Source organism: Chryseobacterium oryctis (assembly GCF_025971925.1).
Taxonomy (GTDB): Bacteria; Bacteroidota; Bacteroidia; order Flavobacteriales; family Weeksellaceae; genus Chryseobacterium; species Chryseobacterium oryctis.
In genome coordinates this window covers 436901-552243 of record NZ_JAPDHV010000003.1, presented here as the reverse complement: position 1 = coordinate 552243, position 115343 = coordinate 436901, and the positions used below count along the sequence as shown (strand labels likewise).

General features: G+C 32.5%; 108 protein-coding genes (2 of these 108 running past the window's edge). 57 read left to right on the top strand and 51 right to left on the bottom strand.

What is annotated here, in order from left to right:
• The 12 genes from OH806_RS09550 to OH806_RS09495 form a co-directional block, all read right to left on the bottom strand.
• Positions 1–946 carry the 5' portion of a sodium:solute symporter gene (locus tag OH806_RS09550; RefSeq protein ID WP_264743444.1) on the bottom strand. 620 nt of this gene lie to the left of the window's left edge, so the window shows 946 of its 1566 coding nt (coding positions 1–946); the start codon lies at positions 944–946; the stop codon falls past the left edge of the window.
• 112 nt (positions 947–1058) lie between these two features.
• Positions 1059–1364: a GNAT family N-acetyltransferase gene (locus OH806_RS09545; RefSeq protein WP_264743443.1), complete on the bottom strand. Its 306-nt coding sequence runs from the start codon at positions 1362–1364 to the stop codon at positions 1059–1061.
• A gap of 1 nt (position 1365) precedes the next feature.
• The gene (locus OH806_RS09540) at positions 1366–1764 is read right to left on the bottom strand and encodes an OsmC family protein (protein ID WP_264743442.1); all 399 of its coding nucleotides are present in this window, start codon (positions 1762–1764) and stop codon (positions 1366–1368) included.
• Entirely contained in the window at positions 1764–1982 is a 219-nt protein-coding gene (locus tag OH806_RS09535) for a (4Fe-4S)-binding protein (protein WP_264743441.1), read from the bottom strand. Before OH806_RS09535 ends, OH806_RS09540 begins: the two co-directional genes overlap by 1 nt.
• A gap of 231 nt (positions 1983–2213) precedes the next feature.
• Positions 2214–3116 carry a pirin family protein gene (locus OH806_RS09530; protein WP_264743440.1) on the bottom strand — a complete coding sequence of 301 codons (903 nt, stop codon included), beginning with the start codon at positions 3114–3116 and terminating at the stop codon, positions 2214–2216.
• 146 nt (positions 3117–3262) lie between these two features.
• Positions 3263–4138 carry a pirin family protein gene (locus OH806_RS09525; protein WP_264743439.1) on the bottom strand — a complete coding sequence of 292 codons (876 nt, stop codon included), beginning with the start codon at positions 4136–4138 and terminating at the stop codon, positions 3263–3265.
• Between the two features lie 189 nt (positions 4139–4327).
• On the bottom strand, positions 4328–4483 hold the full coding sequence (locus OH806_RS09520) for a bacteriocin-like protein (protein WP_264743438.1): 156 nt from the start codon (positions 4481–4483) through the stop codon (positions 4328–4330).
• Positions 4484–4578: 95 nt separating this feature from the next.
• Positions 4579–5982, bottom strand: a complete 1404-nt coding sequence (locus OH806_RS09515; protein ID WP_264743437.1) for an MFS transporter — start codon at positions 5980–5982, stop codon at positions 4579–4581.
• A 144-nt stretch (positions 5983–6126) separates the two neighbouring features.
• Positions 6127–6969: a hypothetical protein gene (locus OH806_RS09510; RefSeq protein WP_264743436.1), complete on the bottom strand. Its 843-nt coding sequence runs from the start codon at positions 6967–6969 to the stop codon at positions 6127–6129.
• Positions 6970–7120: 151 nt separating this feature from the next.
• On the bottom strand, positions 7121–8794 hold the full coding sequence (gene asnB / locus OH806_RS09505; RefSeq protein ID WP_264743435.1) for an asparagine synthase B: 1674 nt from the start codon (positions 8792–8794) through the stop codon (positions 7121–7123).
• Between the two features lie 399 nt (positions 8795–9193).
• Positions 9194–10858, bottom strand: coding sequence for a GLPGLI family protein (locus OH806_RS09500; RefSeq protein ID WP_264743434.1), 1665 nt, complete (start codon positions 10856–10858; stop codon positions 9194–9196).
• Positions 10859–10966: 108 nt separating this feature from the next.
• Positions 10967–12172 carry an RsmB/NOP family class I SAM-dependent RNA methyltransferase gene (locus tag OH806_RS09495; RefSeq protein ID WP_264743433.1) on the bottom strand — a complete coding sequence of 402 codons (1206 nt, stop codon included), beginning with the start codon at positions 12170–12172 and terminating at the stop codon, positions 10967–10969.
• Between the two features lie 151 nt (positions 12173–12323).
• Between OH806_RS09495 and OH806_RS09490 the strand changes: the two genes are divergently transcribed.
• Positions 12324–12656: a zinc ribbon domain-containing protein YjdM gene (locus OH806_RS09490; protein WP_264743432.1), complete on the top strand. Its 333-nt coding sequence runs from the start codon at positions 12324–12326 to the stop codon at positions 12654–12656.
• Between the two features lie 210 nt (positions 12657–12866).
• Here the strand turns inward: OH806_RS09490 and OH806_RS09485 are convergent, their stop codons facing one another.
• Positions 12867–13802 (bottom strand): ABC transporter ATP-binding protein, encoded by a 936-nt coding sequence (locus OH806_RS09485; RefSeq protein WP_264743431.1) that lies wholly within the window; start codon positions 13800–13802, stop codon positions 12867–12869.
• 83 nt (positions 13803–13885) lie between these two features.
• Between OH806_RS09485 and OH806_RS09480 the strand changes: the two genes are divergently transcribed.
• Positions 13886–14545: a YceI family protein gene (locus OH806_RS09480; RefSeq protein ID WP_264743430.1), complete on the top strand. Its 660-nt coding sequence runs from the start codon at positions 13886–13888 to the stop codon at positions 14543–14545.
• Between the two features lie 130 nt (positions 14546–14675).
• Entirely contained in the window at positions 14676–15686 is a 1011-nt protein-coding gene (gene pheS, locus OH806_RS09475; protein ID WP_264743429.1) for a phenylalanine--tRNA ligase subunit alpha, read from the top strand.
• A gap of 242 nt (positions 15687–15928) precedes the next feature.
• Here pheS and OH806_RS09470 read toward each other — a convergent pair whose 3' ends face one another.
• The gene (locus OH806_RS09470; RefSeq protein ID WP_264743428.1) at positions 15929–16699 is read right to left on the bottom strand and encodes a DUF3108 domain-containing protein; all 771 of its coding nucleotides are present in this window, start codon (positions 16697–16699) and stop codon (positions 15929–15931) included.
• Between the two features lie 156 nt (positions 16700–16855).
• Here OH806_RS09470 and OH806_RS09465 point away from each other — a divergent pair, with 156 nt between their 5' ends.
• Both OH806_RS09465 and OH806_RS09460 read left to right on the top strand, forming a co-directional pair.
• The gene (locus OH806_RS09465; RefSeq protein ID WP_264743427.1) at positions 16856–17911 is read left to right on the top strand and encodes an NAD(P)/FAD-dependent oxidoreductase; all 1056 of its coding nucleotides are present in this window, start codon (positions 16856–16858) and stop codon (positions 17909–17911) included.
• A gap of 15 nt (positions 17912–17926) precedes the next feature.
• Positions 17927–18256 (top strand): 2Fe-2S iron-sulfur cluster-binding family protein, encoded by a 330-nt coding sequence (locus OH806_RS09460; protein WP_264743426.1) that lies wholly within the window; start codon positions 17927–17929, stop codon positions 18254–18256.
• A 65-nt stretch (positions 18257–18321) separates the two neighbouring features.
• On the opposite strand, the gene OH806_RS09455 is transcribed toward OH806_RS09460, so the two are convergent.
• The 4 genes from OH806_RS09455 to OH806_RS09440 form a co-directional block, all read right to left on the bottom strand.
• Positions 18322–18903, bottom strand: a complete 582-nt coding sequence (locus OH806_RS09455) for an LOG family protein (protein WP_264743425.1) — start codon at positions 18901–18903, stop codon at positions 18322–18324.
• A 76-nt stretch (positions 18904–18979) separates the two neighbouring features.
• Positions 18980–20422 (bottom strand): aminoacyl-histidine dipeptidase, encoded by a 1443-nt coding sequence (locus OH806_RS09450; RefSeq protein WP_264743424.1) that lies wholly within the window; start codon positions 20420–20422, stop codon positions 18980–18982.
• Positions 20423–20506: 84 nt separating this feature from the next.
• Entirely contained in the window at positions 20507–20998 is a 492-nt protein-coding gene (locus tag OH806_RS09445) for a hypothetical protein (RefSeq protein WP_264743423.1), read from the bottom strand.
• A 16-nt stretch (positions 20999–21014) separates the two neighbouring features.
• Complete coding sequence (locus OH806_RS09440; protein ID WP_264743422.1) at positions 21015–21620, bottom strand: LURP-one-related/scramblase family protein; 606 nt, start codon at positions 21618–21620, stop codon at positions 21015–21017.
• 160 nt (positions 21621–21780) lie between these two features.
• On the opposite strand from OH806_RS09440, the gene recR reads away from it, so the two are divergent.
• From recR to OH806_RS09425, 3 genes are read left to right on the top strand one after another with little or no spacing between them, the layout of a single operon-like run.
• The gene (gene recR, locus OH806_RS09435) at positions 21781–22395 is read left to right on the top strand and encodes a recombination mediator RecR (RefSeq protein ID WP_264743421.1); all 615 of its coding nucleotides are present in this window, start codon (positions 21781–21783) and stop codon (positions 22393–22395) included.
• Positions 22396–22413: 18 nt separating this feature from the next.
• On the top strand, positions 22414–23226 hold the full coding sequence (locus OH806_RS09430) for a glycosyltransferase family 2 protein (RefSeq protein ID WP_264743420.1): 813 nt from the start codon (positions 22414–22416) through the stop codon (positions 23224–23226).
• Positions 23227–23238: 12 nt separating this feature from the next.
• On the top strand, positions 23239–24072 hold the full coding sequence (locus OH806_RS09425) for a glycosyltransferase family 2 protein (protein WP_264743419.1): 834 nt from the start codon (positions 23239–23241) through the stop codon (positions 24070–24072).
• A 51-nt stretch (positions 24073–24123) separates the two neighbouring features.
• Here OH806_RS09425 and secG read toward each other — a convergent pair whose 3' ends face one another.
• The 3 genes from secG to OH806_RS09410 all read right to left on the bottom strand — a co-directional run bounded on the left by secG (position 24124) and on the right by OH806_RS09410 (position 27976).
• Positions 24124–24456, bottom strand: a complete 333-nt coding sequence (secG, locus tag OH806_RS09420; protein ID WP_264743418.1) for a preprotein translocase subunit SecG — start codon at positions 24454–24456, stop codon at positions 24124–24126.
• 123 nt (positions 24457–24579) lie between these two features.
• Positions 24580–26613, bottom strand: a complete 2034-nt coding sequence (locus tag OH806_RS09415) for a M16 family metallopeptidase (RefSeq protein WP_264743417.1) — start codon at positions 26611–26613, stop codon at positions 24580–24582.
• 49 nt (positions 26614–26662) lie between these two features.
• Positions 26663–27976, bottom strand: coding sequence for a M16 family metallopeptidase (locus OH806_RS09410; protein ID WP_264743416.1), 1314 nt, complete (start codon positions 27974–27976; stop codon positions 26663–26665).
• 225 nt (positions 27977–28201) lie between these two features.
• Between OH806_RS09410 and OH806_RS09405 the strand changes: the two genes are divergently transcribed.
• From OH806_RS09405 to OH806_RS09395, 3 genes are read left to right on the top strand one after another with little or no spacing between them, the layout of a single operon-like run.
• Positions 28202–30535: an ATP-dependent helicase gene (locus tag OH806_RS09405; RefSeq protein WP_264743415.1), complete on the top strand. Its 2334-nt coding sequence runs from the start codon at positions 28202–28204 to the stop codon at positions 30533–30535.
• A gap of 3 nt (positions 30536–30538) precedes the next feature.
• Positions 30539–30973, top strand: a complete 435-nt coding sequence (locus OH806_RS09400) for a rhodanese-like domain-containing protein (RefSeq protein WP_264743414.1) — start codon at positions 30539–30541, stop codon at positions 30971–30973.
• Position 30974: 1 nt separating this feature from the next.
• Positions 30975–31472: a TlpA family protein disulfide reductase gene (locus tag OH806_RS09395; protein ID WP_264743413.1), complete on the top strand. Its 498-nt coding sequence runs from the start codon at positions 30975–30977 to the stop codon at positions 31470–31472.
• Between the two features lie 23 nt (positions 31473–31495).
• Here OH806_RS09395 and OH806_RS09390 read toward each other — a convergent pair whose 3' ends face one another.
• Positions 31496–31879 (bottom strand): DUF3037 domain-containing protein, encoded by a 384-nt coding sequence (locus OH806_RS09390; protein WP_264743412.1) that lies wholly within the window; start codon positions 31877–31879, stop codon positions 31496–31498.
• Positions 31866–32639 carry a HipA family kinase gene (locus tag OH806_RS09385; protein ID WP_264743477.1) on the bottom strand — a complete coding sequence of 258 codons (774 nt, stop codon included), beginning with the start codon at positions 32637–32639 and terminating at the stop codon, positions 31866–31868. The genes OH806_RS09390 and OH806_RS09385 overlap by 14 nt, the downstream gene beginning before the upstream one ends.
• A 71-nt stretch (positions 32640–32710) precedes the next feature.
• Here OH806_RS09385 and OH806_RS09380 point away from each other — a divergent pair, with 71 nt between their 5' ends.
• From OH806_RS09380 to OH806_RS09345, 8 genes are all read left to right on the top strand, one after another.
• Positions 32711–33550: an alpha/beta hydrolase family protein gene (locus OH806_RS09380; protein WP_264743411.1), complete on the top strand. Its 840-nt coding sequence runs from the start codon at positions 32711–32713 to the stop codon at positions 33548–33550.
• Between the two features lie 112 nt (positions 33551–33662).
• Positions 33663–34736, top strand: a complete 1074-nt coding sequence (locus OH806_RS09375; protein WP_264743410.1) for a LysM peptidoglycan-binding domain-containing protein — start codon at positions 33663–33665, stop codon at positions 34734–34736.
• Between the two features lie 14 nt (positions 34737–34750).
• Positions 34751–35563 carry a DUF4280 and LysM peptidoglycan-binding domain-containing protein gene (locus OH806_RS09370; RefSeq protein ID WP_264743409.1) on the top strand — a complete coding sequence of 271 codons (813 nt, stop codon included), beginning with the start codon at positions 34751–34753 and terminating at the stop codon, positions 35561–35563.
• 22 nt (positions 35564–35585) lie between these two features.
• A complete protein-coding gene (locus OH806_RS09365; RefSeq protein ID WP_264743408.1) occupies positions 35586–37916 on the top strand; it encodes a M23 family metallopeptidase in 2331 nt (776 codons plus the stop codon).
• Positions 37917–37925: 9 nt separating this feature from the next.
• Positions 37926–38858, top strand: coding sequence for a hypothetical protein (locus OH806_RS09360; RefSeq protein ID WP_264743407.1), 933 nt, complete (start codon positions 37926–37928; stop codon positions 38856–38858).
• Complete coding sequence (locus OH806_RS09355; protein ID WP_264743406.1) at positions 38858–39637, top strand: hypothetical protein; 780 nt, start codon at positions 38858–38860, stop codon at positions 39635–39637. Before OH806_RS09360 ends, OH806_RS09355 begins: the two co-directional genes overlap by 1 nt.
• Before the next feature lie 362 nt (positions 39638–39999).
• Positions 40000–40899 (top strand): N-acetylmuramidase family protein, encoded by a 900-nt coding sequence (locus tag OH806_RS09350; RefSeq protein ID WP_264743405.1) that lies wholly within the window; start codon positions 40000–40002, stop codon positions 40897–40899.
• The gene (locus OH806_RS09345) at positions 40886–41665 is read left to right on the top strand and encodes a hypothetical protein (RefSeq protein WP_264743404.1); all 780 of its coding nucleotides are present in this window, start codon (positions 40886–40888) and stop codon (positions 41663–41665) included. Before OH806_RS09350 ends, OH806_RS09345 begins: the two co-directional genes overlap by 14 nt.
• A 345-nt stretch (positions 41666–42010) precedes the next feature.
• Here OH806_RS09345 and OH806_RS09340 read toward each other — a convergent pair whose 3' ends face one another.
• The 7 genes from OH806_RS09340 to OH806_RS09310 form a co-directional block, all read right to left on the bottom strand.
• Positions 42011–42832 carry a flavin reductase family protein gene (locus tag OH806_RS09340; RefSeq protein ID WP_264743403.1) on the bottom strand — a complete coding sequence of 274 codons (822 nt, stop codon included), beginning with the start codon at positions 42830–42832 and terminating at the stop codon, positions 42011–42013.
• Complete coding sequence (gene fahA / locus OH806_RS09335) at positions 42832–44079, bottom strand: fumarylacetoacetase (protein ID WP_264743402.1); 1248 nt, start codon at positions 44077–44079, stop codon at positions 42832–42834. The genes OH806_RS09340 and fahA overlap by 1 nt, the downstream gene beginning before the upstream one ends.
• A gap of 101 nt (positions 44080–44180) precedes the next feature.
• Positions 44181–44654: a hypothetical protein gene (locus OH806_RS09330; RefSeq protein ID WP_264743401.1), complete on the bottom strand. Its 474-nt coding sequence runs from the start codon at positions 44652–44654 to the stop codon at positions 44181–44183.
• Between the two features lie 71 nt (positions 44655–44725).
• Positions 44726–45856: a 4-hydroxyphenylpyruvate dioxygenase gene (hppD, locus tag OH806_RS09325; RefSeq protein ID WP_264743400.1), complete on the bottom strand. Its 1131-nt coding sequence runs from the start codon at positions 45854–45856 to the stop codon at positions 44726–44728.
• A gap of 233 nt (positions 45857–46089) precedes the next feature.
• On the bottom strand, positions 46090–46884 hold the full coding sequence (locus OH806_RS09320; protein WP_264743399.1) for a hypothetical protein: 795 nt from the start codon (positions 46882–46884) through the stop codon (positions 46090–46092).
• A 122-nt stretch (positions 46885–47006) separates the two neighbouring features.
• Entirely contained in the window at positions 47007–48281 is a 1275-nt protein-coding gene (locus OH806_RS09315; RefSeq protein ID WP_264743398.1) for an acetyl-CoA hydrolase/transferase family protein, read from the bottom strand.
• A gap of 28 nt (positions 48282–48309) precedes the next feature.
• The gene (locus OH806_RS09310; RefSeq protein WP_264743397.1) at positions 48310–49476 is read right to left on the bottom strand and encodes a homogentisate 1,2-dioxygenase; all 1167 of its coding nucleotides are present in this window, start codon (positions 49474–49476) and stop codon (positions 48310–48312) included.
• Between the two features lie 120 nt (positions 49477–49596).
• Between OH806_RS09310 and OH806_RS09305 the strand changes: the two genes are divergently transcribed.
• Both OH806_RS09305 and OH806_RS09300 read left to right on the top strand, forming a co-directional pair.
• Complete coding sequence (locus tag OH806_RS09305; protein ID WP_264743396.1) at positions 49597–51666, top strand: TonB-dependent receptor plug domain-containing protein; 2070 nt, start codon at positions 49597–49599, stop codon at positions 51664–51666.
• A complete protein-coding gene (locus OH806_RS09300) occupies positions 51663–52127 on the top strand; it encodes a thioredoxin fold domain-containing protein (protein WP_264743395.1) in 465 nt (154 codons plus the stop codon). Before OH806_RS09305 ends, OH806_RS09300 begins: the two co-directional genes overlap by 4 nt.
• A gap of 23 nt (positions 52128–52150) precedes the next feature.
• Here the strand turns inward: OH806_RS09300 and OH806_RS09295 are convergent, their stop codons facing one another.
• Both OH806_RS09295 and OH806_RS09290 read right to left on the bottom strand, forming a co-directional pair.
• The gene (locus OH806_RS09295; RefSeq protein WP_264743394.1) at positions 52151–52624 is read right to left on the bottom strand and encodes a cupin domain-containing protein; all 474 of its coding nucleotides are present in this window, start codon (positions 52622–52624) and stop codon (positions 52151–52153) included.
• 3 nt (positions 52625–52627) lie between these two features.
• Entirely contained in the window at positions 52628–53614 is a 987-nt protein-coding gene (locus OH806_RS09290) for an NADP-dependent oxidoreductase (protein ID WP_264743393.1), read from the bottom strand.
• A 102-nt stretch (positions 53615–53716) separates the two neighbouring features.
• Here OH806_RS09290 and OH806_RS09285 point away from each other — a divergent pair, with 102 nt between their 5' ends.
• The gene (locus tag OH806_RS09285) at positions 53717–54103 is read left to right on the top strand and encodes a winged helix-turn-helix transcriptional regulator (protein ID WP_264743392.1); all 387 of its coding nucleotides are present in this window, start codon (positions 53717–53719) and stop codon (positions 54101–54103) included.
• A gap of 5 nt (positions 54104–54108) precedes the next feature.
• Here OH806_RS09285 and OH806_RS09280 read toward each other — a convergent pair whose 3' ends face one another.
• On the bottom strand, positions 54109–54474 hold the full coding sequence (locus OH806_RS09280) for a DUF1304 domain-containing protein (protein WP_264743391.1): 366 nt from the start codon (positions 54472–54474) through the stop codon (positions 54109–54111).
• Positions 54475–54538: 64 nt separating this feature from the next.
• On the opposite strand from OH806_RS09280, the gene OH806_RS09275 reads away from it, so the two are divergent.
• Both OH806_RS09275 and OH806_RS09270 read left to right on the top strand, forming a co-directional pair.
• Complete coding sequence (locus OH806_RS09275) at positions 54539–55111, top strand: Crp/Fnr family transcriptional regulator (protein WP_264743390.1); 573 nt, start codon at positions 54539–54541, stop codon at positions 55109–55111.
• Positions 55112–55178: 67 nt separating this feature from the next.
• Positions 55179–55622, top strand: a complete 444-nt coding sequence (locus OH806_RS09270; protein ID WP_264743389.1) for a carboxymuconolactone decarboxylase family protein — start codon at positions 55179–55181, stop codon at positions 55620–55622.
• Positions 55623–55687: 65 nt separating this feature from the next.
• On the opposite strand, the gene OH806_RS09265 is transcribed toward OH806_RS09270, so the two are convergent.
• Both OH806_RS09265 and OH806_RS09260 read right to left on the bottom strand, forming a co-directional pair.
• Complete coding sequence (locus tag OH806_RS09265; protein ID WP_264743388.1) at positions 55688–56365, bottom strand: type 1 glutamine amidotransferase domain-containing protein; 678 nt, start codon at positions 56363–56365, stop codon at positions 55688–55690.
• A 90-nt stretch (positions 56366–56455) separates the two neighbouring features.
• A complete protein-coding gene (locus OH806_RS09260; RefSeq protein ID WP_264743387.1) occupies positions 56456–57070 on the bottom strand; it encodes an NAD(P)H-dependent oxidoreductase in 615 nt (204 codons plus the stop codon).
• Between the two features lie 106 nt (positions 57071–57176).
• Between OH806_RS09260 and OH806_RS09255 the strand changes: the two genes are divergently transcribed.
• On the top strand, positions 57177–58100 hold the full coding sequence (locus OH806_RS09255; protein ID WP_264743386.1) for a LysR family transcriptional regulator: 924 nt from the start codon (positions 57177–57179) through the stop codon (positions 58098–58100).
• Here the strand turns inward: OH806_RS09255 and OH806_RS09250 are convergent, their stop codons facing one another.
• Positions 58101–58535, bottom strand: a complete 435-nt coding sequence (locus OH806_RS09250) for a GNAT family N-acetyltransferase (RefSeq protein WP_264743385.1) — start codon at positions 58533–58535, stop codon at positions 58101–58103.
• Between the two features lie 139 nt (positions 58536–58674).
• On the opposite strand from OH806_RS09250, the gene OH806_RS09245 reads away from it, so the two are divergent.
• Together OH806_RS09245 and OH806_RS09240 are read left to right on the top strand one after the other, a co-directional pair.
• Positions 58675–59550, top strand: coding sequence for an aldo/keto reductase (locus OH806_RS09245; RefSeq protein WP_264743384.1), 876 nt, complete (start codon positions 58675–58677; stop codon positions 59548–59550).
• A gap of 23 nt (positions 59551–59573) precedes the next feature.
• On the top strand, positions 59574–60632 hold the full coding sequence (locus tag OH806_RS09240) for an NAD(P)H-dependent flavin oxidoreductase (protein WP_264743383.1): 1059 nt from the start codon (positions 59574–59576) through the stop codon (positions 60630–60632).
• Between the two features lie 48 nt (positions 60633–60680).
• On the opposite strand, the gene OH806_RS09235 is transcribed toward OH806_RS09240, so the two are convergent.
• The 8 genes from OH806_RS09235 to OH806_RS09200 form a co-directional block, all read right to left on the bottom strand.
• Positions 60681–62018, bottom strand: coding sequence for a UDP-N-acetylmuramate--L-alanine ligase (locus OH806_RS09235; protein WP_264743382.1), 1338 nt, complete (start codon positions 62016–62018; stop codon positions 60681–60683).
• A 5-nt stretch (positions 62019–62023) separates the two neighbouring features.
• Positions 62024–62464 (bottom strand): hypothetical protein, encoded by a 441-nt coding sequence (locus OH806_RS09230; RefSeq protein ID WP_264743381.1) that lies wholly within the window; start codon positions 62462–62464, stop codon positions 62024–62026.
• A 12-nt stretch (positions 62465–62476) separates the two neighbouring features.
• Positions 62477–63283, bottom strand: a complete 807-nt coding sequence (locus OH806_RS09225) for a lysophospholipid acyltransferase family protein (RefSeq protein ID WP_264743380.1) — start codon at positions 63281–63283, stop codon at positions 62477–62479.
• Between the two features lie 27 nt (positions 63284–63310).
• The gene (locus OH806_RS09220) at positions 63311–63937 is read right to left on the bottom strand and encodes an NUDIX hydrolase (RefSeq protein ID WP_264743379.1); all 627 of its coding nucleotides are present in this window, start codon (positions 63935–63937) and stop codon (positions 63311–63313) included.
• Between the two features lie 132 nt (positions 63938–64069).
• The gene (locus OH806_RS09215) at positions 64070–64540 is read right to left on the bottom strand and encodes an OsmC family protein (protein WP_264743378.1); all 471 of its coding nucleotides are present in this window, start codon (positions 64538–64540) and stop codon (positions 64070–64072) included.
• Positions 64541–64674: 134 nt separating this feature from the next.
• On the bottom strand, positions 64675–66234 hold the full coding sequence (locus tag OH806_RS09210; protein WP_264743377.1) for a ribonuclease E/G: 1560 nt from the start codon (positions 66232–66234) through the stop codon (positions 64675–64677).
• Positions 66235–66610: 376 nt separating this feature from the next.
• Positions 66611–66901 carry an HU family DNA-binding protein gene (locus OH806_RS09205; RefSeq protein WP_002984212.1) on the bottom strand — a complete coding sequence of 97 codons (291 nt, stop codon included), beginning with the start codon at positions 66899–66901 and terminating at the stop codon, positions 66611–66613.
• Positions 66902–67040: 139 nt separating this feature from the next.
• Positions 67041–67712 carry a response regulator transcription factor gene (locus OH806_RS09200; RefSeq protein ID WP_264743376.1) on the bottom strand — a complete coding sequence of 224 codons (672 nt, stop codon included), beginning with the start codon at positions 67710–67712 and terminating at the stop codon, positions 67041–67043.
• A gap of 179 nt (positions 67713–67891) precedes the next feature.
• Between OH806_RS09200 and tssO the strand changes: the two genes are divergently transcribed.
• From tssO to polA, 28 genes are all read left to right on the top strand, one after another.
• On the top strand, positions 67892–68428 hold the full coding sequence (gene tssO, locus OH806_RS09195; protein WP_264743375.1) for a type VI secretion system transmembrane protein TssO: 537 nt from the start codon (positions 67892–67894) through the stop codon (positions 68426–68428).
• A gap of 11 nt (positions 68429–68439) precedes the next feature.
• Positions 68440–68964: a type VI secretion system transmembrane protein TssO gene (locus tag OH806_RS09190; protein WP_264743374.1), complete on the top strand. Its 525-nt coding sequence runs from the start codon at positions 68440–68442 to the stop codon at positions 68962–68964.
• 73 nt (positions 68965–69037) lie between these two features.
• Positions 69038–69949 (top strand): PKD domain-containing protein, encoded by a 912-nt coding sequence (locus tag OH806_RS09185; protein ID WP_264743373.1) that lies wholly within the window; start codon positions 69038–69040, stop codon positions 69947–69949.
• Between the two features lie 53 nt (positions 69950–70002).
• On the top strand, positions 70003–72402 hold the full coding sequence (gene tssR / locus OH806_RS09180) for a type VI secretion system protein TssR domain-containing protein (protein ID WP_264743372.1): 2400 nt from the start codon (positions 70003–70005) through the stop codon (positions 72400–72402).
• A 94-nt stretch (positions 72403–72496) separates the two neighbouring features.
• Complete coding sequence (locus tag OH806_RS09175; RefSeq protein WP_264743371.1) at positions 72497–73003, top strand: DUF4280 domain-containing protein; 507 nt, start codon at positions 72497–72499, stop codon at positions 73001–73003.
• A gap of 18 nt (positions 73004–73021) precedes the next feature.
• Positions 73022–75409, top strand: coding sequence for a glucosaminidase domain-containing protein (locus OH806_RS09170; RefSeq protein WP_264743370.1), 2388 nt, complete (start codon positions 73022–73024; stop codon positions 75407–75409).
• Between the two features lie 110 nt (positions 75410–75519).
• Entirely contained in the window at positions 75520–76500 is a 981-nt protein-coding gene (locus OH806_RS09165) for an SH3 domain-containing protein (RefSeq protein WP_264743369.1), read from the top strand.
• Positions 76501–76627: 127 nt separating this feature from the next.
• On the top strand, positions 76628–77818 hold the full coding sequence (locus OH806_RS09160; RefSeq protein ID WP_264743368.1) for a hypothetical protein: 1191 nt from the start codon (positions 76628–76630) through the stop codon (positions 77816–77818).
• 55 nt (positions 77819–77873) lie between these two features.
• Positions 77874–78821: a hypothetical protein gene (locus tag OH806_RS09155; RefSeq protein WP_264743367.1), complete on the top strand. Its 948-nt coding sequence runs from the start codon at positions 77874–77876 to the stop codon at positions 78819–78821.
• Between the two features lie 198 nt (positions 78822–79019).
• Complete coding sequence (gene tssD, locus OH806_RS09150; protein ID WP_264743366.1) at positions 79020–79424, top strand: type VI secretion system tube protein TssD; 405 nt, start codon at positions 79020–79022, stop codon at positions 79422–79424.
• A gap of 263 nt (positions 79425–79687) precedes the next feature.
• Positions 79688–82183: an ATP-dependent Clp protease ATP-binding subunit gene (locus OH806_RS09145; RefSeq protein ID WP_264743365.1), complete on the top strand. Its 2496-nt coding sequence runs from the start codon at positions 79688–79690 to the stop codon at positions 82181–82183.
• Between the two features lie 107 nt (positions 82184–82290).
• Positions 82291–83103 (top strand): lytic transglycosylase domain-containing protein, encoded by an 813-nt coding sequence (locus OH806_RS09140; RefSeq protein ID WP_264743364.1) that lies wholly within the window; start codon positions 82291–82293, stop codon positions 83101–83103.
• 50 nt (positions 83104–83153) lie between these two features.
• Complete coding sequence (locus OH806_RS09135) at positions 83154–85115, top strand: type VI secretion system Vgr family protein (protein ID WP_264743363.1); 1962 nt, start codon at positions 83154–83156, stop codon at positions 85113–85115.
• A 2-nt stretch (positions 85116–85117) separates the two neighbouring features.
• A complete protein-coding gene (locus tag OH806_RS09130) occupies positions 85118–86458 on the top strand; it encodes a zinc metalloprotease (protein ID WP_264743362.1) in 1341 nt (446 codons plus the stop codon).
• A 2-nt stretch (positions 86459–86460) separates the two neighbouring features.
• Entirely contained in the window at positions 86461–87144 is a 684-nt protein-coding gene (locus OH806_RS09125; RefSeq protein ID WP_264743361.1) for a hypothetical protein, read from the top strand.
• Positions 87145–87252: 108 nt separating this feature from the next.
• A complete protein-coding gene (locus tag OH806_RS09120) occupies positions 87253–87579 on the top strand; it encodes a hypothetical protein (RefSeq protein ID WP_264743360.1) in 327 nt (108 codons plus the stop codon).
• A gap of 2 nt (positions 87580–87581) precedes the next feature.
• The gene (locus tag OH806_RS09115; RefSeq protein WP_264743359.1) at positions 87582–89084 is read left to right on the top strand and encodes a hypothetical protein; all 1503 of its coding nucleotides are present in this window, start codon (positions 87582–87584) and stop codon (positions 89082–89084) included.
• A 7-nt stretch (positions 89085–89091) separates the two neighbouring features.
• Positions 89092–89424: a hypothetical protein gene (locus tag OH806_RS09110; protein WP_264743358.1), complete on the top strand. Its 333-nt coding sequence runs from the start codon at positions 89092–89094 to the stop codon at positions 89422–89424.
• A 213-nt stretch (positions 89425–89637) separates the two neighbouring features.
• Positions 89638–89982 carry a hypothetical protein gene (locus tag OH806_RS09105; protein WP_264743357.1) on the top strand — a complete coding sequence of 115 codons (345 nt, stop codon included), beginning with the start codon at positions 89638–89640 and terminating at the stop codon, positions 89980–89982.
• 310 nt (positions 89983–90292) lie between these two features.
• Complete coding sequence (gene tssD / locus OH806_RS09100; RefSeq protein ID WP_264743356.1) at positions 90293–90697, top strand: type VI secretion system tube protein TssD; 405 nt, start codon at positions 90293–90295, stop codon at positions 90695–90697.
• Between the two features lie 241 nt (positions 90698–90938).
• On the top strand, positions 90939–93146 hold the full coding sequence (locus OH806_RS09095; protein ID WP_264743355.1) for a type VI secretion system Vgr family protein: 2208 nt from the start codon (positions 90939–90941) through the stop codon (positions 93144–93146).
• 14 nt (positions 93147–93160) lie between these two features.
• The gene (locus OH806_RS09090) at positions 93161–94012 is read left to right on the top strand and encodes a hypothetical protein (protein ID WP_264743354.1); all 852 of its coding nucleotides are present in this window, start codon (positions 93161–93163) and stop codon (positions 94010–94012) included.
• Positions 94013–94025: 13 nt separating this feature from the next.
• Positions 94026–95300 carry a PAAR-like protein gene (locus tag OH806_RS09085; protein WP_264743353.1) on the top strand — a complete coding sequence of 425 codons (1275 nt, stop codon included), beginning with the start codon at positions 94026–94028 and terminating at the stop codon, positions 95298–95300.
• Between the two features lie 40 nt (positions 95301–95340).
• Positions 95341–96225, top strand: coding sequence for an ankyrin repeat domain-containing protein (locus OH806_RS09080; RefSeq protein WP_264743352.1), 885 nt, complete (start codon positions 95341–95343; stop codon positions 96223–96225).
• A gap of 34 nt (positions 96226–96259) precedes the next feature.
• A complete protein-coding gene (locus tag OH806_RS09075) occupies positions 96260–97345 on the top strand; it encodes a LysM peptidoglycan-binding domain-containing protein (RefSeq protein ID WP_264743351.1) in 1086 nt (361 codons plus the stop codon).
• The gene (locus OH806_RS09070) at positions 97332–98012 is read left to right on the top strand and encodes a hypothetical protein (RefSeq protein ID WP_264743350.1); all 681 of its coding nucleotides are present in this window, start codon (positions 97332–97334) and stop codon (positions 98010–98012) included. Before OH806_RS09075 ends, OH806_RS09070 begins: the two co-directional genes overlap by 14 nt.
• A gap of 11 nt (positions 98013–98023) precedes the next feature.
• Positions 98024–99361 carry a hypothetical protein gene (locus OH806_RS09065; protein ID WP_264743349.1) on the top strand — a complete coding sequence of 446 codons (1338 nt, stop codon included), beginning with the start codon at positions 98024–98026 and terminating at the stop codon, positions 99359–99361.
• A gap of 143 nt (positions 99362–99504) precedes the next feature.
• Positions 99505–102348: a DNA polymerase I gene (gene polA / locus OH806_RS09060; RefSeq protein ID WP_264743348.1), complete on the top strand. Its 2844-nt coding sequence runs from the start codon at positions 99505–99507 to the stop codon at positions 102346–102348.
• Between the two features lie 61 nt (positions 102349–102409).
• On the opposite strand, the gene OH806_RS09055 is transcribed toward polA, so the two are convergent.
• Entirely contained in the window at positions 102410–102823 is a 414-nt protein-coding gene (locus tag OH806_RS09055; RefSeq protein ID WP_264743347.1) for a hypothetical protein, read from the bottom strand.
• An 83-nt stretch (positions 102824–102906) separates the two neighbouring features.
• Positions 102907–103305 (bottom strand): immunity 22 family protein, encoded by a 399-nt coding sequence (locus OH806_RS09050; RefSeq protein ID WP_264743346.1) that lies wholly within the window; start codon positions 103303–103305, stop codon positions 102907–102909.
• A gap of 646 nt (positions 103306–103951) precedes the next feature.
• Here OH806_RS09050 and OH806_RS09045 point away from each other — a divergent pair.
• Positions 103952–106831 (top strand): M16 family metallopeptidase, encoded by a 2880-nt coding sequence (locus tag OH806_RS09045; RefSeq protein ID WP_406567611.1) that lies wholly within the window; start codon positions 103952–103954, stop codon positions 106829–106831.
• A 24-nt stretch (positions 106832–106855) separates the two neighbouring features.
• On the opposite strand, the gene OH806_RS09040 is transcribed toward OH806_RS09045, so the two are convergent.
• The 5 genes from OH806_RS09040 to ligA form a co-directional block, all read right to left on the bottom strand.
• Complete coding sequence (locus OH806_RS09040) at positions 106856–107935, bottom strand: GNAT family N-acetyltransferase (protein WP_264743345.1); 1080 nt, start codon at positions 107933–107935, stop codon at positions 106856–106858.
• Positions 107932–108921: a polysaccharide deacetylase family protein gene (locus tag OH806_RS09035; RefSeq protein ID WP_264743344.1), complete on the bottom strand. Its 990-nt coding sequence runs from the start codon at positions 108919–108921 to the stop codon at positions 107932–107934. Before OH806_RS09035 ends, OH806_RS09040 begins: the two co-directional genes overlap by 4 nt.
• Before the next feature lie 78 nt (positions 108922–108999).
• Positions 109000–111138: a S46 family peptidase gene (locus tag OH806_RS09030; RefSeq protein WP_264743343.1), complete on the bottom strand. Its 2139-nt coding sequence runs from the start codon at positions 111136–111138 to the stop codon at positions 109000–109002.
• Between the two features lie 143 nt (positions 111139–111281).
• A complete protein-coding gene (locus tag OH806_RS09025) occupies positions 111282–111929 on the bottom strand; it encodes an MgtC/SapB family protein (protein WP_264743342.1) in 648 nt (215 codons plus the stop codon).
• Positions 111930–112076: 147 nt separating this feature from the next.
• Positions 112077–114080 (bottom strand): NAD-dependent DNA ligase LigA, encoded by a 2004-nt coding sequence (gene ligA / locus OH806_RS09020; protein ID WP_264743341.1) that lies wholly within the window; start codon positions 114078–114080, stop codon positions 112077–112079.
• A 242-nt stretch (positions 114081–114322) separates the two neighbouring features.
• On the opposite strand from ligA, the gene OH806_RS09015 reads away from it, so the two are divergent.
• Positions 114323–115343, top strand: partial view of a TonB-dependent receptor gene (locus OH806_RS09015; RefSeq protein WP_264743340.1) — the beginning only. The gene runs 2078 nt beyond the window's last position; only the first 1021 of its 3099 coding nucleotides appear in the window; its start codon is at positions 114323–114325; its stop codon lies beyond the right edge, outside the window.

Sequence of the window (115343 nt, the reverse complement as noted above, 5' to 3'; positions counted from 1 at the left end):
CAATTTGGCTGTATTCAGCACTGTTTTGTAGTGCAAATAGATACAATAAACCTCCTAAAAATAAGAACGCAAGATTCACCAAAAGCAAAGTTCCGGCAAAAGTCAACATATTTTTTTTAGAATTCTTAAGATTGTCGACAGAGATATTTTTCTGCATCATTTCTTGGTCAAGACCTGTCATTGCAATCGTGATGAAAATTCCTCCTAGAATTGTTTTCAGGAAAAATGTTTTAGAATTGGGGTCAAAATTTATAAAATGAGTATAATTTTTCTGTTCTAAAATGGTATAAGCTTCTCCAAAAGATAAATTTAAATTTGATAATATGTAGACAATACAGGCAATTAGACTTATAATCATGAATGAAGTCTGCAAAGTATCAGTAATTACAATAGTTTTCACACCTCCTTCAAAAGTGTATAAAAGTACCATTAATAGGAGTACTGAGGCCGTAATCCAAAACGGAACTCCCAAAGCTTCAAGTAAGAAAATCTGTAAAACGTTTACCACTAAATATAACCTTGCTGTTGCGCCAATTGCTCTTGAAATAATAAAAAATATTGAACCAATTTTATGAGCTTCTACGTTGAATCTTTTGCCTAAATAAGTATAAATTGAGGTGAGGTTCATTTTGTAATAGAGTGGAAGTAGTATGGCTGCAACAATAAAATAACCAATGAAAAAGCCGATTACCATCATGTAATATTCAAATCCGCCGTAGACGTATTCGCTTCCCGTCATTTTACCTACAGTTCCGGGAACAGAAATAAATGTAACACCACTCAGACTGGTACCTATCATCCCGAAGGCAACAAGCCACCACTTACTTTTTTTATTTCCGATGAAAAAGGATTGATTGTCTGAATTTCGGCTTGTAAAATAAGAAATTACTAAAAGTCCGATAAAATATATAAAAACAAATAGCAAAAGGATGGTTCCAGAATTCATTCTCAGATTTTAAATTTTACAAATATAGTTTTTTATGTTCTGCCAGAAAAGAAAAAACCTTCCAGTGTAAAAACTGAAAGATTTCTCTATTTGTAGCCTAGTAAATAATCGATTATTGTACTTGTTGAGTTTTATTAACTAAAACGTCCTGAAGTTCTTCATGTTTCTGAAAAGTAGCTTTAGCAAAAGGACAAAGCGGGATAATTGTTTTTCCGTTTTTCCTTGCAAAATCTACCGCAGCCAAAAGCATTTCTTTACCAACTCCTTTACCGTTATATGCTTCTTCTACCTCAGTATGGTCTATAATAAATCTCTCTTCTCCAGCCCAGGTATAAGTCATTAATCCTGCGTGGTTACCGTCTATGAATGCTTCAAAATTTCCGTGTTTTTCGTCGTTCTTTTGTTTTACTTCAATCATATTATGAGAATTTAGTTAATATTTCTATTTCGTTAGTTAGTATTTTGTGAACAGGACAGGCGTCTGCAATAGTACGAAGTCTTTTCATTTGGTCTTCATCTAGATTTGTACCTTCAAAATTTATGTCTCTTTTGAAAATTGCTGTTTTAGTTAAAGGAAAATTTTCTAATTCTACTTCTACATTTATTTTGTCAACATTCCATTCTTTTCTGTCAATGTACATTTTTAGAGTTGCGGCAGTACAACTAGCTAAAGAAGTTGCTAGGATTTCGTAAGGATTGAATCCTTTATTCTGTCCGCCTTGCTCAATTGGCTCATCAGTTATCAACTTATTTTCACCTGCAATAACTTCTGTGTAATATTTCTCTTTTCCTAAACTTGCTTTTACAGTAACTGCCATTATTTTTCTGTTTTGAATTTATAACTTAAAGCTCCGGAAGGGCATAAGTCGATTTGATTTTTTAGTTCAGCCGAGCTCGCATTTTCTACTTTTATCCAAGGTCTTTCTTTAGGATTGTAAACTTTCGGAAGCGTTTTTACGCAAATACCTGAGTGAATGCATTTCTTTGGTTTCCAGATGACAGTAATTTCTCCATTTACGTATTCGTGTGTTTCCATATTAATGTTGTTTTTTTATTCTTTTATGTTAGAATCAATGTTTTAAGACAATAATGGAGCTGAACTTGGGACAATTTAAGTATAAATAAATGAAATGATAATTTCTAACTATTCAAATATATTGCTTAAATGTGGCTGTAAGTGCATAAACATTATCAATCTGTTGTTGAGCATTACTGTAGTTTGGCAAAACGTATGATTCCTGTATAATTTTCTCAGGGTAAAATATTTTTAAGACTTTCTGTTTAAAATAGCTTTTGGAAGCGGAACATATTCTTTATCATCCCCAGGAACTAAAGGAAATGCATCGTGATTTTGATCGCTCCAATTTACTTTAGCTTCTTCAATTAATTCTTTGTCTGAATTTACAAAATTCCAGAAAATGAAACGTTCTTCATCAAAAGGTTCACCTCCGAAAAGATAAACTGTACCATTTTCGCTCATCTCAAACTCACAAAGTTTAGTGTCTTTTGCAATCATTAGCTGTTTCGAACCATAAGAATTTCCGTCTGTAGTTACGGTACCGTCTAAAACATACATTGCAACTTCTCCATAAAGGTCTTTTCCTATGCTTATTTTTTTTGCTTCTTTGGTTTTTATCTCAATGAAAAATAATTTGCTATGAACAGGTACCGGAGATTTTTTTCCGAATGCTTCTCCTGCAATAAGTTTATACTGAATTCCATCTTCTTCCCAAGCAGGAATTTCTTCCGCCTCGATGTGATGAAAAGTCGGTTCAGATTGCTCAAGATGCTTAGGAAGTCCTACCCAAATCTGAAAACCATGAAGTCTTTTATCAGAATTTCTAAGATATTCGGGAGTTCTTTCAGAATGTACAACACCTTTTCCTGCAGTCATCCAATTTACCGCTCCGGGTTTTATTTCTATGGCGCTTCCTATGCTGTCTCTATGAAAGATAGAACCTTCAAGTAGATATGTTAGTGTCGATAATCCGATATGTGGATGTGGAGGTACGTCAAGATTTTGATAATCTTTCAGTTCGGCAGGTCCCATATGATCAATGAAAACAAACGGTCCGACTGCTCTCTTTTCCCGAAACGGTAAAAGTCTGCCTACTAAAAAGTTACCTATATCTGCTGATTTTTCTTCTATGATAAGTCCGATATTTGACATGGTGTGTAAAAATTGATTAAATGTTAAAAACTTCAACTATACTTGTTGAGAATTTTATATAATTGTTTATTCGCTTAACCAATAAACAATTATATAAAATTAATAAAAAAAGAAATTGCTATGGTTTAAATAAAGTTTAAATATTTTTAGTCTTCCAAATATCCAAATCTTCCCATATTAAAATCTTCAAAAGCCTGAATAATTTCTTCTCTGGAGTTCATTACAAAAGGCCCATGAGGATAAATAGGTTCATTAAGAGGCATTCCGCTAATAATTAGTATAATTGAATCCTCTGTTGCTTCGATAGTGAAAGTTTCTCCTTCGTTTTCAAATAAAACAAAATTATCTGTAGGAACTTTTTCATCATCATTTACAATGATATTTCCCTCAATCACCAAAGCCCCTGTGTTATATTCTGCAGGGAAATCAAAAGTAGCTTTTCCTCCTTTTTTTAGTTTTGCGTTCATCATATTTATCGGACTGAAGGTAAAAGCAGGACCTTTATGATGATTATATTCACCTGCAATGACTTCTATAAAACCGTTTTCACCCAAGTCTACTTTTTCCATATCGGAGTTTTTGATTGCCTGATATTTTGGGCAGCTCATTTTGTATGCTTTCGGCAGATTTACCCAAAGTTGCACCATTTGGAAAATTCCTCCCGCTTTTGCCCATTCTATTTCATGGTATTCTTTGTGTAAAACTCCTTTGGCAGCAGTCATCCATTGTACATCACCTTCACCAATAATTCCGCCACCTCCTGCACTGTCATGATGTTGAACGCGACCGTGATATGCAATCGTTACAGTTTCAAAACCTCTGTGTGGATGTACGCCAACTCCGCGAGGAGTATCAGTTCCGTTGAAATGGAATTTTGAGTTGTAATCTAACATAATGAAAGGATCCATTCTTTTCATGTCTAATCTGTAAGCACTCGGAATGAAATTGTGAACTCTGAATCCGTCACCCACAAAATGTGCTGGTTTTGGAGGTATGATGATTTCTACTTTTTTAGTTGCCATAACACTTGTTATTTTTATTATAACAAAAGTATTACAACTAAAAATCAGACGCATTGATCTGTGATAACTTCAGTGAGATGTGAATGTCTAAGGAGTAAATTTATGTTCGTTCCAATAAATAATAAAATCCTCATCATGAGGATTTTTTAAGTTGTTGGAGTAAATCAAAAATGTTTTTTGTCTAAATAATTAGCACCAGATTATAACCCATTGGTTACCTTCACAGTACAATTCATAACAAGGGTAGTCTCTTGTAGGGTCAATTGGAGACGGACCGCAAGGTGAGTTTTCACCGCCTTTGATTTTTCTTAATTTGTCTCTTGAGATTTTCTTTAAATTTTTCATAATACTTATTTAATTGGTATTGGTTTTTAAATGTAATAAAAATCAATTAATTAGAATAGTATTAAGTGATTCTGCAATAAATATATTGTGTGATTCTATTCTTCCGATTTTAAATTTTTCCCGTCTGAAATGTGAAGCCTTCTGAAAATCAATCCTGAAATAATGGTAAGAGAGCCTATTGTTAAAAATGTATATCTGAATGCGTTGTGAGTTTCGTGTTTGATGAGTTCCGGGCTGTTTTCAAATATTTTTAGAACAATCAATCCGAAAGCGATTCCGAAACCGATTGCAAGTTGTTGGTTTACCGATAATAATGAGTTTCCGCTACTTGTCTGAAAGTTTCTTAAATCTGCAATGGAAATGGTATTCATTGAGGTAAATTGTATCGAATTAAAAAATCCTAAAACAGAAATAATAGGTACAAACCAATATAACGAGGTATTAATATCAGGAATGGCTAGTAAACAGATTAATGTTCCGATAATGAATGTGTTGGTCATTAAGGTTTTTCTGTATCCGAATTTATTTAAAATTTTAATGACGTAAGATTTTCCAAACATTGCTGTAATCGCCATTGGAGCGATAATCCATCCTGAAGTTACTGCGGATTGTTTGTATGCAATCTGAATCATTAAAGGTAATAATAAAGGAACAGAACTGATTCCTAATCTTGTTGCCAGATTTCCGACAATTCCTACACGGAAAGTTCTCACCTGAAATAAGTTTAAAGGGAAAATAGGACTGCTGTCTTTTTTCGCATGTCTGTAATAATAGTATAGAAAAATAAACCCTAAAATGAATACAATTAAAACAGGAGTAATGTTTTTTGCATCTCCGAAAAGTTCTAATGAGATTGAAAGTAGGAGAGAAGCTGCCGCAAATATTAAGAATCCCTTTAAATCAAAATCAACATCTGTAGACTTGTAATTGGGCATGTATTTTAATCCTAAAATAATTCCTAAAACTCCAATTGGGATATTGATGAGGAAAATCCAGTGCCATGAAAGATAATCAACCATATAGCCACCAACCAAAGGTCCTAAAACAGGACCGATAAGAGCTGGAATGATAGCGTAATTCATGGCTTTTAATAATTCGTTTTTGTCAAAAGTTTTAATTAATGCTAATTTTCCGACCGGTGTCATTAAACTTCCTCCAACTCCCTGTACGACACGTGAAATTACGAGTTGGGTAAGATTTTGAGACATTGCACAAAACAAAGAGCCTAAACCAAAAAGTACCAAAGAAGTTATAAAAACTTTCTTGGTTCCAAACCTATCAGCCAAAAAACCGCTCGCAGGCATAAAAACGGCTAATGTAAGAACATAACTGATGATTGCATTTTGCATATCCAGCGGAGACTCGTTTAATTCTTTTGCAATAGAAGGTAAGGAAGTGTTTAGAATCGTGGAATCAAGCATTTGCATAAAAATCGCTGTTGCAAGAATCAGCGGAAGGATCTTTTTGGTTGAATCGGGTTGCAAACTTACTTCTGACATATGATTTTTACTAGAAACAGTAATTTCTAGATTTTATTTTAGTTCAAAGAAATAGTGATGTTGTTTTGTAAGCAACATTTGTTCCTTAAATAAAGAAATTTATATAAAAATAAAAGTCCTGTGAATTTCACAGGACTTTTTGTTTTATTTTCTAGGTTTTTCTACTCCTTTCCATTCGTCGCCGGCTTTTCTGTACTGGCTTAATGAGAAGGTTTTGAAATCTTTAGTTTTATATTCGATGTTGTCGGTATTTTGTTCAAAAGGCATGATGTAGTAATACTCTGCATCAGTTTTATCAGTTTTTGTACCCTTTTTTACTGAAGGAACATACTTAGAAAACTTATAACCTGGAAGGTATTGTTTCAGCCTAGCATAAAAATCTTTATTCTCTTTTTCATTAGGAATGATATCTACGATGTTGAAATCATCTTTTTTCTTATCAATCCAAAGGTAATATGTTTTGTCTTCTCCGGTATTTCTGTTGTTTGAATTGAATGCAAATAATTCTTTTGGTACCAATTCTTTGATTTTTTCCGGGTCAACTTTTGTGTAATATTCACCTTTTGAAGGGTCTACATAAGTTTCCAGATTGTACATTAATACAGAATTGTTTTCAAGATTTTTGTTTTTAAAATATTGGTTTAAAGATAATTCTGCTGTTTCTCTTAATTCTTTACCTCTTTTATCTAACTTTTTAGTTGGATTTTGAGGGTTAACTTTTTTTACAAATTCATATAAAACCGCAGGTTTTACATCTTTAAGGTGAGGATAGGTTTTTAACTGCTCGGCTTTTACCAACCAGTAATATTGTTGATAATAATCATCTTTATCAACACTTTTTACAGTTTTATAAGCTAATGCTAGTTTTTTTGAACTAAGATATTTACCATATTTTCCCTGTCCAAAAGCAAATGTGATGGATAATAAGGCAAACAAGACAGTAATGTTTCTTCTCATTTCTATATAATTGATATTTTCGTTTTCCAAATATAATTATTTATTAGATAATAAATTTAATTCTTGGTTAAATTATCTTGATATTGTTATAATACTATTAAAAGAAAATCCTGTATTGCTACAGGATTAATAAATTTATTTTTAGAAATAACTTTTAGCACAATGATTTACACTTTTGTACTTATTTGTCATAAGAAGTTTCATGTACTTTTACGGCTCTTCCGCTAGGGTCGTTCATTTTTTTGAAAGCTTCGTCCCATTCTAATGCAATTGGGGTAGAACACGCAACAGAAGGCACAGATGGAACGGTTGCAGCAGCTGTTTCACTCGGGAAATGCTCTTCAAAAATTGTTCTATAACGATATTCTTCTTTATTTTGAGGAGTATTCAACGGAAATCTGAATTTTGCATTTGCCATCATTTCATCGGTTATTTCTTTTTCGGCAACTTCTTTTAGTGTATCAATCCAAGAATATCCTACTCCGTCTGAGAATTGCTCTTTTTGTCTCCAAACGATGGATTCGGGAAGGATGTCTTCAAATGCTTTTCTTAGTACCCATTTTTCAATTTTCCCTTCTGCTGTGTTTATCATTTTATCTTGCGGATTAATATTCATGGCAATATCCATAAATTCTTTATCCAAGAAAGGTACTCGTCCTTCAATTCCCCAACTCATCAAAGCTTTGTTGGCTCTTAAGCAATCATAAAGATGAAGTTTTCCTAATTTTCGTACTGTTTCATCATGAAATTCTTTTGCATTGGGAGCTTTGTGGAAATATAAATATCCTCCGAATAACTCATCAGAGCCTTCTCCTGAGAGTACCATTTTTATTCCCATTGATTTAATTACCCTTGCTAAAAGATACATTGGTGTAGATGCTCTTACAGTTGTTACGTCATAAGTTTCCAAATGATAAATAACGTCTCGAACAGCATCCAACCCTTCCTGAACCGTGAAGTTGATTTCATGGTGTACAGAGCCAATGTGGTCTGCTGCTTTTTTTGCAGCTGCTAAATCCGGAGACCCTTCTAATCCTACAGCAAAACTGTGTAATCTCGGATACCATGCTTCCTGAGTGTCTCCACTTTCAACTCTTTGTCTTGCGAATTTTGCAGTGATTGCTGAAATTACAGAAGAATCTAATCCTCCGGAAAGTAAAACTCCGTAGGGTACATCACTCATCAATTGTCTGTGAACAGCATCTTCAAGTCCTTTTCGTAATTTTTCTATATCGGTTTTGTTATCTTTTACGCTGTCAAAACTTTCCCAGTCTCTTTTATACCACTGTTGAAGTTCGCTTCCGTCTTTACTGTAAACAAAATGTCCAGGTAAAAATGTTTCGATAGTCTTGCAAATGCCTTCCAAGGCTTTAAGTTCTGAGGCTACATAATAGTTTCCGTTTTTGTCCCAACCTTGATAAAGAGGACAAATTCCCATATGATCTCTTGCAATTAAATATGTATTGTTTTCAATATCATATAAAGCGAAAGCGAAAATTCCGTTGAGTTTTTCAATGAAATTTTTTCCGTACTTCTGATACAATGCTAAAATAACTTCACAGTCAGATTGAGTTTGGAATTCATAATCCGAAAATTCTTCCTTTAATTCTCTATGGTTATATATTTCTCCGTTTACAGCTAAAACAATTTTTTTGTCTTTTGTAAATAACGGTTGTTTCCCTGATGTTGGGTCTACAATTGCCAGTCTTTCATGGGAGAAAATTACTTTTTCATCCTGAAATACACCGCTCCAATCCGGTCCTCTGTGACGAATTTTTTTCGACATTTCCAATACCTGAGGTCTTAATATTTCAGTTTTTTGTTTGGCATCAAACAAGCATACAATTCCACACATTTTTTATGATTTAAATTTGAAACAAAATTATGATTGAAGTTTAAAAATAACAATAAAAAAAACTAATTGATTAATTTTTTAAACTTATTTGATGTTTTAAAAGAATAAAATTAATTAATTTTAATAAAAACGCTTGTTTTGGTTGATTTTTTTCGTTGGAACAATTGATAAGTAATATGTGAATTTTTGATATATTAATGTATGGCAATATAAAATTGATTTGTTGTATAAATATGAATTATAGATGTTATCTTCTACATACGAAATAAAAATCAAATATTTATTAATGTATGATAATTAATTATTGAAATTTTCGCCTTTAATTTGTGGCTCGAAATAATTTTTTTTCATCATTTGTGTTTTTACCTTCTTGCAGTTCCAATTGCGAGAAGGTTTTTTTTATTCAGAACCTAATAATACGCCTGAAATATTCCAAGAACTAAAGCTTGTTCCTTCATTTGCACCTTGAGGAATTTTTATCTGAATGGTGTGTTTTCCTGCTTTTAAATCTCCAAGTTGAATGAAATTCGGATTAGTAACAGTTCCGGGACACCAGTTTGAACGACTTAAATCTGAGGAAGAAAGACCATCTCCAAAATTTCCTGAAGCTGGGTTGTATAGTCTGTAAGATCCACAGTCTGTTCTCCAGGGTATAAAAGAAAAAGCCATTTTTCCGTCCAGGAAAATAGAATTGGTTTTTGGAACAAATTCATCCCCGTTTTCCCAACCTCCATGACCGGTTGTTGTATATCTTAACTGTGCATTTTTCAAATCTTTCTTTAGAGTAAACTGCACCGATAGACCTTTGTCATTATCAAACATCGTAGAATAATCTTGTCCTGCCATTTCCATAATATTTAATGTATTGAATAATGGAATTACAGTATTGTTTTTGTGTATTGTTTGACTGCTTTTATGTATGGTGATTTCCAGACTTATCTTGTGTCCGCCTTTGTCGTAATTACCAATGAATGCGCCCACCCATAATTCTTTCTCAGATAAAGAAGGTTTAAGCTCTGTGATATCTTCTCGATACGGATTGATGGTTTGCCAGTTTTTATCTTTTAATTGAATATGATTGAATTTATTAATCCCGAAAGGAGTAAAAAACCTCATCATTTCAATGGCAGGATTGTAATTTTCGGTTGTAGTAATTCCAAAATATTGTTTTCCGTTTCCGTTTTCATAAACAGGAAGTGTTTTCGCTCCTTTTTCTAAACCGTCAAAAAAAGATTGAGATTTATCTTGTGGAATGAAGAATATAGTTCCGGTTCTGTCATAAGCATCCCCATTTGATTGCTGTTTTAGTTCAATAAAAATATTTTCACCTTCTGATATTTTCGGAAATTTTATTTTTTTAAGAATGATTGTTCCGTGGGCGTATCTTTTTATGTTTTTGTCTGATTTTGAATTGTCGGAAAAATTAATGGTTTCGTTTTCAAAAACTTGTAAAGTTGTAAATCTGCTTTTCCAAAGAAGGTCTTTGTAGCTTAAAGCATCTGTAGTATTAATAGAGCCTTTTAAAATTGTTTCAATGTCAGTTTTTTTTATCTTTTTGATTGTACTGGCTGATATAAGTGAGTTTTTATTTCTTTCAATTTCTAATACCAATCCTAAATTTTGACCTAAAACAGACGGACCTCCATTGATTTTTAAATCGTTGGTATACCAGATTTCGATAGTGTTAGAGTTGATTTTGGTGATGGCTTTTTTACAATTATAACCTAAGATTTTCTTTGTTTCGTTGGTAAATTCAAAGGCTTGTTTTGTTATTGTTTCGGTATCGGATGTAGAAATGGTTTCTCCTTGCTTTAAAAATGCGTAGGAAACCACAGTGTTTGATGGTTTTTCAATTTTTGTGATTTCAAAAGGGTAGTCTGCTTTTTGTTCTCTGATTTTATTGTTTAAAATGAAATTTTCCTTTTCATTTACCCAAACTAGAGTAGGAGGTTGCTCTGTTTGTGCCTTGCCGTTGTAAGAGCTGATATATTGGATTTCGTATGTTTGGGCAAAAACTAACCCGACAAATAAAATAAAGAAAGTTGATAAAACTTTTTGAAACATATTAATATTGATTTACTACAAAGATAATTGTAATTGAATAAATGTTTTTAAAACAAAAAAACTACCCAAAATAGAGTAGTTCGTATTATTGTAGTATTTCTAATGATATTAAGAAACTCTTTCAATAAGAGCCATGTAGAACCCATCGTAGCCCTCACTTGGCATTACTTTTTCGTCTTTTAGCATTTTGAAATTCGGATTGTTCTTAATGAATTCTTCAACTTGTAAATTATTTTCAGAAGGAAGTATTGAACAGGTTGCATATACCATTTTTCCTCCTTTTTTTAAGATTTTAGAATAATCCTGAAGAATTTGCTGTTGCTCTTTTTTTATTCTGTCAATAAAATCCTGATCAATTTTCCATTTACTGTCCGGATTTCTTTTCAAAACACCTAAACCAGAACAAGGAGCGTCAATTAGTAATCTATCGGCTTTTTCGTGAAGACGTTTAATAACTTTATTATCCGAAATCAGGCGTGTTTCGATGTTGTGTGCTCCGGCTCTTTTCGCACGACGTTTTAGCTCCGCCAATTTCCAGTCAAATATATCTAAAGCAATGATTTGTCCTTTATTTTGCATTAATGCAGCTAGATGTAGTGTTTTTCCACCTGCTCCTGCGCATGCATCAACAACTCTTTGTCCTTCTTTTACATCAAGGAAATATCCGATTTTTTGTGAAGAAGCATCCTGAACTTCAAATAAGCCTTCTTTGAAAGCTGTGGTAAGAAAAACATTCTTTTTTTCTTCTAATTGAACAGCATCAGGATAATTTTTGATAGGGTAAGAAACTATATTTTCATCCGCAAGGTCAGAAATAAGCTCTTTTGTAGTTGTTCTCAAAGAATTTGCTCTTAAAACTGTAGGAGCTTGTTCGTTCAGAGCGTACATTTCTTTCTCCCATTTTTCGCCTAATTCTTTCTCTAAAGTTTCAGCCAGCCAATCCGGGATTGAATGTTCAATGGCTTTTGTAGGTACTGTATTCTTCTTAAGTTTCGTAAGAATATCGGCAATTTTTATTCCGTCAAACTCTTCAAATTTTTTGTAATTGGTTTTACTCCAAAGTAAATACGCAATCATGAGTTTGTAGATGTTGTTGGGTTTAACACCTTCACCCATATAATATTCTAAACGCTTTTTCCAACGGATAATATTATAGAAAATCTCAGAAACAACAGCTCTGTCCTGACTTCCCCATTTTTTGTTGGCTTTCAAAAGTCTTTCGATTACTTTGTCAGCATATTTATTTTTCTCAAAAAATGTTTCTTGTAAAGCATCGTGAATACCGATGGCTAGGTTTCTGTGTATCAATTCCATAAAATTGGATTCTGCTATTTTTAATCTGCAAAAATACGAATTTAAGTTGATAGATACGAACTAAGTAATTTTGAGTTTTATGTTTATTCGTTGAATTATAACTAATTTTTAAACTCGTTTTAAAAATCTTACCTTTGCAAAAATTAAAAATATGAGTGATACTGTACTTTGTCCGAAATGTAGTTCTGAATTTACCTACGAACAAGATGGTTTGATGGTTTGCAGCCAATGTTTCCATGAATGGGATCCTGCAGAAGTAGGAAATGATGATAAAATTTTGGATATCAACGGCAACGAACTGCAAAACGGAGATTCGGTGATTGTAATGAAAGACCTTCCTGTAAAAGGAGCTCCAAAACCGGTAAAAGCAGGAACTAAAGTTAAAAATATTCGTTTAAGACCAGACAGCGACCATAATATCGATTGTAAAATTGATGGTTTCGGTGCAATGGCTTTGAAATCAGAATTTGTGAAAAAAGCATAAAAAAAAGGAAAGAATTGGACAGGGTAATCTTTCAAAAAACTAGATTGCTGAGTCGCTAATTTTCGTCTTAAAGGCAGAAAGAGAATTAACCAAAAATTTCCTTATGCTGTGGAAATACAAATATAAGAAAAGTATAAAATCAGTTCTTGTATTTGTATTTTTTTTATCCACAAATTCACATTAAGTGATTGCAAGTCTGGTTTGTACTTTTTATAAGAATGAAATTTTGATAAGATTTTCTATTTTATTTGCTGTGTAAATTATCAGTTCTCGTTCCTCTATTTTTATCTTATTCCAATAGTGGTTTCCTGCAAATCTGCTTTCTAAAACTTCTGCTTCTATACCATTTTCAGTAACTATTATTTCATTCGGATAGTATGAAAATTTTGAAAGCTGGAAATCTGTCATTTCAGTTTCATTAAAAATATTTACTTCACCAAAAAGTTTAGCTACATAAGTATTGTACGGATTTCTATATGTTTCTTCTGGATTATCGTTTTGGATTAGCCTTCCTTCCTGAAGAATAACTATTTGGTCAAGCCAAGGAATAATATCCTGAAGTTCGTGTGTTGAAATTATCAAAGAAATATTGTGCTGTTTTACATATCTGAATAATCTTTCGCGAAGCTCAATTTTTCTAGGAAAATCTAAATTACTGAAGGGTTCATCTAAAATTAAGAGTTTCGGTAAAACAGAAAGTGCTCTTGCAATGGCAACTCTTTGTTGTTGTCCGCCACTTAGATATTTGGGTAAAATGTTGGCATACTCTTGTAAACCTACAACATCAAGAAGCTCGTCAACGGTTTCTTTTTTCTTTGCTAAATTAATATTCGAAATAAATTTTCCTACATTTTCAGCTACTGTTGCATAAGGCATCAAATCAAAATTTTGAGCCACAAACTTCATTTCTGCTTCTCCGGGAACAAGGTTTCCCTTTGGACCTAAAAGTTTAGTTCCATTAAAAGTAATTTCACCTTTTTCCCAATCCAAAAGTCCGTAAATCAAACTCAATAAAGTAGATTTTCCGCATCCGCTTTCTCCTGCCAACGCAATAATCTTACCTTCTTCAAACCTTAAATTAAGATTCTGAAAGAGTGATTTATCCTTAGAATATGAAAAATATAAATTGTTTATTTCTAATAGCATACTACAAATGTAATGAAATGTGATGTTTATATGAAATTGATTTTTTTTAATTATATTAGCGGGAGTATTAAAATTTATAAATTATGAAAAGAAAACTGTTCTCGTTAGCAATTCCTGCTCTTTTTGCTACTTTTGTGGTGATTTCTTGTAAAAAAGAAAAACCTTTAACGAGTGAGAGTAGCGAGGTTACAACAACTAAAGATGGCAGTCAATTTACGCTTGATACTTTAAACAGTAAAGTAGAATGGAAGGGGTATAAAATTTTCAAATCTGAAAGTACAAGCCATTTTGGAACGATTAAATTTGAAAGTGGTGATGTTACAATAAAAGACGGAAAGCTTGAAAGCGGAAAGTTTGTTGCAGATATGAATTCTTTAACGTCCGTTGATTTGAAAGATGATGCAGAACAACTTGGTAAACTAAACGGTCACCTGAAAAGTGGTGATTTCTTTGAAGTAGAAAAATTTCCTACTGCATCTTATGAAATTACTAAAGTAGAGTCTGCTGCAGAAGGTGATTATAATACTGTTTTGGATGGTAATTTAACGATTAAAGGAATTACAAAACCTGTTCAGTTCAAAGCTAATGTTTCTGTAAAAGAAGGAGAGGTGAGTATTGCAACTGAACCTAAAGATATTAAAAGAGAAGAATTTGGGGTGAAATTCCAGGCTCCAGCTGCAAACGGAGTGATAAAAGATGAAGTAACTCTTCAGGTTAATATAAAAGCTCTAGAAAAAAAATAATTTTTATTTAAGTGAAATAAGTGATTGAAGTCTGCCTCGATAAAAAGAGGCAGATTTTTTTTAACAGTTTAAGGAAATTTATTCCGCTGAAAAATCTTATTTTTGCAAAACATTTTGAAAGGGTACAACAATGATAGAAAAGATAGAAGAGTTATTACTGGAAGTAAACAGCTTCAATACTACATCTAAAGAGGAGATTGAAAATTTCCGAATCAAGTACAATGGGAAAAAAGGAATTCTGAACGATTTTTTTGAAAAATTTAAAGAAGTTCCCAATGACCAGAAGAAAGAGTTCGGACAAAAAATCAATACTCTGAAACAGGCTGTTAATGTAAAATTGGAGGATTTGAAAAATGCTTCTGCATCTTCTGTTGTAGTAGATAAAGAAGACCTTACAAGACCTGCTTTTCCGTTGGATTTAGGCTCAAGACATCCTATCAATCTTGTGAAAAACAGAATTATCGAGATTTTCAAATCTATTGGTTTTGCTGTTGCAGACGGACCTGAAATTGAGGACGATTGGCATAATTTTACAGCTTTGAATCTCCCTGAATATCATCCAGCAAGAGATATGCAGGATACTTTCTTCATCGAACAAAACCCGGACATTTTGTTGAGAACTCATACTTCTTCTGTTCAGATTCGTTATATGGAAGAAAATCAACCACCAATAAGAATCCTGTCTCCGGGAAGAGTATTTAGAAATGAAGCAGTTTCTTCACGTTCTCACTGTATTTTCCATCAGATTGAAGGTTTGTATATTGATGAAAACGTGAGTTTTGCAGATTTAAAACAAACAATTCAGTTTTTTACAACTGAGCTTTTCGGAAAGTCTAAAATCAGAATGAGACCTTCTTATTTTCCATTTACAGAGCCAAGTGCTGAAATTGATGTGTATTGGGGATTAAATTCTGAAACAGATTATAGAATCACAAAAGGAACAGGTTGGCTGGAAATCATGGGATGCGGAATGGTAGACCCTGCCGTTTTGAAAAATGTAAACATTGATTCTGAGAAATATTCTGGATATGCATTTGGAATGGGTATTGAAAGAATTGTGATGCTTCTTTACCAGATGAGCGATATCAGAATGTTCTTTGAAAATGATATCAGAACTTTAGAGCAATTTAAAACTTTATAAAAATCAAACCTCCGAATTTTCGGAGGTTTTTAGTTTTTAGCTACTGACCTAAGAAACAAAAACGTAACTAAAAACAAGATTGTTTTGAAAAGTTTACATATGTTATTAAAGAGAAGATATTCATAAGTGTTTTCTTCTTCTTTTAATAATGACAATTAATATCCGAGTTTTATTACATGAAATAAAAAAATGCCTGTAAAATTTTTCACAGACATTTTTTCTTAAAAAAACTAACTATATTTTTATTTTGTGAATTTTAAAGGATATTTCACATTTTTAATATCATCAATACTTGCTTTTAAAGAGCCAACTGCTAATTCTGCCTTCAGGAGCATAGGAACGTGATTGGCATCATTTGTTACCCACATTGTTACTCCTTCTTTTTCTTTAAAAACTCTTCCGCTTTTTACAGAAGGAATAATTTTCAAACAATTAATAAGCCCAAATTTTGTTTTTAAGTTTTCTGTTCCAGCCACTTTTAACTGAAAAGGGAACATTTCATCATCAATCCATACATTCATATTGATTACTGTTCCTACTTTCAGTTCGCTAGGGCTTTTACTTCTCAAATAGTAAAAGCATGAAAGCATATCCTGAACTCCTTTTACAGATTTAATAATTCTTGAACCATTCGCAGGGTTTTTCTTATCCGTTAAAATTAAAGTGTTATTATTGTGATTAAAAGTAGTTTCAAAATGTTGTGAATATCCGCCTTCTTTTACATTTCTCACATAAAAGCTAGGTAATTGGGTGTCTATATCAATAAAACTTTCATACAAGTCTTCCACTTTAAAAAAAGCCTTTACTGCACCTGTGGTTCTTCCAACTCCTTTTGCATATAGATGAGGTTCTCCTTTGTAAGTTGTTTTTTTTGTAGTAAGTGTTGCATTACCAGCAGTCAGAAGTCCATAATGGATTCTAAAAGTTAAAGATTCGCCATCCGCAATATTATCAATCTGGGCAAAACCTAAAGAAAAAATAAATAATGTAAAAAGGTATAAAACTTTCTTCATAATAAGTCATTTACAAAAACATTGCCAAAATAAAAACTAAACTTTTATTAAACATATTTGATAAATCTCAGTTATTTATTTAGAATAGATTAAATATGCTTCGCATTAAAATTAGTAAATTTGCAAACATACATATTATTAAATTATCTTTATATTATGATAACTACAGACATATTGATTATAGGAGCAGGACCAACTGGGCTTTTTGCTGTATTTGAAGCTGGTTTGCTGAAAATGAAATGCCACATCATAGATGCACTTCCTCAACCTGGAGGACAATTGGCAGAATTATATCCTAAAAAACCTATTTTCGATATTCCTGGTTATCCTTCGGTGAATGCAGGAGAATTAATAGATAATTTGATGGAACAAATCAAACAGTTTCAGCCAGGCTTTACATTGGGGGAAACAGCAGTTTCTTACACTAAAGTAGATGACGAATGGTTTGAAGTGATAACAAATAAAGGTACTGTTCACAGAGCTAAAGCAATTGCTATTGCTGGAGGTTTGGGGACTTTTGAACCTAGAAAACCAACGATTGAAAATATCGCTGATTATGAAGAAAAAGGAGTTGAATATTTCATAAAAGAACCTGAACATTTCAGAAATAAAAAAGTGGTAATCGCTGGTGGAGGAGACTCTGCACTAGACTGGAGTATTTTCTTGTCTAATGTGGCAAGTGAAGTTACTCTTATTCACAGAAGAAATGAATTTAGGGGAGCTTTAGATTCTGTTGAAAAAGTTCAGGATTTAAAGAATCAAGGGAAAATCAAATTAATTACTCCTGCAGAAGTTACAGGTATTAAAGGTGACGGAAAAGTAGAAGCTATTACAGTAGAGGTAGAAGGTCAGGAAGCTTATGATATTGAGACAGATTATTTTATTCCGTTATTTGGTTTAACTCCAAAATTGGGAGAAATCGGAAATTGGGGATTGAATATCGAGAAAAATGCAATTGTTGTAAATAATGCTTTAGACTATCAAACAAATATTGATGGTATATATGCAATCGGAGATATCAACACATATCCTGGTAAATTGAAGTTGATTCTTTGTGGTTTCCATGAGGCTACTTTGATGTGTCAAAGTGTTTATAATAGACTAAATCCGGGTAAAAAGTTCGTTTTGAAATATACAACGGTGAGTGGAGTAGACGGTTTTGACGGAAGTAGAAAAGAAGCAGAGAAAGCTGTTGTTAAAAAAATTGACTAATTTCGCGAAAAAATCATGTCTGATATCAATATAAAAATCACCGATAGAGAAGGGGTAACTCACGATATTGTAGCTCCTACGGATATGTCCATGAATTTAATGGAAGTTATTCGTTCGTATGAATTGGCGGAAGAGGGAACTATAGGAGTTTGCGGTGGTATGGCAATGTGTGCTTCTTGTCAGGTTTATGTAATCAACGACCCGGGACTTGATGAAATGGGAGCTGAAGAAGATGCAATGTTGGCAGAGGCATTCCATGTAAAAGATAATAGTAGATTGGGTTGCCAGTTGCATATTGTTCCTGAAATGGAAGGTCTTGAAGTAGAAATAGCTCCTTATCCTTAAAAAGAATTTAATTTTAATTAATATTGCAAGTCTCCTGAAAAATAACTTTTCAGGAGACTTGTATTTTATGTATTTTCTTTTGAAATCCATTTTCCTACAGTAGGAGCTTCATAGTTTCTCATTTTTTCTAATAAGTCATTAATATTATCACTTATCAGTAACATGTCATGATTTATTTGTTTAAGAAAACCTTTATCAACCATATTTTGAATTAAGTTGATTAAATCATTGTAAAATCCATCGATATTCAAAATTCCGATAGGTTTTTTATGAAGACCGAGTTGTGCCCAAGTTATCATTTCGAAAAACTCTTCCAAAGTACCGTAACCTCCAGGAAGAACGATTACACCATCACATAAATCATTCATTTTGGTTTTTCTTTCATGCATGGTTTCCACTAAAATTAATTTTGTTAATTTTTCGTGTGCAATTTCCTTTGTTTGTAGAAAGTGAGGGATTACACCAATGGCTTTTCCTCCTGCATTCAATGCTCCATCTGCAATGGCTCCCATAAGACCTACATTTGCTCCTCCGTAGATAAGTTGAATGTTTTCTTTAGCTAATGTTTTTCCGAGTAGACTTGCCTGTTCCCTAAAAACGTCATCTGAACCAAAACTAGAACCACAAAATACTGTGATATTTTTCATTGTAATTGGATTTTAAATTGAAAAAAATATCCAAAACCCTAGGATTTTGGATATGTAATATAAAGAATTTATCTGTTTATTTTTGAGGAATATTCGCTAAAATATCTTTTAGGAAAGCCCAGAATTTTTGAGCAGATGGAATGTTGGCTTTTTCATCAGGAGAGTGAGCTCCTCTGATGGTTGGTCCGAAACTTACCATTTCCATTTCAGGGTAATTAGCTCCGATAATTCCACATTCTAAACCTGCGTGACAAGCTACAACATGAGGTTTCTCTCCAAATTTTTCAGTGTAAATTTTTTCCATTAGCTGCACGATTTCAGAACCAGGTTTTGGTTTCCATCCTGGATATGAACCACTGAATACAGTATTCATTCCTGCTAAGTCTGCTACAGATTTTAGTTGTTCTGCAACCGAATTTTTGGAAGAGTCAACAGAAGAACGAGAAAGATTTAGGATTTTTAAATCTCCGTTCTTTAATTCAACTCTTGCAATATTGTTAGATGATTCCACAAGGTCTTTTACATCCGGACTCATTCTGTAAACGCCGTTGTGAAGAGATTTTAAAGTAAGAATAATTTTCTTTGAATCAGCTTCAGAAATTGCGTTATCGGAAGATGCTGTCTTTTCAATATTAATTTGAAGATTAGATTCTATTGTTGCAAATTCTTCTAAAATTTCTTTTTTTAGATTACTTACTTCATTAATGAATTCATCTGCATTTTTAACAGAGAATATAGCTGCAGCTTCTCTAGGAATCGCATTTCTCAATCCGCCTCCATCAATAGAAATTAATTGAATTTTTTGATTTTCAAGACCAATATACAGAAGTCTTCCTAGGATAATATTAGCATTCCCAAAACCTTTATGAATATCCATTCCTGAGTGACCTCCCTGAAGACCTTTTACTTCAATTTTTACGATTTCTCCGTTAGAAGATTCAGTAGGATAAGTTTGAGTGATGGTAACATCTACACCTCCTGCACAACCTATATCAATTTCATCATCTTCTTCTGTATCAAGATTTAATAAAATATCACCAGATAATTGTCCTGATTGTAAGCCTAAAGCTCCTGTCATTCCTGTTTCTTCGTCAATAGTGAAAAGTGCTTCCAAAGCAGGGTGAGGAATGTCTGAACTTTCTAAAATAGACATAATTGTTGCAACGCCTAAACCATTGTCGGCTCCTAAAGTTGTACCTTTTGCCTTTACCCAATCTCCAACAACTTCCATTTTGATTCCTTCTGTTTCGAAATCAAAATCTACGTCATTGTTTTTTTGGCAAACCATGTCTAAATGTGATTGTAAAACTACTGATTTACGGTTTTCCATTCCTGCGGTAGCTGGTTTTTTGATGATAACATTTCCAACTTTATCAACAGATGTTTCCAACCCCAGATTTTCACCAAATTCTTTGATGAAAGCAATTACTTTTTCCTCTTTTTTTGATGGTCTAGGAACAGCATTTAATTTGGAGAAATTTTTCCAGATAATTTGCGGTTCTATATTAGATAACGGCATAAAATTTTATTTTTACCAAAATTACAAAATAAAAAATGCTTCCGATAATTCTGAAGCATTCTTTTATTTCTTTTTAATTATAATTTAACATCCACATTCCCCATAAATAGGTATTGTTAGAGTAGTGCCATCTGGTTTTTCGATAGTTAAGGCACCTTCAAATAATAAGGCTTCTTCTCCTTTTATTTTCTTACCTTTTACAGAGATTTTGTAATCGTTATTTTCTATTTCTTTGCTTAGTTCATCTTCAACTTCCATATCACTTGAAGCAATGAGATTCAGGGCGAGTCTTTTACCGTCAAGTTTCATATAGGCTGTCTTTCCTGCATCATCAGCATAAATATATTTTTCGCTTTCGAAATCTGCTTTGTTTCTGGCAAAATAGCATGAACATTCTTTTATTTCTGTCGGGAAAGGAAAGTTTTCGACTAATATTTTTGATGAAGAGCTTTCTGTTGCTGCTGAATCTTGAACAATGGTTAAAGAGTCCTTTGTTTCAGAAGCAAAGATTGTTTCTTTATCTTTTTTACATGCAACGAATAATAAAGCTGAAAAGAAAATGATTAAATATTTCATTGTTTGTTGTTGATTTTTATCCTCTTGCTCTTTCTAAAAGAGTCATCATTAATAGTGAAAGAATGACCAAACTTTCTTCTTCGTCATCAATATCGATTAATCTGTCAAGCTGGAATCTTCTTCCGAAGAAAGACGGCATTTTCTTAAGTTTAAAATAAGCCTTTCCGTCAATGCCTGTTACTGTGTAGGAAGGGTTTAGGAAATATCCTGTGAACATACCTATAATTGGAATTTCACCTACAAAACTGTCCCAAAACCTTACCCATGCGCTATCTTCCTGCACTTTAAATTTTGGTTGGTCATTAGCATCTAAAATGTCATAACTTGCCTTCCATAGAGAACGCATTCCTTTTCTTGCTAGTCTTCCGAAATTTTTATTTTCAATTAAATCATTTAAAGAATAAGATGCGTTAAAATCAATCCATTTGTTGGCTTTGATTCTGAAAAGTTCTTTTGATTTACTTTCGTCATTAAAAACAATAACATCTTCTTTTAATTTAAACATTTTCTGACGAACGTAAGCTACATAGTTTCCGTTTTTGTCGGTAATGTTGAAATCACTGGATAATGTTGTGATTTTAAATTTGAAATCTAGCGGATAGTTTAGGTTGTTGAGTACCATTTAGTTTTTTCAAGTTAATATTTAGCTGTTCAAAGATAACTTATTTTTCAGAGTTTTCACAATAATTAATGTCATCAGGTTCTGTTAAATCCATAGGAATCTGCTATGTTTTACAAGCTGCTAGATAATATTTACAACTATAATCCTTATTTTTGTATTTATGGATTATCCAAGTAAAGTTTTGGCTAAAGCAGTAGATGAAATTTCGGGATTGCCTGGAATTGGCAGGAAAACAGCTTTGCGTTTAGCATTACATTTATTAAAACAACCTAATTCCAGAGCGATAAGCCTTGGGAATTCTGTAATAAACCTTGTTAATGAAATAAAGTATTGCAAGGAATGTCATAATTTTTCAGATTTTGATATTTGTGAAATTTGCAGTAACGAAAAGAGGAGTGATGAGCTGATTTGCATTGTGGAAGACGTAAGAGATGTTATTGCAATCGAGAATACAGGAAAATATACAGGAAAATATTTGATTTTGGGTGGGAAAATTTCTCCGATGGAAGGTGTCGGTCCACATCAATTGAATATTCCGAGTATTGAAAAGAAGCTGAATAAAGGACGGGTGAAAGAGCTTATTTTTGCATTAAGTGCAACAATGGAAGGAGATACGACAGCTTATTACATTTACAAAAAATTTAAAAATTATAACGTGAATTTCTCAAGTATTGCTCGAGGAATTTCTGTAGGCGATGAACTTGAATATGCCGACGAGATTTCTTTAGGAAGGTCTATTATGAATAGATTACCTTATAACGAAGGCGGAGCTTAACCTTTCATATATATTTTAATGATTTCAGTAATTATTCCGATGTATAATGCCGAAAAAACGGTTATTAATGCCTTAAATTCTATTAAGGCACAAACTGTTGGAATAGAAAAATTTGAGATTATTATTATTAATGATGGTTCTACAGATAGAAGTAAGGAGATTGTTGAAGATTATATCAAGGAAAATCCAGAAATGAGTATTCGATTATTGAAACAATCAAATAAGGGAGTTTCTGAGGCTAGAAATGCAGGTTTGAGAATAGCAGAAGGAGATTTTATTGCATTATTAGATGCTGATGATGAATGGTTACCTCAAAAAACCGAAAAACAACTTAAATATCTCCAAAATAATGATTTGAATATTGATTTTTTGGCGACTAGAAGAAATAACAATGAAATTCTATTTCCTTATAAAGTAATAAATAATCTTGCTCAGATTACATTTAAAAAGCTTTTATTGAGAAATGAGGCACAGCCTTCAACAGTTATATTTAAGAGGAAAGTTTTAGAAAATACAGGATATTTTAATAAAAACCAAAGGTATGCAGAGGATTTGAATTATTGGATGAAAGTCTCTCGAAATAACAGAATGTATATTCTTAATGAAAATCTGTTAATAGCAGATGGTGGAAAAAGAACTTTTGGAGTTTCCGGACTTTCAGCTAATCTATCTGCAATGGAGAGTGGCTTTCAACAAAATATTAAAGAAATGTATAATTTAAAGTATATTAATTTTATTCAATATGTTTTTCTTAAGTTTTTTTATAAAGCTAAATACTTATTTTTGTTAATTAGAACATTTTACTATAACCAGAAAAATACTCAAAAATAAAGGAGATTAACCATGAAGTTGTCAATCATTATCGTTAATTATAATGTAACTCAATTACTTAAAAACTGTCTTTTATCTATTTGTAAGTATGTTAAAGAGGTTCATTATGAGGTGATTGTTGTTGATAATTCCTCAACTGATACTTCTTGGAGAAGTCTTATTTCTGAGTTTCCTGAATTTAAATTTATCTCTTCAGAAAAGAATGAGGGTTTTTCAAAAGCCAATAATAAAGCAATAAAAACAGCCAAGGGAGAATATCTTCTGCTGTTAAATCCGGATACGGAAATCGAGGGTTTTTATATTAAGGATATTCTGGATTTTGCAGATTCTAAAGCAAATTTCGGATGTCTTGGAGTAAGAATGCATGATGCAAACGGAGTGTTTTTACCAGAGAGTAAAAGGTCGATTCCGGATATGTTTAACTCTTTTGAAAAACTTTTTGTTAATTTTAAGAAAAATAGTTCAAAATCTTATTATAGAAGCGATATAGATGAGTTTGATATTGCTGAAGTAGACGTGATTACCGGAGCTTTTTTGCTGGTGAAAAAGGATGTTTATGAAAAAGTTGGTGGTCTAGATGATGCTTATTTTATGTATGGCGAAGATATTGATTTATGCTATACATTATTAAAGAATGGTTATCAAAATTATTATTACGGAAAAGAATCAATTCTTCATCACAAGGGAGAAAGTACGATAAAAAATGAGGTTTATTTGGAACGTTTTTATGGTGCAATGCAAATTTTTATTAATAAATATTATAAAGATTCAAAGCCTATTCAATACTCATTTTTAAAAGCAGGTTTAAAACTAAGACATACAATAGAGAAATTGAAATTAAAATAAAAAAGCAACTCAAATGTGAGCTGCTTATATTTTTAAATAAAGTTTAAAGTCTTATTTAGTTGGAGCCGGAGTAGTTGTAGAAGCTGGAGCTGTAGATTGTGCAGGAGCTTCTTTCTTAACAGGCTGAGCTGTTGGTGCAGCTTGTGATGGTTTTCCGGTGATTACAACACTTAGGATGATAAGAACAATAATAACTCCTCCTAAAGTCCATGTTGCTTTTTCCATGAAATCATTGGTTCTTTGTACTCCAAACTGTGCTGAAGAAGCACCTCCAAAAGTACTTGAAAGGCCTCCTCCTTTAGGATTTTGAGCCATAACAACGATTACCAGTAAAACGCTAGCAATCATAATAAGAACCATCAATAGTGTAAATATAGTATCCATTAATTCTGATATCTTTTTGAATGGGCAAATTTAATCTTTTTTTACTGAATGACAAAAAAAGATTGAAGTAAAAATAAAAACGGCAACATTTGTTGCCGTTTTTTATCTGAAAATAAACTGTTTTTATTTAAAATCAGAATCTTTAGCCTGATTTAACACGTAAGATTGTACAGCTAAGTTAATTTCCATTCCTCCCATATTTTGGATGATTGTGAAAGGGAATTTCACTCCGGATACATCTTTGTAATCAGCATAGCTTGTTGGGATTGAACCTTGTTCTGCAGTTTTAACTTCTCCGGTTTTTAATCCCGTTTTTACACTGTAATAATAAGTTGTTTTATCACCTTTTATTACATAAGAATCTTCATTGTTGTATTTTTCGATTCCTGCTAATTTTATTTCAGGATTTTTTGCAAAAGCTAATTCTGGGAAAAGTTCTGTTTCTTTTGCCATGTTAGCTTTTTGTTTGTCATCAAATGCTTTTTTCTGACCTTGAACTTCCATATATCCATCTTTTCCGTCAAAAGCAATTTTTTGAACTGTATTTCCCATCATACTAATGTTCATTGCCATTTTTCCTCCTTTAGCTTGGATCATTTTCATGCTCATATCCATTCCCTGAACTTTTGTAGTTGCATCAGTAGAAATAGAAGTGATTTTTTGAAGAGCAGCTACGCCTCCAATTGCATTAATATACTTGTCTGCTATAGAAGCTACACTTACACTAGCATCAACTTTTTGTGCCGTTGGTTTAGCTACAGGATTTGCTTCTTTGTCAAAATATTTTACCGGATAACCTAGCTTTTCTAAACCTTCAGAAATGTCAGAAGCTTTTCCAGCAATAAAGATTCTACTTTGGTTTGGTAAAATAGTTGACTTTACAGCATTTGAAACATCGGAAATAGTTACTTTGTCGATAGATTTTAAATAGTTTGTATAAAAATCAGATGGCAAATCTTGTACTTTTTGATTTAAAGCAAATCTTGCAATAGTTTCTGGTTTTTCTAATGACATGATGAAAGAACCTTTCAGTTTAGCTTTTGCATTCTCCAATTCTTCTGGTTTCACAGTAGAAATAGCATTAAGTTCATTCATGAATTCTTTTACAGCTTTATCTGTAACCTCGTTTCTTACGCTTGCTTCAGCCGAAAATTCAGGAGAATATTTACTTGCGACCATACTTGAGTAAGCTCCATAAGTAAATCCGTTTTTCTCACGAAGATTCATGAAAAGTCTTGCTTCGCTACCTCCTCCAAGAATATAGTTTGCTATAGTCGCAGGGAAGTAGTTGGGGTCTTTCATTTTTAGAGTAGTCAGGTTGCTTAATGAAATAACAGATTGTACTGCAGTAGGAACATCAACTACATTGATTTCGGTTTTTGCAACATTACTTACCGGTTCTAAAGGTGTAACAGGTGTATTTGCCTTTTTCCATCCACTGAATGCTTTTTCAATTAATGGTTTTACCTGCTCAAATTTCACGTCACCAACAATCACTAAATATGCATTGTCTGGAGCATAATATTTTTTATAAACGTTTTGTACGTCTGATAATTGAATTTTGTTGATAGATTCAACTGTTTCAAATTCTCCTCTCGAAGTATTTTTTCCATACATCAAAGCTCTAGAAACTTTGTCAGCGATTGCTGAAGCACTTTTTTCTTCAGTTTTTAAACCTTCAATGGCTCTTTCTTTAGAATTTTGAATCTCTTCTGCAGAGAATTTAGGATTTACGATAGCATCAGCCATTAGGCTTAACACCTCCGGAAAATATTTTGAAAGAGAGTTAGCAAAAGCACCGCCAGAAGAGAAATTAAGATTTGCCCCTAAATAATCTATTTTTTTATTGAATTCGTCTTTACTTATAGTTGTAGTTCCGTTTTCCAATTGGTCAGCCATAATTTGGCTTACTCCTGTTATGTTTCCTTCATAATAAGGAGGTCTGTCCATAGAAAGATTTGCACTTACTCTTGGTAATTTGTTGTTTTCTACAACCATTACAGTAAGACCGTTACTTAGTTGGAAGGTTTTGGGTTTAGCAATGTTGATAGCAGGAGTCGGTCCTGGTTTTGGCATTGCATTAAGATCAATTTTTTGTGCAGAGATCATTCCTGTAAAGAAAAATGCTGCAGCTATATATGTTAATTGCTTTTTCATTTGTAAATAATTGTTTTTAATAATCATTTTATAACTTACACGTTACTAATTATTTCTTTTCAGGAACGTAGTTGATGATTACTCTTTGGTTAGGATTAAGATACTTTTTAGCAGCATTTTGAAGATCTTCTCTTGTAATTGATCTGTAAATATCAATTTCTTTATTAATAAGGTTTGTATCTCCCATCAATACGTGATTTGTAGCTAATGAAGCAGCAATACCTTGAATGCTTGAATTTGAATTTACAAACTGATTCTCAAATTGATTTTGAAGTTTTTGATAATCTTCCTGAGAAATTAAAGTTGTTTGTAGTTTTTTGATTTCAGCATCAATGTCAGATTGCAATGTTTGTTTTGAAGTTTGTCCCATCGGGATTGCGAAGAATGCAAAAATACCATAATCTTCTAAACCTTGGTTGAAAGCCTGTACCTGAAGAGCTTTTTTCTCCTGATCTACTAATTTTTTATATAGAACTGAAGACTTTCCACTACTTAGGTAAGAAGATAACATATCTAAAATATAAGCATCTTTTTCTTTATTTCCAGGAGTTCTGTATGCAAAAACATAAGCAGGAAGCTGAATGTTCGGATCTGTAGCCGTTACTTCTTTTTCCTGAGTAATAGGAGCATCTTTAGGGAAGTTTTTTGGATAAACAGTTCCTTTTGGAATTCCTCCGTAATATTCCTGAATCCATTTTTTAGTTTGTTCAGGTTTTATATCTCCAGCAACTACTAATGTAGCATTATTCGGAACGTAATACTTTTTGTAGAATGCAGTAAACTCATCTAGTTTAGCTGCATTCAAATCTTCCATCGACCCAATTGTAGGCCAGTTGTATGGGTGATTTGTGAACAAATTTTTCTGAATAGTTGAGAATAAGTTTCCATAAGGTTGGTTATCCATTCTCATTCTTTTTTCCTCTTTCACAACCTCTCTTTGTGTGTCAACTCCAATTTGGTTGATTACAGCATGACGCATTCTTTCAGCTTCCATCCAAAGTCCCAATTGCTCGTTGTTTGAAGGAAAAGTTTCATAATAATAAGTTCTGTCGTTTGTAGTATTGGCATTGTTTTGACCTCCGTTTGAAGATACAATTTTCATCCATTCACCTCTTTTAATGTTGGGTGTTCCTTCAAATAAAAGATGCTCAAAAAAATGAGCAAAACCCGTTCTTCCTTTTACTTCATCTTTTGCACCTACATGGTACATTACACCTGTTGTAACTACCGGTGCCGAATTATCTTGGTGAAGAATTACATGTAAGCCATTTGGAAGATCATATTCTTCGAATTTGATTTGCTGTGCATTTAGAGCCATTCCGAAGAAAGCTGCTGCTGCAACAGAAAGAAGTCGTTTTTTCATAAAATAGAAATTGTTTATATAATAAGTCTCTAAGATATACTATTTGTTACATTTTTTAATGAAGTTTATCATTGTTATTTTATGTATAATATAGAAAAGTAAAAACTATTGTATTTTATGATTGATAGTGAGTTTTGAAAGTGAAGATTTTATAATCATGAATTTTCTAAAATTTGAATTCTCCTTATAATACACTAATTTTGTGTTTCGAAAATTTTTTGCAGCATGGAGGATTATCTGAAAGGACTTAATGAATCACAATTTGAAGCCGTTACCACATTACAGGGACCATTGATGGTACTTGCCGGAGCTGGTTCTGGGAAAACGCGTGTATTGACGATGCGAATTGCTCATTTGATTACCAACGGAGTTGATCCTTTCAATATTTTAGCACTTACTTTTACCAATAAAGCAGCTCGTGAAATGAAAGAGCGTATTGCAAAAGTAGTAGGACAAAGCAATGCAAGAAGTCTTTGGATGGGTACTTTTCACTCTGTTTTTGCAAGAATTTTAAGAAGTGAAGCTCATTATCTGGGCTATCCTTCCAATTTTACGATATACGATCAGCAAGATGCATTAAACGTCATCAAAAAAGTGTTGAAAGACATGAATATTGATGCAGATTTATACAAACCCAAAAAAGTTCAGGCGAGAATTTCTACCTACAAAAACAATCTGATTACAGTTAAGGCTTATTACAATAATCCTGAGTTAATGGAAGCTGATGAAAAAGCTAACATGAAATTTATCGGGCAGATTTATCAAAGATATGTAGAACAATGCTTCAAGAATGGGTCAATGGATTTTGATGATTTGTTGTTGAAAACTAATGAATTATTAACTCGTTTTCCTGAGGTTTTGGCAAAATATCAGGATAGATTCAGGTATATTTTGGTAGATGAGTATCAGGATACTAACCACTCTCAGTATCTTATTGTAAAAGCATTAGCTTCAAAATTTGAAAATATTTGTGTGGTAGGGGATGATGCGCAGTCTATTTATTCTTTCCGAGGAGCGAATATTTATAATATTTTAAATTTCAAAAAAGATTATCCGGATGCAGTAACCGTTTCTTTGGAACAAAATTACCGCTCAACGCAAAATATTGTAAATGCAGCGAATGTTGTAATCGCTAAAAACCTTCAACAGTTCAAGAAAAATGTTTTTAGTGAAAACGAAGAAGGCGAGAAAATAAAAGTTTATCGTTCATTGTCGGATGCAGACGAAGCAAATTTTGTTGCCGGAAATATTTGGGAAATAAGAAACAGAGAACAAAGGAAGTATAGCGATTTTGCAATTTTATATAGAACAAACTCTCAAACTCGTGCTTTTGAAGATGCTTTGAGACGTAAAAATATTCCGTACAAGGTATACGGAGGTTTGTCTTTCTACCAAAGAAAAGAAGTTAAAGATTTATTAGGCTATCTTCGACTTTTGGTGAATGAAAATGATTCTGAAGCTTTAATGAGAATCATTAATTATCCCACAAGAGGAATAGGTGAAACGACTCAAAATAAATTAATTGTTTTTGCAGATTCTCAAAATTTATCTGTTTCAAAAGTATTGGATAATCTTCCGTTTTATGCTCCTCAACTAGGTTTCAATAACGGTGTTCTGAATAAATTGAATGATTTCTGGTCGATGATAAAGGCGTTTCAGGTATTACTAAAAACTGAAACAGCTTATAATGTTGCGATGGAAGTTGCCAAAAGAAGTGGTTTAATTAAGTTCTTAAAAGACGACCAAACTCCGGAAGGAATTTCCCGTGTAGAAAACGTTCAGGAATTGATGAACTCGATGCAGGGGTTCATCGAAGAGCAGATGCAGTTGGAAGACGGAGACCCAAGCTTACCGAACTTTCTTGAAAATATTGCCCTTTCAGCTGATACTCAGGATAAAGATGATGAAAGTGATATGGTTTCTTTAATGACAATTCACCTTTCTAAAGGTCTTGAATTTCCAGTGGTTCATTTAGTTGGGTTGGAGGAAAATCTTTTTCCTAGCTTTATGAGTTCAGCTACACGAGAAGATTTGGAGGAAGAAAGAAGGTTATTTTATGTTGCTTTAACAAGGGCTGAGAAACAAGCATTTTTCTCTTACGCCGTTTCTCGTTTTCAATGGGGGAAAATTACAGACGCAGAACCTTCAAGGTTTTTAAGTGAAATTGATGAAGAATATATCGAATTTGTAAATCCGGCTATTGAAAAACGTTTTATCAACAATGCAGGATTGAAATCCAATATTTTTGATGAACATCCTTCCGAAATGAGGAGTTTCAAGAAAGTTGAAAAGAAATCAATTACAAAAAGTGATAGTTCTAAGCCTATCACTGAGCCTAGAAAGTTAAAACCTGTTGCTACGGCAAAAATTATAAATCCAAGTGGAGCTTCTTCTCAGGATATTGAAGTGGGAGACAGAGTGAGACACGACAGATTTGGGATTGGAGAAGTTACTTTCCTTGACGGAACCGACCCTCAAAATATTAAAGCAAAAGTCATCTTTCAACATGAAGGAGAAAAGAATCTTATTTTAAAATTTGCAAAACTTACAAAAATCTAATTAATGAAAAAATTAACGTTCGCTTTCGGACTTGTAATATGTTTAGCCATAATGGTTAAGGCTCAGATTATAGAGGAATTATGGAAACCTTCTCAACTGATGGAAACTAAAACATTGGCTTCTTTAATTGAGAAAAATCAGGCTAAAAAAATGCTGATTTTATCGATAGGTCCGGATGCTGTAATCAAAGGTTCTGTAAATATTGGTCCGACCAATGATAAAGGAAATGTTGAAAAATTAAAGTCTTATCTCAAAAATGTAAAAAAGGATAAGGAAGTGGTGATTTATTGTGGATGTTGTCCTTTTTCGAGATGTCCGAATATTCGACCAGCTTTTAAAACGTTGATGAGTTTAGGGTATAAAAATGCTAAACTTCTTAATGTACCCAATAATATAAAAACAGATTGGATAGATAAAGATTATCCTACCGAAGATTAATATGAAAGTTTTTTTTATCATTTTTTCATTACTTTTTCTGGGTTCTGAAATAAATGCACAGAATTTGGAAATTGGTTCCAAAGTTCCTGAGATTTCAGCAAATACTATTCAAAATGAAAGTTTTGTACTTTCAGAAGTGAAGAAAGAGGTAGTTCTCTTAGATTTTTGGGCTTCCTGGTGCGCTCCTTGTGTCTTAGAACAACCTGAACTAAAAGAAATTTACCAAAAATATAGTCAGGAAGTACAAGAAGGTAAGTTTGATATTATCGGGATTTCTTTGGATAAATCTAAAGAAAATTGGGAAAAAGCCGTTAACAAAGCTCAAATTAACTGGACGCAGGTAAGTGACCTTAAATTTTGGAAAAGCCCTATTGCCAAAGCTTATTTTATTCAGGAATTACCCTTTAATCTGATTATTGATAAAGAAGGAAAAGTAATTGCAAAAAATTTACACGGAAAAGATTTAGAGAAATTTTTAGAATCTCAATTTAAAAAATAAAAGACTGTTTTTAGCAGTCTTTTTTATTTTACCAAATCTTCGAAAAGTTTGTTGAAAGTTGTATCTAAATCTTTGGATTTTCCGGGATGAGGTCTTGAGGTTTGTATAACCGAACTTCTTACGGCAGTTAACCAACGAAAACGCTCAGGAATTTCTAGTTGAGCAATTGGGCCGCTATTTTTGCTTCCGTTAGCAATATTTTTGAAACTTTCAAGGTTCTGAATAATATCATCATAATCCAGCTTATTATACATCAACTTAAATTTATCAGGGCATAAGTGAAATTCTACGCGAATGTATTTTTCTTTTTTAGAAAACATTACCAAGCCAATGTTGAAAAATTCTTCTCTTTCAACCTTCGGAACTAAACGTATTACAGCGTATTCGTAAATTTTATCCTCTTGCATTTTTGGCTTCGTTTAAAAAGATTTCAGAATTTTCTAATCGGGTTTTCAGGAAGTTGAAATAGATTTCTCGTATTTCGTCCGGGGTTTCGTCTGCATCATTCCAGTGCAGCCAATCTTCAGGAATTAAATTGACAATCTCTCTGAAAGTATCATTGTTTAAAACTCCTTTAGCAAATCTATCTGCTTCATCAAGCATACTTGCCTGAGGAAGTAAAACATGGTCTTTTACATATTTGAAAGGAGTTTTTGCCGCAGTGTCAAAATTTTGCCATGAATGATGAAAATAAAACGAAGCGCCGTTGTCAATCACCCACAATTCTTTATTCCACATCAGAAGATTAGTGTTCTTAAAGGTTCTGTCGATATTCGTGATAAAAGCATCTAACCAAACAATTTTTGAAGCCAGAAAAGAATCAATTTTTACATTCGGATCGTATGTGATTGAACCTGAAAGATAATGTAATCCCAGATTTAGCCCTTCGGAATTTTTTAATAAATCCTGAATTTCCTCATCAGCTTCAGTTCTCCCAAAATCAACATCAAGATTGGCAAAAACCAGTTCAGGGATTTTTAAACCTAAAATTTCGGTTATTTTACCACCTAAAAGTTCTGATATCAACATTTTTACACCATGACCTGCACCTCGGAATTTTAAAACATATTTAAAATCATCATCTGCTTCAGCTAAAGCAGGAAGTGAACCACCTTCTCTTAAAGGCAGAATGTAACGCATTACAGTTACTGTTCTTAAATCCAACATAGAGCAAAAATAGGATTTTAGTTTGTCTTTAACCATAAAATTAATATTTTTAAATAGATTAAATTTTGAAAATGGAAATAAAAAAAGATAAAAATATTGTCATTATTAATCAGAATACCCGTAGGTTTCTAGCTGATGCATTTTATCCTGAAACGGAAGAAAAACTTCCTCTGATTATTTTTGTACATGGCTATAAAGGTTATAAAGATTGGGGTGCGTGGAATTTGATGGCTGAAAGATTTGCAGAAGCAGGTTTTTTCTTCGTTAAGTTCAATTTTTCACACAACGGAACAACTGTTGAAGAACCAAATAATTTTGATGATTTAGAAGCTTTTGGTAATAATAATTACTCTAAAGAACTTTTTGATTTGGGATTGGTTATTGATTATTTTATTGAAAACCCAAAAGTTGATAATCAGAAAATTATTCTTTTAGGGCACAGTAGAGGAGGCGGGATTTCCATTGTGAAAACTTATGAAGATGAACGAATTAATGGACTGATTACTTTGGCAAGTGTCGATACATTAGAGCGTTTTCCACAAGGAGAAGTATTAGAAAACTGGAAAAAAGAAGGCGTTTATTATGTTATCAATGGGAGAACAAAACAGGAAATGCCTCATTATTATCAGTTTTATGAAGATTTTGAAAATAATAAAGAGCGTTTTGATGTTGAAAGAGCAACGGAAATGCTAAAAGCTCATTTTTTGATAGTTCACGGAACAAATGATGAAGCCGTAAGTGATAAATGTGCAGAACATCTACATCTTTTAAATCCCAGTTCAGAATTATTTTTGATTGAGAATGCCAATCATACTTTTGGAGCTAAAGAACCCTGGGAAGATAATATTTTACCAAAAGATTTGGAGATCGTAGTAAAAAAATGCATCGATTTTATAAAAAGCAGAATATAACAATTGTATTTTGCCTTCATTTTAAAATGTTATTATGGATGAGTTTTTATATGGTCTTAGAAAGAGAAACTTTTTTCTGTAAATAAAAATAGATAAAAATATATAAAAATATATGAGCATCAGCATATCTACATATCAAGTAAAAGCTGGAGATACTTTAGAATCTGTGGCAGAACAGTTGGGGATATCGACGGAATATCTAAAAAGATATCACAACACGTATTGTGATTTGAAAAACCTTATAGGAACCAATCTTATAGGAATTCACGAAATTATGCTTCCTCCTCGTGAGAAAATTGCAGAATTTAAAGAAAATCAAAAGCAAATATCGGCAAGAAGTAATCTTCCTTCTGTGTATTTGAATAAAGATTTTTATGCCTACAATTATGAAGCAAGTGAACGGTTTGAACAAGCGGGGAAAGAAGATTTAAAAGTTAATTATTTAGTTTCTATTAAGTCTCAAGAATTAAAGGATAAAGGTTTTGTTGTTGAAATGAAAACTTCAGAATTTGAAAAACAGGATGAATCGCCAGATGATAAAATAAGTATGCTTTCTTTGGCTTGTATGGAAAGTATATCTCCTGTTGCGTTTTCAGTTCCTGCTCAAGGAAAGATAAAAGGCTTTTATGATTATCAGGCTCTTGTTAAAAAATTTGAAAGCAAAAGACCAGACCTTGAGAGTTTTTTTGTGGGTGAGATTAACAAAAATTATATTGATAAGTTTGGCACAAGTATCAAGAATGAGGAGTATTTGCTGAAACAATTTTGTTCGTCATTGCTTTATCAGGTTTTGTTTCCAGAGATGGATTGGTTCAGAAGGCAAAAAGAATGGGAAGGGAAATTTTATGTAATTCCTAACTCGTTTTCTGTAAAGTGTCGTTTTCATACGGAACATAATTTTGAAAGTTCTGATGATGTAGAAATTTTCATTGGTGGAAAAATAGAAGATGATTGCAGTTTACAGGAATTGTTGAAGGGAGTGAAACTCGAAGAACCATCGGAAAACACAATAACAGGTGAAATAGAACTACGATATACTACCTCTAAAGAAACCAAACGATTGAAAAAAATAGAAGCAAGTATTATTCTTTTGCATCAGGAAGAACTGTATCTTAAACATGATTTGACACTTACAGAAAAAGAAGAAAAGAAAATAAGAAAATTTAGTACATTAGTAGAAGAATAAAAACACCAACTTTGATGAAAAAATATCTCGTAAAAAAAGGAGATACTCTAGACTCTATTGCCGAGCAATTCGGCGTGAAAGATGGGCAGACTCTCCGTTCCTATCATAATATCTACTGTGCGTTAGAAGACCTTTTGGGTCGTGAACCAATTCCCGGGAAAGAACTTTTGATTCCCGAAGATTCTAAATATTTGAAAGAAGAAGAGGAAATCACCGATTGTGTGAATGACAGCGATAATGAAGTAGAAGAAACGTCAGAAGAACAAAAGGAAGAATCCAAAGAAGAGGAAAAGAAAGAAGATAAGGAGAAGAAACAACAAACTGAAGACAGCTCTAGCGAACACGACGGAAAATATTTCGTAATTCAGAAAGGAATGTGCCAATGCAATCAGGGATTCAAGTTTCCAAAATTTAAGGTAACCTCTCATCAAAAACATTATTGGAACGACGCCGACGGACAAGCCGATTACCTTGCCGTGACGGAAGATGATTTAACATTCGATCCTCCTGCAATGCCGTTCGGAAATTGCAAACTAAAGCCTTCTTCGGGAGGATATTTGCCTTGCGCTTATGCTCCTTCAGGAAAATGGACTAAAACCTATGAGAAAGTAAAGGTGATGGGCAAAAGTTGCTTGACAGAAATCTCGGAGTTGATTTGTACCACAGGCGGAAAGATTACCATCTTAAAACATGGGCAACAAAGTGAAACAGGGAAATCTCATGTGATGAATGCCAACTCGCAAGAACAACAAATCTATAATCCTATTATGAATTTTGATGAGTTTAAAGAGGAAATAGACGAAACTTATTTATACGACTACGAATAAACCTTTAACTAAAAAACACAAAATGATTAACGGAAACCCAAATCCCATCGTTGGCAAAGACGAATATTACACATTGGTTGATTCTAGTTTAGGATTGACTTTTTCAAATACAGCCCCAAAATACAAATGGCGCATAAAAAAGAAAGTAAAAGGAACCTGGAAAGATATTACTAAAGAACCACAAAAAACAGGATTATCTACACCTTTTAAATTTGGTGAAGCAGTGATAGGTGAACAATTTGTGATAGAAGCCTATAAAGAAACCAAAAATATTCTCACGCAGAAGAATGAAATCCATAAAATGGGAGAACTCATTGTAGTACCCAAATCCAGCAAAGAACCCAAGATTACCCAAGTGGTTTTATTTAATCGTGGAGCAAGAGACGTGAACAAAGCGAGTTATACCGACCGATTAATTGCAAGAGCGTATTGTGTAGGAATGTTCAATAAAACCATCAATTTTCATTTATGGGAAGATGATGCACCCAAAGGTGGACATAATGCTGAGATTAATAAAAACAACCGTCACAACAAAGCCTATCCTGCAAGAGTAAATATAGACGGCATCGCCGAAGCAGTAATTTCGTTAGCAGCAGACCAAAAAGTATTGAGGCAAGTAGCCAACAAAATGATGATGAAAGGCGACAAAGACGAAGGGCAATATCATGAGTTTTATGTAACAGCAAGTTATGATGGCAAAATATTAAATGCCAACCAAACGAATGTAGATGTCATAAACCCAGATTACAAAAAAGAACAACCTAAACCTAAGTCAACTTCTACTCCAACAAAACCTGCTCAAACATCAAAACCTGCTCCGTCTCCCAAAAAGGACGAAAGCTTGGTAGCAAAATCCATCAACTTTGTGATAGATGCTGTTGTAGGTGCTTTTGAAACGCCTGAGAAAACGAAAAGTCCGGCGATGGTGAAAAGCGTTCCTGCACAAAAAACGACTACAACATGTATATGTAAAGAACAATATAAAGATTTAGTTTGGGGTGGAAAAGTAAGCTGTGAGTTCAGAAAGAAGGTTGTACAAATTTGTGCTGAACTTTGGGGAGAAAGTAGAAAAATGGAGATGGCTAATGGATTAATGGCAGTGATGGCTGTTGAAACTAGAGGGAGTTTTAAAGCCCAACAACTGGAAGGATGGAGGTCATATAAAAATCCGAATGAAATGACCATACAAGACTTTTGGAAAGATGGAAATAGAAAATCTTCACGTGCAGTAGGTCTAATACAGTTTACTCAAGATGCTTTACAAAACAATTTGAATGAATATAAAAGTAATCCAAATTTATCCATTGAAGAGAGATTTGATGAACTTAACAAATTAAAATTAAGCTATGCAAAAATGGGTGAGATTAAACAATTAGATAAGGTTAAAAAATATTTTGAACCATCAAAAAATAATATTAAATCACCAGAAGATATTTATTTGAAAGTATTTGCACCAATTGGAGTTGGGAAATCAGATGACTATGTTTTATATCAAAAATATGACAACCCTAAAACTGATAAAGAAAAAACAAATACAAAAAATTATAATGCAAATCAAAGTGTTGATACTAAAAGTACAGGTATTTACAAATCAGATAATAAAATTCAACGATCTGAAATTTTAGAAAGACTTCATGAAAGTTTGAAAGAGGGAAAGGAATTTTTAGTTAAAAATTACACTTGCAATATCCTAGATGAAAAAAAGACTGAAGAAAAAGAAAATAATAAATGGCATAATCCAGTTGAAAATCCAAGGTTAACAAAATATAACTTTGATGGAAATATAAAACCTTCTAGTGGAACATATGGAGAGTGTAGAAGAACTAAGAAAGGTGAAAAAAAGTATCATGGAGGATTTGATTTTTTTGCAATTCCAGGCAAAGACAAAGTTTACTCATGCTTAAAAGGAAATATATACGAAGTTAGATATTCTGCAAATGCAGGATGGATTGTAAGAATAAAAATTCAAAATGTAAAAGATCTTTTAGAACAAGAAAAAAAAGTTAATTATAAATTGCAATATGCGGATGAATGGAAAGGAAGGGACATAAAAGAAAGTGATAATGTATATCTAATTTATATGCATCTTGACAGTGTATCTTTTACAGAAAATGATGCTAGAAACAAAAGAGAAGTTGAGGCTGGAACGGTTTTAGGTTACGCTGGGGTTAGTGGTTCTATAGCAAGTGGGGGAAGAGCTCCTCACTTACATATGGAAATAGCAACTGTTCTTGATCCATTTACTGAAGGACGACAATATAGAACTAATCCAGCAAGGTTTGTAAAACTAAATTCTTATGACACAAAAGATCAAGATGAAGCAGCTAAAAAACCACATTATTTTAAAAAATAGATTTCAATTATGAGCAAACAAATAAAAAAAATATTATTTCTACACACTATTTTATTTTTATTAATTAGTTGTAAATATCAATCTCAAGGATTAATTGATAAAAAATTAGAAATTGATAAAGAAATTGTAAATGAGGAATTTTATCATTCAAAAACATTGAATGATCTTTTTCACATACAGGATGCAACATATTTTGAACCAGACTATGTTGGAACATCATTTCCTGACTACAACGTTAAGGACATTGTTGTCCATGAAAGATCAGGAAATAAAAAATATTATCTTTTATTTTTTGATAAAAACAATTTTTTACGTGATACATTACAAGTAAAAGAAAATGAAATTTATTCTTTAAATGTTATTTTTTCAAACAATAGAAAAGGACTTTCAGTCGGTAATTATAACGAAAACAATTCTTACTTCAAGATAATCAAAAATTTTGAACTAGATAAAAATATTAAAGTAAAATCTATTCCTATTGATACAAAAATAATTAATTGTCCTATTCCTATTGAGTTATTATCAGAAGAAAATTTAGACCTTGAAAATACATTTAAATTTGGTATTAAAGACTTTTCAAAGAGCTTCATTGATAAAAAGGATGAAAATAAAAATTTATTCGAGAAAGTAAAATGGAAAGGGGATTATGAAATTACAACTAAAGCAATTAGTGATTTTAATAATGAAGAATTTAATTTAAGTTATTATATAAATATTAGTAGTGATAACTCTGCTATTTTAAGTATTGGAGCAAAACATTCCGAAGATTATTGGTGTGAAGGAGATTATAATTTAAAAAAAGATGGAAATATTATCCATGCAAGAGGAAAATGTGACCAAGATGACAGAGATGACTTTTATATAAAATTTGAGAACAGTAAGTATTACATCAAAAGTAAAAGATTTATAAACAAAGATTGGCAAGAACTTAAAAAAGAGTAATGAAAAACTTAAATATAATACTATTATTACTTTTCAGCTATTCTTTTATTTTCTGCCAAGGACAGAATAAAGAAGAAAAAAAGAGTATAGAAATAGGTAAAACCTCAGTAGATAATAGAATTTCAAATAGGCGATATGCTGTAAAAGCTCCAATTAAATTATCAAAAATAAATTGTATACAGGAAATTCAAGATATTCCAAATTATAATTTAAATTGTGAAAATTTTAAAGTCTCAAATACAATTTTTGAGGGAAATGATAAAAATAGGTATGAACTTATTTCATTTACTTTTAAAGATATTGATAAAGCCATAATCAGAAAAATTAATAATGAAGATTTAGAAACATCATCCCCTATAATTTTCAAATCAGCAACCCTTAAAGATTATATATTTTTTTTTCCAATAAATGGTGAAAATCATTTTGGTTGGAAACTTTACATGTATAAAAATAAAATATTATACCCTTTAGGGCAAAGAGCTATGTACTGGAAACCTGAATATGAAGAATCTAGTATAAGTTACTCTGAAATACTAAATTTATATGAATCTAACGGAAATATTCTTGTTGAAATACCCAATAAATATGTCATCAAAAATGATTCTGATTATAAAAACTATCCTAACTATTTTGATGGAAAATATTACGAAAAAGGAGATAATTTAATTTATGAATTTTCGACCGAGAATATTAATTATTATAAAAAATATGAAAATGGTCTTTTTGAAGGAGATTATAATAGAATGATTAATAATAATGTAATTGATTTAATAAAATAGATTATAAAAAATCGAAAAAAAATATTGGAGATTCTAACTTTGTTAGGACACAATTCTTATACTCTTTACCTTTAAGAGTATGAAAAAGATCAGAAAAAATTACAGTTTAGAGTTTAAGAATCAAGCAGTATCTTTAGGTGAATAACGAGGTAATGTTTTCTCGGTAGCTGAAGAATTAGGGATTATTTGGACAAACAAGAAATGGTTCTGATCATGTAGGCTTGGATCTATTTGCAACTAAAGGAAAAAACATTTATGCATGTGTTGATGGTACAGTATATAATAGAAGATGGCACGGAGGTTAAAACCATATTTTTACAAAAGATGATGGAGAAGTATTAAACATTACCTTAACCGATGGAATGCAGAAAATTGGTGAAATAGGAAACAATCCCCAAAAACCAGACAGTGGAGAATATTGGACAGGAAATCACCAAGAAATCTTTGCCGAAGTTATCTATCTCAACAAAACCGCACAATCTCAAACCATAAATGTAGACATCAAAGCTGAAGCCAAAAAACCTGAAAATGCGAAGTCGCCAGCGCAGGTAGCAGCCCCGCCGAAACCAACAAAAAAGGAAGAAGATAAACCGAAAGGTAAATGTTATTGTTATTTACAAGGTATAGTTGATACAGCTTGTAATGGAAAAGGAAATGCTGTTACAGACAAGCATTTTGAAAGTTTGGCTAAAGACATTGGAGTCGAAGCAAAAGTTTTTAAAGCTGTTGCAATTGTTGAGTCAGGAGGAAGAAAATCCTTTCTAACTGTAAATGGCGAACAAAAAGCAAAAATCCTTTATGAAAGACATTATATGTATCGTTTTTTGAAAAAAATAAAAACTCAAGAAGAGCTAGACAAATTGAAAAAAAACACACCTGATTTAGTACACAATATAGGTACATATAAAGATAAAAATGCAAAATACGGTTCTGAAAAAGAGCAATTTGAAAAACTTAAGAAAGCAAAAGAAATTGATAATGACTCAGCAATAAAAAGTTGTTCTTGGGGTAAATTTCAGGTAATGGGTAAGTATTATAATTATTTATATGGTTCTCCTAATGAAATGGAGGAAGCTATGAATATGTGTGAAGTACAACATTTTGCTTATTTTAAAGTTTATTTAAAAGATGTCACAGGTGCGTCTATGATAAAGGCAATGAAAGAAAAAAATTGGAATAAAATAGCAGAACTTTATAATGGACCTGATTATGCAATAAATAAATATCATACAAAAATGAAAAACCAATATGAAAAATTATAATATAAGAATTTTACAATTTATACTACTTCTTGCTTCATTAACTTTATTCAGCTGTAAGAAGAAATTTAGTTTATCAACTAATGATTCAATTATTCAGAAACATGATACAATTATTATTAATATATCAGATAAATATTTCTTGAACATAAATAACAGTGAAATTATAGATTTCTTTCAACCTATTAAAAATAAATTAATTAATGAAGAGATTTATGCTCAAGTATTATATGAAAAAGACAATATTATCTTAAACTTAGAAATAGGTAATAATGCTAATTATTATGAAGATATTTATATATCTAAATCTCCACCTCTTATTATTGAGAAAATAGTATCAACGACCATTATAAAAAATACTTCTACACCTGAAAAATTAGAATGTATTGAAATTATTAATGAACCATTAAATAATACCTCTAAATATAAACCCTCAAAGTCGAAAGATAAGAAATGTGAACAAACAATAATAGCTTCTAATGACTTACCCAAAAATGAAATTTTCCAATTAATATCTTGTGAAAATAGCAGATTTTCAATTCGTTTGAATGATAACAATTACGAAATATTGGATAAAGGAAAAATCATTTCTAAAGGAAGTATGCAAGGTGAAATAAAAAAAGAAGCACAAAAAATTAAACTAGGGAAAATAGATGCGATATTCTATAAAGATAGTTTAGTTATTGAAAATTATAAAAATTCAGATATAAAAAATGCTCACTTTACACAATGTAATTCACAATATTTGATATTTGAAAAAAGGCAATAATACTATTTTTTTTCTTATAATTAAAATCGTTTAATGAAAAAATATCAATATTATCTTAATGTTTTTTGCACTGATGGTATTTACTTGTCAAAAAATATAAATACAACTGTTCCAAGAATTGTTAATGGATTTAAATAATATGAAAGAAGTATATAAAATAAGGCTATAGGCTAACAAAGGTTTGAAATAACAATGTTATTGTTGTTACAAATCTAAAAAATGTGGGTAACTTTTAGACAAAGTCGTAAAGAAGAAAGGGCAGTATCCCACTAACTATGCAGTTATTAAGATACTGCTAATTATTTTTAACCACTAACTGTCAGATTATGTCGTGGCTATTACAATTCATTTAATTAAAATTTTCCAGGCCTCTTCAATTTTATTTTCCAATAAAAGTTTTTGAGCATTTAAATGAATTCCTTCATCAGCATGGAAGTTTTCACCAGGTAATTCTTCTACATTAGCAAGCATTCCTAAGTCGTTTCCTGTAAATATTTTACTTAGTTTTATTTCGTCGGGAAGTCTGTCGAATCCAATTCCTTTGGTGACTAGTGGTTTAGGTACTTCAAAAAGATTGTTTTCGTTATTTCTTGAATACCAATTAGAGCCTAAACGCGCAACCATGTCTAGCTTTTTCTGGTCAAGGTTGCCTTCTTCGTTGAGATATTCTTCTCTGATATGAATTTTCTGAACTTCGCAAATAACCAAATTTCCTGAACCTCCCTTTTCACCTAAAGATTTTACTTCTAAAACCTTACATTCGAAATTTACAGGACATTCTTCAATTAATTTAGGCTTCACTATATCAGAATCTTTCATCGTGAGACCAGATTTGATAAATTCGTTTACTCCACCTTCGTATTCTGTTGAAGCTAGAGAAATTTGTTGTACAATTGGGAAATTTACTGTTCCTATTACAACTTCCGGTACTTCAAGTACATTCTCTAAAGTGTGTTTTGTGGTATTATCACGAACTCTTCTGGATGGTGAGAATACCAAAATCGGAGGAACTGTACTAAACATATTGAAAAAACTGAATGGGGATAGATTATAATTTCCATTCTTATCAACAGTAGATGCTAATGCAATTGGTCTCGGAGAAATAGCTGTTTGCATTACAGTCTGTAATTGTACAGGAGTTATTTCTGATGGTGTAATTGTTTTCATTAAATCGCCGGAATAATTTTACCACTTACCTCACCAAATCCAACTCTGATTCCATCTTTTTCAGCCCATGCTTTCATAGTTACGGTATCATTATCATTGATGAATTTTCTTTCTTCTCCGTTGCTTAACTGAATAGGATTTTGTCCTCTCCATGTTAATTCAAGCATAGAACCGAAAGATTTTGGGTCACTTCCGGAAATAGTTCCACTTGCATACATATCACCAACTTCTACATTACATCCGTTTACTGTATGATGAGCCAATTGCTGAGTCATATTCCAATACATGAATTTGTAGTTGCTTTCTGAGATTAGATTGTCTTCTCCATTTTCAGGTTTTAGATATACTTCAAGATTGATATCATAATTTTTGTCTCCTTCAAATTTTAAATAATCCAAAACTTCAGGATCTTGCACGGGAGAAGCTGTTCTGAACGGTTCTAAAGCCTCAAGAGTTACAACCCAGGGAGAAATAGATGAACCGAAATTTTTAGCCAAGAACGGACCAAGCGGAACGTATTCCCAAGACTGAATATCTCTCGCAGACCAATCGTTGAAAACAACCATTCCAAAAATGGCATCTTCTGCGTCTTTTGTAGAAATACTTTCTCCCATCTCGGTATTTTTATTGATGATAAAAGCCATTTCTAGCTCAAAATCTAATTGTTTACAAGGTCCAAAAACTGGTTTTTCTGCATCTGCAGGTTTCATTTGACCTTTCGGGCGATTAATTTCCGTTCCGGAAACTACAATTGATGAGGCTCTTCCGTGATAACCTACAGGTAAATGTTTCCAGTTTGGCAATAAAGCATTTGCTGGATCGCGGAACATTTTTCCGACGTTTGTTGCGTGCTCAATGCTACTGTAAAAATCTGTGTAGTTTGGAACATGAACAGGCATCATCATTTTTATTTTATCTAAATCATAAAACGCTTCTTCAATAGTTTTCTGATCCTTTGATAAAGCTGAACCTTCCTGCAATAATTCCTGAATTTTTAGGCGAACAGCATTTGTTACAGGTTTTCCAAGTTCGATAAACTCGTTTAATGTATATGCTTCAAAAACATTGTCGTCTAATCCTTCAATATCGTCAAAATAACCAAGGTCATATAACGTTGCAAGGTCTACCACCTGATCGCCGATTCTTGTGCAACATCCTATAAATTCTTTGTTAAAAACAGCTACTCCAAATGGAATATTGTGTATTGAAAAATCCGAATTTGAGGAATATTCTACAAATGATTTCATAAGTTTATAATTTAATTTGGATTAAAATAATCCGTTAAAAATTTTTAGTTTTTTAATATCAGAATTACCATTTAAATAGAATAAATGAGCGATTTCCTATATTATTTTGTTTTTTTAACCTTAGAATATGAGGCTTCATCAATCCATCTGGCTTTTGTATTGATATCGATGAGGTACAAAATATCATCTTGCGTTGTTAATAACAGAGTTTTAGTAACCGGAATAGGAACTTTTTTGTTTTCCAGCATATCTGCACGTAAGGAAATGATATTTTTTTTATTTCTGATAATGTCTCCTGAAAAAACGTTTGAGCTGCTTTCTCCTGTAGCTTTATCATCAAAAACTTCTACATAAGTAGCTTTATTCCCTTTTATGACAATAAAATCCCTTTCTGTATGGTCTGCCTCATCTTTAATGTAAACAAACTTTTTACCGTCAATATTTACGTCTGTCAAATTTTGATTAATGCCCTTTCTTTCTTCAAGTCTGGTAAGGATTTGATCTAAAGTGCTGTATTGTGCTTTTACTCCCAAAACAGCTCCGATAAATAAAAGTCCAATTAAAATTTTTTTCATAATAAATGTGTTTTATAAAAAAGTTTTGTCAAGACTTTCCATCCTGACAAAACTCAATATTTTATTTTAAATTAAAGATTCCCTCTTCTTTCCTGCTCTCTTTCTAGTGCTTCGAATAATGCTTTAAAATTACCGGCTCCAAAACTTTGGGCTCCGTGTCTTTCAATGATTTCGAAGAAGAGAGTAGGGCGGTCTTCTACAGGCTTTGTGAAAATCTGTAATAAGTATCCTTCTTCATCATGATCAATAAGTATACCTAAATCCTGAAGTTTTTTAAGATCTTCATCAATATGGCCAACTCTTTCAGGAACCATTTCATAATATGCTTCAGGCGGAGCAGAAAGGAACTCTACACCACGCTTTTTCAGTTCAGTGACAGTGTGGATAATATCTTTAGTTGCTACTGCAATATGCTGAACACCTTCACCTTCGTAGAAATCAAGATATTCTTCTACCTGAGATTTCTTTTTACCTTCTGCAGGCTCATTAATAGGGAATTTTGCATATCCGTTTCCGTTTGACATTACTTTGGACATCAAAGCAGAGTATTCTGTATTGATTTGTTTGTCATCAAAAGAAAGGATATTTACAAATCCCATTACATCTTCGTACCATTTAACGACAGGTAGCATACGATCCCAGTCTACATTTCCTACACAATGGTCAACATATAAAAGACCTGTTTCTTCAGGTTGATAGTCGCTTTCCCATTTTTCATAACCTGGCATAAAAGGTCCTGTATAATTTTTTCTTTCAACAAACATATGAACAGTTTCTCCGTAAGTGTAAATTCCGGACATTCTTACTTCGCCATACTCATCAGTAAGAGTTACAGGCTCTAAATAAGGCTTCCCTCCTCTTTTTGTAGTTTCCTCAAAAGCTTTGTAAGCATCATCTACCCAAAGTGCCAGAATTTTCACTCCATCACCATGTTTTTTTACGTGTTCGTTGATAGGTGAATCAGATTTAAGACCTGTTGTTAAGATTAGTCTGATTTTTCCTTGTTGAAGAACATACGAAGCACGATCTCTTACTCCTGTTTCAGGACCAGCGTAAGCTACAGATTGAAAACCAAAAGCGGTTTTGTAATAGTGAGCAGCCTGTTTTGCATTTCCTACATAAAACTCAATGTAATCTGTACCATTTATTGGCAAAAAATTCTCTGCTTGAGCAATTTTTTCGGCAAATGTAAGTGTTGACATATTTTCTATTTTACTTTTATTTCTAAGTACGCAAATTACGAAAATCTTAGCAATAGAGAAAGGGATCGGAAATAATCATTAAATATAATTAGGATGAGTTTAAAGAAATGTTCATTTAAGTGTATTTAAGTTTATTATTTTGTAATTTTCTTAATTAGCTTTGTTATTAACAAATACATGAGAAAAAAATATTTCGAAACATGAAAGCCGTAGAATTTTCTACGGCTTTCACTTTATAAATGTTCATTCTTTTTATTTAGTCTCCCTGCATCAGGGTTGTAATTATCCCATATTTTCCAGGTATCTCCAATTTTTTTTATAAAATAGATTTGAGTGTTTAATTGGTTTACAAAATGTTCTTCACCTGTCTCACCTACTTTAAATAATAAATTCCAGAACTCCTGAGATTCTAAGATTTTTTTGTCTGGCTCATCTGTTACAATGTTTATATCAAAAACTTCATAGTTTGAACGATTGTTTTTGGTAACCAAATGAAAATCTCTATCGCAAAGTTCTTTACTAAACAACGATGCTCTTTCAAAAAACGGAGAATCTTCAAAAACCAGATCTTTAAAAAGCTCAGTTTTATGGTTTGGAAACTCTTTGTAAAAGTTGAAAACAGTTGAGCAATAATCATAAACCATTTGTTTAAAAGAGTTATGATTATTATTGGATTCTTCTTCAAATTGTTTCTTTTCTCTTACAAATTGAATGTAAGAATTCAAATCTTTATAGCCTAAAAAAATACATATTTTATCCAACGTTTTCAAGAAACGCAAGTCATTATGCGTTTTGTCTTGATAATCATTTTCAAAAAAACGTTGTAGGGTGACATGGGAAATAGTATTCCCTATCTCAAATTTTTTTCCTCCTTTTAATTCTTCAGCTTCAGATAATTCAGCTTTTATGATTTCGGAAAGTATAATGTAGTGGCTTCTTTTCCAAATGCTTACATTTCCTAATACTGAATTTTTTACCTTAAAATGCTTTACAATTTCTTCCCTAATAGAATTATATATCGTCTTCAATTTCCAAATTTTAGAAAGGCTTTATCAAAGGTAATATTACCGATTTGATGTTTTCCTTACATTAAATATACACTTTTTTAATCAAATATAATATTTTGATAAAAAAAATACTGAAAATTTGTTTAATGCTTGAACCTTTCAAAAGCTGCCCTTTCAAGCATCTCTCTATCGTCAGGATGAGCAATTTTAATTAATTCTTGAGCTCTTTGACGAAGGTTTTTTCCATAAAGGTACGCTGTGCCGTATTCGGTTACAACATAATGAATGTGTCCTCTCGTGGTAACAACACCTGCACCTTGTTTTAGATAAGGCACAATTCTGGAAATTCCTTTTTTCGTTCTTGAAGTGATGGCAATAATCGGTTTTCCGTCTTCACTTAGTGCTGCACCTCTCATAAAATCCATTTGACCTCCAATTCCACTGTATTGCATTGTTCCGATAGAATCTGCACAAACCTGTCCTGTTAAATCAATTTCAATAGCAGAATTAATAGCAACCAATTTTTTATTTTTCATGATATTGATTGGGAAGTTTACGGTGCTTACATCATCAAACGAAAAGACGGTATTGTCATCAACATAATCGTAAAGTTTTCTTGTCCCAAAACAGAAACTTGTAACGGTTTTATTATCGTTGTAACCTTTATATTTGTTGTTGATGACATCGTTTTTAATTAAATCAATAACTCCGTCACTTAGCATTTCTGTATGTACACCAAGGTCTTTATGATTGTTCAGACATTTTAGAACAGCATCAGGAATTGTTCCGATACCCATTTGAAGGGTAGATTTATCATCAATAAGTTCAGCAACGTTTTTTCCTACAAGCATTTCTTCGGGTCCTACTTTTGATCCGTAATCAACAGTAGGAAGTTCTTCCTCGTGCCATACCAACTTGTGAATTCTACTGACGTGGATCATTCCGTCTCCATGTGTTCTAGGCATTAAAGGATTTACGATTGCAATTATTGTTTTCGCTGTGTCAACGGCAGCTCTGGCAATATCTACAGATGTACCTAATGTACAAAAACCATGTCTGTCAGGAGGAGAAACTGTTATTAAAGCAACATCTAATGGTAAAATATTTTTTCTGAAAAGAATAGGAATTTCACTTAAAAAAACAGGAACGAAATCTCCTCTGTCTGAGTTTACAGCGTCGCGAACAGGAGTGGAAACAAATAAGGAATTAACAAAGAACTTATCTTTATACTGGGGTTTTGCAATTTCTACATTTCCTTGTTGAGTAATGGAAACCATTTCTACCTTTTCCAAACGATCCGCCTGTCTTGCAAGTTCGTCAATTAGATAATTAGGAGTACATGCACTCCCATGAAAAAATACGCGATTTCCGCTTTTAATAGTGTATATAGCTTCTTCTGCACTGATATAATTGTACATAGTGAAATTTTTATGTGAAATATTTTTTTTATTGTTGTGAATAATCTTCCAACCAAGATGTTTTATAAGATGTATCCTCTACCTTTAATGCCTCTTCTGTTATTTTTAAAGGTCGGAAAGGGTCAACCATTACTGCATATTCATCAGTGAATTTTTGTCCAATACTTCTTTCCATTGCACCCGGATGTGGTCCGTGAACAATTCCTCCAGGGTGAAGTGTAAAATCCATTGCATCAATATGATTACGGCTCATGAAATCACCTTCTGTATAGAACAAAACCTCATCAGAATCAATATTTGAATGATTATAAGGTGCAGGAATTGCTTCCGGATGATAGTCATACATTCTTGCACAGAATGAACAAACCACAAAGTTGTGTGCTTCGAAATTTTGATGTACTGGAGGCGGTTGGTGCACTCTTCCTGTGATTGGTTCGAAGTTTTTGATATTGAATTTATATGGATAAAAATAACCGTCCCAGCCTACAACATCGAATGGATGTGTTGCATAGATGAAATCGGTGATTTGGTTTTCTTTTTTTACTTTGATTAAAAATTCTCCAACTTCGTCTTTGGGTTCTACAAAAGTAGGAGCAATAATATCTCTTTCGCAAAAAGGAGAATGTTCTAAAAGTTGTCCAAACTCGTTTCTATATCTTTTCGGAGTATAAATTGGAGAATGACTTTCTAAAACAAATAATACAGGGTTTTCAGATTGCAATTCTACTTGATAAATTGTTCCTCTTGGAATAATAAGATAATCTCCTTTGGAAAATTCTAAATTTCCTACGAATGTTTTTAAGATCCCGTTTCCTTCATGAATGAATAATAGTTCATCACACTCAGCATTTTTGTAGAAGTAGTCCATAGATTTTCTGGGTTTAGCCAATCCCATTTTCAGGTCATTGTTTACCATTAAAATTTTGCGGCTGTCCAGGAAATCATCTTCGGGAGTTACATTCATCCCTTTAAACATTCTCGGAGTAACGTTTTTATCAATCACAATCTTCGGAGAAACATCTTTTGGCTCTCCTATAGATTTTATTTGAGTTGGTCGGTGAATATGATACAGCAAAGAAGAAATACCGTGAAAACCTTCAGTTCCGAAAAGTTGTTCATAGTAGAATTTGTCTTCTGGCGATTTGAAAATGGTATGCCTCTTTTGCGGAATATTCCCAGCTTGATTGTATCTCATTTTTACCTATATATTTCCCTCAAATTTAATAAATTTTGATGAATTGGGTTCTACAAAATCTAGATATTGGTTTTGTGTATCTAAAAATAATTGTTAGTTTTGTCTAACAATTTTAATTTCATGAAGCGAATATTGTTTTTTTTAATTTTTTTCTCAGTCTATTGTTACTCGCAAGAGGCTGATTCTATGCGTTTAAATGATAATGGGCGTACTGATTCAATAAAAATTTCAAAAAATAAAGTCAGAACAAAATTGATAGATGATGTTGTGATTACAGGAACAATAAAACCGATTAGCAAATCAAAAAGTCCGGTTGCGGTGGAGATTTATAGTCAAAAATTTTTCCAGAAAAATCCTACTCCGAATATTTTTGAAGCAATTTCCATGATAAATGGGGTAAAACCTCAGCTTAACTGTTCGGTTTGTAATACAGGAGATATTCATATCAATGGTTTGGAAGGCCCATACACAATGATTTTAATAGATGGGATGCCTATTGTAAGCTCGCTTTCAACAGTGTATGGCTTGAGCGGAATTCCCAATAGTTTGGTTGATAGAATTGAAGTAGTAAAAGGTCCTGCTTCTTCTATTTATGGTTCGGAAGCAATGGGTGGTGTTATCAATATTATTACAAAAAATGCATTGACGGCTCCTAAATTAAGTATCGATTTTATGACAAGCAATTGGTTTGAAAATAATCTGGATTTGTCGACGAAATTTAACGTTGGAAAAAAGGTCGCTTCATTATTAAGTCTGAATTATTTCAATTTTGAAAAAAAAATAGATCAAAATAAGGATAACTTCACAGATGCAGCTTTACAAAACAGAATTTCTGTCTTTAATAAATGGAATTTTCAGAGAAAAGAAAATCGACAGGCGAGTTTTGCATTAAGATATTTGTATGAAGACAGATTTGGGGGAGAAATGCAGTGGGATAAATCTCATCGAGGAAGTAAAGAGATTTATGGAGAAAGTATTTATACGAACAGAGTGGAAGCATTCGGGATGTATCAATGGCCTCTGAAAGAAAATATTATTACCCAGTTTTCTTATAATTTTCATGATCAAAATTCTTTTTATGGAAATAATTTGTTTGAGGCAACCCAAAAAACAACTTTTCTTCAAACATATTGGGACAAAAAGTTAGGAAAACATGATTTTATTTTAGGTTTAACTTTCAAGAAGATGTTTTATGATGATAATACTCCCGGAACTTTATCGTCCGACGGACTGGAAAATAAACCTATGAAGTCACCAATTTTAGGAGCTTTTATTCAGGATCAATGGGAAATAAATGAAAAGAATACTTTATTGATAGGGTACAGGTTTGATTATGATAAAATTCATCATTCTGTACATTCTCCCAGATTTGCATGGAAATTTTCGCCAAATCCTTACCATACGCTTCGTTTCAATTTCGGAACAGGTTTTAGGGTTGTGAATTTATTTACAGAAGATCATGCTGCTTTAACGGGTTCTCGAGAAGTGGTGATAAAATCAGATTTAAAACCTGAGAAATCAATCAACGGAAATTTGAACTATGTTTGGAAAATTCCTGTTAAAGATAAGCTGATAAATCTTGATGCTTCTGCGTTTTATACTTATTTCAGCAATAAAATAGTTGGAGATTTTGATTCTGAACCTGACAAAATTATTTATGATAATCTTCATGGTTATGGAATATCAAGAGGTGCTTCATTGAATATGGATTATACTTTTAATTTTCCTTTAAGTGTAAATCTTGGTGTTACTTATTTGGATGTTTATCAAAAATTTGATGGGGAACAAGATAAAGTACAGCAACTTCATGCTCCAAAATGGAGTGGAACTTATAATTTGACTTATAAATTTCAAAATAATTTAACAATTGATTTTACTGGACAGTTTTACGGACCAATGAGATTGCCTGTTTTACCCAACGATTACCGTCCTGAATATTCTCCGTTTTATACATTGGCCAATATTCAGGTTTCAAAAAGTTTCAAATCAGGGTTTGAAGTGTATTGCGGAGTGAAAAATTTGTTCAATTTCACACCGAAAAATCCTATTATGAGACCATTTGATCCGTTTGATAAATATGTTGATGATCCCATTAATAATCCCAATCATTATACTTTTGATACGACATACGGATATGCTCCAATGCAGGGAATCAGAGGTTTTTTTGGGGTGAAATATGTTTTAAAATGAAAAGTATAATTCTGATTTTATTATTAATACCTTGTTTTTGTCTTTCGCAGATAAAAACGGGCACTTTTTATGAAGTTGAGATACTGAACAAAACTCTTCCCAAACCTGTAATTATCCATATTTATACAGATTGGTGCTCTGTCTGTAAGATTGAGTCTTTTGAAGTAAATAAGGATAAAGATTTAATTAAAATGATTAACAAAAATTTTTATTTTATCAACTTTGAAGTAGAAAAAACAAAAGATGAAATCTATTTTCAGGGAAAGAAATTCGGATATTTATCCAATGGAAATTCAGGAATCCATGAGTTGGTTCTAGCTTTTTCAAAAAATAAAAGCCAGCCTGTTTATCCGTTATGGATAATTTTAGATCAAAATCAAAATCTGATTGAATATCACGAAGGAAAGTTTAGTCCTGAAAAATTAAGGCAGAAACTCTCGGAAATTTCTGCCTTACAATAAAATTTGATGAGAAACATAAAAGTTTAATCTTTTTCTGCGTCAATTAAAATGGCTAACTGAATACAAGGTTCATCAGAACGATTACTCCATGCGTGATTCGTGCCTCTTTGTATGACGATATCTCCAGGCTTTAAAAGGGTTTCGCCTTCTTCCATAATTAAATATAATTCTCCTGAAAGAATAATGATATAGTCTAAAGTGGGAGTTTGGTGCATCATCGGATGAGGTTCTCCTTCTTTTATTTCGACCCCTAAATCTTTATCTGGCGGAATGGAAACGTATCTGAAATAAGTTCCGTTTTTCGGGGTTTGTGGAAAACCTAAGTTCGGAATTGGATTTTCAAAATCTAAACTTGCAGGAATTTGCTGTGTATTCCAAATATCTGAAATAATCAGATTTGGAAAATGTTCGACTGTATTTTTTACGATTTCGTCTTCAACAATTGCAGATTTTCCGTTTTTTATTCCTGTGACAACTCTTCTGGGGATTTTTTTCATAATCTAATGTATCATTATTAATTTATTTCCTTTTGTTTCATTGTTTTTAAGCATTGAATGGGCTTTTAAAACAGTTTCTAAAGATAATTCTCCAACAATTTTATAGTTAGGCGGATTAATGGAGTTGTTTTCCAGAAGTCTTGATATTTCTTTAAAGCTATTTTTATAATACTCATGATTTTTGTCTACAATGTAAGCGTAATTTGAAATATTCATGATTATACTTCCTTTGTGAAATAATGTATCACGAGCTTCTTGGGTAGTAAGTGCGGTCACATCTACATAAGTTCCGTTTGTTTTTAGGGTTTCAGCGGTTATTTCAGACATATAATTTCCAACTAAGTCAATTCCGAAATCAAAGAGATTGTTTTGATTGGCCTTTAGAATATTTTCAATTAAATTGTCGTTTTTATAGTTAATAATTTGGTGGCTTTGTAAGCCCATTTTTAATAGAATGTTTTTATTTTCTTCGTTTCCCACTGTTGCGATAATTTTCTGAATATTATGAGCTAATAAAAGTTTGATTAAAAAAGAACCAACACCTCCTGTTGCTCCAGTAATTAAAATTGTGTCATTTTTATTAGGTTGTAAACGATTGAAAACCTGTAAAGCTGTTACTCCAACTGATGGAATGGCTGTAGCCTGTTCAAATGAAATATTTTTAGGTTTATGTGAAACAACTGATTCGGGAATGGCAATATATTCTGTATACGAACCATTGCTACCCATAGAACTTCCACAGAAAACTTCGTCTCCGATATTGAACTGAGTGACAGAAGTGCCTTTTTCAATGACAATTCCGGATAATTCTCGGCCTAAAATGGGAGAACTTATTAATTTTCGTTCCAATTTATTTTCCAACATTTGATAATCTACGGGATTGAAGCCACTTGCTTTGATTTTGATTAAAACTTCGTTATTTTTAGGCTGTGGTTTTTCTGCAAATCCATCTTCTAATTGAAAATTTTTATTTAAAATAACAGCTTTCATATCGGTAATATTCTTGTAATCTGATAACAAATGTAAAAACAGAATAGTTTATATTTGCTACTAGTTAACTATTGGTAACTAGTAACGTTAACGTAACTATTGATGGCAAAAATTATAGAAAACGGAATTGAAAGAGAGGCTTCATGCAGCGAAGAATTATTCGCAATGCGTGATAGCATGGATGTTTTGGGTGGAAAATGGAAACTGATGATTCTGCGTTATTTAACGAACAGAACTGACCAGAAAATTCATTTCAAGAAACTTGAAAGAGGAATTGAAGGAATTTCTGCCAAAATGCTAAGCAAAGAGTTGAAAGAGCTTGAAATGAACCTGTTGATTACCCGAACTATTCAGGATACCAAACCAATTACCGTAACATACGCAGTAACTGAGTATGGGAAAACGGTATTTCCTGTAACGGAAACATTAGTGAATTGGGGATTGATTCATCGGGATAAAATCAAAAAATCAATGAATTCTCAGGATTGAAAATTTCACTTTAATAAAACGGCAATGATTGCTAAAATAGAAGGTAAAGCCTGAACAAAAAATATTCTTTTAGTCGCTGAAATTGCGCCGTAAATTCCTGCAACAGCAACACAACCTAAGAAAAACAATGCAATATTTGTCTGCCATTTTTCATCTTCAATGAATAAAGACCAAATAAGACCTGCAGAAAGAAATCCGTTATAAAGTCCCTGATTTGCAGCTAAACCTTTTGTTGGTTTGAACAGTTCTGCGGGTAAAGCAGATTTAAAAACCTCTTTTCCTTTGGTTTCCCATGCAAACATTTCCATCCAAAGAATGTAAAGATGTTCTATTGCGACTAATGCAACCAAAATTTTTGCAACAATTTCCATATTTATCGTTTTTCGAATTATAAAACTAAAAAAATAAAGTTAAGTTTGAATGTAAAATTACAAAATGGATACTTTTAGGGCTCATTTAGATAAATTTATTAAGATAAACGATGAAGAATATGCATCAATTCTTTCTTTTTTTCAGAAACAGGAAGTGAAGAAAAAAGAAAACCTGCTACCTGAAGGAGATATATGTAAGAATATGTATTTTGTTGTAAAAGGTTGTTTAAGGAAATTTTTTACTAATGAAAAAGGAGTGGAGCAAACCACAGAATTTGCCATAGAAAACTGGTGGATTACAGATACTTTTGCATACGAAAGACAAATACGATCTGATTTTTGTATTCAGGCGGTTGAAACTTCCACGATATTGATGATTGATCTTCATACGCAGGAGCTATTATTAAAGAAACATCCGGTCATGGAGCGTTATTTCAGAATGGTTTATCAAAGAGCTTATGCTGCTTCCGAACGTAGAATCCGATATTTATATGAAATGAGTCGGGAAGAATTATATGTGCATTTTAGTACTCAGTATCCTTGGTTTATTCAAAGAATTCCACAATATCTTGTAGCTTCATTTTTAGGTTTTACTCCGGAATATCTTAGTGAAATAAGAGCAAAACTACGTTCTTAAACCAGTTTAAGATTTTTGTAATTTTTAAATAAGAATTTTGTATCACAATTTAAGAATCAATCAAATTATGAACGCAAGAATTAATATGGCAACTGTAGATGTTGCTGCTTACAAAGTAATGATGGGATTAGAAGGATATCTTCAATCTATTTCATTAAACCAAATTCAGAAAGAATTAATTAAAATTAGAGCTTCACAAATTAATGGATGTGCTTTCTGTCTGGATATGCATACGAAAGACGCTGTAAAATATGGGGAAACACCACAAAGAATCTATCTGTTGAATGCATGGAGAGAAGCTACGGAATTGTATACAGAAGAAGAACAGGTGCTTTTGGCTATGACTGAAGAAATCACATTAATTAGTCAAAAAGGTCTTACTGAAGAAACCTTTCAAAAAGCAAAACAATTTTTTACAGATAAACAGATTGCAGAAATTATTATGGCAATTGTTACAATTAATAGTTGGAACAGAATCGCGATAAGCACACATTTGCCGATTGCAAAATAAGCTTTAAGTAATTTTCCCCAAAAAGCTGTTCAATATTGAACAGCTTTTTGGGGAAAATCTAATGATTATTGTAGGCTCAATTCTTTTAAAATAGCTTCACCAACGCTTTTTGCTGACTGAGGATTTTGTCCTGTAATTACTCTTTGGTCTGTAACAACATGATTTTGCCAAAGCCCCGACTTTTCAAATTTTGCTCCTCTTTCTTTTAATTTATCTTCTAGGAGAAACGGAACAACATTCGTTAATTTTACTTCAGATTCTTCTTCATTGGTAAATGCATTTACTTTTTTACCGTCAACCAGATATTTACCGTTATTTAGTTTGATATTTACCAAACCTGCAGGACCATGACAAACTCCGGCTACAATTCCTCCGTTTTCATAGATTTTTGAGGCAATATTGGCTAATTCTGTATTATCTGCTAAATCCCACATCGCACCATGACCTCCTGCATAGAATATTGTAGAATAGTCATTTGGGTTTATTTCTGATGGTTTTAGAGATTGAACTATTTTATTTTTGTATTCTTTATTTTCCCAGAATTCTTTGTTTACTGGATCTTGTAAATCAAATCCGTCAACCGGAGGAGTTCCTCCTTTTGGGCTTACAAAGTCAATTTCATATCCTGCTTTGTGAAGTACTTCCCAAGGATGAGAAACCTCACCTAAATAATAACCTGTATTGTCGCCTGTATTTCCCTTTTTGTCGTGACTGGTTACTACGAATAAAATTTTCTTTTTCATATTTTTAATTTTTTTGGTTTGTGATTGAATGCTAGCTATCATGAATATACTAAGAAATAGAAGTGCTAATTTTTTCATTTTGATAATATTTTAAACTAATTGAGAAGCTAATTCTTTCTGAAAAATAGTTTTGAGATGTTCTCGGTATATTTTCATGTCACGTTCTATATTGGCATTTTTTTCTACATCATGAAAATGAAAACTTTCCATTTTTTCTAATGATACAAAAGCATTCATTCTATGGAAACCAAATAAAGGCCCATTATCTACACTTGTTTCGTTGAAAAATTCTCCTGGAAGGGTAAAGGCTGTTTCCGGTGCATTCCAACTTGTGGTTACCATATATTTTCTTCCGCCAAGCATCCCTCCGGTTCCGTAATTGATATGCGGATTTTCTGCTTTTCTTCCGTCACTCATATAAATTCCTTTTGCGTGACCTGCTGTGAAAACTTCATCGATATATTTTTTAAAACCATTTGGTAGCTGAAACCACCAAATCGGAGTATGATAAATAATATAATCTGCCCAAACAAATTTTTGAACTTCTTCATTTTTATCATAATTTTCACTCACATTGGTAGTTTTTATTTCTATATTATCAAATGTTTTTAAAATATCTAATGTATTTTCTGTGATTGTTTTATTATATCTTCCTCCAGAGTGTCCGAAATTTTGTCCACCATTGATTATTAATACTTTTTTCATTGTTTTTTGATTTGTTTAAATTTTTACAGGGCAAAGTTAGATTGAGTTTTTGTATAATAAAAATAATATAAATTATATATTTGTATTATAATTATAATAATTAGTTATGGTTAATTTAGAATGGTATCGAACATTTAAAGCAATATATAAGACTGGAACATTGACGGGTGCTGCAGATTCTTTATTTATTTCTCAACCCGGAGTAAGTTTACATTTAAGTTCATTAGAAGCTTATGTAGGTTATAAATTATTTGACAGAACCGTGCGGAAAATGATCCCTACTGAAAGAGGGAAGGTTTTATTCAATGCAATTTGTGAACCTTTGACAAAATTGGAAGAAGTTGAGAAAAATTTCCAAAAATCAACTGAAAAGCATACCCCAACCATAAGTGTAGGAATGTGTTTTGAGACATTTCAGACAACTTTGGAGCAGTATGTTTCTACATTGCCATTTAATTTAATTATCTGTTTTGGCGAATATCCTGAAATGCTGGATCAGTTAGATAAAGGAATTTTAGATTTAATTATTACACCGAAAAAAGGTACTTCTCCCAATATTTTGCACGAAGCATTTTCTTCCGAGCAAATAATTTTAGTTGGGGGAAAGGATATTGACACGATGCAATTTGACCAAGTGAAAGAGTCCGGGAATTTTGAGTCTGTTGAAGAGTGGCTTAAAAATGAAAAATGGTATGGAACAACTGGTGATATGGAACATCTTTTCCAGTTCTGGACAATGAATTTTGGACACAAACCGGATTTTAGACCTAATTATATTGTACCCAATTTGAATTCAATTATCCGTTGTTTAAAAAGTGGTGCAGGATTAGCCGTTGTTCCTGATTTCTTATGTAAAAATGAAATCGAAAAAGGTGAAATAAAACTAGTTTGGAAAGGTGAAAAAAAGTTGGAAAATACTTTGTATTTCGGATGCAGGAAAAACACCAATTATCATAATGAAATTGACCATATCAAAGGGTTATTCAGAAAAGTGATGGGTAAAAACGAGCTTGATTCAGTTATAAAATAGTTATAAACTCATGTGGATAATGGGATATTTTTTTCCAGAACCATCTTTTTCAGACCTTCCTGTTTTTTTGAATCCCATTTTTTCATAAAAACCAATGGCTTGAGGATTTTGTTCGTTTACATCAACTTTTGTTAAGTTGGTTTCTTCTTTCATAAACTGGTATAGCTTTTTTCCGTATCCTTTTCCACGCGAATCATTGTGGATGAAAAGCATTTCCAAATTTCCTTCAGAAACGGAAGCAAAACCTTTTGCTTCTTCATTTTCGAGAATTACAAATACATCAAGATGAGGTAAATAATCTCTTGGTATTATTTCTTTGAAATAATTAAAATCCTCATCCGAAAGGAAATCATGTGTTGCTTTTACAGCAGATTCCCATATTTCCATTATTCTGGGATAATCATCTGTTGTAGCTAATCTGAATGATTGTGACATTATCTTATTTTCTAATCAAAAATAATAAATTAAGAGCTTTTGACTAAAAGAAATAAGATATTAATTAAAGGTTAAAAAATGGTTTAGAAGTAAAAATTTAAATATTTTGTCGGAAATTTGATTAAATTAAAATTATATCATGCAACAAAAAATATACACAGGACAGCCTGTAATAACACTGAACAATGGAGTGGATATTCCTGCATTGGGTTTTGGAGTTTGGCAGATGGAAAATCTGGAAGAATGTGAAAAGGCTGTGATAAAAGCCATTGAGGTAGGTTACAGAATGATTGATACGGCTTCAATTTATCTTAATGAAACGGCTGTAGGAACTGCCATAAAAAATAGTGGAGTAGACAGGGAGAAACTGTTTATCACTTCTAAACTTTGGGTTCAGGATATTGATTACGATAAAGTAAAAGGTGCCTTCCAAAGAACATTGGATAGATTACAGCTTGATTATCTTGATATGTACCTTATTCATTGGCCTTATAATGATTATATAGGAGCTTGGAAAGCTATGGAAGAGCTTTATCATGAAGGAAAAATAAAAGCGATAGGAGTTTGTAATTTTCCTGTTGAAAAATTGGATGAATTGATTAAATATTCAACTGTAAAGCCTGTTATCAACCAAATAGAACTGCATCCGATTTTTCAACAGAAGGAACTTCAGATTTTTAATAAAGAAAATAATGTTGTTACACAACCTTGGAGTCCGCTAGGAAATGGAAATACTGAACTTTTAGACAATCCGAAATTGAAAGCAATTGCCGAAAAATATAATAAAACTGTTGCTCAGGTTATTTTGAGATGGCATTTACAGGAAGGGTTTTGTGTGATTCCAAAATCTGTGACTCCATCCAGAATTGAAGAAAATTTCAATGTTTTTGGTTTTGAATTGACTGAAGAAGAAATGAATGTTGTTCGTTCTTTAGATACTGGAAAAAGATTGTTTTTCGACCCTAATGACCCAGTTTGGGAACAAAAAATGCTTAAAGCGGTTGCGGACATATAGAAAATATATCAAAACTCACTATTATGTTTTGGCCGGATTTAATTAGTAAAAAACTCAATATAAAATATCCCATTATTCAGGCTCCGATGTTTGGGGTGAGTACTCCTGAGATGGTTGCCGCTTCAAATAAAGCGGATTGTTTAGGTTCTTTGGCTTTGGCAGACCTTTCTGCTGAGAAATCTTTGGAACTAATTCATGAAACTAGAAAATTGACAGATAAGCCTTTTGCTGTTAATATTTTTGTACATGATATTCCTGAAATTACAGATTCTCTGAAAGAAGAGTTTAGCAAAACAAAGGTTTTTATTGAGCAGTTTGCCAAGGATAATAATATTGATGTTGAGCTTCCTGATTTGACGGATATTAAAGTAAATACATATCATGAGCTAATTGATGTCATTATTGAGAAAAATTGTAAGATTGTAAGTTATACCTTTGGAAATCTGGACGAAAAAAGTATTCATAAATTAAAACAAAATGATGTCATTTTAATAGGAACCTGTACTTGTGTCGAGGAGGCATTAATGCTTGAAAAATCGGGTATAGATATTATTTGTGTTCAGGGTATTGAGGCTGGAGGTCACAGAGGTACTTTTAATACTGAGACGATTCCTCAGATTGGAGGTTTATCTTTGTTGTCTCAGGTTTTTGATTGTGTGAACGTGCCGTTAATTTATGCAGGAGGTATTTACAATTCGAAAACTTTATCGGCAGCAAAAGAGCTTGGTGCACAAGGTTTTCAGGTGGGAAGTATTTTATTAGCTTCTCAGGAAAGTGCTTTATTGAAGTTTGAAAAAGAAAGACTGAAGAATGTAACGGAAAAAGACATCATGTTAACGAGGAGTTTTTCAGGTCGCTATGCAAGAGGAATTAAAAATAAATATATTGAGGCAATTGAAGATTCTGAGTATATTTTGCCTTATCCTTATCAGAATAAACTTACAAATGAATTGAGAAAAGTTTCAAAATCTTTGAATAATACAGATTTTGTGAGTATTTGGGTTGGGCAATCGATTCATGATTACAGTGAACATTCCACGGAAGATATTTTGAAAAAATTAATTAAAGACTGTGAACTATAACAAAACAACTCCTTTCAATCAGAAAGGAGTTGTTTTTATTTTAAGATATTATTTCGTTAAATCAAGACCTCCGAAGTTTCCGGAGCTCATCATTAAGTATACTCCTTGTGTTTTATCCAGAGTTTCCCAATATGCGTGAAGTTCTTCTGCATTGGTGAAAACTCTCAGTTTTTCATTTTTGAATTTTTCCTTGATAAATTCAGGAGAAATAGGTTCCATTCTTTTAATTTTCAAAGCATCTTCAGAATAGAATACAACGGCTTCATCCAATCCGTCCATTGCATGGTCATACTGCTCTAAAAATATAGGATTTAAACTTGAGTAGGTATGAAGTTCTAGAAAACCGTATTTTTTTTCGTCTTTGAATTGTTCACAAAAAGCTTTTACAGCTGCCTTTACTTTACTTGGAGCATGGGCAAAATCTTTATAAAGTACACCTTTATCTTCTCTTTCTACCTTTTCAAGACGTTTTGAAGCTCCTCTAAAGCTCATTATCGCTTCATAGAAATCTTCGTCCATAATTCCTAATTGTTGGCAAATATGTCTGGCTCCTTCAAGGTTTAATAAGTTATGTGCTCCAAAAACAGAAAGCGGAACGTCTCCCATTTCGGTTTTTAAGTGAACTTTCCCGTTATTGATTTCGTATTCCGGAGTTTTGTAAGGTATTTTTCTGAAATAATTTTCTGCTCCTTCAACCACTTTTACTACTTCGGCATCCTCTTCGTTGTAGACTAAAACACCTCCCGGAGTAATACTTGCAACAAATTTTCTGAACTGTTCTACATAGTCATCAAATGTTTTGAAAACATTAATGTGATCCCATGCAATTCCGCTCATTAAAGCGATATTGGGTTGGTATAGTAAGAATTTTGAGCGTAAATCAATAGGAGAGGAAAGGTATTCGTCACCTTCCAATACCATAAAATCGTTATCTTGGGTAAGCTTTACCATACAATCAAAACCTTCCAGTTGAGCTCCTACCATGAAGTCTACATCTTTCTGATGGAAGTTCAGAACGTGTAAAATCATAGATGTGATGGTCGTTTTACCATGAGAACCGGCAACTACAACTCTGGTTTTATCTTTCGATTGTTCGTAAAGAAACTCAGGGTAAGAGTATATTTTTAAACCTAATTCTTTTGCTTTTGCCAGTTCGGGATTATCTTGGTGAGCGTGCATTCCTAGAATTACAGCATCAATATCTGATGTTATTTTTTCGGGAAACCATCCCAATTCCTGAGGAAGAATTCCTTTTTTCTCAAGTCTTGATTTTGAAGGCTCAAAAATAGCATCATCAGAACCTGTTACCTGATATCCTTTATCTTTTAGTGCAATTGCAAGATTATGCATGGCACTTCCGCCAATAGCAATGAAATGGGTTTTCAACTTTTTTATGGTTTTTTTACATTGTTATTAATAATCTCCTGAAAGGCATTTTTAATATTATCCCAGTTTGTTTTATAATTAGGCATAATCATGCTCGCATCAGACTTACTACCTTCATTGGTTCCCTTTTTTACATTAATAGAAGTTGATACATAATCATATATTTTTTTATGATCTTCCTGTATTCTTCTAAAATTATTTTGAGAGAGGGTATTGTCAAGTTTTTTTAAATCTTCGTCTGAAAGTTTGAAGTTTTGCTTGAAGCTCTTTCCGTCGCCTTCCTGATATGAGTAATGTACATTATTATCTTTTATCAGCATATTTTCATATACAGATATTTTACCGCCACTTCTGGAGTAACTGATATCAAAATCTGAATATACTTTTTGACTGTTACATGAAAATAATACTACGAAGGCAAATAATATTCCTAATATTTTATTCATTTTAAAATTACTTTAATTATCTGAATCCTTTTGTTCTAACTTTTTAGCTTTCAATTCTTCATCATAATTGTGTAATACATTAAAATCTTCTGTCTGCTCAATGGCAGTCATAATTTTCACTAAAATTTGCTGTGCATTTTCAGTGTCATAATCTATGTCCAGAGGTGCTTTGAACTCCATTGTAGGTTTTACGCCTGTTACCTTTACTCGAAGTCCTTTTTTGTCAAACGCTCTTCTGAATCCATTTATTTTAATAGGAATTACGATTGGGCGCTGATTTTTGATCAATTTAGCTGTACCTCTTCTTCCTTGTGCAAACGCTGCAGTTGTTCCTTGAGGGAAAGTAGCAACCCAACCGTTGTCTAAGGCTTTCATAATATTATCAACCTCGCTCATATCCACCATTCTGTTGACATTTTTTCCGGCAGCTCTCCAGGTTCTTTTAACGGTTACAGCTCCTGCAATCTTAAAGATTTTAGGAAGAATACCTTTATTCATGGTTTCTTCGGCTGCAACGTAGTAAAAGTCAATTTTTGGGTTTAGCAGATATATTGGGTTTTTAATTGTATTTAAATATCCGTTGTTTACTGCACAAAATGCATGGTACATTGCTGCAACGTCAGCAAAATAGGTCTGGTGATTGGAAACAAACAATACGTTTGAATCCGGAAGATCCACAAGGTGTTCTGTACCAGTTATTTTTAATTTATTAAAGCCATTGAATCTTCTGTAAGAAACAACACCTAAAATAAAAATAATAAACCTTTTTAAAAAATAAGGTGTTCCGAATGCATCGGTGAAAATATTCTTCTTCGCCATCTCTCAATTAAACACGGTGTTGCAAAGTTACATTTTTTTCAATAATTCGCTGAATTCGCTTAATATCATTGCTGTAGCTCCCCAAATGATATATCCGTTAAAATTAATAACAGGAACTTTATTTCCGGCAGCAGCAGGTAATGCCATTATTTCGGGCTTTTCTGTGAGATTAAGAAAAGAAGTTACCGGAAATTCTATTGTTTCTACGACCTCAGTTTGTTGTAATGTGAAAGTTGGGTTCTTTTTGGTGTATGAAATATAGGGATAAACATAAAAGTTACTCGGAGGAATATAGATTGGAGACATTTCTCGGATAATTCTTACATAATGTCTGTCGATACCTATTTCCTCTGAAGTTTCACGAATAGCAGTTTCTGAAAATCCTTTATCAGATTCTTCACGTTTTCCACCGGGTAACGAAATTTGACCGCTATGTCTGTCGTGTTCATTTATTGTTCTTTGGATTAAAGGAAAATACCATTCATTGTCTTTCAAATATAAAACAATGTTTACCGCAGCAAACTTAGGATTTTTAGCTAAAACCTGGTCATAGCTGAAAACAGGGCGGTAAGGTGGTGAAAATAAACCGTGAGCATTTTCCCCAGCTAGTTCAGCTTCTTTTATTTTCCGTAATAAATCTTTTCCAAAACTCATACTTCAAATTTAGCAATATATCTTGAAGAAAAGAAGAGGCTTTTGTGTTAATTAATGATAAAAAGAAGGAGTGAACAGAGTTTTAGTTTTACAAAAAAATATTTTGAAAAGGTGTCAAATATTAAAAAATAATCACTTAACGAGCACGATAGGAGAGTGTTTCACGGGGAAATTGACGGAATTTGCAATGAAACAAAATTCGTTTGCTTTATGATGCAGCTCTTTTGCTTTCTCAATCATAGATTCTTCTAAGACTGTTATGGTTGGGTTTAGTATAACTTCTGAAAAGTGACCGCTTCCGTTTGGCGTTTCAATCATTGTTCCTGTTGCATTATCAATATATTCTGTTACGATAACTCCGCTTTCTGAACAAAAATGGAGATACCAAAGCATATGGCATGATGACAACGAAGAAAGTAGCATTTCTTCAGGATTGTATTTGGATTTATCACCCCGAAAAGCAGGATCAGATGAACATTCGATAGTTGGCTTGTTTTCTATAGAAACTGTATGACTTCTTTCGTAATTACGGTAATTATTGGTTCCTGTTCCTTTATTTCCAGTCCATTTGATGGTAGTTTTATAGTGATGGATTTTACTCATTTTAGTTTTAATATTTTGACTGCCGATTTATTCTGATATTATCAGTGTTTTGCTTAATTATAATGATGTTTTATGATGATTTTTTCCTCTAAGTAACAAAAAAACCTCCAGAAATTTCTAGAGGTTGAATTTTTTTAATTAGAATATCCTACTAATTCTTCTTTATTTGAATTATAAATTCTGTATTCTAAATATTTGAAAGAATCTCTTGGGATAATGGTTACCCATTTTTTGTATTTTAAGAACCATTTCATTTGGAAGCTCATGACTCCCTTTGTTAAGTAAGACTCCACAAAAGGATGTACATGCAGGTAAAGTTTTCCTTTTTCTTTTTGCATGATGGTTCTCAGGGCTTCACCCATTCTTTCTACAATAACAATAGGAGCTACAATTTCTCCGTCTTTGTTAGGATTCTGTTCTTTGGTTTCAATTTGTTTTTCCGGACGGTTTCTTTGTCTGGTAATCTGTATCAAACCAAATTTACTTGGCGGAAGAATCTTGTGTCGTGCTTTATCACGGTTCATTTCTTCCTTTAGATGATCATACAACTCTCTTCTGTGATCGGGATTTGGCATATCAATAAAATCGATAACGATAATACCTCCCATATCTCTGAGTCTAAGTTGTCTTGCAATTTCTGTAGCTGCCATTTTATTAACCTTCAGAGCGTGCTCTTTGTTGACAGCTGTTCCGGTAGTGATATTATTTCCGGAGTTAACGTCTACGACGTGAAGGGCTTCTGTGTGTTCAATTACCAGATAAGCACCTTTTGAACTGGGAATATTTACGTGTTTTCCAAAGCTTTGTTTAAGCTGTTTTTCAACGTTATAATATTCGAGAAGAGGAATGTGGGAATCATAAAAATGAACAATGTTTTTCCTTTCCGGAGCAATTACTTCCAGATAATTTTGCATTTCACTTACCATCTGTTCGTCATCACAAGTGATGCTTACGAAATCCTGGTTGAAATTATCCCTTAAAATAGCTGAAGCTTTATCTTCTTCACTTAAAACCTTTGATGGAACTTTATTTTTTTGAATGTTTTTAAAAGTACTTTCCCATTTTTGAATCAACTGATTCATGTCATTGTGCAGGTCGGCTACTTTTTTACCTTCAGCGACAGTTCTAATGATAACACCAAAACCTTCAGGTTTAATGCTCGCAATTAAAGTTCTAAGTCTTTCTTTTTCTTCATAGTTTTTAACTTTTTTAGAAATAGAAACCTTGTTGTCGAAAGGTATTAATACCAAAAAACGCCCTGTTAAAGAAATCTGTGTAGAAATTCTTGGCCCTTTTGTGGAAATGGGTTCTTTGGTGATTTGTAGTAGAACAATATCATCTTTGGCGATTACTTTGTCTACTGTTCCATTTTTGTCAATTTCGGGTTGTATTTCGAAATTTTTTAAGCTAGAAGTGCTTTGTTTCTTAGAAATAGTATCTCTTAAAAACTTTCTGTAGGTAAGATATTGTGGTCCTAAATCCTGATAATGCAAAAAAGCATCTTTTTCGTAGCCGATATTTACAAATGCGGCATTGAGGTTGGGAGCCAGTTTTTTTACCTTTCCTATGAACAAATCTCCAACTATAAAGTCACTTTTATCCTCTTCTTCATGAAGTTCACATAGTCTTCCGTCTTCCAGTAGTGCAATTTTTGTACGGTCATCTTCATGCGAAACTATTAGTTCTTTCTTCATTTTTTATTAAGATAAATGTTTTTTAAATTACTAGAAAATGAAATGATTTTCATTAAATAGACTTTATATTTCATAAATATATGTTATTATATCAAAATAAGCCTTTTTTTATTGAAAATATGTTCTAGTATTTTCTTTTGAAGTCTTAAAAGCTTTTAGTTGCAAAACAAAATATAGCTGGTGAACCTTTAAAATATAAAATCACCAACTATATTATTATATTGTAAATCTCGAGAAAAAGAGATTATTTTTTCTTATGTCTGTTTGCTCTTCTTCTTTTCTTTCTCTTGTGAGTAGCAACCTTGTGTCTTTTTCTTTTCTTTCCGCTTGGCATAATTTTAATTTTTTAGTAACTAGTTAATATTCAGTTAATTTTTTACTTTACTGCAACTTTTGTTTTTACTTTCTCAACAAATGATTTTGAAGGTTTGAAAGCAGGAATGTTATGTGCAGGAATTTCAATTGCAGTATTTTTAGAAATATTTCTTCCTGTTTTAGCAGCTCTGGTTTTAATGATAAAAGAACCAAAACCTCTTAGATAAACATTATCTCCATTATACATAGAAGTTCTGATTTCTTGCATAAAAGCTTCTACAACTTTCTGTGTTTCATTCTTTTCTGTTCCCAACTTATTTGATATGGTGTTTACCAATTCTGCCTTTGTCATTTCCTTTTTTAATTTTAAATTTTAGGTGTGCAAATTTAGTTAAAAAAATTGAATATTAGCAAATTAGTAATAAAATATTTTTTGATAATGAGTTGAGGTTTTTATGTTTAATAATTGTTAAAATTACATTAAATTATTTTTACGTGCTGGAATTATAATATCCGTTTTCTACACAAAAGCGAATAAGGTGAAGTTTTGTTTTCAATCCCAACTTTTCCGTGAGTCTATTTATGTAGGTATCAATAGTTCTCGTGCTCAGGTTTAGTTTCTCCCCGATTTCCTTATTACTAAAGCCTTCGTAGCAAAATTTCATCAGTTGAATTTCGGTAGGAGACAATTCTTCCTGACTTCTTTTTTGTCGGATCATATATTCCTGAACAGCTAAAGGTTGTTGCTCCCATTTTTGGAAATACGATTCATAATCAAAAGTATCGGAAGCTATTTTACCTTTGATAATGTCTTTAATAATATTACTTTTTTTCTGGCAGTAAAAAATATTCGGAATTTTAGAAAGTATCTCTGCCATATCTTCCTGATACGTCCCGGAATAAGTAATGATGGGAGTTTCAGAATCACTTTTTCTAATGTATTTTATAGCTTCAATTCCGCTTAATACAGGCATAAAAAGCTCAATAATAAATACATCTTCCTGTCTTCTGTAAATTCTGTTTACGAGTTCGTGCCCGTTGTTACAATCATTAAGAAGCATGTAAAACGGGTTTTCCTGCAGAGTTTTGATTAGTATTTTTTTAAAATAAAAATCACTGTCTGCTATCGAAAATCGAACAGCATTGTTTAAAAGTTTACTCACTTTAATATTGATTTGGTGTAGGTATATTAAAATTTTGGTTGTCTAATTTATGAAAAACTTATTAAAGTGAAAATTAATCTTAATTTATTTATACTGGCTTTATTATTTCAGTAAAAAACATAAATTTTGTTCATAAATTATTTTTTTCATAAATTCACAGACCAAACAAATCACAAAATATGTCTTCGAATAGGGAGAAAAAATTAAACAAGTCAGACGTCAGGATCGGCATTTGGAAATTCGTCCTGTCTTTTATAGCTTTATCTGCTGTATCTTTTGTATCTGTTTTTTTCTTTTTTAAAAGTTACGACTTACAAAGAAAAGGTATTCAAAAAGAGGTGGATGAATACAAGAATCTATTGAGCCGAAATGAGCTCCTCAAAATCCAGATTGATAGTATACATTACAGAATGACTCTGCTTGATATCAATAAAGTAGAGAATGATATTTTTCTGAGAAATTACATTATGGATAATGTGAGGGATGCCAAAAATATAATGGGAACTGATAGTACCAAAAACTTTAAGCATTATTCTATCTTACTTAAAAATCTAGAACCCATGTTGGCTCTAAAGACCCAAATTATTAATGTTTCGAATAAAGAGCAGACTGCTTTGAGAGATCTTAATGAATGTATGGGGAAAGTAGGCAGAGTAAACAGTGAGCTGAGGGTAGATCCTACAAGAAAATTTACAGGGAGTAGAAGAAGACGATAAAATCAAAAGCTATGCAGGGACACATTACATTATCAAGAAAAGAAAAACATTATCAGTTTGTTTATTTAATACTGATGTTATTCGCAGCACTGATTTTTTTAGGAATCATTTTTTTGAAAGGATTTGAATCTCCATTCTCTTCTTCGGATATGATTGCTATTCAGACGCTTGAGCAAAAATCTAAATTTGATCAGCAACAAAAAATAGTTCAGCCATTGCTGGATAGTACGTTTACACAAATAAGTAAACTGACAGATGAGGTACCTCAACCATTTGAAGAAAATAATATCAGATACGGAATCAATGATATTGCAAATTCTTTTGAGACTGCAGGTATTGCAGACTTGCGAAAGGAAGCTTATCCGCAGATTGCACAGTTTTACAAAATGTATTTTGATGACAAAAAATTAATTTCAAAAAAATCTGAAAACATAAAAATATTTGAGAAACAATTTCAGGATTGTTCTATTGGTTTTAAAGAGAAAAAAGATCAGCTTTTACAGCGTGAAAATGCTTTGAAATCACGGAATGATTAGCAAATAGAAATACCATCAAACACCACCACACCACACACTTCACAAAAAAACTAAACATATCACATTTATTAATATGAATTATTTTCAAAAGAACAAAAAGAACATTATTATTGGGGTAATTGCGACCTTACTTGTAGCCGCATTGGTAGCTTTGTGGCTTCAGAAGAAGGTTATTCATTCTGCGGATGATATCGTAGGTGTAGTATACCCATCGTCGGTAGCTGTAGGAGATACGCTTTCCTTTGAAGATAAAACTAAATTTGCAAAATTCAAGAAATGGGATTTTGGGGATGGAACAACTTCTGAAAAGGATAAAGGATTTCATTTTTACAATAAACCAGGCTACTATCAAGTAACATTAATTATCGATAATAAGTACTCTAAATCTTTTCCGGTTTTGGTTTCCGCAAGGAGTATTCCGAAACCAAAAGATAGTGTAAGAAGTACTACTGTAATTGATGCGCAAACTCAGGCAATGCAATTTGAAAACGTACAGTTCAGAGCAATTTCTAATGCTAAACAATTTACTTGGAAGTTTGGAGAAACAGGAAATATTGATTCTAAAGAAAAATTATCAATTTATTCTTACAAAAAACCGGGAGATTATACCGTTACGCTGTATACGGATGAAAATGCAGAACCAATTTTGCATCACATTAAAATTCTTCCTGCTTACGATCCATTAGATGATCAGGATGTGACTGTAGAAAATGCTTATGAAAAAGTGGATAATGATTTTAAATACCACTTGCAGCAAATTGCGAACGGGAACAATTTCAATACTCACTACAATTATTTGCTTCACAAATATTTATGTAACAACGAAAATACCGTTGTGAAAGTAAATGACAGTAAAGTAAATAATTTCTACATGTACTGTGCCGGACTTCAGTTTGATAAAAATAAAGTTATTCAGACGGTGAAAGTAAACTTTGATGATGCGCAAAATTGTGTAACTAAAGTAGATATCAACCAAAGCAAATAAAAAACTAACACTCAAATGTCTTTTGAGTGACACAATCATAAAAGAAAATTAGGATGAAAAATAGATTTCCTCTAGCAGCTTATTATATAGGAGTTTCAATGTTGCTAATGAGCTGTCAGGTAAAATTACCATCGAAAAAAACTCCGGAACCGTCGCAATATGGTCAAATTGATAATTCTCCGGTAATTAACGGATACCCTAAAAAATCGGTTCCGTGGATTGCCATTTCTGATCGCTCAAGAAATACGGCATATTTGGATAAAAGTGATGAAAAATCATATAAAGAAGTTAAGTTTTTAGAGCCTTTAATGGTTTTAAAACATAGAGACGGAATGGTAAAGGTTGCGGAATATATTCCAGATGCTTTAATGAAAAAAGTTTCGTCGAAACAGATCAAAACATACGGCTGGATTCCCGAATCTGATCTTCTTCTTTGGAGCAATTCTTTGAAAAATGAAAAAACAGGCTTTCCTGTAAGAGTTGCTGTTGTTCCTAGTAATAGTGATGTTATCAGAAGTGCAGAAAGATATTATAAGAATGATTCAATTATGGTATTTAATTCGCCAAGTTTGATAGAACAGGCTAATGTGAAAATACCAAACGGGCAAATGGTTTATGTTTATAAACAAGCCGAAAATAATAAGAGATTTTTGGTAGGTAAAAAACCAACTATTGATTTAGATAGCATTAATTCCAGCTTGTACGGATGGGTAAGTTCTAATGCAATTTCAGCTTGGGGAGAGCGTTCTGCTGTAAAAATGAAAAATACAACAGGAATTACAGAAACTTCTCTTGGAATCCATGAAGGAGCTCCTGGTATGGGAGATGGTGAAGACAGAACGGCAATTCTTTTAACGGATGTTAATAAAAGACCTCCTTTAGATAATATTTTCCCGGTTAGCCTTCCTTTGAATGAGACTCCAACACCGGATTCTAAAACCAAATATTTTACAAATATTTTAGATTATAGCAAAAATTACGTTTTCAATGTTTTAGGAGAGCCTATTTATTTTGATCGTTATCGTGAAATTACAGAGAAAAATAAGAAAATCAATATTGTTTTCACGCTAGATATTAGTGCTCCGAATGCACCTTATGCACCTATTGTTAAATCTTTATTGCAGGATTTACAGCTTAGATTCGAAAAACCTTCGTATTTTAATCAGATAAAATATGGGGTTGTTTTGTATAAAAATAATTCTTGCGGAGATAATGTTGCTGTATCACCTTTGAGTACAGAATACAGTAAAATTACAACATTCATTGACCAAAAATCAAATGAAATGAACTGCCCTAGCAATAGCGGATATCAACCTGTAAATGAAGGTTTGATGGCAGCAGGAAATCTTCTTTCTAATTTTCCTGACGAAACAAATATTGTAGTTACAGTAGGAACTTCGGCCAATCAAAACGGAAATATGTATGGCGTGATTAATTCTTTAACGCAGGCTCAGGCAAGATTGATAATGTTCCAGACAAGCGCAAGAACTTCAGATACTTATAATGATTTTGTCTTGCTTTCAGAAAATGTTGTTACGAATACTGCTAAGAACATTGCAGAACTAAAAAAACAGAAAATCATTAATCAAAATGATGTTTTAACTAAGAATAATTTTAATCTGGTAGAAGGGGATGCGGGATTTTTCTCTTTAGACTATCCTAAACAAAGTATGGGGCAAGGGTTTGTTATTTTTCCTAAAAAAGGAGATATTACAACTCCGGGATTCCTTAAAAAATCTGTTGATAGTTTAATTTCTCAGGTAACTTTAGACAATATCACGATAGATAAATCTCTGAACGATTATTTCCATTCTTCGGTCGGTGCAGGTAGAACAGATGTTGATTTGAAGTATAAATATCTTTATCCTGGACTTACAAACCCTGTTCCGGCAGGTATTGCTGCGCAGTTAATCAATTACGGAAGCCCGTTTTTGGTAAAAGGTTATATTCCAAAAGAATTAAAAGATTATAAACCTGGTTTAGAAAAAGGAGTTTTAATTTCAGAATCTGAATATGATAATCTAAAAGCTTTCTATGCTGAAGTGTATGAAAAAACAGGAGCCGGAAGATCGGATTTTAGCCAATCAAGAGCAATCAGGGAATATATTAAACTTTTGAAAAAATATAATCCTACTGTTAAATTTTTAGATAAAGGTAATTTGTATGAACAGCCGATGTCTTATTCTGTAGGTGTGAGTACAGGTTTTGATAATTCAGAAGAAGAATTGATGTCAAAATATAAGCTTAGAGGATGGAAAAAATCTAAGATTATTAATAATGAAACAGTGAGGAACTATTTCAGTAATTATAAAAAACTGGCAGAAAGAATGCTTACCCACAGGAATAACCCTGCTGTGAAAATAAAACAAAACGGGCAGGAATTTTATTGGTTGAATGAGTATTTTATGCCAACGATGTTGGACGTAGAAGAACCTGAATACACTAAACATTAATAACTTGTAATATTGAAAAGCAGAAATTTATTTCTGCTTTTTTATGTTTTTGTTAAAAAATTTCTATCTTTGGTAATACCCAAATCACACGAATATGTCAACTCAAGCATCATCACCCCATGACGGCAAACATTTTGTCGTCCAGAAAGGTAAGGCTCAATGTAATCAGGGCGATCAATTTCCACAATACAAAGTAACAACTCACCAGAAGCATTTTTGGAATGATTCTGAAGGTGTTGCAGATTATCTTGCTGTAACGGATGAAGATTTACAATTCAATCCTTCGGGTCCCAGTTTTGGAAAATGTAAATTAAAACCAACTACAGGAGGTTATCTTCCATGCTCTTATGCACCTGCAGGAAAATGGCAGAAAACTTATGAAAAAGTAAAGGTTATGGGCAAGAGTTGTGTAACCGAAATTTCAGAGCTGCAATGTACAATAGGTGGTAAAATTACCATAAAAGATCATGGGCAAAGAGGAGAAATGAGTAAACAAAATGTGAAAAATGCTGATAGTAAAACTGTAGAGCATGTGAATCCTTTAGTGAAAATGAATGACTTCAAAGACGCTGTGATGGAAAATGAAATAGATGCTTACTAACATTAAAAACAGTTTACAATGGCAAAACAAGGAGTTTCAAAAATTTCAGGAAATTCTGCTCCGAAAGTAGGTGAAAAAACTGTTTATACTGTTACTGAATGGTATCCTGGTACACCAAAGGAGAAAAGAAATCCGGCTTTGGTTACTTGGGAATTATTCAAGAAACGTTCTAATGGACAGTTCACGACTACAAATATCAAGAAAAAAGGAGACGGAAGTTTTACTTTTGGTGAAGTTGCAGACAGACATTCATATCGTTTAGAGGCATATCTTTATGAACCAGAGGGAAGTGGTGCTACAACTATTAATATCAATCCACAGCAGGCGGAAATTCCAAAAATTAATAAAGTTGAATTACATTATGTGGATGACTCTAAAGGAAATACCTTTAGTTACAGAGAAAAGCTTGTGGCAAAAGCACATACAGTAAGTTTAGCAGGAAAGGACTTGGTGTTTACATTATGGGAAGACGATGCTAAAGGTTCTGGACATAATTCTAAAAATTTATTTGTTGATTCTAAAAAAGGTACAGTTGGTAACAATGGATTGGCTCAGGTAGAATTTGTGCTCACTAAAGCTTTGATGCAAAAAGCAATGCAGGGAGAAACAGATGCGAAAGAACTGGAATTTTATGTCACAGTAGAATACTATCGGGATAAAAAACATGCTACGGATAATATCGATGTTAAAAACCCTGATTATAAGCCACCTGTAGCATCTCCGAAACCTTCTTCATCGTCAAAAAGTAATATACCTCAGCCATCATCAACTCCTCAGAAGCCTAAAGCGCAGGGTTCACCCGCTGCTCAGAAGCCGGAATCTAAAAAAGAGGAAAAAGGAATCATAGATATAGCTACAGAATCTGTTGTAAATAAATGGAATGAGCTTTGGGATTGGGTAGAGTCTAAAGGAAAAATAGTACAGCAACAAATGCCAACTCTGCAAAAACCAGATGGTAAAACAGTGACTAAAGTTGGAGGGGTTAAGAAGGAAATTTTCCCTAAAGTTGTAGGCTTAGGGAAGGAGGCTGTTATTTATATTTCAAGTGAAATCGCAACAGAAATAAAAGTTGATAATAAAGGCAAAATAACATCTCATCCTGACCATGGAGGGTATAATGGAATGGAAGAGTATAAAGAAGGTGATAAATTATATTGCAAAAAACTTTCTAAAACCAGCAGCGCTTTTCCTCTTTATAAAATGTATATATACCGAGGAAGTAAAATTGGTGAAGCTGTAAAAAAACTTAAACAAGATTTGGAATTTAAAACTCATGAAAATGCAGAATCTGAAGTTTTAACAGTTGCCAGACATGCTCAGAAAAACAATAAAGATTACGGAAAAAGTGGGCCATTACCACCAAATACTGTTACCTCCCTTTATCGGATAAGATACATGCAAGCATGGAATCATGCTGGGAAAGAAAGTTTCAGATATAGAATTGTAACCGATAATGCTACGAATTTAAAAACAGTGGATGATGTAGGAAAAGAAGTTTCCAGCGGAGCAATGACTTTAGGAAGCAGAAGTTCAATATCAATTGATCCATGGAGATCCTCTGGTCTTATTGGTTGTGTCGGAATTAGAAATTCTGATGGCGAAACCCATCCAAGTTGTGCAAAAGAATATCCAAATCAGGATGCCGAAAATTATAAATTTATTTATCATGCTTTAAATAATTATCTAGAAGGTATTGTTCCCGAGCTTACAGGAGTTTATGGAAGAAGAGGGTATTCAAGCAGTGGAAAAGTAGCCGTAGCAGCTTCAGCATACAAAGAGGAAGTTAAAGTTTTTGTATTAATAGACCCACTTCCTGAAATCAATGCTTGTAAACTTAATCTTAAAAAAGACGGAAGAGAAGAGTTCTATAAAGAATTTGGTACAGCAGCCATAGATTTGGTCGAAAGTAAAGGGAAATCCAACAAATTTAAAGGGCTTTATATGGTGGCACAAAGAAGACAGGAAAATGGCTTCAAATTAGCTGTTCCTAATAATAACCCAATGAATATTAAAGGGCAGGGAGATTTGGGTTCGTCACCATTAAAAACTCATGAATATGAAAATGGTAAAAAAGTGAATGTTACAGATGGTTTTGCTAATTTCTCTACTGTTGAAAAAGGTTTTGAAGGGTATCTTTCATTGCTTGATAGAAATTATAATGAAGCATACAATGCTATTTTGGATGACTCCAAAACCATTGATGATTTCCTTGTTGGTATGCAGGATAAGGGAAAACTGGGAGCCTATGCAACAGACCCGAATTATAAAACTTTGATTAAAGGAATTTTTAATGGAGTTGTTAAAGATTATAAGGCAATTCTTGAATATAAACTATGTATTGAAAAGAAAGAAGAAGAGAAAAATAAAATTAAAAAAGACATCGAACTTCTTGATAAACTTAAATAAATTGAAATATGTATTTTAAAAATAAACTGCTCCTTTTTTTACTTTGTTTACTTTTCTATAGCTGTGACGGGCAGAAATCTAAAGTGAAAAATTGTAATAGCGATAATGCTATGTTTACAGTCAGTGAGTTACCTGAAGTAAAGAAGCAAAGTAGATATGTTGATTCACTTACATCGGGGAAAAAACAGTTGTCTTTCCTTGTAGATTCTCTGGAGATTAAAAATAAACCATATTATACCATAAAAACAGGTTTTAATGGAGATTTGCATTGGGAAACCTACACTATTTTTTATGTGAACAAAAATGATTGCAACCAGGTTTTGGTGGATGATGTTGTTTCTGGCAATATTTTATCAATTAATGAATGGAGAAATTTAAATAAAAAACAGACTAAAATGAATAACCAAAATAGTACAGAAACAGTATCTTTTTCAGAACTTTTTGATGAAGGTAGCAATATTAAATTCGGACCGGCAGATCTTTCCAAAAATACTCCGGAAATAGTGGCGTTCAAGTCGAAATTAACGGCTTTTGAATCGTCAAATCCAGAGCCGACAGATTTTAGCGTTGATGATTTGTTGTTGTTGATCAATAATGAAACTTTCAGCAATAATGAAAGATTTGTCAATAGTGATTGGTTAGGCTATTTTGTGAACAAATATCCTTTCAAACGTGTTGTTACAGATAAGTTGATGGATGCGGCGATAGCTCAGGAAGATTTTTCTGCGGTTAAAATTTTAAGTAAAAATTATATCTTCTCTAAAAAAGAAATAGAGCAGGCAAAGGAAAAGAAAAAGTACAAAGATGCGCTGAATGGCAAATTGGACACAGAAGAATACTATGATCCTGCATTTTCTAAAATTGATCAGATTTTGGCATTTATTACCACTTCGTATTCAAAAAATCATATTGAAGATCAGGACGGATTTACCAACCTTAGAAAAGATAAGACAACAACTTCAGAGGTTTTACAAAAAATAAAATCCGGAGAACATATTGAGGTGATAGACAATTATGGAGATTGGTTTTTGGTGAAAACAAAAGAAGGTAAAGAAGGTTATGTTTATAAAACCAGAGTAAAATCAATCTAACTTCAATAAAAAATCAAGGCTCAAAAAAGAGCAATGTGAAATTTTATAATTATCCCTCATAAACATAAGTCGAATTATTTACTTAAAAATCAAATGAAGAAATCATACGAAAAACTAGATAAACTTTATGAGAAAGGAACTGATGCTTGTAGTTTTATTCGCGATGTTATTGACTTCATGTCAGAAAGAGTCTAAAAATGAGGTTAATGCAAAGTCGGAAAATAATGTTTCGATTGATAAAGAAGTAGGTGTTGTAAAAAGCCAACTAAAAAAAGGTTCAAAGTCAACGGTCGGAGACGGAGTAGATTTTCAAATTCAATATGCCGATGCTGATGTAAAACTGGAAGAACAAATTGTAAAGGATATATTGAAACAGCATGGTTTCAGGTTTTTAACAAAGGGAGAATTCCATGCGAAAATTAAAGAAGTATTTAAATTTCAGATTGATAATGCATCAGAAGAGCAATATTTTTATATCAATGCAATAAATCCTTGTAGTAAAGAGATTGCTTATTATAAAAATAATTTTTTCAATTATGATGGAGCGTTTATTTATCAAAAAAGTAGCTTTATCTCTCCTTTGTTTGCGATTCCTGAGTTGGTTGATTATCAGTATAAATTTCCTGAGCTGGTTTATTTTGAAGAAAAACTTCCTTACGATTACAAAAACAGCAACGGAGATGTGATAACGATTAAAAAATGGATGGATGAAAAAGATTTGGCTCAGAAAAGAGATGAAAATATTAAATCTCTTGTTGCCAGAAATAAATACCTTTTTAATAACAGTGAACCCGATTTTCTTTGGTTGAAAACCAATGACGAAGAGTTTTTAAAATCCTTGGTTAAATCTTTTGGATATGTAAATGATCCTGAACTGTTAACCTTTGTTTTGCACACTGATTATAAGCATCCGGATGAGCTCGAGAAAATACTTTGGAATAAGCGGTGTAGTGGAGAAGTAGTTTTTAATAAAGAAATTATTGATGTTATTTCTCACTCAAAACCATATGAACAAAGCGAATATCTTAAAGCCATTCAGGAGTATATTGTAAAAGAAGTTTTGAATAAAAAGTCACCGCTTAATTTCTCAAAAAAAGCCGAAATTTTGGGTAAACTCGCTTATTATGGAGAAACGTTAGGTGAAAAAGTAGGGTTGCAGTATCAATTTTTCAGTTCTTTGAACTCTATTGACGGAAAAGAATACGAAAAGGAGTTTAAAAAGAACAACTATTATAATATTTCAGATTTCAAAAGAGTCTGGAACGAAACCAAAATGGGGGGAGTTGCTCTCTTAGGAATAGAAAAAAAGGACTTTTAAAGTCTTTTTTTTGTTAGAAATTCTTGAATTATTTATAAACCAAAAACCCAAAAATATGATTGTTCATTTTATTCTTCCTGGGGAAACTCTTGAAAGTATCTCTGAGGATATAAAATTAGAGAATCCCGAATACTTGAAGGAATATCATAATAAATACTGTTCCAGATTAGATTATATTGAGAATGACTTGGTTCCCGGAAAAAAACTTTTGATTCCTGATGTAACTAAAGTTGTTGAGTTTAATGCCAAAAATGATGCACTCTTCAAAAGCTCTGTTCAAAATCCTAAAATAGAGTTTAATCCTGAAAATCTGCACAAGAGATATTCTTTTGAAATTCTTGAAACCAAAGAATATGAAAAAAGTATTACCGGCAATATTTTATCTTTTGAAATTGATGTAAAATGGATGGGTAAGGAAAATGAAAATCATATTTTCCATTTATTTAAAAATAAAATTTCGAGTAATAATGATTCTAAAATGACCGATTTGGCAATAGAATGTATTCAGTCTTTAGGTGAAATTATTATCAAAACGAATTTAAAAGGAGAATTGAAAAGTATAAGTCTTTCAAAGGAAATCACAGACGATTTTTCGGCTATAAAAGAAAGATTAAAAGATTTGTTTCCTGGTCAGTATGCAGCTATTTATCTTGATGAATTTGAATATGTTGTTCTTAATGAAGAGCTTTTTAGTAAAAGAATGAAAGAAGATACATTTATTAAAACTTATTTTGCAGCAATAAGAAATGATTTCAAGGATGGTAAATCTCATTTCAAACAATTGATTTCAGATGATATATTTCTGGATATTGAGCAAAAAGTTAAAAATGATGATTCACAGGAGCTGGTTCTTTCACAGAATGGGTATTCTGAGGAAAATAAGACAGATTATAAAGGAAAATATATTCTTGAACAAGAAAAAGGTATTATAAAAAGGGCTGAAATTTATTATTCAACTCATCATGTTGGTGAAAAAAACTTTACTCGTCTTATTATTGATTAATTGTCTTAATGTTTTATTAATAAAGGGTTTTCTGGTGTGTTTTAAATCATGTATCGTAGAATTACGACATCAAATCGTAGAAATACTACAAAAATTAAGATTGCTTATTTAAAATTTTTAAAACTGATTTTGCCGTTTTATCTTTGTCTCATAATCAATCACCAAATCACAAAATATTAACGATTAAAATTTACGAAAATGGCAGCAAATTCAAGAGGAATCTTAAAATTCAACGGAGGAGAAGGTCAGAAATTATTAAAGCTAAACTATAGCGTATCCAGATCTACAGATGTATCGGGAAGAGTAGCTTCAGATCCTTCAAACGCTCTTATTAAGCTTACAATTGAAGCAACAGAGAAATCTGATATTCTTGAAAGTTTATTAAACGGGAAATATAAGCCAACACAAGGAGAAATCACATTCAACAAATCTCACGAAGAAGGCACATTGATTACTTTGAACTGGGAAAACGGATATGTAATTCAGCACGAAGTAGACTTTGATGCAGTAGACGAAAACAGTATGCTAATCAGCTTCGTAGTAAGTGCAGAGAAAATCAACTACGGAAATGCAGCTTATGAAGGTCTATGGCCTGGAGCGTAAGATTCAAAGATTAATTCAAATAAAAGACTGTCCCGGAAAGGCGGTCTTTTTTTTCCACTTTACGATTGAAGTGTTGTTCAAATATATTATTATATCACATTTTAAAGACATATTTCGTATTGTCAAAAAAAACTAATATCTTAGTATTCAATTAAAAATTTTAATGATACTTAATTGGTTCTTAATTAAAAATTAACCAAATCGTAATCATTAAAGAACACACCAACACCAAAAGATATTATTAATTTGAGAAAAATACAACAATGGGAGTACTCGTAACCAATGAGACAGTGAAACAGCTTTTTCATATCGCTCAGTCTATCGCTAGGGAAAACTACAACGCAACTTACGGAGCACCACATATTTTACAGGCATTAATGCATAAAGATATCGGTCTTAATGAGTTTTTGAAAAGTATTGATAAAGATCCCGGCTATTTCTATGAATGGGCAGATGTTCGTATTGAAGATTATCCTAAAAATACACATTTACCCGATGAAGTGGGTGAAGATGAATCTGTAGATAATATTGTAGAAGAAGCTGATGACATTCGATTAAAATTAGGCTTGGATGAGATTACTCCGATCTGTATTTTAACGGCTATTGTGAAGCCTCAGGTTGCTTTTTCTTTGCAACAGCTCAAGTCTTTACCTCTTAGGGAACACGAAATTTTCAATTTGTACAGAAAAGATACTCCATATGAGAGCTCTGAAAATGGAGATTTTTCATCAATTTTTTCAAATGGTTCAGATTATTCAGATAATTCTTTTCCTTCCATTAAAAATTATTGTATTGACAGAACAGCACAAGCAAGAAAAGGAGAGCTGGAAAATATTATAGGAAGAGATAAAGAGCTGAGAATGCTAGTTGAGATTCTTTGCCGAAGAACCAAACCGAATGTAATTATCATTGGAGAACCGGGAGTTGGTAAAACGGCTTTGGTAGAAGGCTTTGCAACAGAAATTATTAAAGGAAATGTTCCTGAAATGCTTAAAAACGGTACTCTTTTAGAATTGGATACCGGAGCTTTATTAGCTGGAACTTCTTATAAAGGTGAAATCGAAGATCGCCTTAAAAAAGTTATCAACGAATGTAAAAAAATTGAAAAAGCAATTCTTTTCATTGATGAAATTCACACACTTCTAGATTCGAAAGGAAGCATAGGAAATGTTGCCAATCTTTTAAAACCTGAATTGGCAAGAGGTGAAATTACCGTAATCGGAGCTACAACTCAGGAAGAGTATAGAAAAATTATAGAACCTGAACAGGCATTTAACCGTCGTTTTGAAGTTTTAACGGTACTTGAACCAGATGATAAAACCTGCGTAAAAATGATTGATGTTTTGTTGGAAGGTTATAAAAAACACCACGGAATTGAAGTTGAAAAAACTGCTCTTCCGGAATGTGTTCGTCTGGCGAAAAGATATGCAAAAGGTAAGAAATTACCGGATGCCGCAATTGATTTGTTGGATAGAACAATGGCAGCAATCAAAATGCTTGATGAGCTTTCAGAAAAGGAATTGGAAAGTTGGAAAACCAGCTATGATGAAATACTGAAGGAAGAATTTTTTGATGAAAAAGATAAAGCAGACGAATTAATCTGGATGTATAATTTGTTGAGGGACAAAATTAGTCCGATTTTATGGGGTTCTTTGAATGAGCAACCTCAAATTGACAATTCTATGCCTGTAAACGAAATTCAAAAAATTATTGAAGCGACCTATGCTGAACTTTTGCAACATGCAGCCAAAAAAAGAGAAAAAGTTGACCGATTAGAATTAGCGGCCGTGATGGCAGCGAAAACCAATATTCCGATTGGTAAAATTCAGGCTCAGGAAAAAGAAAAACTCCTTAACATGGAATCTCTTTTGCTGAAGAGAGTAGTGGGACAGGATCATGCGCTTAAAATTCTTTCAGACGCTATTGTAGAAAACCGAAGCGGACTTAATAAACCAGGACAGCCAATCGGTTCATTCTTCCTTTTAGGTCCTACAGGAACAGGGAAAACGGAGTTGGCAAAATCTATGGCAGAATTACTTTTCAATGATGAAAAAGCGATGGTACGTTTTGATATGTCAGAGTTTAAGGAAGAACATTCTGCCGCACTTTTATACGGTGCTCCTCCGGGATATGTTGGTTACGAAGAGGGAGGTATGCTTGTCAATAAAATAAGACAACAGCCTTATACTGTAGTTTTATTTGATGAAATTGAGAAAGCTCATGCATCTGTTTTTGATGTCTTTTTACAGATTATGGATGAAGGAAAAGTTCATGATAAATTGGGAAAAGAAGGAGACTTCAGTAATGCTTTAATCTTATTTACCTCAAATATCGGAAGTGAGGAAATCGTAAAACAATTTGAAGAAGGCAAAATACCTGAATCGAATTCTTTAATGCAGATTATGTCAAATTCAGGACGGTTCAGACCGGAGTTTTTGGCAAGAATTACAGAAATTATTCCGTTTGCACCAATCACTGAGTCTATTGCTGAAAGAATCTTTAATATTCAATTAAAGTCACTTCACAATTCTTTAACGAGATTAGGAATTACCCTTACTATTTCTGATGAAGCGGTTAAAAATCTTGCATTAGGAGGGTTCAGTAGTAAATATGGAGCAAGACAAATTTCGGGAGTAATTAGAGCGCAATTGGCAAGACCGATTTCCAAAATGATTGTAAGAGAAGAAGTGAAATCCGGACAGACAATTCATGTAGACTGGAACAAAGAAGAGGAAAAATTGAGCTGGAAGGTAGATTAGTTAAATAAAGGAGGATTTATTTATGAGTTCGCCTAAAAATATTAATAATGCAACCCAATCTCAAAAATATTTTACTAACTATAGTTTTTTTATCGTGTTCGCATTTTGTGAATGCACAATTTCTTTCTGCATCTGATACTTCGCAAAATAGTGTGAAAAAGTATCAGAGAATTATTAAATCAAATAAAGAAATTGTTGATTTTATTGAATACTCTCTTGCTGAAAAAGGTTTGCCAAGACATTTACGGAATTTAGCCTTAATTGAATCTCATTTTAACAGAAATATAACTTCTAGAGCCGGAGCTGTGGGAGTTTGGCAATTTATGATTTCTCATGCAAATCAGTATGGGCTTTCAGAACAAAATCGTAACGATTTGTATAAAAGCACAAAAACGGCAGTGGTTTCCTTGTCAAACCTTTACAAAAAGTATAATAATTGGGTGACAGTTGTTGCTGCCTATAATTGTGGTGAAGGAAATATTGCAAAGGCTATGAATACAGCGGGATCTTCACAGTATCATGTTTTTTATAAATATTTGCCAAATGAAACAATTAATCATGTTCAAAAATATTTGAATGCAAGTTTTGCAACAGGAGAGCTACAGGCTGTTTTAGAAAATTATAATTCATCAAGAATAAATACTGTCTTTTTAACGGGTTCAAGAGCAAAAAAACATAGTTCTAATTTATCTGAAACAGATATTAATGCAGGATTTAACTTGAACATTATTGCAGATGAATTAGATGTTGAAATGCATGAAATTCTTGCATGGAATCCTGGAATTAATGAAGAACTCCAAAGCAAAGGTGAAAGTACATTGTATTTGCCAACAGATTTGATGCCCGATTTTTTATTAAGAAAAACCAAAATTCTTTCCCGTTCCATAAAAGAAGGAAATACAATAAACACCAAACAATAAATCCAATCACACTAAGAGATAATGTTTAACCTATCCAAATCACAGGTAATATGAAAACAGAATCACAAAATATACTGAAAAATCCTTCATTCCGTCCGTCACAGAATGCAGACGGAATATCCCAAAGTCTTCACACCGGAATCAACAGACTGGTAAAACTTTCTTTGGTTATTGAAGGTAAGGTTATTAAATATTATAAGCACTTTAAGCTTACGCAAAGTACAAGGCGTCACCATGAGTTTTCTCTTACGTTGGCTCACGATGTTTTGGGAGACAGGCAAACCCATTCTCTGGAAGAGGTAAATAAGTTTTTGGGAAAACGTCTGACGGTTGTTATTTCTTATAAAGATATTGAGAAAAGTCCGGAAAGAACTTTTGTAGGAGTAATTACAGGAGTAGGTTTCAGTCAGGAGAAAATGAGTTTGGGAAATATCGTTTTGTCCGGTTATAGTCCTACAATTTTGTTGGACGGAGCTCCTCATATTCAGAGTTTTGGAGGTGATCAACCTGTCAATATGGGAATAATTGCCGAAACGGTAATAAAACAAGGGATTGATAAAAGCCGATTTGATATAAGAATTGATACCAATGATTATTCTCAAATCATATACAGCAGCCAATATAATGAAACTCATTATAATTACTTAGCGAGAATGGCGGAAGCGTATGGCGAGCAATTTTATTATGATGGAGAAGTTCTTCATTATGGTAAACTTCCAACTCAAAATAAACCGATAAAATTAATCTATGGAAGTAATGCCAATGATGTAAAAGTTGAATTAAAAGCAGTTCATACAAGACCTCAGTTTTACGGATACAACAGTAGTAAAAATGAGAGACTGACTTCTGGAAAAACTCCAATACAACATGCGAGTGATTTAGCTAAAACGGCTTACTCCCACAATGATAAAATTTATAAAACTCCTGCGCTTCAGGTAGCCCCGATTAAAGCATCCACCCACCTTGATGTAGAATATTCTCAGAAGAGTGCTTCTGGAAGTGAAGCTGTAAATGTGTTTACATTATCCGGAAATACAACAGTTCCTTTTTTGCATCCAGGATGTGTTGCAGATGTTCAGATGAGAAAGCCTGACACCAATGAGAGTGCTTATTTTACCAAAATAATGATCACAGAAGTTTCTCATGAGGTTGATACAATCGGTCATTATAAAGGAAGTTTTGAAGGTATTGCTGCAGATACAGGATTTTTACCTAAACCTGAATTCGTTGTTCCTAAAGCTGATCCACAAATTGCAACCGTGATTTCTAATGCAGATCCTGAAGGACAGGGCAGGGTACAGGTGAGATTTGATTGGCAAAATAATGATACTACCCACTTTATAAGAATGATGAGTCCAGATGCGGGAGGGACAGATCAGGTGACCCAAAATAGAGGCTATGTTGCTATTCCTGAAGTTGGAGATCAGGTGATGGTGAACTTTGTTCACAGTCATCCTGACAGACCTTTTGTAATGGGAGGAATGTTTCATGGGCGGGTCGGACTTGGAGGGGGAGCCGATAATCGTGTAAAATCTATTATGACCAGAAGCGGACATAAAGTGATTTTTACGGAAGATGAGAGTATCATTATTACGGATAAATCAGGAAATGAAATTCATCTTGATACGACAGGAAGTAATATTACCATTACAGCTCCCGAAACAATGACGTTGAATTGTAAGAATATGAATATCAATGTTACAGAGAATATGAATACCAATGTTGGGATGAATCAAGCTGATATAATAGGGATGAATAGAAGTCAATCAATAGGACTGAATACAACTCAAAGTGTAGGAGGGATGAAAATGACTGCTGTAGTGGGAGATACAAGTATGTTTATTACCGGAAAATTGATGGAGGTTATTGAGGGTGATGTGCATAGTGAGACAAAGAAGGAGAGAAATGAAGTAAGTGAAAAAGACATGAATATTCAATCTGGCAAATTTGTTCATAAACATGCACAAGAGGAGGTGCAAAATAATAGTGGAGAAATATCAAAAGCCCATTAGCTATGAGCAGAACAAGAATTGTAAAAGGTACTTATACCAAGATTTCTCAAGAAGGCCATAGCATGTACTCCAATTCAAATATTATAACCCATGCAGGAGCTTCGGTTACAGAAACAGGGGAGAAGAGTGGGGTAAGCTATGGAGATCCAAAAAGTCCTCCGGCAGGAGAAATTAAGGCAAAGTGTATTGTTATGTTCAGACCTCACGCCAATTGGAGTGGGGAATTTGGTTTTGATTGGTTAAGAGCAGGAGATACAGGAGTAAAGGGAGATGTCTGGTATAAAAAAATTGTGGGAAAGTATAAAAATTCTACCACAAAAGTGCTGCAACAGATATATTCAGGCGGCACTTTTTATGAAGATACAGTGGAATATGATAAGCTTTTAAACAAGTTTAGCAATATGACGATTTTTTGGAAGCCCAAGGTAAATAAGAAAACATATCTCTATCCTGTTCCTTACATGACAATTTATAAAGGGGATACTCAAAAATTAACATTGAAAGTTGAAATTGAGGAAAAACCTAAAAAGCTTACCCTAGTACATCTTAAAAGTAAGAATGATAAAAATGATTACTTTAAGTTTAATACCGATCAGATCACCATTAAAAAAGGGAAATATACTCTGGATAATTTTCTTGAGATTACCTGCTTAAGATCATTTAATTCGGATCAGATGATCGAAGTGTGGGCAGATGATACAGTATGTGGTAAGATAAAGATCCTTGCAAATGATGTAGCTCATCAAAAGCAAGGAAGAGTATTGTTTATAAAAGTTATTTCAGCATCAGGAACAGGGAGTACAACAGGAGAAATGGAAAGACTGAAAAAATATATGAGGCAGGCATATATCAATGTTGATATTAAAAACTTAAATATAAATCTTTCCAATGATCCTAATTTTATTCCAAAGCTGAAGAGCAACAGAGATATTCACCAATATCTGGATGCTAAGCTAAGAACTGCTAAATTTCCGGATGGTAGTGTGGTAGGAAACAGATATGATAGCTTTTACAGGGTTTACTTTATTTCTGAGGTGATACAGCTTGGTAACGGTGGTTATCTTTTGGGGCAGGCTCAGAATATTCCCTCAAAAACTGTATTTGTATTGAATCTGAAAGATACAGCTACGACCGCAGGAGTACCCTTTGAATCTGTAAAAACAACGGCTACCCATGAATTACTTCATGCCATCGGTCTATATCACACATTTGATAATGACAGTCCGCTGACATTCAAGAAATTCAATACGGATAATATTATGGACTACTATTCCCAATCTACAAATATTATAGCAAAACAAACCTATAAATGGCAATGGGATATCTTAAAAAAAATGATTTAAGTATGAAGATAATTTTTGTATGGCTTTTACTATCGTTTTTTAGCTGTAGTAACGGTAATAAAGAAAAGTTGGTTTCAAATCAGAATATAGCATCACCAATAAACACTAATGTACAAATGATAAAATTTGATATTGCAAAATATGAAGCTAAAATAAAAGCAGATCCCTCTTACGAAGGATATACCAAAGACAGTAATGTTTATGTTAAACAGTATCATATTAGTAAAGATGGATATGTAGAAGAGACTTATAACAGAGATATTGTTCAGAACTATGTAGAAGAGGTAATTACCCAAAATAGATTCAGGGATATTTATATGTTCGACAATACAGGTATACTGCAATCCGTTAAACATTATTTTGGAAATAATTTGGAGATCGGAGAATGGATATACTATAAGAATGGGACTATTGTGAAGACAGAGGATAAGGATAAAAATTATGCGTTTGACTTGAATAAGGTGTTACAATATGGTAAAGATAGAAAAGTAGATTTTACTAAAAATGGGGATATTTCAAGATCTCAATCCAAGCAATACAATGCCTATATTTGGGAACTTAACTGGAATACCGGAAAAATAGCAGCGGACGGAGAATCTTATTTATTTAAAAAGGTAATTCTTAATGGGAATACAGGTGCAGAGTTGAGTTCAAAAGAGTACTATTTAAATCCGCTCGCACGCTAGAATTGAGTTTATTAAGATTTAAAATATAATAAAAACTCAATAATCATAAAATAGTTACGGAAAATCAAGAGATCATTCAACCATGACGAGGAAGAGAATTGTAAGAATATGAATATCAATGTTACAGAGAATATGAATACCAATGTTGGGATGAATCAAACCGATATAATAGAGATGAATAGAAGCCAATCAATAGGACTGAATACAACTCAAAGTGTAGGAGGAATGAAAATGACTGCTGTAGTGGGAGATGCAAGTATGTTTATTACCGGAAAATTGATGGAGGTTATTGAGGGTGATGTGCATAGTGAGACAAAGAAGAGTAGAAATGAAATTTCTCATGATGATATTGAAGTTTCCTCTCAAAAAAGCATTAATAATAATGCTCAGATTGAAGTTAAAAATAATAGTGGAGAGAATAGTAAAAATCATTAATTATGTCTCGGACTAGGATTATTCATGGTAAATGCACAAAAATAATTGGTGAAAACTATAATGTTTTTGCTGAAGGTAGTATTTTATATAATGCTAATTGTGAGACAAGAGATAATGGCTTAGAAAAAGGGGTGCATTATGGGGATTATGAAAAGTTTGAAGAAGATATTAGCGAAGATTTTGAATTAAAATTTTCATTGAAAAAAGATAAAACCTATTCTACAGTGGTTCCTTTTGGAATTTTAGATTTCAATGGTAATTATGAAAATGCTAGTTTTGTTTTTGATTATTCATTAATGCTTGGTAATGTAGACTCAGTAGAGTTTAAAATTCTAAATGAAGATGGTACTACAATTTATGCAATTACAAATTTGCCAGAAGTGGTGATATCTTCTAAAAAAATTCCACTTCTTATGGAGGATATTATAAATAAAAAACCGAGGTATGATCCTCTAAATCCGCATAAAACGTGGGACTGGAAAAGTGTTTTTGACCCTTATAAAATAACAGCTGGTGATTATACAAAGATTGGATCATATGTGATTTTTTGGGACGGCTTTGACAACAATGGAATTTTTGATAGTAAAAATTTTAACAATAAAAAACTAAAAGCGGTAATTACAGCAACTAAAAAAGGTGTAAAAAAAACAAAAGAAGTAGAGTTTACAACACAATATAAAGAAGTAGATTGGGTAGATGTAAAGATTGACAAAAACAATAAGAAAATTGATACAACACTAAGAGTTAATCTAAAGGATGGTGGAGCTAACGGTATTGATTGTATAGAAAGAGATATAGATCCAGAACCTAAGTTTAAAGTTGCTGTAACTAGCTGTCCTTGGGATAAAATTCCGACTTCTAGCATTACCCCTTCTCAACCTGTGATTAAATCTAGGACAAGAAATTTTCAAGACTTAGAGAAATTAGCAATTAACGGTATAAATTATCATTGGGGAAGAAACAAAAACCACATAATAGCGAAAGATGTTAAAATAGTAGGAGAACCTTATGAAGTTTATGTAGATTCAATTAATACGGAAGAAAATTCAATGGATGATGTTAGTCTTATTTATAACACGAATGGAAGTTGGATGCGCTCAGGAAATCCAGGTACTGCTACACTTAATCCTATTTCTTGGGTAGGAAATCTTGTTTCAAGAGAAGCTGTTTGTTATAATGTAGGGTATATAAAATATTCAAATGGATGGGGGTATGTTATTGAAAAAGATGAGGATATTAATTTTAAAGAAACTTCAGCTCATGAAATTGGGCACGAAATATTAAAATCTTATGGGGGAACTGTATATTCTTATGGGCACAAAGGAAGTGTAAATGTTGTGACACAAAGTAATAGTGATCAGTCAACAAACTACCCTATAAGTGGAGAAATTGATATTATGCCATATTACAAAAATTATATTCCCATTAATGATAGAAAGAGAATGGTTGCGGCAGAAAGTGATGTATTAAGTTTAATTTGGCTAACAAAAATTATTATAAAATAAATTATAAATGAAAAGCATAAAATATTTAGGTGCTATCATATTACTTTGGTCTTGTTCGGCATCAAAAAATTATGAAGGTTATATTTTTAATAATCAAAAAAAACCTGTTAAGAACATTAAGGTATGTGAGCAATATACGACAAACTGTATAACCACAAATGATAAAGGTTTTTTTATACTGAAAAAAGACAATACCTCTATAAGAAATTTAGTTGTTTTTTCTAATAATAAACCTATTGATACAATCAGAACTGTTTGGAGTCAACACGGAGAAAAAATAAACTATTCATTTATTGAGGGTAAAAAAGATGCATTGTTTCTGAAGAGTTATAATCAATAGAAAAAGGTTAATAAAAGAACTTATTAGAAATATAAATTATATTCAATTAATTGTTTACGGCTTAATAGGTTTTTTATAGCTTTATTAATCAATTTTATTAAGAATTTGATTTTTAGGATTAAAAATCCATTCTAAAATATAATGAAATACATCAAAACTCTTATAATATCCATAATTTGTTTAGTATTATTATTTATTACCTCGTATTTTTCCATGCAAGATTACTCCGAGAGTCCGGCTTCGTCTTGTCTGGATTGTAATTATGCTACAGATGTCCTGTTTTTCTCATTCTTAGGAACGGTATTGCTTACTATTTTGTTATTCATTATAAAGAAACTTATTAAAAATAAACTAGCAGTTTCTGTGGTTGTGACTATTGGTTTTTTAGTCATGACAATAATGATTAATCATAGCCTTTTTGTGGATAGAGTATCTTCTTGGAGTACTTTCTCTTTCAATGAGGAAATAGCATATGTTATTAGAGAGTCATATTCTTATATAATTATTGCTTCGGTTTTGTTCTGGATTTCAATTATAAAGTTGAGGATTTTTAACTAGTTTTATTGTAATTGAATTCTAAAATTTTAATAAATCGAATTAATAATTTATCTTAAAAATATCTTAATATTTCCCATTTTAGTGTTAAATTTAATTTGTTATGTGTTTTTAAATTTGATTTAATTAATTGATTTTAAGGTTGTTGTTTGATTATTTATTTCGCTTATAGTAGAATTACTACATGAAATCGTAGAACTACTACAAAAAATAAGATTTATGTTTGATTATTGCCAGGTTAAAAATAGGTAGTCTATCTTTGAAATATCAAATCAACCAAATCACAAAATATTAACGATTAAAATTTACGAAAATGGCAGCAAATTCAAGAGGAATCTTAAAATTCAACGGAGGAGAAGGTCAAAAATTATTGAAGCTAAACTACAGCGTATCCAGATCTACTGATGTATCGGGACGAGTAGCTTCAGATCCTTCAAATGCTCTTATCAAACTTACAATTGAAGCAACAGAAAAATCTGATATTCTAGAAAGTTTACTAAACGGAAAATACAAGCCTACACAAGGAGAAATCACATTCAACAAATCTCACGAAGAAGGAACATTGATTACTTTGAACTGGGAAAACGGATATGTAATTCAGCATGAAGTAGACTTTGATGCAGTAGACGAAAACAGTATGCTAATCAGCTTCGTAGTAAGTGCAGAGAAAATCAATTATGGTAATTCTGCTTACGAAGGTATCTGGCCTGGAGCATAACCTAAAATTTACAATCATCTTAGTAAAATAAATTGTACAGAATAGTGTGCTCTTCACAGAGTTGGCTATTCTGTTTTTTTCTTTTTTGAAATGAAATAATTCAATGGTTTTATTTTATATCTGATTGTATATAAGTTGTTTATGGCTAATTAGGATTGGGTCGGAGAAGATTTTACCTTAATATTCCAAGTATTTCCTAATGTAAAGCCCGTTCCATTTTATTAACTAAAAAGTACACAAAATGTTTCAGGACGATAAATCATCAAAAATGCCGATTTCCAAAAATGGAAAAAGCTCCTCAATAAAGAAAGACTCTGTGGAGAATTTGGCTAAGGAAAAAGTTGTAAATAAAGCCGGAGAAAAAATCCAACAAAATGAAAAAGTTCAGAAAGCTGCTCAGAAACTTTCACAGGCTCAAACATATACTGCCACAGCTCAGAATTCATCAAATATGTTCATGAATCAGGTAATGCAACCAAATACATCGAGTGTTGCGGAAGAAAAATTCTGGTCAAAACAGCCGACCTCAAAAATCCATAATGCAGGAGCAATTATAGAGAGTCAGATAATGGGAATAAACAGGGTTGTGAAGCTTGAAATCGTGATTGAAGGAAAAGTAATTAATTACTACAAACATTTTAAGCTCACCCAAAGCACAATGAAGCACCATAAGTTTAGCCTGATGTTGGCTTATGACGCTTTAGGAAATGCTGAAAATCATAACCTTGAAGGAGCACAGGATTTTTTAGGTAAAAGAATTACCGTTATTTTCAGATATAAAGATGTGGAAAACGGTCCTGAAAGAAGCTTTGTAGGAGTCATCACAGAAGTAGGTTTTAGTCAGGAAAAAGGAAGTCTGGGTAATATTGTTTTGACAGGAAGTAGCCCCACAGTTCTTCTGGATGCAGCTCCACATATTCAAAGTTTTGGAGGAGCACAGGAAATTAGTTTAAACAGTATTGCCGACCATATCATTAAAGAAGGTTTAGGTCAGAATAAATTCGATTACAGAGTAGATTCTCAGCATGGAAACGTTTCTTACAGCTCACAATATGAAGAGACTCATTACAATTATCTGGCAAGAATAGCAGAAGCTTACGGAGAACAGTTTTATTATGACGGAGAAGTTCTTCATTTCGGAAAACTTCCGCCTCAGGAAAAGCCTGTAAAATTAGTGTACGGAAGCAGTGTACACGATATTAAAATCAGAATGAAGGCACAACATGTTAATCCTACATTTTATGGTTATAATAGCAGTAAAAATGAAAAGCTTACGACAGGTAATTCAAAAATAAATCATACTTCTGATATTGCTAAAAGAGCATATGAGATTTCAGAAAAAACTTTTACTACACCTTCTTTGAGAGTTGCTCCTATCAAAGCATCATCTTTTATGGATATTGATGCTTCGCAAAAAGGCACGGCAGGAAGTAAAGCGTCGGAAGTTTTTGTGACTTCAGGAAGTACGACAGTTCCGTTCTTGTATCCGGGATGTATTACAGACATCGAAATGCGAAAAACAGACAGTAATGAAACTTCTTATTTTACTAAATTAATGATTACTGAGGTAATTCATGAAGTAGATGGAAGAGGATATTACACAGGGAATTTTGATGCGATAGCTTCAGATACAGGCTTTATTCCACGTCCAGAATTCCAATTTCCGAAGGCAGAACCACAATTTGCTAAAGTAATTTCAAATACGGATCCGCAGAATCAGGGAAGAGTTCAGGTTCAGTTTGACTGGCAAAATGGTTCTACAACTACAGAATTCATAAGAGTGATGACTCCAGATGCCGGAAGTAGTGATAAAGTTAGTAAAAATCGTGGTTTTATGGCAATTCCTGAGGTTGGAGATCAGGTGATTGTGAATTTTGTTCATCAACATCCTGATAGACCTTTCGTGATGGGAGGTATGTTTCATGGAGGAGTTGGTGGCGGAGGTGGCGCCAATAATATTATTAAAAGTTTAAGCAGTAGAAGCGGAAATAAACTTGAATTGAATGATGGTGAAGGCTCAGTATTCCTTACAGACCAAGGAGGCGCAAATATGAAGTTTGATGGAGCAGGAAATGCAATGACGAATGCAAATAATAATAAAACAGTAAATGTAGGAAATAATAATACTGTAAATGCGGGATCTACAAGTGCAATAAATGTTGGAGGTAAAGAAGGAGAAGGTGCAAATTCTCTTTTAAAAATGGATGCTGAAGGAAATATTTGTTTAGAAGGAAAAACAAAAATTGAGCTAAAGGTTGGAAAAAATTGTATTACCATCACAAAAGCGGGTATTACAATTTCTGCAGAAGAAGGTATGCTAGACATGAATTCTTTACAAAATGCTCTACTTGTAACGAAAGATAATTTAAGTATTCATAGTAAGGCTATTACATCTATTAATGCGACAGGTGATTTATTTATCACGGGAAACAAAGTAGATATCAATTAATATATTATTGGGATATGGCATTAGAGCTGAATAATGAAGAGAAAGAAGAATTATCAGGATTCAAATATGCTTGGTATAAAAAAGGACAATATAATATTAACATTAAATCTTATCTTACATTAGGAAGTGGAAAGGCTAATCAAACAGAAATAGAGGAAGACTGGATTTTAGAACCGGGAGAATATAATCATATTACAATAAATTCTTCTACTCAAAGATATATTCAGGCAGACGGACAAATGAAACCTTTTTATGGAATTCTTGAGAAGATAAACAAGGCAACAGATGTACTGAAAGTTTCTTTAGGCACAGATAAAAGTATAAATGAAGTTACCAACAAAGATGAGATTTCAGGAAAATGGGAAGAAATAAAAAAGGATTTACATTTTTTTGAATTAGTAAAAGAAAGTTATCAGACTTTTATAAATATTTACGATAAAGAGTTTAATAACATAGATAATAACATTAAACAAAATTTACTATACCAGATTATGTTTTATCCGCTTCCTGCATTTAGTGGAGGTGGTTTACTGGATGAAATTCCGGAAAGAACTACTTTATCAACGCTTTTTCCTGGAGAAAGATTAAGATATAGCTCTAAATATAGAATTTCAAAATTTAATGAAGGCTATAAAGTAAAGTTAGAAGGTAGAGGAAAAAATCAATCGGGAGAATTTGACGGAATTTATAAAAAAAATTATCAAAGAACTCTTGATGCTCCTTTAGATTATAAATATTTAATTGAAGGAGAATATCTTTATAACGAAGATTCTGTATTGTCGGACGTTATGTTTCACGTAAAAGAGGAGCTTAATGAGAAGATGTTTTACGTATGCAGATACCATATTAAACTAAATAAACATTAAATATCGTATTGCTATGAGTCAATTATATATATCACAAGATACTCCCCTTATTTGCAGTAAGGGAAGAAGGCTTATAGGTATTGGTGTAAATTCCCAATCTTCAGTTCTTCTAAAAAATGGAGGTAAACTTATGGCAACGGAAGATGATCGATTTAAGGATAATTTTATTTGTCCACAAATGATGATGGCAGGTGCTTTGGCAGGTGTTGCTGTTGCTGCTGCTTTTTCGGGAGGATTATTTGTAATGGCAGCTGCAGCTTGGGCAGGAAGTGCACTTATTGATGATTGCTTAAATATTTGCTCATTTTTATGTAAAGGAAGCGATTGGAAAAACACGCATCCCAAAGTGAAAGTAGAAAATAAGAAGCCTCTTTTGCAGAACTCAAGTTTACAATGTTTTATAGGAGGTACAATTACTTTTCACTTACCTATAGCACAATTACAAGAGGCAAGTACAGCCAGTAAAATGGCACAAGATTCTTATGGAGATTCATACTTGGATAAAAAAGGAAATGTAATAAAAATAGATGGCTATACAAGGGTTAATACTGATGACCCAAGTAAATTAAACGAGCTTTTTAAAGGTGAGTTGACTAAGGAGGATTTTAATACTAATAATCAAGATGGATTTTATTCTTCGTTATATTATAGAGAAATAACGAAAGGTGGTAAAAAAGTAAAAGAATATTTTGTAGCATTCAGAGGTTCAGAACCAAAAGGAATGCAGTTTTACCACGATTGGTTTATTGAAGATGGAGGACAGGCATTTGGAGCGGCTACTCCTCAAATTGAAAGAACAAGATCTTTAGCAAAGAAAATGAATGAATCAACAAATGGACAGGTGAAATTTACAGGACATTCATTAGGAGGAGGAAATAGTGCGATGGCATCGTATTATACAGGACTTCCTGGCTATACTTTTAATGCAAGAGGCGTTCATCAAAATACATTAAATTATCTTGATAAAGAGGGAGCGAGTAAGGTTACTTCAAATATTTATAATTATAGTACAAGTAATGATATTTTGAACGGATTACAGAATAATAGAGAAGGTTTACTTTCGACATTGGCATTATCTAGAATTCCAGGATTGAATAAGCTTGCTATTTTTGGTGGACTTACAGGCGGTGTTCCGCGCGCTTTGGGAGAGCAGCATGAAATTTTTGGATATATTGATAAAAATGAAGGGCTTGGTCTTTCTACAATTGGTAGTGGACATAGTGCTTATAATGATGCCTTCCAAGCTATGTTAGAAACTATTAATACAGATGTAATCGCAGATATATAAATCGAATATGAAGACTATAATCTTAATACTTTTTTCTATTATGACACTATTTTCTTGTTCCGACGCTAGTCTTAGGTCACGAAAAAATGCAAACCGTGAACAATACCCTCCTTCTAAAATGTTTAAAGGTGATGCTTTATCAGCAGCTCAAAAAATGTATGATGGAGATATTGCAGAGATGGAGCGGGAGATAAAACAAAATAACCTTAACCTTAATAAGTTAGATGATTCTACAGGCTATACCTTATTAATGTATGCAACTATCATAGAAGATATGAGAGCGATGGAAAAATTATTAAGTTTAGGAGCAGATCCTACAATAATTATCCCTGATGGAGGACTAGCTAACCCTTTAAATCATGCTGTTGCTCTTAATAATTATAAAATGATGGATTTGCTTTTTAAATATAAGGCTAACCCTAATCCTAAAATAGGGCGTTCTCCGTTAATTAATGCAATGTTGGTAGGTGGTTTTAAGAATACAGAAAAAAAACTCATAGATTATTTACTTGCTCATGGCGCAGATATTAATAATATTTCTTTAAACGGGGATAATATAATGGAAGCGGTTACTCGAGACGATTTGGATATGGCATTGTACTTTTTAGAGAAAGGTGGACAGCCTGTTATTGAAGGTACAACTTTATGCCCAGTAGCGAAGTATATTCAGTTTGAGGAACAAAATCAAAAAAAGTTTAAAAATGAAGAGACACCTTATTTTAAAAAATTAATGACTTTCAAACAAAAATTGATTGAAAAGTATAATGTTAAGTTTCCTTACGAAAAAGATACCATGGAAGAAGCAAGACTTAGAATAAAATTATACGAACATCTAAGTCCACAAGATAAAATATCTATAAATTTCAAGAAAAATTATGGTGAAAAATGGTATCAAAAAGACTTGGAATTAGTTGAGGGAAAGTAGAATTTTTATGAAAAGTGGAATGAAGAGATAAATAATGAATTTAGTAAAATACGAAATACAAAAATCAGATACCTTAGAATCTATTGCCAACAAGCATAACGTCTCAGTTGAAGAACTCGTTGATTTTCATAATCAAAATTCTGGGATGACCAATGTGATTATCGGGGATACCTTACCAATTCACTTAAAATTCGTTATCGTGAGTAAGGAATTGGTGAAAAAACAAAAAAAGAAGAAAATAAAAGATGGTGAAAAACCAAGTTTTGATAAAAAAGCAAGATATAGGTGCGAACAAGTAAACACAACTAAAATAAATGGCGATTTAGTTCAGTTTGTTGAGCAAAAGTTTCAGTATCTTCTTAAAATTGATACAGTTGATGGTTTAGGATATGTAAATAGAGAAGATTATTTGAAAAAAATAACACCTCCAGTAATGTTAAATGTGCTTGATTTTATTGAAGAAACAGATAAGATAAAGCATAATATTCTTTTCACTTTAGATGAAAATGGGAAATTGGAAAAAATCCTTAACAGAAAACAATTAAACGAAAACTGGAAAAAATATAAGAAAGAAAAGCTTAACAGCAATCCTTTTATAATTGAACTCAATAAAACTAATGAAAAAGCAGTACAAGAAATCGTTAATTTAGGAGATACTCAGTTCTCTTCAAATGCAGATAATGAAGAGGAGTATAGAAAAGACTTTTTTTACTTCATTTGTTTAAATCAATATATCGTTAAGGATGATATAAAAACGGAGGAGTTTAAGTATCTTTCTACAATAGTTCCGCCCAATATTGTTCCTCTTATTCTGAGGTATGATAAAATTACGGAAGAGAATCAATTGCTTACTGTAAGAATGGTCGCAGAATACGATTTATCCCAACAATTAGAGAAAGAGATTATTAATCAATATAATAATTTACATCGGCCAACTATAGGATTTAGTTATACTCAATATAAATTGATTTTCAGAGCGACAATAGAAATAGATACCGAAACTAAATTGGTGAAAAAAGCGAGTATAAAACTTAGAGAATCGATCGCTGATAATATTGAAAATGAATGTAGCTATAATATTAAACAATTAGAAAATTATACACCAGATGAAGGAATCTAAAAAATTTCAATTTGAGGGTATTGATGCCAAAACAGAATGGAAAATAGGATTAATTTTAGCTATTCCTGCATTATTTGTATTCTTTTCTATAATGTATTTGTTTGAGTTTTATTTACCTAAAACCAATTTTTTATATCCTGTTTTATCAGCAGCAATACTTACAATTATCATTAGTCTACTATTATTAAAATTTTTAGCTAAAACAATTAAAAATAAAACATGGATAATCAATGCTAATGATACGAACCTCGAAATAATATATAAAGAAGCAAAATACATTATCCCGTTGAAAGATATCAGGATTATAAAAAATTTGGGAAATGTAGGTTTTAGATATTTAACAATTGTTACTCCTGAAAAAAGTATAAAAATAAGAGTAGGAAATACAGGTTTTGTTCCCTTTTCATCACAATTTGACATTGAAAAAGTAGATGAATTTCTGGAATACCTCACCCCGTTTTTAAATGAAAATTTTAATAAAAAAGAACTTAAAAATAAAATCAATACTAACATTTTTCCTAATTACGGTGTGTATGTGACAAAGTCTGAAATAATAAAATATAGTATAATTAATAAACTAAAACCTTGGCAAATAATTTTAATTTTTATTTGTGGAGGCTTTTTGTTATTAGTAATATTATTTACACAACTTGAAAAATATTGGTAAAAATATAAATTATGGCAGTTTATTTACCTGAAGAAGTATATGCGGTTTGTACCAACCAGATGAATCCCGATCCTAGGCAACTTCTCTTAAGTGATTTAAGAAAACCCATTTCGCGTACAGTGAAATTAGGAACTAAGTCCAAAGTTTTTCTTGTAAAGATTGACAAAAAACTTACCCAAGATTTTAAATGCAAAACAAATTGGAGTAGTGGTGCAGGTATGGTGGCTCTCGGTGCAGGAGTTGGAGTTGGTTTGGGTATTGCAGCTGTATGTATGACTGTTCCGGTTGCAGGTTGGATTGTCGGAGGAATTATCGCCATTGGTGCTATTGGTTGGGGACTTTGGAAAATGTCTCAAAGACCGTCTTGTAGTGATATGATTGGTTATGAAGAAAGCAAATGGAGCCTTCATCACACTACTGTAAGATTTGATAGTGGAAACGTTGAGGTTAAAAATCTTCATTTGGCATTGACGAAGAATTCTATTTTATCTTGTAAAGAAGGAGGGGTTGTACTTCCTTTTATAAATAAGGCTGATGCAATAAATGCGGCTGGTAATATTGCGAGTAATAACAAAACTGAATTTTGGATTAATGTTGCAGGTGGTTTTTTAACAGGGGCTCTACTTGGTTTCGGAATGGGAATGGCTTTACCGGCAGGAGGTGCAATTACATTGGGACAGGGTAGTATTCATGCATTAAGTCAGGCTACAATTTTCGGGCTTTGGATTCCTGTAGGTCAATACATAATTACGCCATTAGCTGGTTCTTTTGGAACAGGAATTAATAATCTTCAGACAGATCAAAATACATATTCAGATATTAAAAGCGCTCAGCAAAGCGTTGATGATCCAATGATTCCTACTGATAACTGGGATCCTAATAGCCCTAGGAAAGATATAAATGAAATCAGAAACAGATTAGGTCAAAATAATGCTTCAAAAGCAGATTTGGCGAAATTTGATGCTGGTATTGCTGAAGCGCAAAGACAAGGTACTTATTCTTTGAAAAATAATCCTGATTTAAAAGAAATGTTTGAAAGAATGAAATCAGGAGAGTTTGGGAAAGAGTTACAAGAAAAAGTTACTAATAAGAGTGGTAACTTTAGAGGCATGGTAAATGAGAAAAATGCTAATAATACCGCTGAAACTCATTCAGAAAAAGCAACTCAATCAATCAAAGAAAATACTAGGGCAAATATTAGAGGAGGAATTACTGCAGCAGGTGGTATTCTTACATTAATAGCTCCTTTTGCAGCTAGCTATTTTTCCGAAAGAGCAATAAGATTGGCCGCGGAAGATTATGCAAAAGATGATACATCAGGTATTACGGTATGTGCGACTGAAGCTTAATTCTCAATTAAATTCAATGAAAAAATTCTTAAAATAATAGATTTATATATCTGATTCATTTTTTAATCTTGAAACCAATTTTCTTATCTTAAAATCGAGATATAAATATTCCTATTTTCTTATATTTGTTCATTATAGAAAATATGGACGCAACTCAAGATAAAAGGCTGTTTCTTATCGATGCTTATGCAATGATTTTCAGAGGATATTATGCTTTGATAAGAAACCCCAGACTTACAAGTACAGGATTAGACACTTCGGCTATTTTTGGTTTTACTAATTCTTTAATAGAATTAATCAGAAGAGAAAAACCTACTCATTTGGCAGTGGTTTTTGATGTGGGACAGGCAAGCGTGAGAACGGATGATTTTGCAGACTATAAAGCCAACAGAAGTGAAACGCCTGAAGCCATAAAAATTGCGGTTCCGTATATTCATAAAATTTTGGAAGCGATGCACATTCCGATTTTAGGAGTCGAAGGATATGAAGCTGATGACGTTATCGGAACAATTGCCTGCAAAGCCGAAAAAGAAGGATATTGTACGTTTATGGTAACACCTGACAAAGATTTTGCGCAGTTGGTTACCGATAAAATCAAAATCTATAAACCAGGTTTAAAAGGAGGTGATATTGAGATTTTAGGAGTAGAAGAAGTGAAAGCTAAATACGAAATTGAAGATCCTAAACAGGTCATAGATTTCTTAGCAATGATGGGGGATGCGGTAGATAATATTCCAGGATTGGAGGGTGTTGGTGAGAAAACAGCCATGAAATTCCTTAAAGAATTCGGAAATATAGAAACTCTTTTAGCCAATACAGCTCAATTAAAAGGTAAGCTCAAAGAAAAAGTAGAAGCTTCTGCAGAACGCGGAATTTTATCTAAAAAATTGGCAACTATTATTTGCGACGTTCCTATTGAATTTCATCAAGAGCAATACGATTTAGAAACTCCAGATTTTGAAAAAGTCAAAGAAGTTTTTGACGAAATCGAGTTCAGAAGATTGTACGAAAACCTTTACAGAGCTTTTGCTCCTGCAACCACTACCGAAACGGCTGTGTCTCAAGAAAAAGAGACAGTTGTTGCTACAGAAACACCGAAGCAAAAAGTAGCTCAGGCAATTGGTCAGCTGGATTTGTTTGCAACCTATGAAGAATTAGAACAGGCAACTTCTACAAAATCAACGATTGAGCAAAACGATCATTTATATCAGTTTGTTGATAATCCCAAAGCTCAGAAAATTTTAATTCAGAATTTATTGAAGCAAAAAGCAGTATGCTTTGATACTGAAACGACTTCTCTGAATGAATTTGAAGCCGAATTGGTAGGAATGAGTTTTTCTTATAAAGCAGGTTTAGCTTATTATATTCCGCTTTCTGAAAAAAGAGAGGAGGTATTGGAAACTCTGGAGATTTTCAGACCTTTCTTTGAAAAAGAAGATGTACTTAAGATAGCTCACAATCTGAAATTCGATTATAAAATCCTGAAACAGTATGATATTACAGTAAAAGGAGCAATGTTTGATACCATGATTGCGCATTATTTGCTCAATCCGGATGGTCGACATGGGATGGATTATCTTTCAGAAGTATATCTGAACTATAAACCTGTTTCCATCGAAACAATTATTGGAAAAAAAGGGAAAAAACAAGGTAATTTCAGAGATGCAGACTTGAGAACACAAACCGATTATGCAGCGGAAGATGCAGATGTAACTTTCCAGTTGTACGAATTGTTTGCCCCACAATTGAGAAAAGAAAATTTAGAAGAATTATTCTACAATATAGAAATGCCATTGATGGAAGTTTTAGCTAAAATGGAATTAGCTGGAATTTCATTGGACGAAAAGTGGTTGGCTCAGGAAAGTGTAGACTTAGAAAATGATTTAAAACAACTTGAATCTAAAATTTTTGAACTTTCTGGAGAAGAGTTTAACATGAATTCGCCAAGACAATTGGGTGAAATTTTATTTGAAAAAATGCAACTTGACCCGAAAGCTAAAAAAACTAAAACGGGACAGTATGCAACTTCCGAAGATGTACTCCAAAAATTAGCTTCTAAGCATGAAATCATCAAGCATATTCTTGAATACAGAACCTACCAAAAGCTGAAATCAACGTATGTAGATGCATTGCCTTCGCAGATTGAAAAAACTGATAATCGCGTTCATACCAATTTCTCCCAAACAACGGCTGCAACAGGTCGTTTGGCAAGCGTAAATCCTAATTTGCAGAATATCCCTATAAGAACATTGAGAGGTCAGCAAATTCGTGGAGCATTTGTTTCTGGAGAGGGGAAGAAAATTATTTCGGCCGATTATTCACAAATCGAACTTCGTTTAATAGCCGAAATTTCGGGTGAAGAAAACATGATTAAAGCCTTCCAAAACGGAGAAGATATTCACGCTTCAACGGCAGCAAAATTATTTAAAGTTCCTTTGGAAGAAGTATCAAAAACACAGAGAAGTCAGGCAAAAACGGTAAACTTCGGAATTATATATGGTCAGGGAGCTTTTGCGTTGGCAGAGCAAACCGGTTTGTCAAGAACAGAAGCTAAGCAAATGATTGAGGCGTATTTTGAAAACTATCCGAAATTGAAAGAATACATGGCTGAACAGGTGAGAAAAGCTCGTGAGGTAGGATATGTTGAAACACTTTTGGGAAGAAAACGTCATTTAAAAGATATCAACTCTAATAATTTTGTGGTAAGAGGTCATGCAGAAAGAAATGCTGTAAACGCTCCTGTTCAGGGAAGTGCTGCAGATGTGGTGAAAGTAGCTATGATTAAAATTCAAAAAGAGCTGGAGAAAGAAAAATTACAAACAAGAATGCTACTTCAGGTGCATGATGAATTAATTTTTGAAGCTCCGATTGATGAAGTGGAAGTAGCTAAAAACATTATTAAAATAGAAATGGAAAATGCTATAGAAACTCAGGTTCCGTTATTGGTTGAGGTTGGAGTAGGAAATAACTGGCTTGAAGCACATTAAAAAGAAAATTACCTTACAATAAAAAAACTTCCGCTGAAGAAAGGCGGAAGTTTTTTTATAACTATTTTCTTCTGGAAGGAGAACTTCTTGTATGAGGTTTAACATAAGTTCCATTACTCCTATAATATCCTTTTACATGTACTGTTCCTCCTGATCCTACATTTTCTGATTTGTAGTTATAGTTTGAAGAATTAGTAGTCTTTGTAGACTTAGTATAATCATTATAAGAGCTATAAATTGGATTATATGCCCACCCTGAATAATTTCCCCATTTAATTTTTTTATAATTCTTTTTATTTGATTTTGAGGATAAAAATACTTGAGTATCTTTAGGTATTTCTGTGATTAAATTACTAGAATCAGATGAACTGTAAACTTTTGTACCTTCTGTTAAAAGAACCGTATAATAATTTGTACAAGATAAAATTAAACAACTGAAAGTAAAAAGAATTAGTGCTTGTAGAATTTTTTTCATATTGTAATAGTTTTAATAATTATTTACTTCAAAACTATTACAATAAATCATATACAAATTACGGGAATCCGTAAATGTTTTTTCTAAAATTCATACTCAATCCCTCCAACATACGTCAAAGAAAAGAAATCGTTTTCTACGGAAGTAGGTTTAGAGATTTGTCCCTGATTAAGAAATATCAAAGAATTGATGTCAAAATCAATATTCATTTCATTGATTCGGTTGATTAAAATAGGTAGCCATTGTTCGGCAAAAGAATATTCTGCAAATTTTTCGTAGATACCTCTGTTTCCATCTTCAAAACCATACTCTACAAAATCGTGGTCGAGCCAGACTGTTTCCTGAGATTCTGCAAATTTTGAAATATAGGTGTCGTCAGATTCTTCTTCCATATAGAAATCTTCATCCTCTTCCACAAATTGATAAAATTCTTCTTCACTGTTGAAATTTCCTACCCAAAAATCTAATGTTCCTGTATTCATAATTGTTTGATTATTCTTCCGTGTTATTAAACAGGTTTCAAAGTTAGGATAATATTAAAGAAAAACTTTAGTCTAAATAATTTTATTTAATTTTTTGATGCTAATTTCCTCAATACAATTATAAAGAGTAAAACAAATAGTAACCATAGGAAATAAGAAAAACGTCTTAGAAAGCGAAAGCGTTAAAAAAAAAATTTCTGTGAACGTTAAGAAAATTCTCCTGTTCGAAGCGCGACATAAAAAGTGAACAGAAGCCATAAAATTGACTTCGCGCAAGTTCAGAATTTTTAGAGAACAGAAATTATTTTTAGCATTCGATTGCAGACTTGAATTTTTGTTTCTTTTGGTTTCAAGCCAAAAGAAAAATAGATTTTAAAAATTGTAAAGGAGAGTGACTAAATCAATCAAAATTTGGATTGATTTAGTCAACATAATACCATTCTAAATGAAAAACAGTGAAATAAAGGATATATTTAACCAAGACCCAGTTAATCAATTCTATTTTCATCTATTTTTATTGAAATAAAGATAGCTAACTAATACTAAATTAAAAATAATTGTGATAGATGCAATTAAAATAAATATTTCAAGCATTCTTTTTCTATTCCTTACATTTGCAATACATTCTGATTCTTAAGGATGAAAAATGAGTTTATATATGACAGATACGAAGTATACATCTACATTCCATACAGATAAAAACAATTACGAATACATTACTATTTCAAACGATAAAAACAACGTAAGAATTTATACCTTAAAAAATGGTTTGAAGGTATTTCTTGCCCAGAATTTTGATGCTCCGAGAATCCAGACCTATATTCCGGTAAGAACGGGAAGCAATAATGACCCGTCAGACAATACAGGATTGGCTCATTATCTTGAGCACATGATGTTCAAAGGAACGTCGAAATTGGGAACACAAAATTGGGAAAAAGAAAAAGTTTTACTAGACCAGATTTCTGAGTTGTTTGAGCAGCATAAAGCTGAATTAAACCCTGATAAAAAGAAGGAAATTTATAAAAAAATTGACGAAATTTCTCAAGAAGCAAGTCAGTATGCGATTGCGAATGAATATGATAAAGCCATCTCTTCATTAGGTGCAACGGGAACTAATGCGCATACTTGGTTTGATGAAACGGTTTATAAAAACAATATTCCGAATAACGAACTGGAAAAATGGCTTAAAATCGAAAAAGAAAGATTTTCAGAAATGGTTTTACGTCTTTTTCATACGGAATTAGAGTCTGTTTATGAGGAATTCAATAGGGCACAGGACAATGATTCCAGATTGGTGCAATATGAGTTGATGGATGCTCTTTTTCCAACTCATCCGAATGGTCAGCAAACGACTTTAGGAAAGGCGGAGCATTTGAAAAACCCTTCGATGAAAGCTATTCATAAATATTTTGATGAATATTATGTTCCTAATAATTATGCAATGGTTTTGGTGGGCGACTTAGATTTTGAAGAAACGATTAAGCTGATTGACCAATATTTTGGTACAATTCCTTACAAAGAACTCCCTAAAAAAACTCCGATTGTTGAAAAACCAATTACCGAAATTGTAAAAAGAGTGGTAAAAAGTCCGACAACACCAAGAGTTCAGATTGCTTGGAGAACAGAAAGTTATGGCTCAAGAGAAGCGATGTTGGCGGATGTTGTGGTAAATATTCTGAGTAATAGAGGAGAAGCAGGATTATTAGATTTGAATATCAATCAAACTCAAAAATTACTTTGGGGACAAGCCTTTTCTGTAGGATTAAAACAGTACGGGTATTTTTCAATTGTTGCGGTTCCTAAAGAAAATCAAACGCTTGATGAAGCCAGAGATTTGGTTTTGGAACAATTAGAATTGGTGAAAAAAGGAGATTTTCCTGATTGGATGTTACCTGCAATCATTAATGATTTTAAAATCCAGAGAATGAAAACTCTGGAAACGGCAGATGGTTTGGCAACGAATCTTTATGATACCTATATCAAAGGCAGAAGTTGGGAGCAGGAACTTAATGAAATGGATATTTATGCTCAATTTACAAAACAGGATGTTGTAAATTTTGCGAATGATTTTTTTAAGGATAATTATGTGATTATTCATAAAGAAAAAGGAATTAATGATAAACTTCTAAGAGTAGAAAATCCGGGAATCACACCAATTAAAATCAATCGAGATGCCCAATCTGAGTTTTTGAAAGAAATTTTGGCAGAAAAGACAGAAGATATTCAGCCGGAATTTATTGATTATCAAAAAGAAATAGAAACAGATACTATTAAAGATAAGAGGCTGAGTTTTGTTAAAAATAAATATAATGATTTGGCTCAGGTTCATTTTATTTTCCCTTTTGGAAGTGACAACGACAGAGAACTTGGTCTTTCAACACAACTCCTTCAATATTTGGGAACAGAAAAATTTTCGCCTGAAGATTTGAAGAAAGAGTTTTTCAAGATTGGAGTAACCAATGATTTTAAAACTACTCAAGATCAGCTTTTGATTTCTCTGAATGGTTTAGAAGAGAATATCGAAAAAGGAATTGAACTTCTTCAACATTGGCTTTCTGATGTGAAACCTGACCAGAAAATCTACAATCAGTTTGTAGAAACAATACTTGAAAACAGAGTAGCAATTAAAAAAGATAAAAACCGTATAATGACGGCTTTGTCGACTTACGCTAAACTCGGTGATTTTTCTCGTTTTAAAGATGTGATTTCAAAAGAGCAGTTGCAAAATACAAACGTTGAGGAATTTACAGTCCGAATGAAAAATTTATTCAAATTTCCTTATCAGATATTTTTCTACGGAAAAGATTTCAATAATTTTAAAAATTATATAGGTCAATATATTGATAATACGTCTTTTGCTGTTCCTGAACCTAAACTTTATCCTGAACCTGAAACCAGCGGAAAAGTATATTTTATTGATTATGATATGGTACAGGTGGAAATGATGAAAGTCGCAAAAGGACATGATGTAGATACCCGAAATTTTGGGAAAATCAACGTTTTTAACGAGTATTTTGGAAAAGGTTTATCATCAATAGTGTTTCAGGAGATTAGAGAAAGTAAAAGTTTGGCATATTCTGCTTATGTGTCTTATGCTGCAAATGCAGAATTGGGGCATCCTGATTATGTAACAACATATATCGGAACACAGCCCGATAAACTACAAATTGCAGTCGATACAATGACTGATTTGATGAATGAACTTCCTGAAGTACCCATTCAGTTTGAAAATGCCAAAAATGCGGCATTGAAGCAAATTGCCTCCACAAGAATCACAAGAACGAATATATTTTTCAATACATTAAAACTAAAAAAACTGGGAATTTCTTACGATTTCAGAAAAGATATGTATGAGCAGATTCAGAGCTTGAGTTTTGAAGAAGTTAAGAATTTTTATCAGACAGAAATAAAACCACTGCATTTCAATACTGCCATTATCGGGAAAAAAGAAAACCTCAATATGGATGCAGTCAACAAAATGGGAACATTTACAGAAGTAAGCTTAGAAGAAATTTTCGGATACTAAAAAAGAGGCAATTGAGCCTCTTTTTTATGTCATAACGCAGTCTCCGTCTCCATCCTGAAAAATCGGATTAAAGTTCTCCGGAAGAGCTTCAATAAGTGTATTATGAAACATATATCTTCTTTGGATATTTCGTTCGTGTATTTTCGGAAAATATTTTTCGGCTTCTGCTTTTTGGTTGAATTCAGTCTGATAACTCGTTAAAGTGATTATTTTATTTTTTACAATAAAATAGCTTAAAAGGTCGATAAAATCCGCTAAATCAGATTTTGAAAACAGATAAGGAATTTTTAAATGTCCGTCTCTTATCAATAGGAGAGAGCAGATTTTGAGGTGATTGTTTTCATCAAAAATTTTCACCCAATAATATTTGAAAACTTTGGAATAAGAGGAAAATAAGTAATCTTCTTCTTTTTGATTTCCTTCCAAAACCCAAGGGTTTTCAATAAACCAATTTATTTCTTCCGTATTGCGATTACTTTGGAAATTCGAAATGAAATCAGTACTTTCTGAATCGATTTTGTATAAGATTTCATATGTAAAATCAGGTTTTTTAATAAATTGATTCTTGAAAGATATTGCAGAGTTCAAAAAGATGTCACCCAACCGAAAAATAGGTTTTAAAGCCTTTGTTTTTGGTTTTTTTGAAGGAATAATGTTTTCAAAATCGGTTCTGAAATAAAATCTTTTTCCATTCTTCGGTTGAATGTATTGAAAACTTCCTATTTTGTTATAAAGAGACTCTGCTTCTTTTGTAAATTCAGTAAGAACTATTTTTTCATCATATTCCTCAAAAGCTTTTTGCAATAGTTTTTGAGCGATTTTTTTTCCTCTGAATTTATTACTGATATACAACGTACTTAGCCAGGCATATCTAAGTTTTTGGTTGTTTATATCAAAATAATCGGGAAAACAGCCTAAATATCCTGCCAATTCTTCATCTTCAAATGCAAGAATCAATAACGTTTGCTCATCGGTAGCTTTGGGATTTTTGATGTGAGATTGTGCTCTGTGAGCCGTTATGGGAAGAAAATCGTATTTTTTATAATTTCCGGATGATACAAATTCTTCTAATTCTTTTTTATTCAATGTTTTAAGATGTATCATTTTCTGACGATTTTATTTTTATGTATCAATTTCTTTAATCTGAAATAAGCGATTTCCTTTTTTATAATTAATTCCGCATTTTCACCTGTTTCCATCGGTATTCTTTGAAAATTTCTTTCAATACTGTCAAGTTTTACTCCAGCACTTCCGAACGTACAAAAGAGATCTTTGTTTTCAAATAATTTGTCAAAAAACACTTTATTTACACCAAAATCGGTAAAAGGAAAAGCGAAACTTTCGTACAGAAAATTGTTTTCTTTTAAATATTCGAATGTTTTGAAAGTCGTTTCAAGTTGGTGTTCAAGAGATAAAAGGTCATAACGAGGATGATCCCAGCTATGAGAAGAAATTCCGAATCCTTTTTGCGTTAAAATATGTAATTGTTCGGTTGTTAAATAAGGTTTTTGTTCTTTTAAAAAGGAATTGAAATCAATCTCTAGAATTTGTGCCAATTTATCTAAAGTATTCTTTTGTAAATAATTAATATCAAGAACTTGACGCTTAATGTCTTCTTTTGAGTGGAGGATTTTATAAACTTCAGGATTTACATTGTTATTTTTTTCAATTTCGTTAATAATTAAACTTGCTTTACAACGGAACATTAAATCCTGATTGTCAATAAATGCGGGATTGATGAAGTTGATGGCATAAATTCCTTTTCGTTCCAAAATAGGAACAATGACATCATAAAACTCCCGAAAACCATCATCAAAAGTAAGTAAAGCGATTTTCTTCTTGGGTTTGAAATTTCCTTCTACATAATCTTTAAACTCACTCCAATTTACAAACTGAAAATATTTTGAAATATAATCTAAATCTTGCTCAAACTGCTTTATTTTTTTATAATTAATAACATTCTCAATGTGAGGTAACTTTTCATCAGAAACACAGTGATAAACAGGAACACAATAATCTAAAGGAAATGATTGTTCAATATTTTCCTTCTCGAAGTTTGCTAAAAAATGAATGAGTTTTTCTTTGAGCATTACAGTTCAAAAATAAAAAAGAATCTATTTAAATGAATTAAAATTTAAATAGATTCTAAGTTTTTTATTGATAAAAAATTATTTTACAATTTTCATTTCATCAATCAGCCATCTAGAATCGGCAAATTTATCAACGATGAAAAGAATATATTTGGTATCAACCATAATGTTTCGGCTAAAACGAGGATCATAATTAATATCACTCATTGTACCTTCCCATTGTCTGTCAAAATTCAACCCGATAAGGTTTCCGTGTGCATCCAAAGCCGGACTTCCAGAGTTTCCTCCTGTTGTATGGTTAGTGGCTGTGAATCCTACAGGTACATCGCCTGTTTTATCTTTATAAATTCCGTAATCTTTTTTGTTATAAAGGTCAATTAATTTTTTTGGAACATCAAATTCATAATCTCCAGGAATATATTTTTCAATTACACCAGCCAAATATGTCTGGTAATTGTAAGAAACAGCATCTCTAGGAGAAGAGCCTTTTATTTTTCCGTAGGTTACACGAAGGGTAGAATTGGCATCCGGGAAGAATTTTCTGTCTTTATCAGTAGCGATCTGTTGGGCCATGAAAGTTTTTTGTAAAGCATCAATTTTTGTTTGTAAAGAAGTAAATTGAGGATCTGCAGTTTTCATGTAAGTCTCTCTCATCGATACATAAAGCTGATAAATAGGATCTTTTTTCAAAGTTTTTATCAGTTTGTCCTGATTAGAAAATGCTTTATCTATATCAGTTGACAAAGAAGCTCCGTTTACAGTTGCTCTACCTGTGATGATTGAATTTTTAGAAGCCTCTTCAATAGGTTGAATGTTTTGAGCTTCATTTTTATACTTGTCAAATCCGGAAGGAAGGAATTGTGAAGCTGTTTTGTTTGCGTAAAGAGCCAATAATTTAGCTGTTACTTTCGCATCCAATTCAGCGCTGTAATCTTTGTAGAATGATGATAATCTATTTTTCAGAGAAGTGATTCCCTTTTCATCCATTCTTCCTGCTTCAACTGCTGAAATATAGTTGTAATAATCTCCCGCAAGTTTTAAAGTTTCAGCATTTCTGATAACTTCTGTGTAATAAGCATTATTTAAAGCATAAGGAGCCTGATCGTTGTATAATTTGTTTAATTGGTCAATAGTTGATTTTATTTCATGATTTTTTGAAACTAAAGAACCTTCATACATTACTTTTTTCTGTACTGCATTTGATTTTTTCAGACCTTCAACTTCACCAATCCATTTTTTCCAGTAATTGGCTACAGAAGCATATTTTGAAGCGTATTTGATGCGTGTTGCATTGTCTGTACGCATTTTTTCGTCTAAAGTTTTTAGGGCAACATCTCTTACTGCGATTCTTGCAGGATCGATTTCTGTCATTATTTTTTCAACAGCAATTGCAGGAAGGTATTCCGTTGTTCTTCCTGGAAATCCGAATACAAAAGTGAAATCGTTTTCGTTTTTGTCTTTTATAGAAACAGGAAGATAATGTTTGGGAACATAAGGAACATTGTCTTTTGAATACTCTGCAGGTTTATTGTTTTTGTCTGCATAAATTCTGAACATCGAAAAATCTCCTGTATGTCGTGGCCAAACCCAGTTGTCTGTATCCGAACCAAACTTACCGATACTTTGTGGCGGAGCACCTACCAAACGAATATCTTTGAATGTTTCTATGGTGTAAGCATAATATTTATTTCCGTAATACATTGGTTTTACAGAAATAGACTGGTAAGATTCTATTTTCTGAGAGTTTTTATAAATCTCAATATTTTTAGCAATTTGTTTTGAAAGTTCAGGTTCTGTAAGTTTATCCGTACCTTCTAAAATTTGATTAGTTACTTCTTTTATGTCAACAATGAAATCTACTGTTACCCCTGGATTTGGAAGCTCTCCGGTCATGTTTTTGGCCCAAAAACCGTTTGATAAAAGGTCGTTTTCCACTGTTGAATGTGCCTGAATCTGCCCATATCCGCAGTGGTGGTTTGTTAATAATAAACCTTTTGGAGAGATAATTTCAGCAGTACAACCTCCGTTGAACTGTACCACAGCATCTTTTATACTTGCTTTTTGAGGATTGAAGATGTCTTTTGCAGAGATTTTCATTCCCAAATCCTTCATTTCCTTTTCATTAAGCTCTGTCGGAATCCACATTCCTCCGTATTGTTGTGCAAATGCCATTGTAGCAGGCAAAAGAAATACAGATAAAAGTATCTTTTTTGTCATAATCAAAATTTTGCCCCAATTTACAAAGAAAAAGGGAGAAAAAGGTTATGAATTGTAGGATATATATTATAAAGTTTATTGGTTGAATAAAAAATAATTTCTAAGATTTGAAATAAATTTACGAGCTAGTTTAATTATTGATTTTAAAATTGATAGCTAGTAATTTTTTCATCAGTCATTAATTGTTTAATTAAAGTTTCATGATGTTTATTTTTTCCTGTTAGTTTCCAGATTGTAGAAAAATTTTCTTTACTGTATTGTTGTCCTATCATTACATATTTCAGGTGATGTTCTTTGAATATGACTTTACAATGTTCTATATGCTGAGCATCTCCGACTGCAATTTTATATTCACGAATTTTATGAATGTTGTCAATATAGTTCTGTAAATAAATAAGTGAGCTTAAAATCAGTAAAACCAGAATCGCTCCTAAAATAGAAAGATAAACATATCCTGCGCCTATTGCCATTCCAATGGAAGCTGTGGCCCAAATTGTTGTTGCAGTCGTAATCCCGTCAATTTTATTATCTCCTTTAAAAATGACTCCGGCTCCCAAAAAGCCTATACCTGTAATAATATTCGCAGCCAATCGATCAGGATTTTCAACCCCGATTGCAAGAGAAAGGATTGTAAAAAGGCAAGACCCGAAACATACTAAAATGAAAGTACGCAAACCTGCCGATTTGTTGCGATATTCTCTTTCAGCTCCGATACATAAACCAAGAAGAACGGATATGAAAATCAATAACAGTTCATTTTGGATAACATTATGGTCTTTTAAAAAATCCATTTTTTTTAAATTATTAATAATAAAATTACAACAAAATAATGAACATTTTTAAAGTTGGATAATATAAAAAATACTGCCTTAAAAAGGCAGTATTTTTAGGTTGTTTATAAAAACAAATTACTGGTCTAAGTGTTTTTAAGAGATTTATTATTTTTCTATCAAATCCAGAAACTGTTGCTCATCAAGGATTTCAATGGTTCCGATGTCTTGGGCTTTTTTCAGTTTGCTTCCTGCTTTTTCACCTACAACAAGGTAATTTAGGTTTTTTGATACCGCAGAAATGTTTTTACCGTTATGTTTTTCTACCATTTCTTCAGCCTGTTCTCTTGTGAATAGAGATAATTTTCCGGTGAAGAGAAATGTTTTTCCTTCCAAAGCATTTGATAAAACTTCATTGGTAGATTCTCTCTTTTCAAGCTGAACTCCATGAGATTTTAATCTTTCAATCATTAAAATATTTTCAGGGTTTTTGAAGAATTCAACGATGCTTTCCGCAATTTTTATTCCGATGTCTTCTACCTGGCAAAGTTCTTCTATCGAAGCATTTTTCAACTCTTCAATGGTCGGGAAGTTTTTTACCAATTTTTTGGCAACCGTTTCTCCAACGTGCTTTATTCCAATTCCGTATAAAACTTTTTCAAACGGAATTTCCTTTGATTTCTCAATCCCCGAAATAATATTTTGAGCCGATTTTTCAGCCATTCTTTCGAGTGGAAGAAGTTGTTCTTTGGTTAAAACATAAAAATCTGCAGGGTTTTCGATTAACTTTTCTCTGTAAAGTTGCTCGATGGTTTCACTTCCTAGATTTTCAATATTTAAAGCCTTTCTAGAAACATAATGAATCATTCTTCCTACAACCTGAGGTGGACAATGAAGTTCGTTGGGGCAGAAATGAATAGCCTGATCTTCAATTTTCACCAACTCGGTTCCACATTCAGGACAATGTTTGATATATTCGATTTCTTTGCTTTGTTCGGTTCTTTTTTCTGTATTTACCCCAACAATTTTTGGGATAATTTCACCTCCTTTTTCTACATAAACGAAATCATTTTCATGTAAATCAAGTTTTTTAATGATGTCCTCATTATGCAAGGAAGCTCTTTTTACAATGGTTCCAGCTAATAAAACAGGCTTTAAATTGGCAACAGGTGTAATCGCTCCGGTTCTTCCTACCTGATAAGAAACGCTTTGTAATTCGGTTTCAACTTTTTCTGCTTTAAATTTATAAGCCATTGCCCAACGTGGAGATTTGGCAGTATATCCAAGTTGTTTTTGTTGTTGTAAAGAGTTGACTTTTAGTACAATTCCGTCTATTTCAAAAGGTAAATTGTGTCGTTCAGTATCCCAAAAGTTGATGAATTCTTTTACTTCATCCAGTGTTTTGCACAATTTTGCCTGTTGTGAAGTTTTGAACCCCCAAGTTTTCGATTTTTCGAGCAATTCCCAATGTGATTCTGCAGGAATCTGTTCAGAAATAAATTGATACAAAACAGACGACAGACCACGTTTTCTTACCTCGCCGCTATCTTGCATTTTTAAACTTCCACTTGCTGTATTTCTGGGGTTCATAAACGGATCTAACCCTTCTTCTTCACGAAGTTTATTGATTTTATCGAAATTTTTTCTTGTTAAGTAGATTTCGCCTCGCATAAAGAAGTGTTCAGGGAAATCTCCTTTTAATTTTAAAGGAATATCTGAAATTGTACGAACATTTGCCGTGATTTCATCCCCTTGAAAACCGTCTCCACGAGTTACAGCCTGTACAAGTTTTCCGTTTTCATACAAAATAGAAATCGAAGCCCCGTCATATTTTAATTCTGCAACAAATTCTACAGGTTCATCAATGGTTTTAATGATTCTTTTTTCCCAATCTTCGAGGTCGTTAAAATCATAAGAATTATCCAATGAATACATTCTGAATTTATGTTGAACTGTCGGAAAAACTTTGGTAATTCCTCCGCCAACACGCACTGTAGGTGAGTTTTCGTCATAATATTCAGGATATTTTGCTTCTAAATCACGAAGTTCTTCCAATAGCATATCAAAGTCATAGTCTGTAATGGTAGGTGTGTCTAGAAGGTAATAGTTTTCATTATGTTGATGAAGCTCTTTGCGAAGTTCTTCTATTTTTTGTTGAATGTTTTCAGGCATTGTGGTTCTATCTTTTAAGCAAAAATAATTAAACTAATTCCATTTAAAAAATATGGGAATTAAATATTGTACAAAATTAAAATCTCTTAATATGTTTCAATAAACTGAGTCTCTAAGGAAAAAAGTTTTATGTTTAAAAACACTTAACATAATGTTTTTATATAATTTAAAAAATGTTAAAATTCTCTTAATCACTAATGGTTTACCCTTGCAATACCTTTGCACTCAACTAATTTGATGACATGAGAAAAGTAAAGATTGTATTGGGATTATTGTTCTTAAGTTTTGGAACATTGGCTTATGCACAGACGACACAAGCTTCAATTGTGGGAAAGGTAACAACAACCGGAAATGTGGCTCAGGAAAGGGTAAAAGTAGTAATTGTAAATGAGTCTACAGGTTTCAGAACAGAAACGGAAACCAATTCTAAAGGAGAGTATATTTTTAAAGAAATTCCTTTAGGTGGACCTTACACGGTGATTGTAAATGAAGAAAAAAAAGAAGGTTACAATGTGAATTTTGGAGATCAGGTGACTGTGAATCTGAATCTGGGAGAAAGTAAAGAAAAACTTATTGACGAAGTTGTTGTAACAGGGAATTTGAAAAATAAAATCGGAAATCTAGGTTCGGCAACAGCGATTACATCTAAAAATATTGGGATTTTGCCTGTAAACGGAAGAAATTTCACCAATCTTACAGAGCTTTCGCCTCTGAGTGGAAAGGGAGGGAATCTTTCAGGACAATTAGGTTCTTCTACTAATTTTACGATTGATGGGATGACTGCGAAAAATCCTACTTCTGCAGGTTCTACGACAAGTAGAAGTGGTGCTCCTTTTTCTATTTCGATTGAGGCGGTTCGTGAATTTAAAATTACAACCAATCAATATGACGTTACGCTTGGAAGAAGTGGAGGAGGTACGGTAAGTGCAGTTACAAAATCGGGAACAAATAAATTTTCAGGAAGTGCTTGGGAATATTTGAGAACGAATTGGCTTTCGAGTTCGTACGATATTCGTGGAAATAAACGTCAAAATGATTTTTCAACATCTCAGTTTGGTTTCTCTTTGGGAGGTCCTGTCATTAAAAATAAACTGCATTTTTTTGTTGCATGGGATCATCAGCTAGATTCAAGACCGTTGCTTATTGCTGATATAAAATCAAAAGAAGATGAAGCAAGATTGAATATCAATAATGGTACTCTGAATCAGTTTCTAGATATTGCAAGAGCAAAATACGGAGTCGGAAATTCACCACAATTCGGAA

Excerpts from the sequence above, each read along its gene's own strand:
- OH806_RS09460 (WP_264743426.1), top strand. The coding sequence starts at position 17,927 with ATGTCTGATATCAATATAAAAATCACCGATAGAGAAGGGGTAACTCAC.
- OH806_RS09280 (WP_264743391.1), bottom strand. The coding sequence starts at position 54,474 with ATGGAAATTGTTGCAAAAATTTTGGTTGCATTAGTCGCAATAGAACAT.
- OH806_RS09540 (WP_264743442.1), bottom strand. The coding sequence starts at position 1,764 with ATGGCAGTTACTGTAAAAGCAAGTTTAGGAAAAGAGAAATATTACACA.
- OH806_RS09410 (WP_264743416.1), bottom strand. The coding sequence starts at position 27,976 with ATGAAAAAACGACTTCTTTCTGTTGCAGCAGCAGCTTTCTTCGGAATG.
- OH806_RS09395 (WP_264743413.1), top strand. The coding sequence starts at position 30,975 with ATGAAAGTTTTTTTTATCATTTTTTCATTACTTTTTCTGGGTTCTGAA.
- OH806_RS09480 (WP_264743430.1), top strand. The coding sequence starts at position 13,886 with ATGAAAAGAAAACTGTTCTCGTTAGCAATTCCTGCTCTTTTTGCTACT.
- tssR (WP_264743372.1), top strand. The coding sequence starts at position 70,003 with ATGAAAAATAGATTTCCTCTAGCAGCTTATTATATAGGAGTTTCAATG.
- OH806_RS09055 (WP_264743347.1), bottom strand. The coding sequence starts at position 102,823 with ATGAAAAAAATTCTACAAGCACTAATTCTTTTTACTTTCAGTTGTTTA.
- OH806_RS09430 (WP_264743420.1), top strand. The coding sequence starts at position 22,414 with ATGATTTCAGTAATTATTCCGATGTATAATGCCGAAAAAACGGTTATT.
- OH806_RS09165 (WP_264743369.1), top strand. The coding sequence starts at position 75,520 with ATGTTTACAGTCAGTGAGTTACCTGAAGTAAAGAAGCAAAGTAGATAT.
- OH806_RS09390 (WP_264743412.1), bottom strand. The coding sequence starts at position 31,879 with ATGCAAGAGGATAAAATTTACGAATACGCTGTAATACGTTTAGTTCCG.
- recR (WP_264743421.1), top strand. The coding sequence starts at position 21,781 with ATGGATTATCCAAGTAAAGTTTTGGCTAAAGCAGTAGATGAAATTTCG.
- OH806_RS09490 (WP_264743432.1), top strand. The coding sequence starts at position 12,324 with ATGAGTGATACTGTACTTTGTCCGAAATGTAGTTCTGAATTTACCTAC.
- OH806_RS09075 (WP_264743351.1), top strand. The coding sequence starts at position 96,260 with ATGAATTTAGTAAAATACGAAATACAAAAATCAGATACCTTAGAATCT.
- OH806_RS09035 (WP_264743344.1), bottom strand. The coding sequence starts at position 108,921 with ATGCTCAAAGAAAAACTCATTCATTTTTTAGCAAACTTCGAGAAGGAA.
- OH806_RS09220 (WP_264743379.1), bottom strand. The coding sequence starts at position 63,937 with ATGAGTTTTGGAAAAGATTTATTACGGAAAATAAAAGAAGCTGAACTA.
- OH806_RS09115 (WP_264743359.1), top strand. The coding sequence starts at position 87,582 with ATGTCTCGGACTAGGATTATTCATGGTAAATGCACAAAAATAATTGGT.
- OH806_RS09160 (WP_264743368.1), top strand. The coding sequence starts at position 76,628 with ATGAGAAAGGAACTGATGCTTGTAGTTTTATTCGCGATGTTATTGACT.
- OH806_RS09110 (WP_264743358.1), top strand. The coding sequence starts at position 89,092 with ATGAAAAGCATAAAATATTTAGGTGCTATCATATTACTTTGGTCTTGT.
- OH806_RS09445 (WP_264743423.1), bottom strand. The coding sequence starts at position 20,998 with ATGAAATATTTAATCATTTTCTTTTCAGCTTTATTATTCGTTGCATGT.
- OH806_RS09405 (WP_264743415.1), top strand. The coding sequence starts at position 28,202 with ATGGAGGATTATCTGAAAGGACTTAATGAATCACAATTTGAAGCCGTT.
- OH806_RS09515 (WP_264743437.1), bottom strand. The coding sequence starts at position 5,982 with ATGTCAGAAGTAAGTTTGCAACCCGATTCAACCAAAAAGATCCTTCCG.
- OH806_RS09175 (WP_264743371.1), top strand. The coding sequence starts at position 72,497 with ATGTCAACTCAAGCATCATCACCCCATGACGGCAAACATTTTGTCGTC.
- OH806_RS09135 (WP_264743363.1), top strand. The coding sequence starts at position 83,154 with ATGAAAACAGAATCACAAAATATACTGAAAAATCCTTCATTCCGTCCG.
- hppD (WP_264743400.1), bottom strand. The coding sequence starts at position 45,856 with ATGTCAACACTTACATTTGCCGAAAAAATTGCTCAAGCAGAGAATTTT.
- OH806_RS09080 (WP_264743352.1), top strand. The coding sequence starts at position 95,341 with ATGACACTATTTTCTTGTTCCGACGCTAGTCTTAGGTCACGAAAAAAT.
- OH806_RS09040 (WP_264743345.1), bottom strand. The coding sequence starts at position 107,935 with ATGATACATCTTAAAACATTGAATAAAAAAGAATTAGAAGAATTTGTA.
- OH806_RS09535 (WP_264743441.1), bottom strand. The coding sequence starts at position 1,982 with ATGGAAACACACGAATACGTAAATGGAGAAATTACTGTCATCTGGAAA.
- tssD (WP_264743366.1), top strand. The coding sequence starts at position 79,020 with ATGGCAGCAAATTCAAGAGGAATCTTAAAATTCAACGGAGGAGAAGGT.
- OH806_RS09230 (WP_264743381.1), bottom strand. The coding sequence starts at position 62,464 with ATGAATAAAATATTAGGAATATTATTTGCCTTCGTAGTATTATTTTCA.
- OH806_RS09305 (WP_264743396.1), top strand. The coding sequence starts at position 49,597 with ATGAAGCGAATATTGTTTTTTTTAATTTTTTTCTCAGTCTATTGTTAC.
- OH806_RS09465 (WP_264743427.1), top strand. The coding sequence starts at position 16,856 with ATGATAACTACAGACATATTGATTATAGGAGCAGGACCAACTGGGCTT.
- OH806_RS09095 (WP_264743355.1), top strand. The coding sequence starts at position 90,939 with ATGTTTCAGGACGATAAATCATCAAAAATGCCGATTTCCAAAAATGGA.
- tssD (WP_264743356.1), top strand. The coding sequence starts at position 90,293 with ATGGCAGCAAATTCAAGAGGAATCTTAAAATTCAACGGAGGAGAAGGT.
- fahA (WP_264743402.1), bottom strand. The coding sequence starts at position 44,079 with ATGAAATCATTTGTAGAATATTCCTCAAATTCGGATTTTTCAATACAC.
- OH806_RS09085 (WP_264743353.1), top strand. The coding sequence starts at position 94,026 with ATGAGTCAATTATATATATCACAAGATACTCCCCTTATTTGCAGTAAG.
- OH806_RS09260 (WP_264743387.1), bottom strand. The coding sequence starts at position 57,070 with ATGAAAAAAGTATTAATAATCAATGGTGGACAAAATTTCGGACACTCT.
- OH806_RS09375 (WP_264743410.1), top strand. The coding sequence starts at position 33,663 with ATGAGCATCAGCATATCTACATATCAAGTAAAAGCTGGAGATACTTTA.
- OH806_RS09070 (WP_264743350.1), top strand. The coding sequence starts at position 97,332 with ATGAAGGAATCTAAAAAATTTCAATTTGAGGGTATTGATGCCAAAACA.
- pheS (WP_264743429.1), top strand. The coding sequence starts at position 14,676 with ATGATAGAAAAGATAGAAGAGTTATTACTGGAAGTAAACAGCTTCAAT.
- OH806_RS09530 (WP_264743440.1), bottom strand. The coding sequence starts at position 3,116 with ATGTCAAATATCGGACTTATCATAGAAGAAAAATCAGCAGATATAGGT.
- OH806_RS09030 (WP_264743343.1), bottom strand. The coding sequence starts at position 111,138 with ATGACAAAAAAGATACTTTTATCTGTATTTCTTTTGCCTGCTACAATG.
- OH806_RS09295 (WP_264743394.1), bottom strand. The coding sequence starts at position 52,624 with ATGAAAAAAATCCCCAGAAGAGTTGTCACAGGAATAAAAAACGGAAAA.
- OH806_RS09470 (WP_264743428.1), bottom strand. The coding sequence starts at position 16,699 with ATGAAGAAAGTTTTATACCTTTTTACATTATTTATTTTTTCTTTAGGT.
- OH806_RS09360 (WP_264743407.1), top strand. The coding sequence starts at position 37,926 with ATGAGCAAACAAATAAAAAAAATATTATTTCTACACACTATTTTATTT.
- OH806_RS09215 (WP_264743378.1), bottom strand. The coding sequence starts at position 64,540 with ATGAGTAAAATCCATCACTATAAAACTACCATCAAATGGACTGGAAAT.
- OH806_RS09050 (WP_264743346.1), bottom strand. The coding sequence starts at position 103,305 with ATGAATACAGGAACATTAGATTTTTGGGTAGGAAATTTCAACAGTGAA.
- OH806_RS09525 (WP_264743439.1), bottom strand. The coding sequence starts at position 4,138 with ATGGCAACTAAAAAAGTAGAAATCATCATACCTCCAAAACCAGCACAT.
- ligA (WP_264743341.1), bottom strand. The coding sequence starts at position 114,080 with ATGCCTGAAAACATTCAACAAAAAATAGAAGAACTTCGCAAAGAGCTT.
- OH806_RS09415 (WP_264743417.1), bottom strand. The coding sequence starts at position 26,613 with ATGAAAAAGCAATTAACATATATAGCTGCAGCATTTTTCTTTACAGGA.
- OH806_RS09145 (WP_264743365.1), top strand. The coding sequence starts at position 79,688 with ATGGGAGTACTCGTAACCAATGAGACAGTGAAACAGCTTTTTCATATC.
- OH806_RS09250 (WP_264743385.1), bottom strand. The coding sequence starts at position 58,535 with ATGTCACAATCATTCAGATTAGCTACAACAGATGATTATCCCAGAATA.
- tssO (WP_264743375.1), top strand. The coding sequence starts at position 67,892 with ATGTCTTCGAATAGGGAGAAAAAATTAAACAAGTCAGACGTCAGGATC.
- OH806_RS09255 (WP_264743386.1), top strand. The coding sequence starts at position 57,177 with ATGGTTAATTTAGAATGGTATCGAACATTTAAAGCAATATATAAGACT.
- OH806_RS09350 (WP_264743405.1), top strand. The coding sequence starts at position 40,000 with ATGCAGAAAATTGGTGAAATAGGAAACAATCCCCAAAAACCAGACAGT.
- OH806_RS09450 (WP_264743424.1), bottom strand. The coding sequence starts at position 20,422 with ATGCCGTTATCTAATATAGAACCGCAAATTATCTGGAAAAATTTCTCC.
- OH806_RS09310 (WP_264743397.1), bottom strand. The coding sequence starts at position 49,476 with ATGAGATACAATCAAGCTGGGAATATTCCGCAAAAGAGGCATACCATT.
- OH806_RS09025 (WP_264743342.1), bottom strand. The coding sequence starts at position 111,929 with ATGGATTTTTTAAAAGACCATAATGTTATCCAAAATGAACTGTTATTG.
- OH806_RS09345 (WP_264743404.1), top strand. The coding sequence starts at position 40,886 with ATGAAAAATTATAATATAAGAATTTTACAATTTATACTACTTCTTGCT.
- polA (WP_264743348.1), top strand. The coding sequence starts at position 99,505 with ATGGACGCAACTCAAGATAAAAGGCTGTTTCTTATCGATGCTTATGCA.
- OH806_RS09370 (WP_264743409.1), top strand. The coding sequence starts at position 34,751 with ATGAAAAAATATCTCGTAAAAAAAGGAGATACTCTAGACTCTATTGCC.
- OH806_RS09380 (WP_264743411.1), top strand. The coding sequence starts at position 32,711 with ATGGAAATAAAAAAAGATAAAAATATTGTCATTATTAATCAGAATACC.
- asnB (WP_264743435.1), bottom strand. The coding sequence starts at position 8,794 with ATGTGTGGAATTGTATGCTTGTTTGATGCCAAACAAAAAACTGAAATA.
- OH806_RS09520 (WP_264743438.1), bottom strand. The coding sequence starts at position 4,483 with ATGAAAAATTTAAAGAAAATCTCAAGAGACAAATTAAGAAAAATCAAA.
- OH806_RS09265 (WP_264743388.1), bottom strand. The coding sequence starts at position 56,365 with ATGAAAAAGAAAATTTTATTCGTAGTAACCAGTCACGACAAAAAGGGA.
- OH806_RS09340 (WP_264743403.1), bottom strand. The coding sequence starts at position 42,832 with ATGAAAACAATTACACCATCAGAAATAACTCCTGTACAATTACAGACT.
- OH806_RS09105 (WP_264743357.1), top strand. The coding sequence starts at position 89,638 with ATGCAAGATTACTCCGAGAGTCCGGCTTCGTCTTGTCTGGATTGTAAT.
- OH806_RS09205 (WP_002984212.1), bottom strand. The coding sequence starts at position 66,901 with ATGACAAAGGCAGAATTGGTAAACACCATATCAAATAAGTTGGGAACA.
- secG (WP_264743418.1), bottom strand. The coding sequence starts at position 24,456 with ATGGATACTATATTTACACTATTGATGGTTCTTATTATGATTGCTAGC.
- OH806_RS09130 (WP_264743362.1), top strand. The coding sequence starts at position 85,118 with ATGAGCAGAACAAGAATTGTAAAAGGTACTTATACCAAGATTTCTCAA.
- OH806_RS09270 (WP_264743389.1), top strand. The coding sequence starts at position 55,179 with ATGAACGCAAGAATTAATATGGCAACTGTAGATGTTGCTGCTTACAAA.
- OH806_RS09500 (WP_264743434.1), bottom strand. The coding sequence starts at position 10,858 with ATGTTTCAAAAAGTTTTATCAACTTTCTTTATTTTATTTGTCGGGTTA.
- OH806_RS09300 (WP_264743395.1), top strand. The coding sequence starts at position 51,663 with ATGAAAAGTATAATTCTGATTTTATTATTAATACCTTGTTTTTGTCTT.
- OH806_RS09120 (WP_264743360.1), top strand. The coding sequence starts at position 87,253 with ATGAATATCAATGTTACAGAGAATATGAATACCAATGTTGGGATGAAT.
- OH806_RS09290 (WP_264743393.1), bottom strand. The coding sequence starts at position 53,614 with ATGAAAGCTGTTATTTTAAATAAAAATTTTCAATTAGAAGATGGATTT.
- OH806_RS09365 (WP_264743408.1), top strand. The coding sequence starts at position 35,586 with ATGATTAACGGAAACCCAAATCCCATCGTTGGCAAAGACGAATATTAC.
- OH806_RS09190 (WP_264743374.1), top strand. The coding sequence starts at position 68,440 with ATGCAGGGACACATTACATTATCAAGAAAAGAAAAACATTATCAGTTT.
- OH806_RS09495 (WP_264743433.1), bottom strand. The coding sequence starts at position 12,172 with ATGGAATTGATACACAGAAACCTAGCCATCGGTATTCACGATGCTTTA.
- OH806_RS09330 (WP_264743401.1), bottom strand. The coding sequence starts at position 44,654 with ATGAAAAAAATTTTAATTGGACTTTTATTTATCGGAGCTGTTTTGGGA.
- OH806_RS09400 (WP_264743414.1), top strand. The coding sequence starts at position 30,539 with ATGAAAAAATTAACGTTCGCTTTCGGACTTGTAATATGTTTAGCCATA.
- OH806_RS09355 (WP_264743406.1), top strand. The coding sequence starts at position 38,858 with ATGAAAAACTTAAATATAATACTATTATTACTTTTCAGCTATTCTTTT.
- OH806_RS09245 (WP_264743384.1), top strand. The coding sequence starts at position 58,675 with ATGCAACAAAAAATATACACAGGACAGCCTGTAATAACACTGAACAAT.
- OH806_RS09275 (WP_264743390.1), top strand. The coding sequence starts at position 54,539 with ATGGATACTTTTAGGGCTCATTTAGATAAATTTATTAAGATAAACGAT.
- OH806_RS09185 (WP_264743373.1), top strand. The coding sequence starts at position 69,038 with ATGAATTATTTTCAAAAGAACAAAAAGAACATTATTATTGGGGTAATT.
- OH806_RS09210 (WP_264743377.1), bottom strand. The coding sequence starts at position 66,234 with ATGAAGAAAGAACTAATAGTTTCGCATGAAGATGACCGTACAAAAATT.
- OH806_RS09485 (WP_264743431.1), bottom strand. The coding sequence starts at position 13,802 with ATGCTATTAGAAATAAACAATTTATATTTTTCATATTCTAAGGATAAA.
- OH806_RS09455 (WP_264743425.1), bottom strand. The coding sequence starts at position 18,903 with ATGAAAAATATCACAGTATTTTGTGGTTCTAGTTTTGGTTCAGATGAC.
- OH806_RS09125 (WP_264743361.1), top strand. The coding sequence starts at position 86,461 with ATGAAGATAATTTTTGTATGGCTTTTACTATCGTTTTTTAGCTGTAGT.
- OH806_RS09170 (WP_264743370.1), top strand. The coding sequence starts at position 73,022 with ATGGCAAAACAAGGAGTTTCAAAAATTTCAGGAAATTCTGCTCCGAAA.
- OH806_RS09285 (WP_264743392.1), top strand. The coding sequence starts at position 53,717 with ATGGCAAAAATTATAGAAAACGGAATTGAAAGAGAGGCTTCATGCAGC.
- OH806_RS09385 (WP_264743477.1), bottom strand. The coding sequence starts at position 32,639 with ATGTTGGATTTAAGAACAGTAACTGTAATGCGTTACATTCTGCCTTTA.
- OH806_RS09440 (WP_264743422.1), bottom strand. The coding sequence starts at position 21,620 with ATGGTACTCAACAACCTAAACTATCCGCTAGATTTCAAATTTAAAATC.
- OH806_RS09545 (WP_264743443.1), bottom strand. The coding sequence starts at position 1,364 with ATGATTGAAGTAAAACAAAAGAACGACGAAAAACACGGAAATTTTGAA.
- OH806_RS09225 (WP_264743380.1), bottom strand. The coding sequence starts at position 63,283 with ATGGCGAAGAAGAATATTTTCACCGATGCATTCGGAACACCTTATTTT.
- OH806_RS09090 (WP_264743354.1), top strand. The coding sequence starts at position 93,161 with ATGGCATTAGAGCTGAATAATGAAGAGAAAGAAGAATTATCAGGATTC.
- OH806_RS09315 (WP_264743398.1), bottom strand. The coding sequence starts at position 48,281 with ATGTACAATTATATCAGTGCAGAAGAAGCTATATACACTATTAAAAGC.
- OH806_RS09065 (WP_264743349.1), top strand. The coding sequence starts at position 98,024 with ATGGCAGTTTATTTACCTGAAGAAGTATATGCGGTTTGTACCAACCAG.
- OH806_RS09045 (WP_406567611.1), top strand. The coding sequence starts at position 103,952 with ATGAGTTTATATATGACAGATACGAAGTATACATCTACATTCCATACA.
- OH806_RS09240 (WP_264743383.1), top strand. The coding sequence starts at position 59,574 with ATGTTTTGGCCGGATTTAATTAGTAAAAAACTCAATATAAAATATCCC.
- OH806_RS09425 (WP_264743419.1), top strand. The coding sequence starts at position 23,239 with ATGAAGTTGTCAATCATTATCGTTAATTATAATGTAACTCAATTACTT.
- OH806_RS09155 (WP_264743367.1), top strand. The coding sequence starts at position 77,874 with ATGATTGTTCATTTTATTCTTCCTGGGGAAACTCTTGAAAGTATCTCT.